Annotated in this window: 100 protein-coding genes and 1 pseudogene (2 of these 101 cut by a window edge); 55 read left to right on the top strand and 46 right to left on the bottom strand. The window is 73.2% G+C overall.

From position 1 onward, the window contains the following. On the bottom strand, window positions 1-460 hold the 5' portion of the coding sequence (locus CLV43_RS25155; protein ID WP_106189719.1) for a cytochrome P450. Its footprint begins 767 nt before the window's first position; the window shows 460 of its 1,227 coding nt (coding positions 1-460); it begins with the start codon at window positions 458-460; the stop codon falls past the left edge of the window. A gap of 211 nt (window positions 461-671) precedes the next feature. On the opposite strand from CLV43_RS25155, the gene CLV43_RS25150 reads away from it, so the two are divergent. Then, window positions 672-1,283 (top strand): TetR/AcrR family transcriptional regulator, encoded by a 612-nt coding sequence (locus CLV43_RS25150; protein ID WP_106189718.1) that lies wholly within the window; start codon window positions 672-674, stop codon window positions 1,281-1,283. Between the two features lie 45 nt (window positions 1,284-1,328). Here CLV43_RS25150 and CLV43_RS25145 read toward each other — a convergent pair whose 3' ends face one another. The 3 genes from CLV43_RS25145 to CLV43_RS25135 all read right to left on the bottom strand — a co-directional run bounded on the left by CLV43_RS25145 (window position 1,329) and on the right by CLV43_RS25135 (window position 3,406). Next, the gene (locus tag CLV43_RS25145) at window positions 1,329-2,159 is read right to left on the bottom strand and encodes a Rossmann-fold NAD(P)-binding domain-containing protein (RefSeq protein WP_106189717.1); all 831 of its coding nucleotides are present in this window, start codon (window positions 2,157-2,159) and stop codon (window positions 1,329-1,331) included. Then, window positions 2,156-2,596 (bottom strand): nuclear transport factor 2 family protein, encoded by a 441-nt coding sequence (locus tag CLV43_RS25140; RefSeq protein WP_245886942.1) that lies wholly within the window; start codon window positions 2,594-2,596, stop codon window positions 2,156-2,158. Before CLV43_RS25140 ends, CLV43_RS25145 begins: the two co-directional genes overlap by 4 nt. A gap of 93 nt (window positions 2,597-2,689) precedes the next feature. Next, complete coding sequence (locus tag CLV43_RS25135; RefSeq protein ID WP_106189716.1) at window positions 2,690-3,406, bottom strand: TetR/AcrR family transcriptional regulator; 717 nt, start codon at window positions 3,404-3,406, stop codon at window positions 2,690-2,692. Window positions 3,407-3,456: 50 nt separating this feature from the next. On the opposite strand from CLV43_RS25135, the gene CLV43_RS25130 reads away from it, so the two are divergent. The 3 genes from CLV43_RS25130 to CLV43_RS25120 all read left to right on the top strand — a co-directional run bounded on the left by CLV43_RS25130 (window position 3,457) and on the right by CLV43_RS25120 (window position 7,353). Beyond that, window positions 3,457-4,998, top strand: coding sequence for an FAD-dependent oxidoreductase (locus tag CLV43_RS25130; protein ID WP_245886941.1), 1,542 nt, complete (start codon window positions 3,457-3,459; stop codon window positions 4,996-4,998). Between the two features lie 26 nt (window positions 4,999-5,024). Beyond that, entirely contained in the window at window positions 5,025-5,987 is a 963-nt protein-coding gene (locus tag CLV43_RS25125) for a threonine ammonia-lyase (protein ID WP_106189714.1), read from the top strand. Window positions 5,988-6,054: 67 nt separating this feature from the next. Further along, window positions 6,055-7,353: an acyltransferase family protein gene (locus CLV43_RS25120; protein ID WP_106189713.1), complete on the top strand. Its 1,299-nt coding sequence runs from the start codon at window positions 6,055-6,057 to the stop codon at window positions 7,351-7,353. On the opposite strand, the gene CLV43_RS25115 is transcribed toward CLV43_RS25120, so the two are convergent. Both CLV43_RS25115 and CLV43_RS25110 read right to left on the bottom strand, forming a co-directional pair. Then, complete coding sequence (locus CLV43_RS25115) at window positions 7,342-8,499, bottom strand: FAD-dependent oxidoreductase (protein ID WP_106189712.1); 1,158 nt, start codon at window positions 8,497-8,499, stop codon at window positions 7,342-7,344. The two genes, CLV43_RS25120 and CLV43_RS25115, sit on opposite strands and share 12 nt — an antisense overlap. 85 nt (window positions 8,500-8,584) lie before the next feature. Next, window positions 8,585-9,025 (bottom strand): MarR family winged helix-turn-helix transcriptional regulator, encoded by a 441-nt coding sequence (locus CLV43_RS25110; protein WP_106189711.1) that lies wholly within the window; start codon window positions 9,023-9,025, stop codon window positions 8,585-8,587. Window positions 9,026-9,123: 98 nt separating this feature from the next. Between CLV43_RS25110 and CLV43_RS25105 the strand changes: the two genes are divergently transcribed. Then, a complete protein-coding gene (locus tag CLV43_RS25105) occupies window positions 9,124-9,792 on the top strand; it encodes a TetR/AcrR family transcriptional regulator (RefSeq protein WP_170155998.1) in 669 nt (222 codons plus the stop codon). Here CLV43_RS25105 and CLV43_RS25100 read toward each other — a convergent pair. Beyond that, the gene (locus CLV43_RS25100) at window positions 9,789-10,604 is read right to left on the bottom strand and encodes an SDR family oxidoreductase (protein ID WP_106189709.1); all 816 of its coding nucleotides are present in this window, start codon (window positions 10,602-10,604) and stop codon (window positions 9,789-9,791) included. The two genes, CLV43_RS25105 and CLV43_RS25100, sit on opposite strands and share 4 nt — an antisense overlap. Window positions 10,605-11,080: 476 nt before the next feature. After that, the gene (locus CLV43_RS25095; RefSeq protein WP_106189708.1) at window positions 11,081-11,800 is read right to left on the bottom strand and encodes an SDR family NAD(P)-dependent oxidoreductase; all 720 of its coding nucleotides are present in this window, start codon (window positions 11,798-11,800) and stop codon (window positions 11,081-11,083) included. 95 nt (window positions 11,801-11,895) lie between these two features. Between CLV43_RS25095 and CLV43_RS25090 the strand changes: the two genes are divergently transcribed. Further along, entirely contained in the window at window positions 11,896-12,732 is an 837-nt protein-coding gene (locus tag CLV43_RS25090) for a LysR family transcriptional regulator (RefSeq protein ID WP_106189707.1), read from the top strand. Between the two features lie 18 nt (window positions 12,733-12,750). Here the strand turns inward: CLV43_RS25090 and CLV43_RS25085 are convergent, their stop codons facing one another. Further along, window positions 12,751-12,897, bottom strand: coding sequence for a DUF1059 domain-containing protein (locus CLV43_RS25085; RefSeq protein ID WP_106189706.1), 147 nt, complete (start codon window positions 12,895-12,897; stop codon window positions 12,751-12,753). 443 nt (window positions 12,898-13,340) lie between these two features. Between CLV43_RS25085 and CLV43_RS25080 the strand changes: the two genes are divergently transcribed. Next, complete coding sequence (locus CLV43_RS25080) at window positions 13,341-14,696, top strand: cytochrome P450 (RefSeq protein ID WP_106189705.1); 1,356 nt, start codon at window positions 13,341-13,343, stop codon at window positions 14,694-14,696. Then, the gene (locus tag CLV43_RS25075; protein ID WP_106189704.1) at window positions 14,693-15,781 is read left to right on the top strand and encodes a terpene synthase family protein; all 1,089 of its coding nucleotides are present in this window, start codon (window positions 14,693-14,695) and stop codon (window positions 15,779-15,781) included. The genes CLV43_RS25080 and CLV43_RS25075 overlap by 4 nt, the downstream gene beginning before the upstream one ends. On the opposite strand, the gene CLV43_RS25070 is transcribed toward CLV43_RS25075, so the two are convergent. Beyond that, the gene (locus CLV43_RS25070; protein WP_106189703.1) at window positions 15,757-16,605 is read right to left on the bottom strand and encodes a LysR family transcriptional regulator; all 849 of its coding nucleotides are present in this window, start codon (window positions 16,603-16,605) and stop codon (window positions 15,757-15,759) included. The two genes, CLV43_RS25075 and CLV43_RS25070, sit on opposite strands and share 25 nt — an antisense overlap. Window positions 16,606-16,675: 70 nt before the next feature. Here CLV43_RS25070 and CLV43_RS25065 point away from each other — a divergent pair, with 70 nt between their 5' ends. Next, window positions 16,676-17,455, top strand: coding sequence for an NADPH-dependent F420 reductase (locus CLV43_RS25065; RefSeq protein ID WP_106189702.1), 780 nt, complete (start codon window positions 16,676-16,678; stop codon window positions 17,453-17,455). 43 nt (window positions 17,456-17,498) lie between these two features. Here the strand turns inward: CLV43_RS25065 and CLV43_RS25060 are convergent, their stop codons facing one another. Next, a complete protein-coding gene (locus CLV43_RS25060; RefSeq protein ID WP_106189701.1) occupies window positions 17,499-19,034 on the bottom strand; it encodes an FAD-dependent oxidoreductase in 1,536 nt (511 codons plus the stop codon). 192 nt (window positions 19,035-19,226) lie between these two features. After that, complete coding sequence (locus tag CLV43_RS25055; protein ID WP_106189700.1) at window positions 19,227-20,351, bottom strand: FAD-dependent oxidoreductase; 1,125 nt, start codon at window positions 20,349-20,351, stop codon at window positions 19,227-19,229. Window positions 20,352-20,477: 126 nt separating this feature from the next. Here CLV43_RS25055 and CLV43_RS25050 point away from each other — a divergent pair, with 126 nt between their 5' ends. After that, a complete protein-coding gene (locus CLV43_RS25050) occupies window positions 20,478-23,711 on the top strand; it encodes an AfsR/SARP family transcriptional regulator (protein ID WP_106189699.1) in 3,234 nt (1,077 codons plus the stop codon). Window positions 23,712-23,747: 36 nt separating this feature from the next. Here CLV43_RS25050 and CLV43_RS25045 read toward each other — a convergent pair whose 3' ends face one another. Continuing rightward, on the bottom strand, window positions 23,748-26,024 hold the full coding sequence (locus CLV43_RS25045) for a S9 family peptidase (protein WP_106189698.1): 2,277 nt from the start codon (window positions 26,022-26,024) through the stop codon (window positions 23,748-23,750). A 278-nt stretch (window positions 26,025-26,302) separates the two neighbouring features. Here CLV43_RS25045 and CLV43_RS25040 point away from each other — a divergent pair, with 278 nt between their 5' ends. The 3 genes from CLV43_RS25040 to CLV43_RS25030 are packed head-to-tail and all read left to right on the top strand — an operon-like array spanning window position 26,303 to window position 28,811. Continuing rightward, window positions 26,303-27,037: a GbsR/MarR family transcriptional regulator gene (locus CLV43_RS25040; protein ID WP_106189697.1), complete on the top strand. Its 735-nt coding sequence runs from the start codon at window positions 26,303-26,305 to the stop codon at window positions 27,035-27,037. 51 nt (window positions 27,038-27,088) lie between these two features. Beyond that, complete coding sequence (locus tag CLV43_RS25035; RefSeq protein WP_106189696.1) at window positions 27,089-27,691, top strand: TetR/AcrR family transcriptional regulator; 603 nt, start codon at window positions 27,089-27,091, stop codon at window positions 27,689-27,691. After that, window positions 27,678-28,811, top strand: a complete 1,134-nt coding sequence (locus tag CLV43_RS25030) for an epoxide hydrolase family protein (RefSeq protein WP_106189695.1) — start codon at window positions 27,678-27,680, stop codon at window positions 28,809-28,811. The genes CLV43_RS25035 and CLV43_RS25030 overlap by 14 nt, the downstream gene beginning before the upstream one ends. Before the next feature lie 80 nt (window positions 28,812-28,891). Here CLV43_RS25030 and CLV43_RS25025 read toward each other — a convergent pair whose 3' ends face one another. Then, entirely contained in the window at window positions 28,892-29,257 is a 366-nt protein-coding gene (locus tag CLV43_RS25025; RefSeq protein WP_245886939.1) for a winged helix-turn-helix transcriptional regulator, read from the bottom strand. A 94-nt stretch (window positions 29,258-29,351) separates the two neighbouring features. On the opposite strand from CLV43_RS25025, the gene CLV43_RS25020 reads away from it, so the two are divergent. Both CLV43_RS25020 and CLV43_RS25015 read left to right on the top strand, forming a co-directional pair. Beyond that, window positions 29,352-29,846, top strand: coding sequence for a hypothetical protein (locus CLV43_RS25020; protein WP_245886938.1), 495 nt, complete (start codon window positions 29,352-29,354; stop codon window positions 29,844-29,846). Then, complete coding sequence (locus CLV43_RS25015; RefSeq protein WP_245886936.1) at window positions 29,843-30,892, top strand: LLM class flavin-dependent oxidoreductase; 1,050 nt, start codon at window positions 29,843-29,845, stop codon at window positions 30,890-30,892. Before CLV43_RS25020 ends, CLV43_RS25015 begins: the two co-directional genes overlap by 4 nt. A gap of 7 nt (window positions 30,893-30,899) precedes the next feature. Here the strand turns inward: CLV43_RS25015 and CLV43_RS25010 are convergent, their stop codons facing one another. The 5 genes from CLV43_RS25010 to CLV43_RS24990 all read right to left on the bottom strand — a co-directional run bounded on the left by CLV43_RS25010 (window position 30,900) and on the right by CLV43_RS24990 (window position 36,421). Then, window positions 30,900-32,393, bottom strand: coding sequence for a carboxylesterase/lipase family protein (locus tag CLV43_RS25010; RefSeq protein WP_106189838.1), 1,494 nt, complete (start codon window positions 32,391-32,393; stop codon window positions 30,900-30,902). Window positions 32,394-32,502: 109 nt separating this feature from the next. Continuing rightward, window positions 32,503-34,116, bottom strand: a complete 1,614-nt coding sequence (locus tag CLV43_RS25005; protein ID WP_106189693.1) for an alpha/beta hydrolase — start codon at window positions 34,114-34,116, stop codon at window positions 32,503-32,505. A 288-nt stretch (window positions 34,117-34,404) separates the two neighbouring features. Then, window positions 34,405-35,352 carry a threonine ammonia-lyase gene (locus CLV43_RS25000; protein ID WP_106189837.1) on the bottom strand — a complete coding sequence of 316 codons (948 nt, stop codon included), beginning with the start codon at window positions 35,350-35,352 and terminating at the stop codon, window positions 34,405-34,407. Between the two features lie 62 nt (window positions 35,353-35,414). Then, complete coding sequence (locus tag CLV43_RS24995; protein WP_106189692.1) at window positions 35,415-36,038, bottom strand: helix-turn-helix transcriptional regulator; 624 nt, start codon at window positions 36,036-36,038, stop codon at window positions 35,415-35,417. After that, complete coding sequence (locus CLV43_RS24990; protein WP_170155997.1) at window positions 36,035-36,421, bottom strand: MerR family transcriptional regulator; 387 nt, start codon at window positions 36,419-36,421, stop codon at window positions 36,035-36,037. The genes CLV43_RS24995 and CLV43_RS24990 overlap by 4 nt, the downstream gene beginning before the upstream one ends. On the opposite strand from CLV43_RS24990, the gene CLV43_RS24985 reads away from it, so the two are divergent. Then, window positions 36,398-36,907 (top strand): nuclear transport factor 2 family protein, encoded by a 510-nt coding sequence (locus CLV43_RS24985; RefSeq protein ID WP_106189691.1) that lies wholly within the window; start codon window positions 36,398-36,400, stop codon window positions 36,905-36,907. The genes CLV43_RS24990 and CLV43_RS24985 overlap by 24 nt on opposite strands. A 15-nt stretch (window positions 36,908-36,922) precedes the next feature. Here CLV43_RS24985 and CLV43_RS24980 read toward each other — a convergent pair whose 3' ends face one another. Then, complete coding sequence (locus tag CLV43_RS24980) at window positions 36,923-37,585, bottom strand: SDR family NAD(P)-dependent oxidoreductase (RefSeq protein WP_106189690.1); 663 nt, start codon at window positions 37,583-37,585, stop codon at window positions 36,923-36,925. Window positions 37,586-37,696: 111 nt separating this feature from the next. Here CLV43_RS24980 and CLV43_RS24975 point away from each other — a divergent pair, with 111 nt between their 5' ends. The 19 genes from CLV43_RS24975 to CLV43_RS24885 all read left to right on the top strand — a co-directional run bounded on the left by CLV43_RS24975 (window position 37,697) and on the right by CLV43_RS24885 (window position 59,679). Continuing rightward, complete coding sequence (locus tag CLV43_RS24975) at window positions 37,697-38,497, top strand: IclR family transcriptional regulator (protein WP_106189689.1); 801 nt, start codon at window positions 37,697-37,699, stop codon at window positions 38,495-38,497. Between the two features lie 944 nt (window positions 38,498-39,441). Then, on the top strand, window positions 39,442-40,140 hold the full coding sequence (locus tag CLV43_RS24970) for an ABC transporter permease (protein ID WP_245886934.1): 699 nt from the start codon (window positions 39,442-39,444) through the stop codon (window positions 40,138-40,140). 22 nt (window positions 40,141-40,162) lie between these two features. Beyond that, window positions 40,163-41,206, top strand: a complete 1,044-nt coding sequence (locus CLV43_RS24965; RefSeq protein WP_106189688.1) for an ABC transporter substrate-binding protein — start codon at window positions 40,163-40,165, stop codon at window positions 41,204-41,206. Window positions 41,207-41,211: 5 nt separating this feature from the next. Beyond that, entirely contained in the window at window positions 41,212-42,657 is a 1,446-nt protein-coding gene (locus tag CLV43_RS24960; protein ID WP_106189687.1) for an FAD-dependent oxidoreductase, read from the top strand. Continuing rightward, the gene (locus CLV43_RS24955; protein ID WP_106189686.1) at window positions 42,657-43,424 is read left to right on the top strand and encodes a DUF4437 domain-containing protein; all 768 of its coding nucleotides are present in this window, start codon (window positions 42,657-42,659) and stop codon (window positions 43,422-43,424) included. The genes CLV43_RS24960 and CLV43_RS24955 overlap by 1 nt, the downstream gene beginning before the upstream one ends. Beyond that, on the top strand, window positions 43,414-44,292 hold the full coding sequence (locus CLV43_RS24950; RefSeq protein WP_245886931.1) for an ABC transporter ATP-binding protein: 879 nt from the start codon (window positions 43,414-43,416) through the stop codon (window positions 44,290-44,292). Before CLV43_RS24955 ends, CLV43_RS24950 begins: the two co-directional genes overlap by 11 nt. Before the next feature lie 5 nt (window positions 44,293-44,297). Continuing rightward, entirely contained in the window at window positions 44,298-45,662 is a 1,365-nt protein-coding gene (locus CLV43_RS24945; RefSeq protein ID WP_170155996.1) for an MmgE/PrpD family protein, read from the top strand. Between the two features lie 8 nt (window positions 45,663-45,670). Next, window positions 45,671-46,246 (top strand): ureidoglycolate lyase, encoded by a 576-nt coding sequence (locus tag CLV43_RS24940; protein ID WP_106189684.1) that lies wholly within the window; start codon window positions 45,671-45,673, stop codon window positions 46,244-46,246. Further along, on the top strand, window positions 46,246-48,630 hold the full coding sequence (locus CLV43_RS24935) for a xanthine dehydrogenase family protein molybdopterin-binding subunit (RefSeq protein WP_106189683.1): 2,385 nt from the start codon (window positions 46,246-46,248) through the stop codon (window positions 48,628-48,630). Before CLV43_RS24940 ends, CLV43_RS24935 begins: the two co-directional genes overlap by 1 nt. Further along, complete coding sequence (locus CLV43_RS24930; protein WP_106189682.1) at window positions 48,627-49,448, top strand: FAD binding domain-containing protein; 822 nt, start codon at window positions 48,627-48,629, stop codon at window positions 49,446-49,448. The genes CLV43_RS24935 and CLV43_RS24930 overlap by 4 nt, the downstream gene beginning before the upstream one ends. A gap of 5 nt (window positions 49,449-49,453) precedes the next feature. Beyond that, complete coding sequence (locus CLV43_RS24925) at window positions 49,454-49,942, top strand: (2Fe-2S)-binding protein (protein WP_170156007.1); 489 nt, start codon at window positions 49,454-49,456, stop codon at window positions 49,940-49,942. Then, on the top strand, window positions 49,927-50,355 hold the full coding sequence (locus tag CLV43_RS24920) for a nuclear transport factor 2 family protein (RefSeq protein WP_146174894.1): 429 nt from the start codon (window positions 49,927-49,929) through the stop codon (window positions 50,353-50,355). Before CLV43_RS24925 ends, CLV43_RS24920 begins: the two co-directional genes overlap by 16 nt. After that, complete coding sequence (locus CLV43_RS24915; RefSeq protein ID WP_170155995.1) at window positions 50,352-52,286, top strand: oxidoreductase; 1,935 nt, start codon at window positions 50,352-50,354, stop codon at window positions 52,284-52,286. The genes CLV43_RS24920 and CLV43_RS24915 overlap by 4 nt, the downstream gene beginning before the upstream one ends. A gap of 19 nt (window positions 52,287-52,305) precedes the next feature. Continuing rightward, a complete protein-coding gene (locus CLV43_RS24910; RefSeq protein WP_106189678.1) occupies window positions 52,306-52,659 on the top strand; it encodes a hypothetical protein in 354 nt (117 codons plus the stop codon). Continuing rightward, window positions 52,656-55,106: an MFS transporter gene (locus CLV43_RS50330; RefSeq protein WP_106189677.1), complete on the top strand. Its 2,451-nt coding sequence runs from the start codon at window positions 52,656-52,658 to the stop codon at window positions 55,104-55,106. The genes CLV43_RS24910 and CLV43_RS50330 overlap by 4 nt, the downstream gene beginning before the upstream one ends. 11 nt (window positions 55,107-55,117) lie before the next feature. Further along, a complete protein-coding gene (locus CLV43_RS24900; RefSeq protein ID WP_106189833.1) occupies window positions 55,118-55,954 on the top strand; it encodes a cyclase family protein in 837 nt (278 codons plus the stop codon). After that, a complete protein-coding gene (locus CLV43_RS24895; protein ID WP_106189676.1) occupies window positions 55,951-57,417 on the top strand; it encodes an MmgE/PrpD family protein in 1,467 nt (488 codons plus the stop codon). The genes CLV43_RS24900 and CLV43_RS24895 overlap by 4 nt, the downstream gene beginning before the upstream one ends. Further along, entirely contained in the window at window positions 57,407-58,870 is a 1,464-nt protein-coding gene (locus CLV43_RS24890) for a dihydroorotase (RefSeq protein WP_106189675.1), read from the top strand. Before CLV43_RS24895 ends, CLV43_RS24890 begins: the two co-directional genes overlap by 11 nt. Continuing rightward, the gene (locus tag CLV43_RS24885; protein ID WP_106189674.1) at window positions 58,867-59,679 is read left to right on the top strand and encodes an HpcH/HpaI aldolase/citrate lyase family protein; all 813 of its coding nucleotides are present in this window, start codon (window positions 58,867-58,869) and stop codon (window positions 59,677-59,679) included. The genes CLV43_RS24890 and CLV43_RS24885 overlap by 4 nt, the downstream gene beginning before the upstream one ends. Before the next feature lie 6 nt (window positions 59,680-59,685). Here the strand turns inward: CLV43_RS24885 and CLV43_RS24880 are convergent, their stop codons facing one another. From CLV43_RS24880 to CLV43_RS24870, 3 genes and pseudogenes are all read right to left on the bottom strand, one after another. Continuing rightward, window positions 59,686-60,381 carry an ABC transporter permease gene (locus tag CLV43_RS24880; RefSeq protein WP_146174893.1) on the bottom strand — a complete coding sequence of 232 codons (696 nt, stop codon included), beginning with the start codon at window positions 60,379-60,381 and terminating at the stop codon, window positions 59,686-59,688. Then, window positions 60,327-62,063: an ABC transporter permease gene (locus CLV43_RS24875; protein ID WP_106189672.1), complete on the bottom strand. Its 1,737-nt coding sequence runs from the start codon at window positions 62,061-62,063 to the stop codon at window positions 60,327-60,329. Before CLV43_RS24875 ends, CLV43_RS24880 begins: the two co-directional genes overlap by 55 nt. Continuing rightward, window positions 62,060-62,808 (bottom strand): annotated as a pseudogene (locus CLV43_RS24870) (ABC transporter ATP-binding protein). The gene CLV43_RS24875 and the pseudogene CLV43_RS24870 overlap by 4 nt, the downstream one beginning before the upstream one ends. A 108-nt stretch (window positions 62,809-62,916) precedes the next feature. Between CLV43_RS24870 and CLV43_RS24865 the strand changes: the two are divergent. The 3 genes from CLV43_RS24865 (at window position 62,917) to CLV43_RS24855 (ending at window position 65,415) form a co-directional block, all read left to right on the top strand. Further along, entirely contained in the window at window positions 62,917-64,050 is a 1,134-nt protein-coding gene (locus CLV43_RS24865; protein ID WP_106189671.1) for a sensor histidine kinase, read from the top strand. Continuing rightward, window positions 64,047-64,694 (top strand): response regulator, encoded by a 648-nt coding sequence (locus tag CLV43_RS24860; protein ID WP_106189670.1) that lies wholly within the window; start codon window positions 64,047-64,049, stop codon window positions 64,692-64,694. The genes CLV43_RS24865 and CLV43_RS24860 overlap by 4 nt, the downstream gene beginning before the upstream one ends. Window positions 64,695-64,839: 145 nt before the next feature. Then, window positions 64,840-65,415, top strand: a complete 576-nt coding sequence (locus tag CLV43_RS24855) for a VanZ family protein (RefSeq protein WP_106189669.1) — start codon at window positions 64,840-64,842, stop codon at window positions 65,413-65,415. A 152-nt stretch (window positions 65,416-65,567) separates the two neighbouring features. Here the strand turns inward: CLV43_RS24855 and CLV43_RS24850 are convergent, their stop codons facing one another. From CLV43_RS24850 to CLV43_RS24825, 6 genes are all read right to left on the bottom strand, one after another. After that, window positions 65,568-66,227 (bottom strand): methionine ABC transporter permease, encoded by a 660-nt coding sequence (locus CLV43_RS24850; RefSeq protein WP_106189668.1) that lies wholly within the window; start codon window positions 66,225-66,227, stop codon window positions 65,568-65,570. Then, complete coding sequence (locus CLV43_RS24845; protein ID WP_106189667.1) at window positions 66,227-67,255, bottom strand: methionine ABC transporter ATP-binding protein; 1,029 nt, start codon at window positions 67,253-67,255, stop codon at window positions 66,227-66,229. Before CLV43_RS24845 ends, CLV43_RS24850 begins: the two co-directional genes overlap by 1 nt. 5 nt (window positions 67,256-67,260) lie before the next feature. Beyond that, window positions 67,261-68,172, bottom strand: a complete 912-nt coding sequence (locus tag CLV43_RS24840; RefSeq protein ID WP_106189666.1) for a MetQ/NlpA family ABC transporter substrate-binding protein — start codon at window positions 68,170-68,172, stop codon at window positions 67,261-67,263. A gap of 195 nt (window positions 68,173-68,367) precedes the next feature. Continuing rightward, complete coding sequence (locus CLV43_RS24835) at window positions 68,368-70,779, bottom strand: transglycosylase domain-containing protein (RefSeq protein WP_245886929.1); 2,412 nt, start codon at window positions 70,777-70,779, stop codon at window positions 68,368-68,370. An 872-nt stretch (window positions 70,780-71,651) separates the two neighbouring features. Then, complete coding sequence (locus tag CLV43_RS24830) at window positions 71,652-73,100, bottom strand: GMC family oxidoreductase (protein WP_106189665.1); 1,449 nt, start codon at window positions 73,098-73,100, stop codon at window positions 71,652-71,654. Between the two features lie 111 nt (window positions 73,101-73,211). Next, on the bottom strand, window positions 73,212-74,159 hold the full coding sequence (locus CLV43_RS24825; protein ID WP_106189664.1) for a LysR family transcriptional regulator: 948 nt from the start codon (window positions 74,157-74,159) through the stop codon (window positions 73,212-73,214). 118 nt (window positions 74,160-74,277) lie between these two features. On the opposite strand from CLV43_RS24825, the gene CLV43_RS24820 reads away from it, so the two are divergent. Continuing rightward, the gene (locus CLV43_RS24820) at window positions 74,278-75,147 is read left to right on the top strand and encodes an alpha/beta hydrolase (protein ID WP_106189663.1); all 870 of its coding nucleotides are present in this window, start codon (window positions 74,278-74,280) and stop codon (window positions 75,145-75,147) included. Then, window positions 75,144-76,541 carry an MFS transporter gene (locus CLV43_RS24815; RefSeq protein ID WP_245886928.1) on the top strand — a complete coding sequence of 466 codons (1,398 nt, stop codon included), beginning with the start codon at window positions 75,144-75,146 and terminating at the stop codon, window positions 76,539-76,541. The genes CLV43_RS24820 and CLV43_RS24815 overlap by 4 nt, the downstream gene beginning before the upstream one ends. Window positions 76,542-76,572: 31 nt before the next feature. Here CLV43_RS24815 and CLV43_RS24810 read toward each other — a convergent pair whose 3' ends face one another. Continuing rightward, on the bottom strand, window positions 76,573-78,306 hold the full coding sequence (locus CLV43_RS24810) for an enoyl-CoA hydratase/isomerase family protein (protein ID WP_170155994.1): 1,734 nt from the start codon (window positions 78,304-78,306) through the stop codon (window positions 76,573-76,575). 98 nt (window positions 78,307-78,404) lie between these two features. Here CLV43_RS24810 and CLV43_RS24805 point away from each other — a divergent pair, with 98 nt between their 5' ends. After that, window positions 78,405-78,980 (top strand): TetR/AcrR family transcriptional regulator, encoded by a 576-nt coding sequence (locus CLV43_RS24805; protein WP_106189661.1) that lies wholly within the window; start codon window positions 78,405-78,407, stop codon window positions 78,978-78,980. A 16-nt stretch (window positions 78,981-78,996) separates the two neighbouring features. Here CLV43_RS24805 and CLV43_RS24800 read toward each other — a convergent pair whose 3' ends face one another. Continuing rightward, window positions 78,997-79,680: a TetR/AcrR family transcriptional regulator gene (locus CLV43_RS24800; protein WP_170155993.1), complete on the bottom strand. Its 684-nt coding sequence runs from the start codon at window positions 79,678-79,680 to the stop codon at window positions 78,997-78,999. Window positions 79,681-79,752: 72 nt separating this feature from the next. Between CLV43_RS24800 and CLV43_RS24795 the strand changes: the two genes are divergently transcribed. Both CLV43_RS24795 and CLV43_RS24790 read left to right on the top strand, forming a co-directional pair. Then, window positions 79,753-81,033 carry an FAD-dependent oxidoreductase gene (locus CLV43_RS24795; RefSeq protein WP_245886926.1) on the top strand — a complete coding sequence of 427 codons (1,281 nt, stop codon included), beginning with the start codon at window positions 79,753-79,755 and terminating at the stop codon, window positions 81,031-81,033. After that, a complete protein-coding gene (locus CLV43_RS24790; RefSeq protein ID WP_106189658.1) occupies window positions 81,030-81,893 on the top strand; it encodes a VOC family protein in 864 nt (287 codons plus the stop codon). Before CLV43_RS24795 ends, CLV43_RS24790 begins: the two co-directional genes overlap by 4 nt. A gap of 15 nt (window positions 81,894-81,908) precedes the next feature. Here CLV43_RS24790 and CLV43_RS24785 read toward each other — a convergent pair whose 3' ends face one another. Then, complete coding sequence (locus CLV43_RS24785) at window positions 81,909-82,766, bottom strand: phosphotransferase family protein (protein WP_170155992.1); 858 nt, start codon at window positions 82,764-82,766, stop codon at window positions 81,909-81,911. Between the two features lie 230 nt (window positions 82,767-82,996). On the opposite strand from CLV43_RS24785, the gene CLV43_RS24780 reads away from it, so the two are divergent. Beyond that, on the top strand, window positions 82,997-83,863 hold the full coding sequence (locus CLV43_RS24780; RefSeq protein WP_106189656.1) for a GNAT family N-acetyltransferase: 867 nt from the start codon (window positions 82,997-82,999) through the stop codon (window positions 83,861-83,863). 56 nt (window positions 83,864-83,919) lie between these two features. Here the strand turns inward: CLV43_RS24780 and CLV43_RS24775 are convergent, their stop codons facing one another. The 6 genes from CLV43_RS24775 to CLV43_RS24750 all read right to left on the bottom strand — a co-directional run bounded on the left by CLV43_RS24775 (window position 83,920) and on the right by CLV43_RS24750 (window position 94,401). Continuing rightward, window positions 83,920-84,885, bottom strand: a complete 966-nt coding sequence (locus CLV43_RS24775; protein WP_106189655.1) for a GNAT family N-acetyltransferase — start codon at window positions 84,883-84,885, stop codon at window positions 83,920-83,922. A 156-nt stretch (window positions 84,886-85,041) separates the two neighbouring features. After that, on the bottom strand, window positions 85,042-86,457 hold the full coding sequence (locus CLV43_RS24770) for a BNR repeat-containing protein (protein WP_106189654.1): 1,416 nt from the start codon (window positions 86,455-86,457) through the stop codon (window positions 85,042-85,044). Beyond that, window positions 86,454-87,425 (bottom strand): hypothetical protein, encoded by a 972-nt coding sequence (locus tag CLV43_RS24765; RefSeq protein ID WP_106189653.1) that lies wholly within the window; start codon window positions 87,423-87,425, stop codon window positions 86,454-86,456. Before CLV43_RS24765 ends, CLV43_RS24770 begins: the two co-directional genes overlap by 4 nt. A gap of 24 nt (window positions 87,426-87,449) precedes the next feature. Next, window positions 87,450-89,267 (bottom strand): cupredoxin domain-containing protein, encoded by a 1,818-nt coding sequence (locus CLV43_RS24760; RefSeq protein WP_245886924.1) that lies wholly within the window; start codon window positions 89,265-89,267, stop codon window positions 87,450-87,452. Between the two features lie 67 nt (window positions 89,268-89,334). After that, entirely contained in the window at window positions 89,335-93,234 is a 3,900-nt protein-coding gene (locus CLV43_RS24755; RefSeq protein WP_106189652.1) for a ThuA domain-containing protein, read from the bottom strand. A gap of 96 nt (window positions 93,235-93,330) precedes the next feature. Beyond that, complete coding sequence (locus tag CLV43_RS24750) at window positions 93,331-94,401, bottom strand: multicopper oxidase domain-containing protein (protein ID WP_425445770.1); 1,071 nt, start codon at window positions 94,399-94,401, stop codon at window positions 93,331-93,333. Window positions 94,402-94,796: 395 nt separating this feature from the next. Between CLV43_RS24750 and CLV43_RS24745 the strand changes: the two genes are divergently transcribed. Genes CLV43_RS24745 through CLV43_RS24725 form a run of 5 tightly spaced genes read left to right on the top strand, consistent with a single transcriptional unit; the run spans window position 94,797 to window position 99,130 of the window. Further along, entirely contained in the window at window positions 94,797-96,395 is a 1,599-nt protein-coding gene (locus CLV43_RS24745; RefSeq protein ID WP_106189651.1) for a glycosyltransferase, read from the top strand. Beyond that, window positions 96,385-96,798 carry a hypothetical protein gene (locus CLV43_RS24740; protein ID WP_106189650.1) on the top strand — a complete coding sequence of 138 codons (414 nt, stop codon included), beginning with the start codon at window positions 96,385-96,387 and terminating at the stop codon, window positions 96,796-96,798. The genes CLV43_RS24745 and CLV43_RS24740 overlap by 11 nt, the downstream gene beginning before the upstream one ends. Window positions 96,799-96,810: 12 nt before the next feature. Next, window positions 96,811-97,590, top strand: a complete 780-nt coding sequence (locus tag CLV43_RS24735; RefSeq protein WP_106189649.1) for a glycosyltransferase family 2 protein — start codon at window positions 96,811-96,813, stop codon at window positions 97,588-97,590. Between the two features lie 8 nt (window positions 97,591-97,598). Next, the gene (locus CLV43_RS24730; RefSeq protein ID WP_106189648.1) at window positions 97,599-98,429 is read left to right on the top strand and encodes an SAM hydrolase/SAM-dependent halogenase family protein; all 831 of its coding nucleotides are present in this window, start codon (window positions 97,599-97,601) and stop codon (window positions 98,427-98,429) included. Further along, window positions 98,426-99,130 (top strand): TIGR04282 family arsenosugar biosynthesis glycosyltransferase, encoded by a 705-nt coding sequence (locus CLV43_RS24725; RefSeq protein ID WP_106189647.1) that lies wholly within the window; start codon window positions 98,426-98,428, stop codon window positions 99,128-99,130. The genes CLV43_RS24730 and CLV43_RS24725 overlap by 4 nt, the downstream gene beginning before the upstream one ends. Here CLV43_RS24725 and CLV43_RS24720 read toward each other — a convergent pair. After that, window positions 99,051-102,680: an nSTAND1 domain-containing NTPase gene (locus CLV43_RS24720; protein WP_146174892.1), complete on the bottom strand. Its 3,630-nt coding sequence runs from the start codon at window positions 102,678-102,680 to the stop codon at window positions 99,051-99,053. The two genes, CLV43_RS24725 and CLV43_RS24720, sit on opposite strands and share 80 nt — an antisense overlap. Window positions 102,681-102,812: 132 nt before the next feature. Next, window positions 102,813-104,174, bottom strand: a complete 1,362-nt coding sequence (locus CLV43_RS24715; protein ID WP_106189645.1) for a carotenoid oxygenase family protein — start codon at window positions 104,172-104,174, stop codon at window positions 102,813-102,815. 131 nt (window positions 104,175-104,305) lie between these two features. Here CLV43_RS24715 and CLV43_RS24710 point away from each other — a divergent pair, with 131 nt between their 5' ends. After that, complete coding sequence (locus CLV43_RS24710; RefSeq protein WP_106189644.1) at window positions 104,306-104,923, top strand: TetR/AcrR family transcriptional regulator; 618 nt, start codon at window positions 104,306-104,308, stop codon at window positions 104,921-104,923. Window position 104,924: 1 nt separating this feature from the next. Here the strand turns inward: CLV43_RS24710 and CLV43_RS24705 are convergent, their stop codons facing one another. Continuing rightward, window positions 104,925-105,287: a zinc ribbon domain-containing protein gene (locus CLV43_RS24705; RefSeq protein WP_245886921.1), complete on the bottom strand. Its 363-nt coding sequence runs from the start codon at window positions 105,285-105,287 to the stop codon at window positions 104,925-104,927. A gap of 63 nt (window positions 105,288-105,350) precedes the next feature. Between CLV43_RS24705 and CLV43_RS24700 the strand changes: the two genes are divergently transcribed. After that, the gene (locus tag CLV43_RS24700; RefSeq protein WP_211304531.1) at window positions 105,351-106,103 is read left to right on the top strand and encodes a DUF1963 domain-containing protein; all 753 of its coding nucleotides are present in this window, start codon (window positions 105,351-105,353) and stop codon (window positions 106,101-106,103) included. Between the two features lies 1 nt (window position 106,104). Here the strand turns inward: CLV43_RS24700 and CLV43_RS24695 are convergent, their stop codons facing one another. Then, window positions 106,105-107,025, bottom strand: a complete 921-nt coding sequence (locus CLV43_RS24695) for an aminoglycoside phosphotransferase/kinase family protein (protein WP_106189642.1) — start codon at window positions 107,023-107,025, stop codon at window positions 106,105-106,107. Between the two features lie 260 nt (window positions 107,026-107,285). Between CLV43_RS24695 and CLV43_RS24690 the strand changes: the two genes are divergently transcribed. Genes CLV43_RS24690 through CLV43_RS24680 form a run of 3 tightly spaced genes read left to right on the top strand, consistent with a single transcriptional unit; the run spans window position 107,286 to window position 110,904 of the window. Beyond that, window positions 107,286-107,747, top strand: coding sequence for a (2Fe-2S)-binding protein (locus CLV43_RS24690; RefSeq protein WP_425445776.1), 462 nt, complete (start codon window positions 107,286-107,288; stop codon window positions 107,745-107,747). Next, window positions 107,747-108,724 carry an FAD binding domain-containing protein gene (locus CLV43_RS24685; protein ID WP_106189640.1) on the top strand — a complete coding sequence of 326 codons (978 nt, stop codon included), beginning with the start codon at window positions 107,747-107,749 and terminating at the stop codon, window positions 108,722-108,724. The genes CLV43_RS24690 and CLV43_RS24685 overlap by 1 nt, the downstream gene beginning before the upstream one ends. Further along, window positions 108,721-110,904: a xanthine dehydrogenase family protein molybdopterin-binding subunit gene (locus tag CLV43_RS24680; protein WP_106189639.1), complete on the top strand. Its 2,184-nt coding sequence runs from the start codon at window positions 108,721-108,723 to the stop codon at window positions 110,902-110,904. Before CLV43_RS24685 ends, CLV43_RS24680 begins: the two co-directional genes overlap by 4 nt. Window positions 110,905-110,913: 9 nt before the next feature. Here CLV43_RS24680 and CLV43_RS24675 read toward each other — a convergent pair whose 3' ends face one another. The 3 genes from CLV43_RS24675 to CLV43_RS49405 form a co-directional block, all read right to left on the bottom strand. After that, window positions 110,914-111,834, bottom strand: coding sequence for a LysR family transcriptional regulator (locus CLV43_RS24675; protein ID WP_106189638.1), 921 nt, complete (start codon window positions 111,832-111,834; stop codon window positions 110,914-110,916). 110 nt (window positions 111,835-111,944) lie between these two features. Further along, the gene (locus CLV43_RS24670) at window positions 111,945-113,126 is read right to left on the bottom strand and encodes an FAD-dependent oxidoreductase (RefSeq protein WP_106189637.1); all 1,182 of its coding nucleotides are present in this window, start codon (window positions 113,124-113,126) and stop codon (window positions 111,945-111,947) included. A 197-nt stretch (window positions 113,127-113,323) separates the two neighbouring features. Further along, complete coding sequence (locus CLV43_RS49405) at window positions 113,324-113,866, bottom strand: ABATE domain-containing protein (RefSeq protein WP_106189636.1); 543 nt, start codon at window positions 113,864-113,866, stop codon at window positions 113,324-113,326. 77 nt (window positions 113,867-113,943) lie between these two features. Between CLV43_RS49405 and pcp the strand changes: the two genes are divergently transcribed. Continuing rightward, a complete protein-coding gene (gene pcp, locus CLV43_RS24660; RefSeq protein WP_106189635.1) occupies window positions 113,944-114,594 on the top strand; it encodes a pyroglutamyl-peptidase I in 651 nt (216 codons plus the stop codon). A gap of 7 nt (window positions 114,595-114,601) precedes the next feature. On the opposite strand, the gene CLV43_RS24655 is transcribed toward pcp, so the two are convergent. After that, on the bottom strand, window positions 114,602-115,343 hold the 3' portion of the coding sequence (locus tag CLV43_RS24655) for an IclR family transcriptional regulator (RefSeq protein ID WP_106189634.1). It continues 110 nt past the right edge of the window; the window shows 742 of its 852 coding nt (coding positions 111-852); its start codon lies beyond the right edge, outside the window — the gene reads right to left on this strand; the stop codon is at window positions 114,602-114,604.

Below are 115,343 nucleotides of genomic sequence, written 5' to 3'. Positions count from 1 at the left end.
GCAGCGCGAACTCCTCGACGAGGTCGACCGGCGGCGTCAGGCGGGCCATCGCGTCGAGCTGCCGTTCGACCACGTCGACGACATGCTCCTCCAGCTCCCGCATCCGCTTCACCGTGAACGCCCCGGTGAGCTTGCGCCGCAACCGGGTGTGGTCCGGCGGGTCCATGGCGATGAACACGCCGGGGATCTGCGGGGACGGCTCCGTCGGCACGGGCATGCCGGGGACCTCGAACGGCATGTGCAGGACGCCGATGTCCTGGCGGGAGCTGAACCTGCCGTCGGCCAGGAGCCGCCGGACCGCGTCGTAGCCGGTGACGACCCAGCCCACGTGGCCGTCGGGGAAGAGCAGCGGGCTCACCGGGCGGGTCTCGCGCAGCCGGGTCATGCCGCTCGGCGGGTCGAAGGGGCCCGCGTCGCGCTGCGTGAACAGGCCCTGCGGGACGGGAACCACGTCGTTCATCGGAGTCCTCTCCTGGCGGTCGGCGCATACCGCACCGGTAATGGCGCCATAGTGGCACAACTTTGGCGCCATTGCGAGCCATATTGGCTCACCTGCGCTTCTCGTGGCGCCGAGCCAGCCAGGAAGCGACCGCGCCGGCCGAGTCGGACGCGCGGCGGACCAACGCCTCGCCGGAGTCGGTGCGGACCACCCGCTTTGATAACTTCTCGCCATGCCCAGCAGCGCCAAGCCCAAGCGGGCCGCGACCGGTGCGGCCGTGTTGAGCCAGGACGTCACGGGCGCGATCCGCGCGGCGGTGCTCGACGAGCTCGCGGACAAGGGCTTCGCGGCGATGTCGATGGACTCCGTCGCGCGCCGCGCGGGCGTCGGCAAGAGCGCGATCTACCGCCGCTGGACGTCGAAGGACGCGATGACGGTCGAGGTGCTGAGCGACCTCATCGTCGTGGGCGACGGCGAGCCGAGGGACACGGGGAGCCTGCGGGGCGACGTCCGCCAGTCCCTCGACGAGATCGTCTCCTGGATGGCCGACGACCGGATCGGCCGCATCTACGTCGACATCCTCGCCAACGGCATGCGCAACGCCGCCCTCGCCGAACCGCTCACCACGAGGATCGGCGTGCCGCGGCGGGCCCGCGGCACGGCGATCCTCGACCGGGCGGCGAAGCGGGGCGAGCTGAACACGCCGGTCGACCGCGAGGTCGTGCTCGACCTGATCGCCGCCATGGTCTTCTGGCGGGTGGTCGCCCGGCGCGAGCAGGTCTCACCGGCCTACCTCGACGAGGTCACCACCCTGGTCGTCGGCGTGATCACCGGCCGGTTCTGACCCCCGCCGTCGCGACGACCGCCACCCTCACGACGACCCCGGCGGTCACGACGACAGCGCGGCGGCGTGGTCGTCGAGGAAGCGCCGCAGGGACCGGGGAGCCCGGCCGGTGAGCCGCTGGACGGTGTCGGTGACCCGGTCCTCGCCGCCGTGCCGGATGCCCTCGTCCAGCCCGGCGAGCAGGGGCGCGTACGCCGCCGGGATCCCGTTCGCCGCCAGGTGGTCGGCGTACTCCCCGGTGCTCACCGACACGTGGCGGACCTCGCGGCCGGTCGTCCGCGCCACCATCGCGCACAGCTCGGCGTAGCTGTGCGCCGAGGGGCCGGTGAGGACCAGGTCGGCGTTCACGGGCCGGGGCGCGAGCAGGACCTCGACGGCGACGGCGGCGATGTCGTCCGGGTCGACGAACGCCACCTTCCCGTCCCCCGTCGCGGTGCGCACCTCGCCCGCGCGCAGCCCGCCCGCCAGCGGCGTCGACCCGATCGTGTTGGTCATGAACCACGACGGCCGCAGGACCGCCCACTCGGGCGCGGTCGAGCGGACGAGACCGGGCAGGGCTCCGGGGCCCGTCGGGACCTCGGGCAGCGCCGACGAGCTGAGCAGCACGACCCGGCGCACGCCGAGCCGGACCACCGTGGTCAGGAACCGCGACACGACCGGGACCGGGTCGCCACCGTCGGTGGGCGACACGAGGTAGACGCCGCGCACCCCGTCCAGAGCCGCGGGCCAGGTGCTGTCGTCGCGCCAGTCGAAGGCGGTCATGCCCGCCGCGGAGCGACTGGCGGGCCGGACCTCGGCGCCCGCCTCCCGCAGCCGCCCGGCCACCCGCGACCCGGTGGTGCCGGTAGCACCCAGGACCAGGACCGGACCGCTCACGCCGACACCGCCGCGGCGGGCAGCGACGACGCGATCCTCGCGAGCGTCCAGTAGTCGCGGTAGCTCGTGATCCCCTCGTCCCCGACGGTGATCACGGCGATGTAGGGCATGGCGTAGTCGAGGCCCGTGGCGACGACGACACCGCTCGCCTCGAACTCGACGACGATCGTGTCGGGGTCCAGCATCGGGTGGACGGCGTGCACCTCGACGGCGCGGACGTCGACCATGTCGGTGTAGTGCGCGAGGTAGTCCACGACGGCCTGCCGCCCCTCAAGCCGTTCGGGCTGGCCGTCGACCGCGAACGGGAAGTCCATGGTCCCCTCCGGCGCCCACAGGTGCGCGAAGGCCTCCATGTCGTGGTCCACGAGCAGGGCCAGCGCCCGGTCGAACCGCTCCCGCGCGCGCTCGCGGCGTGCCTCGTCGGACAAAGCGTGCATCAGTTCCTCCTGGAGATGACTTTCTGGTCGAGACGATACCGTCCCGTCCTATCGATAGCTACCTCGCACCCACCCCGTGGGTCCGCGGGCGGACTACCGGGAGGCGACGCCGTCGACCAGCAGCCCGAGGGTGAAGTCGAACCGGTCGTGCCCCGCCCCCGAGGTCAGCTCGGCCGCGTAGCGGGCGGTGTGCGGGAACGTCGCGACGGGCAGTGCGGCCAGCCGCCGCCGGAGCTCGTCGGGATCCACGACCCAGGCCGCGTCGTCGTCGACCCTGCGCTGCTCCATGACGGAGATCTCCAGGCAGTAGGCCGCCACGTACAGCAGCATCGCGTCGATCGCCCACCCCGCCGCCCGCGGGGCGACGCCGCCCGCCAGCAGGATGGCCAGCATCCCCTCGCTCACCCGCACGGTCTCCAGGTCGGTGGGGACCATCGCGAGCGCGGCGCGGGAGACGCCGGGGTACTTCAGGAACTGGTCGCGCAGGTCGGCGCACACGGAGCGGATCTGCTCGCGCCAGGCCGCCGGGTCGGGGTCGGGCAGCCGGATCCCCGCGCACAGCCGGGCGATCAGCAGCTCGTCCAGGTCGGCCTTGTTGACCACGTGGGCGTAGAGCGAGGCGGGCCCGGTGTCGAGCGCGGCCGCCAGCCTGCGCATGGTCAGCGACTCGTAGCCCTCCGCGGCGATCACCCCCAGCGCGGTGTCGACGACCTGCTCCACGGTGATCGGGACCTTGCGCCGCCGCGGCTTGGCGTCGGCCTCCGGGGGCGGCAGCTGGTGACGCGCCGCACGTCGCTCTCTCGGGTTCACCGCACCACCTTAGCTTGACACGAACGTCGTTCGTATATAGAACAGTGTTCGTGTCTAACGATGAGAACGTGGACGTGACCGTGGTCGGAGCAGGACCGGTGGGCCTGGTGCTCGCCGCCGAGCTGGCGCTTTCCGGGGCGTCGGTGCGGGTGCTCGAACGACTGGCCGAACCGGAGACCTCGCTGAAGGCGCAGGGCATCAACATGCCGACGGCCGAGGCGCTCGACCGCCGCGGCCTGCTGCCCGCCGCCGAACAGGTGCAGCGCGACGTGCTGGAACGGGTCGGGACCTACGGCCGCGCGCCCGAGCCCGGCGACCGGCGGGCGCCCGACGCGCGGTTCACCGGGCACTTCGCCGGGATGGTGCTCGACCCCGACCTGGTGGACTGGGCCGATCCCGACATCGCCGCGCACACCGCGGCCGCCGGGGCGCGGATGGTGCCGCAGCGCGAGCTGGAGGCCCTGCTCGCCGAGCACGTCGCCGGGCTCGGCGTGCCGGTGCACCGCGGCGTGGAGGTCACCGGGCTGCACGACACCGGCGACGGCGTGCTGGTCGACACCACCGACGGCCCGGTGCGCACCGGCTGGCTGGTCGGCTGCGACGGCGGGCACAGCGCCGTGCGCCGCCTCGCGGGCATCGCCTTCCCCGGCACCGCCCCCGAGCTCACCGGGTACCAGGCGGTCGTCGACATCGCCGACCCGGAGAAGCTCGCCAACGGGTGGACGTGGTCGTCGGCGGGGGCCTACCGCTGCGGGCCTCAGCCGGGCCGGGTGGCCATCGTCGAGTTCGACGACCCGCCCGCCGACCGCTCGACGCCGATCACCCTCGAGGACGTGCAGGCCAGCCTGCGCCGCGTCTCGGGCACCGACGTCACGCTGACCGCGCTGCGCGCCACCCCGACCCGCTGGACCGACAACACCCGCCAGGCCGCGGCCTACCGGTCGGGACGGGTGCTGCTGGCGGGCGACGCCGCGCACGTGCACCCGCCGTTCGGCGGCCAAGGGCTCAACCTTGGCGTCGGCGACGCGATGAACCTCGGTTGGAAGCTCGGGGCCGTCGTCGCCGGATGGGCGCCCGAAGGGCTGCTCGACACCTACGACGTCGAACGCCGTCCCGTCGGCGCGTGGGTCATGGACTGGACGCGCGGCCAGATCGCGGTGCTGCGCGGCGACCTCAAGTCCGCCGCGCTGCGGGGTGTCGTGGCCGACCTGCTGGGCACCCGCGACGGCACGACCTACGCGGTGCGCAAGATCTCCGGGGTCGACCAGCGCGTCGACCTGCCCGGCGACCACCCGCTGGTCGGCAGGCACGCCCCCGACCTGTGGCTCGCCGACGGCTCCCGGCTGGCCGACCACGGCCACGGCGGCGGGTTCCTGCTGCTCGACCGCACCCCGGACGGCGGGTTCGCCCGCCTCGCCACGGCCTGGGCCGGGCGGGTGACCACCGTGACCGACGACCACGCGACGCCGACCGGCGTCCTGGTGCGCCCGGACGGCGTGGTCGCCTGGGCCTGCGACACCACCGACAGCGCGGGGCTCGCGGACGCCCTGCACCGGTGGACCGGCACACCCGTGCGCGAGCCGGTTGGCTGACCACCGAGGACGGATAAGGTCCCGGCGTGCCCCAGACGCGCCTCGACCTCGACCGGATCCACGCGGCCCGCCGGGTCGTCGACCCGATGTTCCTCGACACCCCGCTCTACCCGTGCGACGCGCTCGGCAGGCAGCTCGGGTGCACCGTCAGCGTGAAGCTGGAGACGGCGAACCCGGTCCGCAGCTTCAAGGCCAGGGGCACCGAGCTCGTGACGAGCCTGCTGGTCGAGCAGGGCCGGACCGCCGTGGTGTGCGCCAGCGCGGGCAACCTCGGCCAGGCGCTGAGCTGGTCGGGCCTGCGCCGAGGCCTCGACGTCGCGGTCGTGGCGTCGAAGCGGGCGCCCGCCACCAAGCTCGACCGGATCCGCGCGCTGGGCGCGGAGCTGGAACTGGTCGACGGCGACATCGAGGTCGCCCGCGCTCGGGCGGCGGACATCGCGCGACAGCGCGGGATCCGACTGCTGGAGGACAGCCTGGACGTCGAGACCTGCGAGGGCGCGGCGACCATCGGACTCGAACTGGCGGGCGCGGGCCCCGCGTTCGACGCGGTCCTGGTCGCACTCGGCGGTGGCGCGATGGCCAGCGGCGTGGGCCACGTCCTCAAGACCGTGGCGCCGGGCGTGGAGGTGATCTGCGTGCAGCCGGCGGGAGCGCCCGCGATGACCCGGTCGTGGCACGAGCGGCGCGTCGTCACCACCGACTCCCTCGACACCATCGCCGACGGCGTCGCGGGCCGCTTCCCCATCCCGGAGGTGCTGGACGACCTCCTCGCGGTGACCGACGACGCCGTGCTCGTCCGCGAGTCGTCGATCATCGAGGGCATGCGCCTGCTGCTGGAGCACACGGGTCTGGTCGTCGAGCCGTCGGCCGCGCTCGGCGTGGCCGCGGTGCTGGAGGACCGCGAGCGGTTCGCGGGCCGCCACGTCGTGACGATCGTCTGCGGTGGCAACGTCGACCTGGACGCCTACCACCGCTGGGTCCGCCCGTGACCGGGCGCCGGGAGGACTGACCGGAGCGCCAGGCAACCTCGGCGGCGGCGGGCGCGTGACGAACTGCATGGAGCCCGTTCTCCCGACCCTGCGCCCGATCTCCACCATCCCCCGACCACCGGTCGCCGCGACACCGCACCGCGCGTCGCGGCTGGGGTGGCTGGACGCGTTGCGCGGCATCGCGGCGCTCGTCGTGGCGTTCGCCCACTCGTCGTCCTCGTTCCAGCCCGAGCTGCAACGGGAGCTGATGCCGACGTTCAACATCGGCCGGTTCGGCATCATGGTGTTCTTCCTGGTGAGCGGTTACATCATCCCGGCCTCGCTGGAACGCCGCGGTGACGTCCGGGCGTTCTGGATCGGCCGGGCGTTCCGCATCTACCCGCTGTGCGCGGTCGCCGTCGGCGCGGTCGTGGTCGCGGGCCTGGCCGGGCTGACGGAGATCCGCGGCGGGCAGGACAACGCCGCCTTGGCCGTCGCCCACCTCACCCTGTTCCAGGAACTGCTGGGAACGCACAACCTCCTGCTCGTCCTGTGGACCCTCTCCTACGAGATGGCCTTCTACCTCTTGGTGGTGGCGCTCTTCACCGTCCGCCAGCACCAGCGTTCCGGTGCCGTCGCGATCACGTTGGCCGTGCTCGCCGCCGTGAGCGTGGCGGCGGGGGTCGTGCTGCCGGTGTCCATGCTCTCCCACGTGGTCGGCACCGGCCCGCTGGTCGCGCTGACCTCGGTCACGATGGCGGTGGCCATCGGCTGCGCGTGCTCGGGGTCGTCCGCCCTGCGGGTGTTCGGGGGTGTGCTGGGCGGGGTGCTCGGGCTGACCCTGGTGCTGCTCAACGGAACGGTCCCGGTGTGGGAAGGGCTGGTCATCCTCGCCGTGATGTTCCTCGGCACGGCCGTCCACCGGGCCGAGAGCGGTCGGAGCACCTGGCGGTACGCGGCCTGCGCGGCCGCCGTGGTGGTCGTCTGCGCCGTGGGCAGCGCCTACCTGCACGGTGACGACCCGCACTTCACCCGCCGCGGCTGGATCGTGGCGTTCCTGCTGGCCCTGCTCACCTTCGGGGTCGGTCTGGCGTCCCGCCACCGACGGGTTCCGCGCTGGCTCACCGGGTTGGGGGCGATCAGCTACTCGGTCTACCTCGTGCACCCGCTGCTGCTGGCCGTGCACGACGGCACCTTCGGCCGGTCGCGGCAGGACAACTTGGTGCTGGAGCTGGCTTTCTACGCCGTGCTGCTGCCGCTGTGCGTGGTGACCCACCGCTTCATCGAGGTACCGTGCCAGGCCTGGGGCCGGAAGGTCGCGCTCCGCCCGCCGAAGCTCTTGGGAGAGGTCGTCGACATCCGGCGCGGTAGTCGGTCAGTCCACTGAGGACAGCCGTCCTCCGGAGGTCTCGTCGTCGGCCAGGAAGGCGTCGACGAGGCTGTGCGGTGCGTTGGCGCCGAACAGGAACTCGTGGAGCTGAACGCCGTCCGCCGCGGCTTCGGCACCACGGGGGAACAGGTCCTGCTCGTACTCCGCGAGCGCCGCCTCGACGTCGTCCGGGTGGGCCGCGATGGCCTTGCCGAGCTCGGCGCCGTCGTACATTGCCAGGTTCGCGCCTTCGCCGTTCGGACCCGACAGGTGCGCGGCGTCGCCGACGAGGGTGACACCGGGCACCCGTTCCCACCTGTGCCCGATCGGCAACGAGTGGAGCGGGCGCAGGACCGGCGGCGTGTCGCTCTCGGTGATGAGCGCGGTCAGCTCGGGCGCCCAGCCGTCGAACTCCGCCGCGATCCGCGCGGTGGCCGCGTCGGCGTCGGTGAAGTCGATGCCCGCGAACCACTCCTGCGACTCGCACAGCGCCACGTAGGTGTGCAGGGTGTCGCCGCTCTCCCGGTGCGCCTGGATCCCCTTGCCCGGCGCCAGGGCGAACAGCGACCCGCCGCCGACCGCCTTCGCCGCGGCGGGGTGCCGGGTGTCGCCGTCGTGGAGGTGGGTCTCGACGAACGACCTGCCGATGTACTCGGGCACCGCGTCGGACAGCAGCGGCCGCACCCGCGACCACGCGCCGTCCGCGCCGACCAGCAGCTCCGCGACGACGGTGTCGCCGTCGTCGAAGGTCACCTCGTGCCGCCCGTCCCCGAGCGCCCGGACACCGCCCACCTTGCGTCCCCAGTGGACGGTGCCCTCCGGCAGCGAGTCGAGCAGCAGTCGGCGCAGCTCGCCGCGCTGCACCTCGGGACGCCCGCCTGTGCCGTCATCGGCCTTGTCGAACAGGAGGTTCCCGTCCCGGTCGAGGACCCGGATCGCCTGGCGGCCCTCCAGCACGAGCGCGCGGAACTCCTCGGACAGGCCCGCCGCCTCCAACGCGGGTTGGCCGTTGTGGTCGTGGATGTCGAGCATCCCGCCCTGCGCACGGGCGGTGGGCGAGGCCTCGGCCTCGTAGACGGTGGACGGGATGCCGTGGACGTGCAGGACGCGGGCCAGGGTGAGGCCGCCGAGTCCGGCACCGATGATCGTGACGTGGCTGGTCATGGTGACTCCGTTCGGGCAGGTTCGAGTGCACGCCCGCGGGGGGCGGGCGTGGCGTTGAGGGGAGTTCGGTCCGTGCGGCCGGCGGTTACGACCGGGTGGGCCGGGGCAGCTCCGCGGTGATCTTCGTGAGCAGGGCGTGCAGGGTGGTCCGCTCGTCCTGGTCCAGCGGGGCCAGGATCGTCTCCTCGACGGCGGCCATCGCCGCGCTGAACCCGGCGATGAGCTCACCGCCCTCGGGGGTGGCGTAGACGCGCTTGCTGCGCACGTCCCCGCCCTCCGTCCGGCGCTCCACCAGGCCGCGGCGTTCGAGTCCCTGCACCAGGCTGGAGACGCTCGCCGCGCTCGTGCGCGTCATCTCCGCGATGTCGCGCTGGATCGCACCGGGGCTCTGGACCAGGTATCCGAGCACGAAGCTCTGCTCGTGGCTGAGCCCGCGCTCGCGGATCCAGTCCTCCCCCGCCTTGCGCTGGGCCCACACGACCCAACGGACCAGGTCGAGACTGGTGGTGAGCTCGGGTGCGTCCATGATGAGAACTCTAACCGTTAGGCCTCTAACAGTCAATGTTCGAACTATTCGCCCGTGCGGACCGGGCGGCGGCCGGACGTCGATCTAGGATGACCACCGTGAGTGCCCGAGGTCAGCGCCGGATCGACGAGATCGGCGACGAGAGCCGCCGTCGCATCCTCGACGCGGCCGAGGAGCTGTTCGCCGAGCGCGGCTTCGACCGCACGTCCTTCGTGGACATCGCCGAGCGCTCGGGCATCAGCCGCGGCTCGATCCCCTGGCACTTCAAGAACAAGGCCGGTCTCGTGGTGGCGGTCCTGGAACGCGCGATCGACCGCGCCATGCCGCCGGGCCTCTACAAGTCCGTGCCCCCGCTCACCGAGGTGTTCGAGGACTCCGCCACCTTGGTGCGCGAGGGCAACGCGGGACTGCCGTTCATGATCCTGACCGAGGCCATCGGCACCACGGGTGTCGTCCACGCGCAGTACCAGGACTTCTTCGCCCGGCGGCGGGACGGGCTCGAGCTGTGGCTGCGCGTGCAGCGGCCCGAGGGCGCGGACCCCGAGACCGCCGCGAAGCAGGAGCGCGCGTTCGCCGTCGCGCTCCACGGGACGCTCGTCGGCATCCACCTCCAGGCCCTCATCGACCCCGACGGCTTCGACCTCGACGCGGCCCTGAGGTCGATCTCGGCCATGGTCGACAAGAACCTGGCCGACGTGTGGACCACCCCGCTCACCCCGCACCGCCGCACCGCGAACGACCGGAAGGCCCGCAAGCGCGCCGACTAGGGCGTCCCGGCCGCCGGAACCGGGATGGAGTCCAGGATGGCCGTCATCCGCTGCTCCACGTGGGTTCGCACCACGGCGTCGGTGTGGATCCACGCCGACCGCGCCTCCATGCCCGCGACGACCATCTCACCCACCTCGTCGATGCTCACACCGCTCTTGAGGAACGCCTCCACACCCTGCACGGCACTGTCGCTCAACCCCGTGAACGCACTCTCGTCCAACGCCCGCGTGTTGCGCACGATGCCGGTGTCGACCGGACCGGGGCACAGCACGCTGACGTCGATCCCGTGCCCCTCCAACGCCAACCGCAGCGACTCCGACAACCCCACCACCGCGAACTTCGTCGTCACGTACAACACGTTCGCATCCGCGACCAACCCCGCCCCCGACGCCGTGTTCACCACGTACCCACCCCGCCCCCGCCCGATCATGCGCGGCAGGAACGTCTGGATCCCGTTCACCACCCCGACGACGTTGATCCCCAACGCCAGATCCCACTTCTCGTACCCCAACTCCGACACCGCCGAGTAGGGCACAACCCCAGCGTTGTTGAACAACAGATCAACACCCCCGAACCTCCCCTCGACCTCGTCGGCCACCGAGGCGAACGCCGCCCGATCACGCACGTCCAACCGATAAACCTCAACCTCCCCCACCTCACCCAGCTCATCCCCACACCGCCCCAACGCCTCCTCGTCGATGTCAACCACCGCCAACCGCACCCCCCGCTTCCCCAACGCACGCGCAATCCCCAGCCCAATCCCCTGGGCCCCACCGGTGATGAACGCAACCGCCCCGTCCCACTCCCTCACAACCCCACCTCTCCCCCAACACACCTCTGTGCTGGCCTGCCGTCACTGTGCTGACCAACATAGTAGCGTCAGGACAAGCAGCACCACCAAAGCCAGAAGCAGCAGGCGAATGACCCAACGACACCGGAAATGACCACGGCGTATCGATCACAAGCTGACCCAGCGACGCCGGAAGCAAGCAGACTGCCAGTGACGCCGAAACAGCCAGCCAGCTACCCAACGATGCTGGAAGCAGCAGACAAGTCACCCAGCGATGCTGGAAGCGAGCACGCTCGTCCGCTCGTGCGGTCGGCTTGACTTGGGGTTTTTGGGCTTAGACTTGCGGCGGCGGGCAGGCTCTACCACCTGCCCTTTTTCGCCCGACGAAGCCCAAAAAAGGGGCCCCAAGTCAAGCCGACCGCACCTAGGTCCGCTGTAGCGACACCGGGCGAGACAACACAGCAAATCCCCACAGCCGCCCGAGGCACCAGCACCCCCTACCAAGCCACAACCCCCGCACCATCGAACAACCCCCCACTCGGCCCGTCATCCGGCAAAGTCGCCAACCGGATCGCCACCCGAGCCCCCTCCTCCGCCGCACTGGTCCCACGAAAGCCGTTCAACTCCGTCGCCACATACCCAGGACAAGCACAGTTGACCTTCACCCCCACCAGCTCCTTGGCGTACTGAACGGTCACCGCGTTGAGGAACGTCTTCGTCGGCGAATACACCCCGTCCACCCCACCGAGCTCCACACCAGGCGCGGTCTGCAACGCCAACGACCCCACATGGCTCGACTGGTTCACAATCCGCGGGCTCCCGGAGCGCCGCAGCAGCGGCAACATCGCGTTGGTCACCCGGATCACGCCGAGCACGTTCGTCTCCACCACGTCCCGCACCGCGTCCACCGACATCGTCGACGGCACAGCGGGCCACGGCCCCGCGACACCCGCGTTGTTCACCAGCACGTCCAACCGCCCGGCACGCTCCTCCACCAACGCCGCGGCGGCAGCCACGCTCGCGTCATCGGTCACGTCCAGCGGCACGCCGAACGCGTCCACCCCCGCCGCGCGCAGCTTCTCCACGGCGTCATCGCGCCGCTGCCCGTCCCGCGCCCCGACCCCGACGCTCCACCCCAGCGCGCCCAGCCCCGCCGCGATCTCGTACCCGATCCCCTTGTTCGCGCCGGTGACCAACGCGATCGTCCGCTCACTCATGACTCGATCGTGACCGCGCACCGACGGGACACCAACACCGTCTGGGTGGTGCGACGATACCCTGCGGATATCGATCCGCGGGTAGGCTGAAACCCGTGGAGACGCGGGAGTTGCGGTACTTCGTCGCGGTCGCCGAGGAGCTGCACTTCGGTCGGGCGGCCCAACGGCTGGGCATCGCCCAGCCGCCGTTGTCGCGGACGATCGCCCAGCTCGAACACCGGCTCGGGGTCGCGCTGCTGGAACGCACCAGCCGCAAGGTCTCGTTGACCGAGGCCGGGTCCGTGCTGCTGACCGAGGGCCGCGCGATCCTCGGCGCGCTGGCCGCCACCGAACGGCGGACCCAGCAGGCCGCGACCAGCAGGCCGTCGTTGGTCCTGGCCACCAAGGCGGGCGCTTCCGGCGAGCTGCTGGCGAAGCTGCTCGACGCCTACGCCGCCGAACCGGACGCGGTCGCCGTCGACCTGCTGCTGTGCGAATCCCAACCCCAGCGGCCGCTGCACGACGGGCGCGCCGACGTGGCGCTGCTGCACCTGCCGTTCGACTCGACGGCCGATCTGGACACCGAGATCCTGACCACCGAGAGCCAGGTCGCGGTGCTCCCGACCTCGCACCCGCTCGCGAGCAGGTCGCATCTGCGGACGGCCGACGTCAGCGCGCTGCCGGACCTGCCGCTCGCCCGCTGGCCCCGCGCCGACGGCAGCTACCCGGAGGGCCCCGGCGCGGAGGTGCACAACCAGACGCAGCTGTTCCAGCTGATCGCACTGGGCCGCACCACCGTGGTGCTCCCCGACTCCTGCCGCGCCAACCTGCTCGAAGGCCTCACCGCGGTGCCGGTGCTGGACGCGCCGCCGGTCACGACCGTCATCGCCTGGCCGCCGCACAGCCGCTCGCGGGCGCTGGCCGACCTCGTCCGCGTCGCCACGCAGCGCTGAGCCCGCGCCGGGCGCGGCTCAGTAGGCCATGAACAGGATCTCGTCGCGCGAGTAGTCGTGGCCGGGGTGGTTCTCCTTGAGGTGCTGCTGGGTCTTCGCCACGAGGTCGTCCTCGTCGTCGCCGGTGATCCGCTCACCGCACGGGCAGCTGATGTTCTTCTTCATGTCGACCTCCGCTGGTGATCTCCGATCCGACTGTACTCAGGTTCGCCGGACGTCGATCAGGACGCTGCGGGACCCCGTCGGGCCCCGAGCCCCACCACCGCCACCCCGGACCGACCGGGAGTCGCGCCCGCCACCCGGTCTACCTCGGCCTGACCGCACCGTCTTGCCCTCGACGCAACACCAGCCCGAGCAGGGAAAGCCCCGTGGCGCAACGACATCCGTGGCAGGAACTCGCCAGGCCGCCCGCAGCACCGGGAAGCCGTGCCGAAAACCCAGTCCCACCAGCGAAAACGGGCATTCCTGCTCAGCCGGACAGATCATTGCGGACCCGCGACGGCCTCGCTTACGTTCGCGGCGGCCCGTTCGCACCACCCCCCGAAGCACGGCTCTGACCTCCCGCGCCCCACGGCCGGGTGGACGGCGCCGAGTGAGGAGCCCGGTTCATGAAGGCGACCGCCACCTCCACCAGTGCCCCTCCTCTCGCGCCGGGCGGCGCACCGCTGCTCGGGCACGTCGTGCCCCTGTTGAGACACCCGTTGGCGTTCATGGACTCGCTGCGCCGCCACGGCCCCGTCGTGCGGATCATGCTCGGCCGCATCCCGGTGTTCGTCGTCACCGACGCGGGCCTCACGCACGAGATGCTGACCGCGCAGGCGTCCTCCTTCGGCAAGGGCGGCAGGCTGATCGAGGCGCTGAGCCGGTTCGCGGGCAACGGCTTGGCGACCGTGGCCGACGGCGACCTGCACCGCACCCAGCGCAGGCTGGTGCAGCCGATGTTCAGCCGGGCCTTCATCGCGGGCCGCGGCGACACCATGATCGAGGTCGCCAGGTCCGTCGTGGACGGGTGGGCGGCGGGCGAGCCGCGCGAGCTCCACGACGACATGCAGGAGCTGACGCTGTCGGTGTTCCTGGCCGCGCTGCTGGGAACCGAACCGCCCGAGGCGACCCGGCGCCGGATCCAGCGGGTGCTGCCGGACGTGATGGCGGGGACGATCCGGGCGACCATCCTGCCGCCGTGGCTCGGCTCGGTCCCCACACCGACGCAACGCCGCCAGCGCGACAGCTTCACGGAGCTGCGCGACGCCATCGGCGACCTCGTCGACGAACACCGGCGCCCCTTGCGGGACAAGGGGTTGCTCGACCTGCTGCTGGACGCCCGCGACCCGGACACGGGGCAGCCGATGAGCAGGCGCCAGCTGGAGGACGAGGTGATCACGTTCGTGACCACCAACGGCCAGGCGTCGACCGCGACCGTCCTCTGGGCACTGCACGAGATCGGCCGTCACCCCGCCGTCCGCGACCGGATCGTCGCCGAGCTCGACGAGGTGGCGCCCGGACGGCCGCTGGTCGGCGCGGACCTCGGGTCGCTGACCTACACCCGGCGGGTGGTGCACGAGGCGATGCGGCTCTACGGCCCGGCGTGGCTGCTGACCAGGACCGTGACGGCGCCCGCCAGCCTGGGCGGGTTCGACCTGCCGCAGGGCGCCACCGTCGTGTTCAGCCCGTACATCCTGCACCGCGATCCCGTGGTGTACCCGGATCCCGCGGCCTTCGACCCCGACCGGTGGTCGCCGGAGCGGGCGCGGTCGATCCCGCGGACGGCGTTCCAGCCGTTCGGCGGCGGGGCGCGGCAGTGCGTGGGCGAGTCGTTCGCCTGGAGCGAGATGGTCATCATCCTGGCGGAGACGACCAGGAGGTGGCGGATGGTCCCCGACCCCGCCGTCGTCCCCCGACCGGTGCCGCGGGTGACCATCCACCCCCACCGGCTGGTCATGACCCCGAGCGGGACCGGCCGATGACCGCCGTGCGCACGGCCGCGCCGGAGGTGCCGCCCCTCTACTGCCCGCTCCCCTCCGCCGTGCACCCGCTCGCCGCCGACATCGGACGGCGCAGCATCGCCTGGCTGGACGGGCTGGGGCTGTTCGAGCAGGAAGGCCTGCGGGAGCACATGATCCGCACCCGCGCCGCGGAGTGGGCGTGCCGGATCGCGCCCTTCGGCAGCGAGGAGCGGCTGCAGATCGTCTCGGACTGGACGCACCTGGGTTTCGCCATCGACGACTGCAGGTTCGACGCGGGCGCGCTGGTCGAGCGGCCGGGGGTCCTGATCCCGCTGATGATGCGGCTGATGCCCAACCTGGACCACCCGGAGGTGGCCGCCGACGACCCGTTCTCGGCCGGGTTCCGCGACCTGTCCGCCCGCGCGCGGGCCGCCGTGCCCGCCGCGGTGGTCCGCCGGTGGGTCGAGGGCAACATGGAGTGGTTCTTCGCGGTCGCCTGCCTGACCTCCTACCGGGTCTCCGGGTCGATGCCGTCGCTCGCCGACTACGTCAACCTCGGTCCCCGCGACCGCGCGATGAGGCTGACCGGGTCGCTGATCGAGATCGCGGAGGGCACTTACCTGCCCGACGAGGACCGTGAACGGCCCGAGGTCCGCGCCGCCACGCAGGCGGCCAACATGCTCGTCACGATCGGCAACGACCTGTACTCGCTGTCGAAGGAGACCGAGCACGACGTGCTGGAGTCCAACATCGTCGGCGTGATCGGGCACGAGGACGGCTGCGACGCGCCGGAGGCGGTCCGGCGCGCCGTAGCCTTGCACGACCGGATCATGTGCCGGTACCTGCGGCTGCGCCGTCGGATCGGGGCACGGGGCGGCGACCCGGTGCGGCGGCACCTGAGCCAGCTCGACCACCTCGTCCGCGGGAACCTGGAGTGGAGCGCCCGCGTCCCGCGCTACCGCCGCGCGGAGCACGGCGAGCGGACGTCCTCGCCGTGGGCCGACGTGCCGTCCGACGCGGACCCGACCGCGCCGCCCATCCCCGGTATCGCCTGGTGGTGGGACGAGATCGAGGAGGGCGCTCAGTCCCCGAACGCCGCCACGTAGGACGCCACGCGCGCCGCGGGCGTGGCGAGGGGCGTCACGACGGAGCCGTCGACGCTCAGCGGCGGGTCGAGCGGCACCTGGACCAGCCGCGCGGAGTCGGACCCGGTGGTCTGCTCGACGGGCAGCAGCGTCCAGCCCTCCGGGTCCTGGCCCACCTCGACCAGCACGTTGAGCGTGTCCACGACGGGTGGGCGCCGCGGTGCCTCCGGAAGGGCGGCCAGCACCGCGTCGTGCATCGGCGGGTCGGCCGCGCGGGTGAGGAGCCGCAGGCCGTCGGGGTCGAGGTCGTGCAGCCCGACGGCGGGCTTGCCCGCGGCGCGGTGCTCGCGGGACAGCACCACGTGGACGGGCTCGGACCAGGCGCGCACGACCGTCATCGCGGTGGACGTGAGGGTGCCGCGGACCAGTGCCAGGTCCAGCTCGCCGTCGCGGACGGCGTCCAGCCGCGCGGGCACCGGCAGGTCGACCAGGGTCGGCTCGGCGAGCTGTCCGCCCTCGCGCAGGCGGGTGAGCGCGCGGTCGACGCGCGGGGTGAAGCAGGTCGCCATCCCGATCCGCAGGGACGCGGCCGACTCCCTGGCGACCACCCGCACGCGCGCCGCCGCGGCCAGGGTCGCGCGGGCCGTGACGAGCACCCGTTCACCGGCCGGGGTGAGCCGCACCCGGCGTGAGGTGCGGTCGAACAGGCGCGCGCCGAGCTCGCTCTCCAGCCGGGTGATCTGCTGGCTCACCGCGGGCTGCACGATCCGCAGCCGCTCGGCGGCCCGGCCGAAGTGCAGCTCCTCGGCCACGGTCACGAAGTAGTGCAGCGCCCTGAGTTCCACTCCTCTGATCTATCACACGATGTGATCACTGCCGAGCCGGAACGGCCGTTGTCGGCTAGGACCGCTCCGGATGGGATTGGGCGGAAGCCCCACCCGAACGGAGAACCCGAACGTGAGTACAACAACCGTCGGCATCATCGGCACCGGCTCGGTCGGCGCAGGGGTCGCCCGGCTCGCCGTCGACGCGGGCCTGGAGGTCGTCCTGGCCAACTCGCGCGGCCCGGAGACGCTGACCGCCCTGATCGCCGGGCTCGGCGACCAGGCCCGCGCGGCCACCCCCGCCGAGGCGGCGCGCGCCGCCGACCTCGTCCTCGCCGCCGTGCCGCTGTCCGTCCACGAACGGCTGCCCCGCGCGGAGCTGGCGGGCAAGACCGTCATCGACCCGATGAACTACGTGCCGACCCCGGCGTGGCGGTCCGCGGAGCTGGACGGCGACGAGCTGACCTCCAGCGGGCTGGTGCAGCGCCATCTGGCGGACTCGCGCGTCGTGAAGGCGTTCCACTCGATCGGCCCGAAGCAGCTGCTGGACCTGCGCCTCCCGACCGGCGCCCCGGACCGGACCGCGCTGCCGCTGTCCGGCGACGACCCGGCCGCCAAGGCGGAGGTGGCGGCGCTGCTGGACGCCCTCGGCTTCGACGCGGTGGACCTCGGCGGGCTCGCGGACAGCTGGCGCGGCGAGCCCAACACCCCGCTCTACTGCATGCCCTACGTCGGCACGCCGCCCGCGGACCTCTCCGTGCCCGAGCTCGTGGCGTGGGTCCAGGCAGCACCCGGCGTGCCCGTGTCCGCGGCGCGGGTGGAGGACCTGGCCGCCGCCGCGGTGCGCGGGCCCGCCGGGTTCCGGCTGTAGCGCGGCGGGGCCCGTCCACGTCGTCCGCGGACGGGCCCCTGGCTCACACCGGCTCGCCGAACCACCGGCGGGCGGCCCGCCCGAACGCCTCCCGGTCCGGCTCGCGGTCACCCGCCCAGGCGACGACGCCGTCGGGGCGGACGAGCACGGCGCCGTGGCCGAGGTCGTTCCTGGCGGGTCCGGCGACGTACCGGATCCGGTCCTCCCAGCCCGCCGCCGAGTCGCGGAGGCGGTGGTCGGCGGTGAAGTCGAGCACCACGCCCCGGCCGTCCTGGAGCAGGTCGCCCAAGCGGGTGCCCTCCCGGAGCCGGAACTCCGGGGCGTTGCGGCCGACCAGCGGGTCGTCCTCGCCGAGGTCGTAGCGGATCGACAGCCCGGACAGCCGGTCGTGCACGTAGGTCGTCCCGTCGCGGGTCCCGAGCAGGTCGCGCAGCACGCCCAGCAGCGCCGGGGTGTGGGGACCCGGCGCGATGGCGGCCACCTGGGCGCGCGACCAGTCCAGCACCCGCGCGCCGACCGGGTGGCGTTCGGCGGTGTAGGTGTCCAGGAGGCCGTCGGGGGCGTCGCCTCGCACGGTGGCCGCGAGCTTCCACCCGAGGTTCACGGCGTCACCGATGCCCAGGTTGAGCCCCTGGCCTCCCAACGGGGAGTGGATGTGGGCGGCGTCGCCCGCGAGCAGCACGCGTCCCCTGCGGTAGGTGGTGGTCTGCATCGCCCGGTCGGTGAACGTCGAGGCGAGGCGGATCCCGTCCAGCGTCACGTCCACACCGGACACCCGGCGCATGACCTCCTGGAGGTGCTCGCGGGTCGGCGGCCGCGACCGGTCGTAGGCGCCGCCGTCGAAGTCCTGCACGGCGAGGTGCCCTGGGAATGGCATCCGCAGGTACATGCCCCTCGGGGTCAGCGTGAACCCCTGGCGCAGCCGCTCGGCGTCGGGGGAGTCGGCGTGCATGACGTAGCCGGTGAACATCGGGTCGGTGCCGACGAAGTCGAAGCCCGCCAGACCCCGCACCGCGCTGCGCCCGCCGTCGCAGCCGACGAGCCAGCGCGCCGCGTGCTCGTGCTCACCGTCGTGCGCGATGACGCCCTCGTCGTCCTGGGTGACGGCCGAGACGGCCACGCCGCGCCTGATCTCCACGCCGAGCTTCGCGGCCCGCTCGGCCAGCACGGACTCGACCGCCTCCAGGCTGGTCATCACGCCCTCCAGCGCGGGGCCGGGGAGCCGGAACGGCAGGCTGTCGACGTCGACGTCGGCCGGGTCGAGCATCATCCCACCGAAGTGGCCCGCACTGCGGGGCGGCGGTGCCTCGTCCTCGGCGGCGGCCGACTCGACGTCGAGGTCGGTGCCGGGAGCGGCGTTGCCGCCCGACGCCGTCAGCAGCCGCGGCAGCATCCCGCGGCGGTGGAAAGCCTCGACCGACCCGGCGGACAGGCCCCGCATCCCCAACGGGTAGGCCCTCCACGGGGTGGTGGGCTCGGGCTCGCGTTCGAGCACCAGGACGGAGCAGCCCGCGAGGCCCAGCTCGCAGGCGAGGAACAGGCCGACCGGGCCCGCGCCCACGACCAGTACGTCGTGCATGGGAGTTCCCCCTTCTTCGAAGTTCGTCGATGTGCCGGTGGAGAAGGCCGCGTCACCCGGACAGCGGCAGGTCCGCGGAGTCACCGGGGTCCGGTGGCCTCGATCGCCGCTGACGCGCCGGGGTCGTGTCCACGAAGGACGGCGACGGCTCGGACGGGTGGGTCGTGAAGCCCCACCTCGGGCCGTGGTCGGTCACCGGCCGCCCCAGCCCGCGACCTCCGCGGTGCCGAAGAAGGCGATCAGGTCCTCGACGGCGGCCTCGCCCGCGAACCGCGCGTTGGTGTCGGCACTGCGCGGGAACATGGCGCGCTCGTACTCCGCGAACGCGGTCTCGACGTCGTCGGGGTGCGCGGCGATGGCCTCGCCCAGCTCGGCGCCGTCGAGCATCGCCAGGTTGGCGCCCTCGCCGTTCGGCGCCGCGAGGTGGGCCGCGTCGCCAACCAGGGTCGCCCCCGGCACCCGGTCCCAGGTGCTGCCCGGCGGCAGGGCGTGGAAGGGGCGGTGCACCGGTGGCGTGTCGCTGTCGGTGATGAGCGCGGTCAGCTCCGGCGCCCAGCCGTCGAACTCCGCCACGACCCGCTCGGCCACCGCGTCGGCGTCGGTGAAGTCGATGTCGGCGAACCAGTCCAGCGGCCTGGTGAGCGAGATGTAGCCGTGCAGGGTGTCGCCCCGCTCCCGGTGGGCGTGGATCGCCCGGTCCGCCCCCGTCGCGATCAGCGAGCCCCCACCGACCACCCGCGCGGTGGCCGGGTGCCGGGTGTCGGCGTCGAACAGGTAGGTCTCGACGAACGACTCCCCCGTGTACCGCGGGGTCGCGGTGGTGAGCAGCGGCCGCACCCGCGACCACGCGCCGTCCGCGCCGACCAGCACGTCGGTGACGACCGCGTCGCCATCGGCGAAGGTCACCTCGTGGCGGCCCTCCTCCAGGGCCCGGACACCGCCCACCTTGCGTCCCCAGTGGACGGTGCCCTCCGGCAGCGAGTCGAGCAGCAACCGGCGCAGCTCACCGCGCTGCACCTCGGGACGACCACCCGTGCCGTCGTCTCCCTTGTCGAACAGGGCGTTCCCGTCCCGGTCGACGATCCGGACCGCCTGGCGGCCCTCCAGCACGAGCGCGCGGAACTCGTCGGTCAGCCGGGCGGCCCGGACGGCGAGCTGCCCGTTGTAGTCGTGGATGTCGAGCATCCCGCCCTGCGTGCGCGCCGCGGGCGAGGCTTCCGCCTCGTGGACGGTGCACGGGATGCCGTGGACGTGCAGGACGCGGGCCAGGGTGAGGCCGCCGAGTCCGGCACCGATGATCGTGACGTGGCTGGTCATGTGCTCCTCCTTCGGTTCGAGGCCTCCGAAGGCTGACGCGTGCCGCTCACACCGGGTGCACAGCGCGCTCACACGGCCTCACGCCCTGGTTTGGGGACTCGGGGGCGGGCAGGCGAAGATCGTGGGATGGACGGGGACACGCGGCTGCGCGCCACGCTGCTCGGCGCCTTCCGGGTGTCCCGCGGTGAGGTCGACCTGCCCGTCGCGGGCGCGCGGCTGCAAGGCCTGCTCGTGCGGCTGGCGCTGGCCGGTGGCCGTGCGGTCGAGCAGGGGGTGCTGGTCGACGCGATCTGGGCCGAGGACCCGCCCGCCGACCCGGCCCACGCCCTGCAGGCCCTCGTCTCGCGGCTGCGCCGGGCCCTCGGGTCGGCGGGCGACGTCGAGCAGGCCTCGGGCGGCTACCGACTGGCCGTGGACGACGCCGACGTGGACGCGCCGCGGTTCGAACGGCTGGCCGCCGCGGGCCGCGACCACCTGCGCGCGGGTGACCCGAACGCCGCGGCGGAGGTCCTCGGCGAGGCCGTCGCGCTGTGGGGCGACCGCCCCGGTGCCGAGCCCACGGCCGTCGTCGCCGTGGCACCCGCCGCCGCGACCCGGCTGGCCCACGCCTCGGTCGAGGCCGTCGCCGACCTCGCCGCCGCGGAGCTGTCCCTCGGGCGGGCCGACGCCTCCACCGTCCGCCTGACCGCCCTGCTCGCCGAGCACCCCGTGCACGAGCGGGCGGCCGCGCTGCTGATGGACGCGCTCGCCGTCCAGGGTCGGCAGGCCGACGCGCTGGCGGTGTACGAACGGGTCCGCGAGGCGCTGGCCGACGTCCTCGGCACCGACCCCGGTGCCGCCCTGCGCGAGCGCCACCTGCGCCTGCTGCGCGCCGAGCCACCCACCCCCGCCCCGGCCGCGGTCGCGCCGACCCGTCCCAGCACCCTGCCCACCCCGTTGACCAGTTTCATCGGCCGTGAGGACGACCTGGCCAGGATCACCGCGCTGCTCGCCGCCGGGCGCCTGGTCACCGTGCTCGGCCCCGGCGGAGCGGGCAAGACGCGCCTGGCCGTCGAGGCCGTCCGCTCGCACCGCCACGACCACCGGGACGGCACCTGGATGGTCGACCTCGCCTCGGTCACCGAGCCCGCCAAGGTGGGCGCGGCCGTGCTCGCCGGGATCGGGCTGCGCGGCGGCGCGATGTTCGAGGCGCGAGTGCGGCTCAGGGGCGACGAGCTGGACGTGCTCGTCGACCAGCTCGGCGGCCGGGAGTGCCTGCTGCTGGTGGACAACTGCGAGCACCTGGTCGACGCCGTAGCCCACCTGCTCACCGGGCTGCTCACCCGCTGCCCCTCGTTGCGCGTGCTCGCCACCAGCCGCGAACCCCTGGCCGTGGACGGCGAAGCCCTCGTGCCACTGGGCCCGCTCGCCCTGCCCGACCCGGACGACGACGTCGAACAGGCGCGCAAGGCGGCGTCGGTGCGCCTGTTCACCGAACGGGCCGCCGCCGTGCGCCCCGGTTTCACCGTGGACGCCACGACCCTGCCCGACGTCCTGCGCGTGGTGCGCGGCCTGGACGGGATGCCCCTGGCCCTCGAACTGGCCGCCGCCCGCCTGCGCACCCTGTCCCTGCCCGAACTGGCCGACGGGCTCTCCGACCGCTTCCGCCTGCTCACCACCGGAAGCCGCACCGCACTCCCCCGCCACCGCACCCTGCGCGCCGTCATCGCCTGGAGCTGGGAGCTGTTGAGCGAGCCGGAACGCACGGTCGCCGAACGCGTCTCGATCCTGCCGGGCGGCGTCACCCCGGACTCGGCCGCCGCGGTCTGCGCGGGTACCGCGGTGCGGGCCGACGGGATCCCCGAGCTGCTGGCGGGCCTGGTCGACCGGTCGCTGCTCCAGCTGGCGCCCGACCCCGGCCGCTACCGGATGCTGGAGACCATCCGCGAGTACGGCACCGAACGCCTCGCCGAGGCGGACGACCTGGGTGCCGTGCGCGACCTGGCCGCAGGCTATTCCGCCGGGCTGATGGCCCGGTACGACCCGCTGCTGCGCGGACCGGGCCAGCTGACGGCGTTGCGGGTCGTCAGCGCCGAGTACGACAACACCCTGGCGGCCCTGCGCAGGCGGTGCGACACCGGCGACGCCGACGGCGCGGTCGCCCTCGTGCTGACCCTGACCTGGTACTGGCAGATGTTCGGCCGCCACCCCGACGCGGCCTACTGGCTGGGCGAGGCGCTGGCGGTGCCCGGTGGACGGCCGTCGCCGGACCGGGACTGCGCCCTGGCGGTCCACCTGCTCAACCGGGTCGACCCCAGACCGGGGATGAGCGCGCAGGACGCCGAGGCCGACCGGGCGCGGGTGCGCGAGCTGGCCGACCGGCTGCTCGCCCACCCGGAGCTGCCTGGACCGCACGGCCTGCTCAGCGCGTTCACGTTGGCGCTGCTGGAGAAGGTGGACGCCGCGGTCGCGGCCATCGAGCGCGAGACCGACGGCGAGGACCTGTGGCTGTCGGGGCTGGCCCGCATGCTCCGGGCCGAGTACGCGGAGAACTCCGGCGACCTCGACCGGGTCCGCACCGACGTGGAGGAGGCGATCACCCGCTTCCGGCAGGCCGGTGACCGCTGGGGCCAGGCCACCGTGCTGCCGATGCGCGCCCAGCTGCGGCAGTACGACGACGACCTCGACGGCGCTCTCGCCGACCTGCGCGAGGCCCGCTCGCTGGCGGGCGAGTTCGGCTCCCTCAGCCTCGGCGACGAGGTGTTCGTCGACCTGCGCTGGGTCGACCTGCACCTGCGCCGGGGCGACACCGACCTGGCGCTCGCCATGATCGACTCGGCGCGGGAGCGGGCGCGCCCCGCCCACTCCCCGGCGACGGTGATCCTGGTCGACGCGTGGGAGGCCGACTTCCGGATCCGGGTCGGCGACCTGGACCGGGCTCGCGAACTGCTCGACGAGGCCGACCTGGGCCTGCGCGACCACCCCAGCTTTCCCGGCGACCACGCCCTGACGTTGACCAGCAGCGTCCGCTCCGCGCTCTGCCTGGCGCTGGGCGACCTGCCCGGCGCGCACCGGGCGCTGACGACCGCCTACGCCACCGCGCTGGTGATCGACGACCTGCCGCTGCTGTCCGTCGTCGCGGTGCACGTGGCCGCACTGGCCGAGGCGCGCGGACTGCACCACGAGACCGCCGTGCTGCTCGGCGCCGCCTCCCGGCTGCGCGGCACCCACGACCGCACCGACGGACAGGTCCGCGACCTCACCCGTCACGGCCGGGCCGCGCTGGGCGAGGACGCCTTCGCCGCCGCGTACTCCAAGGGCTGGGAGCTGGACCGGGCGACGGCGCTGGCCGAGGCCGACCCGGCCCGGTTGGGCCGGTAGCCCGGCGCCCGCGCGACCCGGACCGGTCACCCCGGCTCAGGAGAACATCTCGGCGAGCAGCTCCGGCCCGATCGGGATGGGCGCGGGGCGGTAGGCGGGCGGGCGCACGCCCATCAGCTCGCGGACCAGGAAGTCCCAGCAGTGCTTGCGGACGTAGGACAGGCAGTCGATGAAGGTGTGCTCGGCACCCGGCACGACCAGCAGCTCGAAGTCCTTGTCCGCGGCGACGAGCCGGTCCGCGAGCCGCATCGTGTGGTGCGGGTGCACCTGGTCGTCCATCTCGCCGTGGACGAGCAGGAGCCTGCCCCTCAACCGGTCCGCGCTGTCCACAGTGGAGGAACGCGCCCAGGTCCCGGGAACGTCGGCACCGTCGTAGGTCTCCACGAAACCGGGGTTGAAGCAGCGGGGGTCGTGCGACCCGGAGAGCGCCGCCCCGACCTGGTACACGTCGGGGAAGTCCAGCAGCGCGCGGACGGCGGCGAACCCGCCGCCGGAGTGGCCGAAAGCGCCCACGCGGTCGAGGTCCATCCACGGCCGGGTCTCGGCGAGCTGCCGCAGCGCCGCGACGTGGTCGGCCAGCCCGCCCGCGTCGGCGAGCCTGCCGTAGGAGGCGTCGTGGAAGGCCTTGCCGCGACCGGGCGTGCCGCGACCGTCCAGCGCCACCACCACGAAACCCAGTGCGGCCAAGGGCTCCGCGTCCAGGCCCATGCCGCCGGGGTCGAAGGACGGGGCGACCCTGGTGACCTGCGGGCCGGGGTAGAGGGTGTCGACGACCGGGTAGCTCTGGGCGGGGTCGAAGCCGTGCGGCCGGTACAGCACGCCGTAGACGTCGGTGACCCCGTCGGCCGCCTTGACGCGGAACCGTTCCGGCGGCGTCCAGCCGAGTGCGGTGAGCCCGGTGACGTCCGCGCGTTCCAGCTCGACCAGCACGCGCCCGGACCAGTCGCGGACCGAGGTCACCGGCGGGGTGTCCACAGTGGACGCCGAGTCGAGGAACCACTCCCCGTTCCCCGACGGGGTGACGACGTGGTCCAGCCCGTCGTCGGTGACCACCGCGAAGCCGGAGCCGTCCAGCCCGACCCGGCACGCGGTGCGCCGGTACGGGTCCTCCTCGACCAACCCGGTCGCCGTGAAGTGGACCACCCGTTCGGACTCGTCGACGCGCAGGACCTGGCGCACCGCCCACTCCCCCGAGGTGACCTGCCCGAGCAGGTCCCCGGTGCGCAGGTCGTACCGGTACAGGTGCCCCTGGCCGTCCCGCTGCGAGTACCACAGCACCTCGTCGGCCAGCACCCGCACGATCGGCGGCTCGTAGAGCCACTGGGTGGGCTCGACGCGGGTGGCGCCGGTCTCGCTGAGCACGGTCGTGACCTCGCCGGTGGCCGGGTCCAGCCTGCGCAGGGAGAGCGTGCGCGCGTCGCGCGACCGGTCGAGGTAGTACACCGCCGAGCCGTCCGGCGCCCACCACGCCCACCCTGCCGTGATCGGCGACGTGGTCGGCATCAGCAGCGGCTCCGCCTGCGCCCGGACCACCGCCCCCTCGGCGACGTCCAGCACTACCAGCTCGGCCAGCGGCAGGTGCTCGTCGCCCGCGTGGGCGTACCGCTGGGTGTGCGTCACCGGGGCGCCGCCGTCGGCGGGCCTGGCCTGCACCAGGTGGGCGAGCCGGACGGCGCGCTCGTCGGTCCGGTGCGCCAGCACCTTCGTGGAGTCCGGCGACCAGGCCACCGCGGGCGGCAGGTGCGGCAGGCCGAACTTGCGCAGCAGGGTGCCGTTGCCGGTGGCGGCGGGTCCGGGGCCGTAGCGGTGGTCGGGTGCGCCGTCGGTCGTCAACGGCCACTCGCGGCCGTCGGTGAGCGACCGCGCCCACAGGTCGTGACCCCGTTGGGAGACGGCGACCTTCCCGTCGGGCGACGGCACGTCCAGCGGGTTGCCCGGCGGCGTGAACTCGGCCCGTTCGCAGGTGCGGCCCTCCGGGTCGCAGCGCCAGTACTCGCCGAACGCGGCGAACTCCACGGCGTTCCCGGTCAGCTCGATCGCTGTGAACGGCAGGGCTTCCGGGTCGACCCGCTGCCCGGAGGCGGAGGCCAACGCGGCGGCGAGCCGGGGGTGGTCGAAGGCGGGTCCACGGGTGCCCGCGGCGGGGTCCACGAGCACGAACCGGCTGCCGGTACCGGTGCTCACCGGGTACCAGAAGCGGGAACCGCCGTCGACCCACCGCGGCCGGACCTTGTCGCCGACGACCAGCTCGCCGGGGGCGGCCGGTCGACGCAGGAGCTTCTCCGCGGCCTGGTAGTGCTCGGTGGTGCTCATCCTCGTTGGTCCTTCCTCGGTTCCCGCGCAGGACGATGCCGCGGTGGCAGGCGTTCGGCGGGAGCTTCTTGCTCGATGTTTCTGACATCACAAACGCTACGTTGCGTTTGCGGAACTCACAACGCCAACGTTGCTTTACAGGGTCATATATGCAGCTCAAAGACTTGACATCATTGCAATGGGTCTGATTTCAACGCAACAAGTCCTTCGTTCTCGTTGCAACAGATCGAGAGTGAACGCTATGCTGCCGCTCCCGATGGAGCAGTGAGGAGACCGCGATGCCGGGAGGCAGGCTCACCCAGGAGGAACGCAGGCGGATCGCGCTGGGCCTGGCCGACGGCCTCGCCTACGCCGAGATCGCCCGGCGCCTCGACCGCCCGACCTCGACGATCACCCGCGAGGTGCTGCGCAACGGCGGCCTCACCGGCTACCGCGCCGACCTGGCCCACCACGCCACCGAGCGCCGCGCCCACCGCCGCAGGCAGGCCGCGCCCCGCGGACCGCGAGCACACCCGCAGCCCCACGGGCGCGACGCCGAGGCCTTGCGGGAGTACGAGGAGTCGTTCACCGCCCTGCTCATGCGATCGGGCCTGCCCAGGATGACCGCGCGGGTGCTGACCAGCCTCTACACCACCGACGCCGGCACGCTCACCGCCGCCGAACTGGTCGCCCGCCTCCAGGTCAGCAGCGCGTCGATCTCCAAGTCGGTCGCGTTCCTGGAGGGCCAGGGCCTCGTCCGCCGGGAGCGCGACGACCGCCGCCGCGAGCACTACATCGTCGACGACGACGTCTGGTACCAGTCGATGATGGCCACCGTCCGCTCCAACGCGATGCTCGCCGAGACCGCGCGGCAGGGCGTGAGCGTGCTCGGCGCCGACACCCCGGCCGCCGTGCGCCTGGCGAACATCGCCCGGTTCGTCGACTTCGTCGGCGAGAGCATCACCCGCGCCGCCGAGCAGGGCCGCGAGATCCTGTCCGCGAAGACCGCCCCGGACACCTCCGACCGCGGGTAGCCGACCCCATCGTTGCGTACATCTGTTCCTATCGGGTGTACGGTCGTCCCCATGGCCCCACCCGACCCGGCGGACGGCACCGCTCGGCGTCCCCGCAGGCACGACCCGGACCGCAAGGCGCGGATCCTGGACGCCGCCCTGGACGTCCTGGTGGAGCAGGGGACGGTCGGGATCACGCACCGGCACGTCGCCGCCCGCGCCGACGTGCCGCTCGGCTCGGTCACCTACCACTTCGCGAGCCTCGCCGAGCTGCAGGCACAGGCGTTCGCCCGCTTCGTCGAGCAGCGCGGCAGCGAGTTCGCAGCGCTCTTCGACGGCGTCCGGACCCGTGCCGAGCTCGTCGACGTGCTGGTCGACCTCGTCCACGGGAGCCCGTCCCGGCACCGCAGCGCCGTCCTCGGGTTCGAGCTGCACCTCGCGGCCCTGCGCGACCCCGGACTGCGCGCGCTGGCGGCGGGGTGGACCAGGAGCAGCCAGGAGGTCCTGGCCCGCTTCACCGGCCAGGACGACGCCGCCCGGCTGGACGCCCTCCTCGAAGGGATGATCATGCACGCGCTGCTGACCACCGAACCGCGGTCGCGGGAGGCCACGCGGACCGCGATCGCCAGGACCGTCGACCCGCGAGAGCAAGGGGGAAGCCGTGCCACCCGTTAGTCCCGTCCTCGCGGTCACCGACGCCGAGCTCGACGAGCTGCGCGCCCGGCTCACCGCCACCCGGTGGCCGACCCCGTGGCCGGTGAGCGGCTGGGCCGCGGGCACCGATCCCGGCGAGCTGCGGCGGCTCGTCGCGCACTGGGCGTCCGACTACGACTGGCGCGCCCAGGAGGCCGCCGTCAACGCGCTCCCCCACCACGTCGCGGACATCGCCGGGACGCCCCTGCACTACCTGCGCTTCGACGGCGAGCACCCCGACGCGCTACCCCTCGTGCTGACCAACGGGTGGCCCAGCTCGTTCCTGGAGCTGGCCGGGTTCGCCCGCCTGCTGGCCACGCCGTCGGCGCACGGCGGCGCCGCGGAGGACTCGTTCACCGTCGTCGTCCCGTCGCTGCCGGGGTTCGCCTTCTCGCCGCAACGGCCGTCGCTCGCGGATCCGCTGCAAACCCACGACCTGTGGCACCACCTCATGCACGACGAGCTGGGCTTCACCCGGTTCGGCGCCCACGGCGGGGACCTGGGCGCGGGCATCACCTCCCGGCTCGCCGAGGCCCACCCCGAGGCGCTGGTGGGCATCCACCTCACGGCGGTGGCGAGCCCGACCTCCTACGACCCCGCGGGGCTCACCGACCGGGAACGGGCCTACCTCGACTCGGTGGCGGCCTGGTCGGCGACGGAGGGCGCCTACCAGCACCAGCAGAGCACCCGGCCGCTCACCCTGGCCTACGGCCTCGCCGACTCGCCGACCGGCCTGCTCGCGTGGATGCTCGAGAAGTACCGCGCGTGGAGCGACTGCGGCGGTGAGGTGTCCACGCGGTTCAGCGACGACTTCCTGCTGACCCAGGCGTCCCTCTACTGGTTCACCAACACCGTCTCGACCTCGTTCCGGCCCTACTACGAGTACGGGCGGCACCTGACCAGGCGGGTCGAGCGGGTGGACGTGCCCACGGCCGTCGCGCTGTTCCCGGCCGACCTCGCGCTGCCGCCGCGCAGCTGGGCCGAGCGCACCTACGACGTCGCGCAGTACACGACGATGCCCCGCGGCGGCCACTTCGCCGCCCACGAGGAACCCGAGCTGCTCGCCCACGACCTCGTCGAGTTCTTCCGACCGCTCAGGTGAGGACCGGGACCGCGGACCGGACGGTCACCGACCACGTCCACGACGTGCCCCCGGACCCGACGGCCTGAGCCGTCGACCGGTCAGGGCGAGACCTCGGCCGCCCACTCGTTGCCCCACGCGGCGACCGCGTCCAGCACCGGGGCCAGCCGGTCGCCGATGGGGGTCAGCTTGTAGCGCACCTCGACCGGGCGGCTCGTCGTCGTCACGACCCGCTCGACGAGCGCGGCGGCCTCCAGCTCCTTGAGCCGCTGGGACAGCATCGCGTCGGTGACCCGCGGGACGCGCTCGCGCAGCTCCAGGAACCGCAGGGGGCCGGTGAGCAGCTGCTGCAGGATCACGCCGTTCCACTTGCGACCGATCAGCTCCACGGCGGCGTGGAAGTTCGGGCACGCCCCCGGATGCCCGCTCGGGCGGTCCTCGTCGGGTTCCCGCGCTGCCTCGCTCACGGTCGTCAGCGTAGCCCACCACGTTTTCCCGCGTGCTACTCTACTTTTCATAGTTCACTATGAACTAACTAGCACACTATGCAGAGGAGTGGACATGGCCGACGACAGCGCACCGGCGCCGCACGGGCGGATGCGGGAGCTCGACTTCTTCCTGGGCGAGTGGGAGGCACCGGGGGTCTTCCACGAGACGCCGTTCGGGCCCCGCAAGGAGATCGACATGCGGACCGAGGGGGCGGACGACCACCGCGGCTGGTGGATCACCCTGCGCACCACCGAGCTGCCCACCCCGCACAACCCCACACCGCTGACCGCCCGCTACGTGTGGGGCTACGAGCCCGAGACCGACGAGTTCGTCGCCGACTGGTTCGACAGCAACGGCGGCCGCGCGCGGCAGCGGTCCAGGGGCTGGGTGGGCGACCGGCTGGAGTTCGTCGGCACCATGACGGTGAACGGGCGGACCGTGCCGCTGCGGGACACCTTCACCCGCCGCGGCCCCGACGCCTACCACCACGTCGGCGCGGTGGACCTGGGCTCCGGCTGGCTGCCGGTCGACGAGGAGGACGCCGTCCGGAAGTCGGGGCGATCGTGACCCTCGACATCGGCATCGCGTCCCTCACCGACGTGCAGCCGCGCACGGTCGACGGGCGCGACCGCACAGCGGCGGACCGGATCGCCCAGGTCGTCGCCCTCGCCGAGCTGGCCGACCGCGAGGGCCTGGACCACGTCGGCGTCGGCGAGCACCACAACCCCGACTTCGCCGTCTCCTCCCCCGCCGTCGTGCTCGCCGCCATCGCGGCGCGCACGACACGGGTCCGGATCACCAGCTCGGTGAGCACGCTCAGCGCCCTGGACCCGGTGCGGCTGCACGAGGACTTCGCGACGCTGGACCTGGTCAGCTCCGGCCGCGCCGAGCTCACCGTCGGGCGCAGCGCCTACCCGGAGCCGTTCGCCCTGTTCGGCTACGACATCGCCGACTACGAGGCCCTGTTCGACGAGAAGCTCGACCTGCTCCTGCGGATCCGGGCCTCCGACCGGGTCACCTGGCGGGGCCGGTTCCGCAGCCCGCTCGCCGACGCCGCCGTGGTCCCCCGGCCCGTGCAGCCGGTCCTCCCGGTGTGGCTGGGCGTCGGCGGGACGCCGGGCAGCGCCGCCCGTGCCGGACGGCTCGGGCTGCCGATGATCCTCGGGTACATCGGCGGGAGCCCGGACCACTTGGCCCGCCTCGCGGACGTCTACCGCGAGGCGGGCGAGCGGGCCGGGCACGCCGACCGGCTCCGGCTGGGTGTCGGCCTGCACTTCTTCGCCGCGCCGACCATGCGCGAGGCGTTGGCGACCTACCCGCACTACCACGACTTCCTGCGCCCCAAGCACCCCGGCGGCGGCGGTTTCACCGTGACGCCCGAGCAGTTCCGCGCGGGTGTCGAACCGGGGCGCCACCTGATGGTCGGCACCTCCGAGCACGTCGCGGAGAAGCTCGTCGACCTGGTCGACCGGGTGGGGGTCGACCGCGTCCAGGCGCTCGTGGACTGGGGCGGACTGCCCGAGGCGGCGGTGGAGGACTCCGTCACCCGCCTCGCCCACGAGGTCGCGCCCCTGGTCCGGGCGCACACCGCGCGGGCCACCGCCCGGTCGTGACGTCCGGCTAGCGGATCCCGTCCCACAGCAGGCGTTCGCCGCGGGCCAGGTCGTGGACCACCTGGACCTCGTCGGTCAGCAGGGCGGTGGTGCGGGTGTGGGGTGTGTAGGGCGCCCAACCGGGGTCGCCGTCGGTGATGAACGTGACCCACGTGCCGTGCAGGGTGTCGGCCACGGCCTGCGACGGCGTGTCGCCGATGAGCGGGCGGAAGTCCTCGCGGGCGATCGTGTCGAACACGAACGGGAGGTCGACCGCGTGGCAGGCCCCGAGCCCGTGGTTGGCCTCGGGCTCGGGGTGGTCGAACCGGTACACCCAGGTCGTCGCCCCGGCCCGCGCCTCGGCCAGGCGGAGCGCGGGAACGCCGTAGTACCAGTCGGTGAGGATCGCGGCGAGCACGTCGCCGGGGCTCGCACCCGGCCGGTTGGCCCGGTAGACCGCGACGGCCTCGGAGCCCAGCCCGTAGGCGCCCGCGGTGCTCAGGAGGGCGGCGTCGTCGACGAGGACGATGCCACCGCCGGGAACCAGGACCAGCCGCGCCTCGTCGCGGTTCGACCCGACCAGCACCGGTACGCCCGCGCCCTGCCCGTCGGCGAACGCCTCCACCGGCATCCGCGGCAGCACCTCGCCGTCCACCACCGGCGCGAACGGCAGCAGGCCCACCGCGAGCTCGCCCCACCTGGCCGGGTCCGGCGCGGTCCGCACCTCGGTGACGAGGTCGGACGCGGTGCGCACCAGCCTGTCCAGCGGGACGGCCGCGATCGCCTCGCGGGTCGGCTCCACACCGAGCGCGTCGGCCAGGCTCTCGCCCATCATGACGCCCAGGCGCGGTGTGAGCACGGCCGCGGCGACACCGCTCTGCATGATCGCCCGCGCGAACAGGCCGTCCGCCAACGGCATCGACAGCAGGGCGGCGACGCTCGTGGCGCCCGCGGACTCGCCCGCGAGGGTGACCCGTGACGGGTCGCCGCCGAACGCGGAGATGTTGTCCTGGACCCAACGCAGGGCGGCGACCTGGTCGAGCAGGCCGAGGTTCGCGACCCCGTCGTCGAGGAACAGGAACCCGTCGGCGGCCAGCCGGTAGTTGATCGTCACGCACACGACGCCGTCACGGGCGAACGCGGTGCCGTCGTACCCGCCCATCGAGCCCGACCCGTTCATGAACGCCCCGCCGTGCACCCACACCAGCACCGGCAGACCGGACGCGTCCGGGTCCGGGGTCCACACGTTGAGGTTGAGGCACTCCTCGCCGGGGATCACGACCTCCGGGACCAACGGCCGGAACCGCGGCGGGTGGTCGCCCTTCGGCGAGGTCGGGCCGTACTCGGTGGCCGCGCGGACGCCCGACCAGGGCTCCACGGGCCGGGGCGGCCGCATCCGGTTCGCACCGAACGGTGCCGCCGCGTAGGGGATCCCGAGGAACGACGACACCCCGTCCAGCACCCTTCCCGCCAGCGCCCCGGCGCGGACCTCCACCACGGGGCCCGTCGACCTGCCGTCCACTGCTCCGCTCCTCCACCGCTCCTCCACCGCGAAGAGGTGCGGCGCGACGGTCGGATCGTCGCGCCGCACCCCGGTCGACGCGGTCGGTGACCGCGTCGACGTCCTGGGGTTACTTCAGCTTCGGCTTCGCGTCCGCGCAGTCGACGTCCTTGTCCGGCAGCGTTCCCGCCACGAGGAAGTCCACAGTGGCCTTGTCCGCGCAGTCGGACCCCTCGTCGTAGACGTAGTGGCCGCCGTTGTCGACACCGACGAAGGCCGCGCGACCGCCGAGCGCCTTGCGCAGTCCGAGCCCCGAGTCCCACGGGGTCGCGTTGTCGCGCCGGTTCTGCAGGACCAGCACGTTGCGCGGTCCCTTGTCGGACACCACGACCGGGCGTTCGACGGGTGCCTGCCAGAAGGCGCAGGCCGTGATGTTGACGGGCATGCCCGCGGTGAGCGGCCACTCCTTGCGGTCGGCGGCGATGCGGTCGGCGTAGTCCTTGACCTCGTGCGGCCACTCGGCGTCACCGCAGGTGATCGCCAGGAACATGGTGGACTTGTTGTCCGCGGGGATGCCCGCGACCGGGGGCTGGTCGGCGAAGACCTGCTGGAGCACCGCGGTGTCGGCCTCGGTGAGCTTGCCGTCGGCCAGGTCGAGCGAGGCCTTCCAGAACTGGGCCAACACCGGGAGGTTCTGGTTGTGCAGCAGCAGACCGTAGGTGACGCTGCGCAGCATCCCGCCGGACAGCGACAGCGGGGTGCCCGCCAGCGGCGCGGGTGTGCGGTCCAGGCGGTCGGTCAGCGCGAGGTAGGTCGCGGTGACCTCGTCGGCGGTGGCGCCGAGGCCGAGGGCGGCGTTCTCGCCCGCGGCGACCTTGGCGGCGTCGGGGAAGCGTTCGGCCATGCCCTTGCCCCACAGGCCCGGCGACTGGGCCCAGACCTTGGTGGGGTCGACGTTGCCCTCCAGCACGACCCGGTCGGTCCGGTCCCCGAACAGGCCGAGGTACACCGAGCCCAGGTAGGTGCCGTAGGACTGGCCCCAGTAGGAGATCTTCTCCTCGCCGAGCGCCTGCCGGATGCGGTCCATGTCCCGCGCGGTGTTGGCGGTGGTGAAGTGCCGGAGCGTGTCGATCTTGGTCTTGCACTGCTCCGCCGCGGCGCGGCCGTACGCGACGTTGCCGTCGATGGAACCGTCCGCCGCCGGGTAGGGGAACAGCGAGAACACGTTGGTGTCCTTGAGCCCGCAGCTCTGCGGGGTGCTGTTGAACACGCCGCGGGGGTCGAAGCCGATCAGGTCGAAGCCGTCGAGCACCGACGCGGGCAGGCTGCTCGCGAGCTTGCCGGGCATGTCGAGGCCGGAGTCGGCGGGGCCGCCGGGGTTCATCAGCATGACGCCGTGCCGCGAGCCCTGCTTGGCGGTGGGGAGCTTGGACACCGCCACCTCGATCGTCGGACCGCCCTCGTTCTGGTAGTCCAGCGGGACGGTGACCTTGCCGCAGGTCAGGCGGGGGTCGCGGGTGGCGCCGTCGACCACGGGCGGGCACTGCCCCCAGGTGATGGCCTGCGCGGTCGACCCGGACGTGGTGGCCGCGGCGGAGCTCCCCGCCGGGCGCGGCGAGTCCTCGTCGTCCGAGTCGGAGCAGCCCGCCACCCCGGTTCCGACCAGCGCCACCGCCACCGCCACCGCGGCGAACCCCGAGCTCCGGAGGAGACCGGGTTCTCCCCTGCCGCGTGTCGTCTTCATCGTCCTGCGCCCCGCTTTCCGACCTGGCCGGACCCCGTCGATCCGCCGCTGTTGTGGTGCGGACGAAGCTAACGAGCGACCGACCCCCGGCACGTCCCCTCGGCGTGGACACTTCGGGTAGCTCTCTTGGGGGACAAAGAACTCGACACGGGCGCGCGGCTGGAACGGGACCGCTGCGCGACTTCCGGCCGACCAGCGCGCCGTCCGGATCCGCGGCGACGGCAAGGGGATGACGACTTCGTTGCCCACCAAGGAGTTCCACGCGGGAACGCGCTCTCGGCGCGCCCCTCACGATCCGAGGACGTCCCGGTAGACGTCCGCGGAGACGTTCCGCCCGGTGAGGACGAACACCGTCGTGCGGCCGGGCTCGGGCACCAGCTTGCCCGCCAGCGCGGCGGCCACCCCGACGGCGCCCGAGCCCTCGACCACGAGACCGTGGTGCCGGAACAGCCAGCGCATGGCCGCCCGGATCTCGTCCTCGCTCACTGCCAGCAGGCGTTCGGCGTGCGCGCCGATGACGCCGAACGTGACGCACGGGTCGTCGAGGTTGCCCGCCAGCCCGTCCGCGAGGGTCGCGCCGACCGGCACGGGCACCCGTCGGCCCGCCCGCACCGCGGCCGACACGGCACGCGAGGCCTCCGCCTCCACGCCGACCACCGCCATGTCCTCTCGGTCCGCCGCCCACAGGGACAGCCCGGCGCACAGCCCACCACCCCCGACACCGCACACCAGCGTCACCGGGCCCGCCACCTGCGCGGCGACCTCACCGGCGATCGTGGACTGCCCGGCGATGACGTCGACGTCGTTGTAGGCCGAGACGAACACGCCGGACTCGGCGGCCAGCGCCAGCGCGTGGCGTTCGGCGTCGTCGTAGCCGTCACCGTGCCGCACCACCTCCACCGGGAACGCCCGCAAGGCGGAGACCTTCGCCCGCGAGGCGTTCTCCGGCACCACCACGGTCACCTCCCGGCCGAGCGCCGCGGCGGCGAACGCCATGCCGAGCCCGTGGTTGCCCGCGCTCGCGGTCACGACCCGCGTGCCGTCGTCGACCGCGTTCGCCGCGACGAGCGCGCCGCGGACCTTGAAGGACCCGGTGGGCTGCACCGTCTCCAGCTTGAGGACGGCGTCGCCCAGCCCCGGTGCCGGGATCACGGGAGAGGGCACGAGGTGGCGCCGGACCACGTCACGGGCGAGAGCCAGGTCTGCGGTCGAGGGGACCCGCACGCGGTTCGCCATGGTGGTCACCCCTCGACGCTAAGTCCGACGACCTGGATGTTATTTCCAGTCTGGACGAAACGTCAAGACGCGGTCTTCGCCTCGTTGAGCAGCGTGTACACGGTCGCGCGCGAGACCCTGAGCGCGGTGGCGACGTGCTGGGTGGCACCGCGGGTGGCGAACAGGTCGGCCTCCCACAGCTCCCGCACGACAGCCAGGCGCTGCTCACGGGTGAGCGCGTCCCGCGTCAGGTGCCGCTCCCGGCACCAGGTGTCCACCACCAGCGCGATCTGCTCGCGCCAGTCGCGGTCGAACAGCACCGCGGGCCGCGGCTCGGCAGGAACAGGGGCGAGCGCGGCCAACGCCGCGATCGCCTGGTCGACCGGTGAGCGGTCCAGGTTGACGCACAGGACTCCCCGCGGCGTCCCGCCGGCGTCGGACAGGATCGCGCTCACCGACGTGGTCCGGCGGCCGTCGATCGTGACCCGCTCGTACGGACCCAGCGCGACGGAGCCGTCGTCACCCGCCGGGAGCTCGGAGAGCAGCGAGTCGTCGCCGGGCCGCCGGTTCGAGGAGCCGTTCCAGACGGCCAGGACGCGGTCCCGTTCCAGGTCGTGCAGCACGATCTCGCCGTGGGGGTGCAGCAGCAGCGCCAAGGCCTCGACAACGGGTGCCACGGGGTCGAACCAGCTCGGCAGCGACGTCATCCGGACACCTTAGCCGGCGGCCCGCCCGTCGGACCGAGTCCACAGAGGACTTGCCAGCCCGCGCCGCCGGGCGGTGCCATGTTGCCCTGCCGCTCGCGCAGCAGGTTCAACGTCCGCCGGTCCCTGGCGATCGAGCTCCGCAGCCGGTCGATGTGCGCGGCGAGGATCTCGCGGGACCGCGGGCACCCGTCGAGCTCACCGTCGGCGGTCAGGCACGGGCGCAGGACCACGACGTCGTCCACGGTCAGCCCGGAGGACAGCAGGCGCTTGACCACCCGCACCCACTCGACGTCCGACTCGGCGAAGTCGCGGTAGCCGTTCGCGCACCGCGTCGAGTCCAGCAGCCCCGCCCGGTCGTAGTGCCGCACCGACCGCGCCGACACACCGGACCGCTCCGCGAGCTCACCGACCGGCGGGCGGGCGACGCCACCGCGGTCTTCGACGCCCTGCTGCGCTTCGGGCTGGCCCAGGACCGCCGCTACGACCCCGGCGCCGTCGCGCTGTTCGAGTCCGCCTCCACCGAGGACGCCGTCCTCGACTTCCGCCCGGCGGCCGCGACCTGCGGCATCGACGTACCGCTCATGCGCGGCCGCGACATGATCACCTCGATCATCATGGACCCCGCGACCCGCCTGGACACCACGCACGCCTTCGGGAACCCCCGGATCCACGTCGACGGCGACACAGCCCACCTCACCGCCCTCGTCGAGGCGCAGCACCTGCCGACCGGCGACCACACCCGCCACGCCCTGCTCAAGAACCACTACGCCGCCACGCTCCGCCACGTCGACGACCTCTGGCGGATCCACGAGGTCCGCATCGAGTGCGCCTGGTTCACCGGCGACCCCCTGGTCATCCTCGGCCGGTGACCCGCGCGGTGGACCTCAGCCCATCCACATGCCGCCGTTCACGTCGATCACAGCACCGGTGATCGACGCCGCGCCGGGCGAGCACAGCCACCCGACCGTCTCGGCGATCTCGACGGGCGAGGTGATCCGGTCCAACGGGATCGTCGCCCGCAGCGCCGCCATCTCGTCGTCCGCGAGGCGGTCGATCATCGGGGTCGCCACCGGTCCCGGCGCCACGCAGTTCACCCTGACCCGTCGCCGCGCCTGGTCCTTGGCCAGGTGCCGGGTCAGCCCGATCACCCCCGCCTTGGCGACCGCGTAGGCGGGTCCCGACAGCCGGTTCCCGCCGTGCCTGCCGTTGACCGAGCTGAACAGGACCACGGATCCGCCGTCCACGAGCAGCGGCAGCGCGAGCTTCGCGACCACGACCGCCGAGGTCAGGTTGTCGTCGAGCACCCGCCGCCACTGGTCAAGGTCGAGGTCCTCGATGCCGCCGTGCCCCACCGATCCCGCGGCGTGCACCACGGCGTCCAGCCTCGGCACGTCGGCGAGCACCGCCGCCACGGAGTCAGGGTCGGCGGCGTCGTGGCCGAGCGAGCGGTCCAGGGCGACGACGTCGCCGCCCGCGCGGCGGAACCAGTCCGCGCACGCGGCGCCGATGCCGCCCGCGCCGCCGACGACAAGTGCTGTGTGGGTCATGTCCGTTTCTAACACGCCTGGTCACGACCTTCCCGGTGACCAGGGCCACGTCGACGCGGGTGATCACCTACAATCCGCGTCCAGGGATTCGGCGCGGCGAAGGGGTGAGCGGTGAGCAGCGGACCGGGCGCCCTCACGACGGAGCCCGAGGAGGGCGAGACCAGCAGCGGCATCGCCCGCGCGCTGCAGGTCGTCTTCGCGGTGGCCGAGTCCCCCGAACCCGACGTCGGCGTCTCGGAGCTCGCCCGCACCCTCGGCATGAGCAAGACCGTGGTCCACCGGGTCGTGCGCACCCTGGTCGCCACCGGCTTCTTCGTCGTCGACGAGAAGACCCGCCGCTACCGCCTCGGCCCCGGCGCCGTCAGCGTCGGCCTCGCCGCCCTTGCCCGCCTGGAGGTCCCCAAGGTCGCCCAGCCGCACATGGAACGCCTGGTCGCCCGCACCTCCGAGACCGCGACCCTGTCGGCCCGCTACGGCGACCAGCGCATGTACCTCGCCCAGGTGCTGTCCCCCCAGGAGATCAGGATGGCCGTCCAACTCGGCCACCTCTTCCCCCTCCACGTCGGCGGCTCCTCCAAAGCCATCCTCGCCTCCCTCACCCCCGACGAGATCGACGCCTACCTGGACCGCACCCTCACCGCTGTCTCGATCACCAGCCGCGAGGAACTCGTCGCCGAGCTCTCCCGCATCCGCAGACGCGGCTACACCGTCAGCCGCGGCGAACGCCAGGTGGATGCCGGCTCCGTAGCCGCCCCCGTCTTCGACGCGACCGGCCGCGTCTACGGCTCCCTCTCCATCTGCGGCCCCGTCGCCAGGATCAGCGACGACAAGATCGCCGAATACGGCACCCTCATCACCGAAGCCGCCGCCGCCGTCTCCACCGGCCTCGGCTACCGCGGCCGCGACGCCTGACAAGAGCACAAAACCCGCCACCACCCATCCGGCACGAAGCCACTTGGGCCCCGTCCAACGGCGCCAGCCGCTGCCCTGCCCGACGGCGCAGCCGAGGCCCCCACGATGGGCGCAGCCCGCCAGCACGCATCCGGCGCGGAGCGCCCCACCGCTTTGTCGGCGCCAGCCGATGCCTCGTCCGACGGCGCAGCCGAGGATCCCCCCGATGGGCGAAGCCCGGCCCCGCGCATCCGGCGCGGAGCGCCCCACCGCCTTGTCGGACGAAGTCCGATGCCCGAGTCAGGCGCAGCCTGATGTCTGGCGAAGCCAGATCCCCCTCCGCCCCCGATAAACAGCGCCCTCCTGATCGATCTTGGTTTGTCAAGACAGCTTCACCGTCTTGACAAACCAAGATCGATCATTGGAACAATCGCGCGCCGGGGGCCGGGCTTCTCACGGGCGATCCCCGTTCCGCCTAGCGGACCCCCACGAACCCCCACCGGACACACGGGACACACCCCCACCCAGCGCTCCCCGAGCACATCCCCCCATCCCGTGCCACAGTCCAATCTCACCGTCCGCAACCAGTCCACTCCGGACTGTCCACCCACCCATCTCTTCTTGCTGAATAAGCCCCCCACCTCCTTGACCCTGCCCAAAAACGATGCTTAGCATACCGCAATCCGGTACGGCGTTCCGCTAAGCGACACAGGCGGGACATCCAGGGTTGGCGTGGAGGTCACCGAATGGCGAGCGAACCGCAGGCAACGAAAGCCCCGCATGCAGCGACCGACCCGCAGACAGCGACCAACCCACAGACAGCCACCAACACACAGACAGCCCCCGACCCACGGACAACCACCCCACCCGGAACACGCCGCGACACCGGCCCCCGGTGGCTGCTCTGGGTCACCACCCCGCTGATCCTCGCGGCCTTCATCGGCGGCTGGAAGCTCTACACGATCTTGTTCGACATCGGGGAGCTGATCCTCCCGCCGCCGGAGGACGTCTGGTCCGCGCTGGTCGAGCTGCTCGGCCAGCCGATGATCTACCAGGCCACCTACGTCACGTTCTACGAGACGATGGTCGGCTTCCTCATCGCGGTCGTCGTGGGCGTCACGTTGGGCATCGTGCTCGGCAAGGTGCGTTCGCTGGAGAGGGTGCTGTCGCCCTTCCTGGTCGCGACGCAGGTCGTCCCCAAGGTCGCCATCGTCCCGCTGCTGCTGTTGTGGTTCGGGTTCGGGCTGACCTCGAAGATCTTCATGGCCGCGATCATCAGCTTCTTCGTGATGACGCAGAACACCATCCTCGGGATCCGCTCCATCGAGCCCGGCCACCGCGACCTCATGCGGGTGATCCAGGCGCCGTGGTGGAAGCGGGTCGTCTCGCTGGACATCCCGGCCGCGCTGCCCGCCGTGCTCACGGGCATCGAGCTCGGCATCGTCTTCGCCATCACCGGCGCCATCGTCGGCGAGTACCTCGGTGGCGACGAGGGGTTGGGGGCGCTGGCCACGGTCATGCTCGCCAGCCTGCGGACCGACCAGCTGTTCGCCGTCGTGATCATCATGACGCTGCTCGGATTCCTGCTCTACGCCGTGGTCGCCGGCATCCGACGATTCGCGATCCCCTGGCACGAGTCGTCGGGGCGTGCCACCTCCCTCTAAGCCGGAACCCAGGAGAAGCACCATGGACAGACGTTCTTTCCTCCGCGCTGGCGCGTTCGCCGTCACGACCGCCGCGGGCGGCACGTTCCTGATCGGATGCGCACCCACCACCCGCAACGACGCCGCGAACAGCACCGGGGACCAGACCCTCCCCGAAGTGGCGTTCGTGACGCCCTTCCAGCACATCATCAACTACATCGACGTGTACGTGGCCGTCCAGGAGGGCTTCTTCGAGAAGGAGGGCCTGCGGGTCAAGCCGATCGGCGGCACCGGCACGGCCAGCTCCATCTCCCAGGTCACCGCCGGGCAGGGCATGTTCGGCAAGGGCGCGGCCGTGATCACCTCGCCGCTCATCCTCGACACCGGCGCCGAGATCATCACCATCGGGCAGAACGACCAGGTCAGCCAGTACAGCGTCGCGTCCGACCCGACCAAGCCGCTGAACAGCCCCGCCGACTGGCAGGGCAAGACCATCGGCGTCATCTCCAAGGGCGGGACGACCGAACTCCTGCTCGACGCCATGTCCGTGACGGCGGGGCTCGACCCCACGAAGGTGCGCAAGGTGGTCACCGGCGCCGACGTCGGCTCGCTGGAGTTCCTCAAGCGCGGCGAGGTCGACGGGTTCATCACCTTCCTCGGTTCCGAGACCGCGCTCCGGCAGCGCGGCGTCGAGCTGAACTACCTCAACACCGACAAGTTCGCCAAGATGCCGGGCGACTCCTACTTCGTGAAGAAGTCCGACGCGCAGTCCAAGGGCGAGGAGATCACCGGCTTCCTGCGCGCGTGCCGCAAGGCCTACGAGTTCACCGAGGACAAGGCGAACCTGGACAAGGTGCTGTCCGCGATGGGCGCGTTCAACGCCGTCGAGGTGTCGGACAAGGAGGTGGCACGGCTCAAGATCGAGGCGCAGGCGAAGCTGTGCAAGCCCGCCAACGGCAAGTACCTGTCGATCGACATGCCCGCGTGGGAGTCGGCGCTGGAGCTGATGCGCAAGTCCGGCATCGTCAAGGACAAGAGCCGCCCGCTCTCCGACATCGTCACCGCCGAGTTCGTGGACAAGGTCTGACCCGGATGGCCGAGCACATCCGGACGGACCTGCTGGTCGTCGGCGCGGGCACGGCAGGTCTGCCCGCCGCGATCGAGGCAGCGCGGCACGGGCTGCGGGTGACCGTGGTCGAGCAGGCGGACCAGCCCGGCGGCACGCTCTGGCGCTCGTGGGCGCAGATGTCGGCGGGCGGCACCGCGCTCCAGCTCTCGCGCGGCATCCACGACACCCCCGAGCTGCACTTCGACGACGTCATGCGGATCAGCAAGCGGACCGCGGACCCGGCGCTGGTGCGGCTGGCCGTCGGGCACGCGCCGGAGGCGGTCGACTGGCTCATGTCGGCCGGGTTCGACATGGACCCGGACGCGCCGGCGATCCTGTACTTCCACGAGCCGTACTCGGTCCCGCGCACGTACTGGGGCCGCAACGGCGGCCGGTCCGTCCTGGAGGTCCTGCTCCCCCGGCTGGAGCGGGCCTGCGCGGACGGCACGGTGACGCTGCTGCTCAACACCACGATGACCGCGTTGCGCACCGACGGCCCGGACCGGGTCGCGGGCGCGACGGTCACCGGCCCCGACGGCGCGGTGACCGACATCGACGCGACCACCGTCGTGCTGACCAGCGGCGGGTACTCCGGCAACGCCGAGCTGTTCCCCCGGCTCACCGAGGGGGCACCGCTGGCGGGTCCCGGCGCGCCGACGTCCACGGGCAGCGGTCTGCTGGCCGCCGTCGAGGTCGGCGGGAGCGTGCGCGGCGGCGACAAGTTCCTGCCCACCTACGGCGGCGTGCTGCTGCGGGACAGTCCGTCCAGGACGGTGCCGCTGGACGACTACCCGTCGCTGACCCCGCAGTCGCGGCAGCCGTGGGAGATCCACGTCAACGAGAACGGCGAGCGGTTCGTCGCCGAGGACGCCGAGAGCGTGGACGTCCGGGAGAACGCCCTGCTGGACCAGCCGGGGCTGCGGTTCTGGATCGTCTACGACGACGTCGTGCGGCGCAAGGCTCCCCCGCTGCTGCCGGGGTGGTCGTCCGAGGACCTGGCCGCCGCGTTCGCCGACCACCCGTCGTTCACCACGGCCGACACTCTCGTCGGACTGGCCGAGGCCGCCGGGATCGACGCGGTGGGCCTGGTCGGCGCGGTCGGCGAGTACAACGCCGCCGTCGCCTCGGGCCGGGACGCGCTGGGGCGCGCGCACCTGCCGCTGCCCATCGAGCACGGACCGTTCTACGCCGTGCTGAACCACGGCACGACGCTGAAGAGCCCCGCCGGGCTCGTCGTGGACGGCGACCTGCGGGTCGTCGGCCGGGACGGGCCGTTCACCAACCTCTTCGCCGCGGGAGAGGTGCTCGGCGGCAGCGCGCTGTCGGGCAAGTCGTTCGTCAGCGGCATGAGCGTGACCCCAGCCCTCGCCTTCGGCCGTCTGCTCGGCCGTCGCGCGGCGGGCGTCGACACCACCTCCGGGAGGCAGTGATGTGGGACCGGTCCGATGTGGACTTCATCCACAGCTCCGACGTGCCGTGGCTGGCGGTGCCGGACGGCGAGTTCGGCGCCGCGAGCGGCGGTCGCAAGCGGCTGCTCAGCCGCGACCCCGGTGACGGGGCCGAGACGTCCGTGGTGCGCCTGGTGGACCGCCACCGCGGTGTGCTGGCCGCCGAGGCCGACGTGTTCGTGCTGTCCGGCGCGGGCACGCTGGACGGGAACCCGGTGGAGGTCAACGACTACGTCCACCTGCCCGCGGGCAGCGAGGTCGACCTGGTCGCCGGTGTGCGCGGCCTGGTGCTCTACTGCGGCTTCTGGGGACCGCCGGTGTTCGGGGCGGGTGCGGGCGGCGAGCGGGCGAAGGTGACCCGCACCGAGCTGCTGAAGTGGAAGCCCGCCGAGTGGAGCGGCGACGTGAAGCTCGACCCCGGTGCGATGGCCAAGCCGTTGCGCGAGGACGACAGGGCGTTCATCTACCTCGCGGGGATGATGCCGGGCTGGCGCTCGGAGGCCGAGGAGTCCCACCCGGTCTACGAGGAGTCGTTCAAGATCCACGGTGACGTGCTGATGGGCGCGCGGGGTGTGATGCGCGAGGGCGCGTACTTCTTCCGCTCCCCCGACGTCTTCCACGGGCCGCTGTACTCCCGCGGCGGCACGATGTCGTTCATCCGCTCGGACAAGGCCACCACCACCGAGTACCGGGACCCGCCCGCGGGCGGCGCGTGGGACGAGCTGGCGAGGCGGGCGTATGGCGACTGACACCGCGGGCACCACGACCACGACCAGCCAGGGGAGTTCGATGAGCGAGGCGAACAGCGGCCCACCGAGGGTGGCGGGCTCCGGCGCGGCCATCTCGGTGCGCGGGATCGGCAAGACCTACCAGGCGAGCGCGGGTCCGGTGCGCGCGCTGCTGCCGACGGACCTGGAGGTCGCGCCCGGCGAGTTCGTGGTGCTGCTGGGCCCGTCGGGGTGCGGCAAGACCACCCTGCTGCGGATGCTGGCCGGGCTGATCTCCCCGACCGAGGGCACGATCGGCATCGGTGACAAGCCGCTGTTCACCGGTCGCAACAGCACTCCCGACCGGGACGCGCTGGGGTCGCTGGGCTTCGTGTTCCAGGCGCCGAACCTGATGCCGTGGCGGAAGGTGTGGCGCAACATCGCCCTGCCGTTGGAGGGCAAGGGGACCACCCGCGCCGAGCGGCGGGAGCGGGCCGCCGAGATGGCGCGGCTGGTGGGGCTGGGCGACTTCCTCGACCACTACCCCAAGGCGCTCTCCGGCGGCATGCAGCAGCGGGTCGCCATCGCCAGGGCGCTGATCCACCGGCCGTCCATCCTGCTGATGGACGAGCCGTTCGGCGCGCTGGACGCGATGACCCGCGACCAGATGAACCTGCTGCTGCAACAGCTCTGGCTCGACACCGGCAAGACGATCGTGCTCGTCACGCACTCCATCACCGAGGCGGTGTTCCTGGCCGACCGCGTGGTGCTGCTGTCGCAGCGCCCCGGCCGCGTGCAGGACGTCGTGGACGTGGACTTCGCCCGGCCGCGCGACCTGGCCGTCACCGCGGAGCCGCACTTCGGCGAGCAGGTCGGCCACCTGCGCAAGCAGCTCGGCGGCCACCGGTGACAGCGGTGCCGGACACCCTGGCGCTGGCGGAGTTCACCGCGGGGCTGTCCTACGAGGACCTCCCCGCGGAGGTCACGGCCAAGGTCGGCGCGCTGGCGCTGGACTTCCTCGGCGCCGCGGTGGGCGGGTCGACGACCGCGGAGGTGGCGACCCTGGTGGACCTGGTGCGCCGCCGCGGCGGGACGCCCGAGGCCACCGTGCTCGCGGCCGGGTTCTCCGCTCCGGTGGCGGACGCGGCGTTCTGCACGGGCGTGGCGGCCGACGTGCTGGAACACCAGGACGGCTACCGGTTCGGCGGGTTCCACCCATCGCACACCCTGCCCGCGCTGCTCGCCGTGGCCGAGCACGTGGACGCGGACCTGCGGACGCTGCTGACCGCGGCGGCGGCCTCCTACGAGGTGGCGAACCGGATCGGCCGGGCCGTGCACCCCAGCGCCACGCGGGCGGGGTGGTTCCCCATCGCCGCGTCGTTCGGGGCGGCGGCGGGGTGCGCGAAGCTGCTCGGCCTGCCCGCCGAGCGGATCGCGGACGCCATCGGCGCCGCCGCGTTCTTCGCGCCCGCCGTGCTCATCGAGTCGATCTTCGCCTCGCCGTCGGCCAAACCGGCGTTCGCGGGCCAGATCGCCCGCGCAGGCGTGGAGGGAGCGCTGGCGGCGGCCGCGGGGCTGACCGGGTGGCGCGAGGTCGTCGAACACCCGCGCGGCCTCGTCTCCGTCCTGGGCGGCACGCCGGTCACCGACACGTCCGCGGCCGGGCTCGGTGTCGAGTGGACGGTGCTGGACGTGCACCAGAAGCGGTGGGCCGGGTGCAGGCACACCCACGGCGCGGCGCAGGCGGCCATCGAGCTGGCCGTGGAGCACGACCTCGACCCCGACCACGTGACCGCGGTCGACGTGGAGACCTACGACATCGCGCTGCTGCTGGTCGACCGGCCGGTGGGCGCCGAGCCGAGCACGGTCGCGTGCACGCTGAGCCTGCCCTACACGGTGGGCGCGGCGCTGACCGACCGCGACCTCGGCGGCGCGCAGTACGCCACCGCGCGGCGCGAGGACCCGAGGGTGCTGCGGGTGGCCGACCTCGTCCGGTTGCGGCCCGCGGCGGACCTGGAGGCGCGGTACCCGGAGTTCACCGCCACCAGGGTCACGGTCACCACCGACGACGGGCGGAGCCTCACCCGCCTGGTCGACGTGCCCGCGGGCGACAGCCGCGCTCCCCTGACCGCGGACCTGCTGACCGCCAAGTTCGGCGGCTACGCGGGTGCCGCGTTCGGTGCCGACACGGCCGACCGCGTCACCACCGCGCTGCTGGACCGGCCCGCCGGGCTGCCCGTCCGCGTCCTCACCGGCCTGCTGGCCGGATCCCGAGCCTAGGAGCAACGATGTCCGAGACGGACGTGCGGATCCACACCATCGTCCCCGAGCCGGTGACCGCCGAGGCGTTCGCGCCCTTCGGCGAGGTCGTCTCGCTCGACACCACGCCGAAGCTGCCGATCGACCTGTACTCCGGCCTCAACGCGGTGCACGGCCCGGTGCTGCTGGAGGTCGACGAGGCGCCGGAGTTCATCCTGTTCCGGGTCGGCTACCGGGGCGGCGACATCCGCTACCTGGAACGGCACCTCGGCATGACGCAGACGTTCATCCCGCTGGGCGGGGTGCCCTACGTGTCGGTGGTCGCCAGGCCCGACGCGCCGCTGGTGGACGGGTTCCCCGACTTCGCCGAGGTGCGGGCCTTCCTGGTGCCCGGCGACGTCGTGCTCAACATCCGCCGCGGTACGTGGCACGAGCCGCCGTTCCCGACCCGCGACGGGCAGAAGTTCTTCATCACCAGCACCCCCGGCGTGACCGGCGGGCTCCAGTCCGCCGTGGACGGGAACGGCGAGGTGCACAAGCTCGACGTGGACAAGCGCAACCCGGTGCACCGCACGGGCGCGCGCCTGCGGGTGGAGATGCCCTGATGGCCGCGCCGACCCAGCCCGACTCCGCGATCGGCGGCTCCGCCCGCAAGCGCGACGGCGCCGCGCTGCTGACCGGTCGCGCCGTGTTCGTCGACGACCACCAGCCCACCGGGATGCTGCACGCGCAGGTGGTCCGCAGCACCGTGGCGCACGGGCGGATCCTGTCGGTGGACACCGCCGCGGCCGAGGCCGCGCCGGGCGTCCGGCTGGTGCTCACCGGCAGGCGGGCGGCGGAGTCGGCCGGGCCGGTGCCGTACTTCATCGACCCGGCGGCGCGCGGCGGCAACCGCACGGACATCCGCTGCCTCCAGGTCGACGAGGTGGTGTACGTCGGCCAGCCGGTGGCCGCCGTGGTCGCCGAGACCCGGCGGCAGGCGCTGGACGCGGCGGCCCTGGTCGCCGTGGAGTACGAGGTGCTGCCGCACGTGCTCGACGCCGAGGAGGCCATGCTCCCCGACGCGCCGAGGCTCTACCCCGAGTGGCCCGGCAACGTGGTCATGCACAACCGGTACGGCACCGGCGACACCGACGCGGCACTGGCCGCGGCGGACGTCGTGGTGAGCGGGGAGCTGCGGATCGGCCGGTCGACCACGTCCCCGATCGAGCCGCGCGGCTACCTCGCGTCGTGGAACGCGGCCGAGGGCAAGCTGACCGTGCACGCGTCGTGCCAGAACCCGCACCAGATGCGGTGGATGCTGGCGACCAGCCTCGGGCTCGACGAGGGCGACATCCGGATCGTCACCGCGAAGGTGGGCGGCAGCTTCGGGCTGAAGATGCAGGGCCACCCGGAGGAGACCCTGGTGGCGCTGCTGAGCATCCTCACCGGCGCACCGGTGAAGTGGATCGAGGACCGGCGCGAGACGCTGATGGCGGGCGCACGCCAGCAGGTGCACCGGTTCACCGTCGGCGCGATGGCCGACGGCCGGATCGTGGCGCTGGTGGACGACATCGTGGCCGACGTGGGCGCGCTGACCGCGCAGGCCGGGTGGGCGATGCCGAACATGTCGGCCACCACCCTGCCGTCGGGCTACCTGGTGCCGGACTGCCGGATCGGGCTGGACATCGTCGTCACCAACAAGCCGCCGGTGAACGCCGCGCGCGGCTTCGGCAAGGACGCGGCGCACTTCGTGATGGAGCGCGCGGTCGACATCGTGGCGCACGAGCTGGGCCTGGACCCGGCCGAGGTGCGCAGGCGCAACTTCATCCCCGCCGACCGGTTCCCGCACCGCACCTCCACCGGCCTCAACATCGACAGCGGCGACTTCGTCGGACTGCTGGACAAGGTCCTCGACGAGGTCGGGTACGCGGGGATCCGCGCGCGGCAGGGCGGGCTGCGCCACCGCGGCCGGTACCTGGGCGTCGGGCTGGGTTTCGAGCTGACCCCGGAGTCCTCCGACAGCCCCGGCACGTTCGTCTCCGGCTTCGACACCACGACCGTGCGGATGAGCGTCACGGGGATGGTCACCGTGCTGACCGGCGTGACCTCCCCCGGTGGGGGCAACGACACCGGCATCGCCCAGATCGTCGCCACCGAACTGGGTGTGCCCATGGAGTGGGTCGAACTGGTGCAGGGCGACACCGACCGCTGCCCCAACGGGTTCGGCAACTTCAGCGGGCGCAGCATGGTCGTGGGTGGCGGGTCGGCCACGCTGGCCGCCCGCGACGTGCGCGACAAGCTGGCGCTGCTGGGCTCGCGGATGCTGGACGTGCCGGTCGACCGGGTGGAGGTCGCCGACGGCGTGGTCCGGGTCGTGGACGACCACTCCCGCGCGCTGGCCGTGCCGGACGTGGCGCGCGCTCTGCTCACCAGGGCGTTCGCCGTCGCCGACGGCATCGAGCCGGTCCTGGAGTCCACCAGGGCCTACAAGCCGGGCAACATCGACCACGTCCCCGACGAGTTCGGCCGCATCCAGCCCTACCCCACCTACTCCAGCAGCCTGCACGCCGCGGTGGTGGACGTGGACGTGGAGACCGGCAAGGTCGTGCTGCTCGACTACGTGATGGCGCACGACTGCGGGACCATGATCAACCCCGCGCTGGTGGAGGGCCAGGCGCGCGGCGCCGTGGCGATGGGCCTGGGCAGCGCGCTGTCCGAGCAGCTGGTGTTCGGCGAGGACGGGACGCTGCTCAGCGACCGGTTCAAGACCTACCTGCTGCCGCGCGCGGGCGACGTGCCCGAGCTGCGGATGGTGCACCAGGTGACGCCGAGCCCGTTCACCATGCACGGCAACAAGGGCGCGGGCGAGGCCGGGGTCGGCGGGGCGCAGGCCGCGGTCGCCAACGCGGTCGAGGACGCGCTCGCCGCACTGGGTGTGCGGGTGCGCGGGGTACCGCTGACCCCACCGGCCGTGCTGGCCCTGATCGACGAGGCGGCGGCCCGGTGACGCCGCGCTACTCGGCACCCCGCGACCTCGTCGGCGTCACGGCCGCGCTCGCCGACGGCGACGGCGTCGTGGTGGGCGGCGGCACGATGGTCGTGCCGGACATGACGCACGGCCGCACCCGCGCCGCGGCGCTGGTCGACCTGTCCCGCGCCGGGCTCGCCGGGGTCACCGCGGGCGCGGACGGCGTGGTGGTCGGCGCGATGACCACGTACACCGACCTGGTCGAGGCCGGGGTGCCGCTGCTGTCCTCGGTGGCCACGGGCATCACGGGCGGCCCGCAGATCCGCAACCGCGGCACGGCGGGCGGCTCGGCCTGCTACGCCAACCCCGCCTCCGACGTGCCCGCGTGCCTGGTCGCGCTGGACGCCCGGATGCGGCTGGCGAGCGCGGGAGGGAAGCGGGAGGTCCCCGCGGCCGGGTTCTTCCTCGGCGGGTTCCGCACCGCGCGCCGGCCGGACGAGGTGCTGGCCGAGGTCGTGCTGCCCCAGCTGGGGAACGCCCTGCTGGGCTACGTCAAGTTCAAGCTCGCCGAGAGCAGCTGGCCGATCGTCACGGCGGCCACCGTCGCGGTGCCGGGAACGGCGCTGCGCGTCGTCGTCGGCGGAGCCGCGGCGGTACCGGTCGTGGTCGCGGTGGACCGGCCGTCGGCGGGCAGCGGCGACCCGGCGTGGCGCGACCACGTGCGCGAGGCCGTGCACACCGCGCTGGACGCCGCCGAGCCGTGGTCCGACGTGCTCGCACCGGCCGCCTACCGACGGCGGATCGCCCCGGCGATCGCCGCCAGGTCCGCGGCCCACGCCCTGGAGGAGGACCGGTGACCGGCATGAGGCTGACCGTCAACGGCGTCGACCGCGAGATCGACGTGGACCCGAGCACCCTGCTGGTGCACGCGATCCGCGAGCAGGTGGGCCTGACCGGCACGCACGTCGGCTGCCTGACCGGGGACTGCGGCGCCTGCACGGTCGTGCTGGACGGGCGCACCGCGAAGTCCTGCTCGGTGCTCGCGCTGTCCGCGGACGGTTCCGCGGTCGAGACCGTGGAGTCGCTGGCCGACGGCGACGAGCTGCACCCCGTGCAGCGGGCGTTCTGGGACGGGTTCGCGTTCCAGTGCGGGTTCTGCCTGCCGGGGATGCTGCTGACCGCGAAGGAGCTGCTCGACTCCACCCCCGAGCCCGACGACGCGCAGATCCTCGCCGCGATCAACGGGAACCTGTGCCGCTGCACCGGTTACAACACCATCGTCAGCGCCGTCCGCCAGGCCTCCGGGTGCGCCCGGACGTGCGCGAAGGAGACACCGTGCCAGGAGAGCTGATGACCGCGGTGGCCGTGGTGGAGGACTACCTCGCCGCGGTCGGCGCGGGCCGCACCGCCGACGCCCGCCGGTTCCTGTCGCCGGACGCGACCCTCGTCTTCCCCGGCGGGAAGACCTACCGGAGCCTCGACGAGCTCGCCGAGGGGTCGGCGGGCCGCTACCGCTTCGTCGACAAGCACCGCGACGAGTACGACACCCTGTCCACCCCGGACGGGGACGTCGTGTACTCGCTCGGCAGGCTGCACGGCGAGAACGCGCACGGCGTCGCCTTCGACGGGGTCCGGTACGCGGACCGGTTCCTGGTCCGCGACGGGCTGATCGTCGAGCAGCGGGTGTGGAACGACCTGGCCGAGACCGGAGTGCTGACGGCGCGCACGCCCGACGACCTCGACGAGCGCTGGAGAGCGCCGTGAGCGCCTACCCGCGGGTGTTCTCGCCGGTGGAGATCGGCGGGATCACCTTGCGCAACAGGGTGTTCGTGTCGGCGCACACCACGAACTTCGGCGTGGACTTCCTCCCCACCGACCGGCACGTGGCCTACCACGCCGAACGGGCCCGCGGAGGGGTCGGGCTCGTCGTCATGGAACCGCTGCGGGTGCACGGGACCAGCCTGGGGCGCGCGGGCGGCCTGTCCGCCGCCCCCGCCGCGCTCCCGGTCCTGGCCCGGATCGTGGAGGCGGTGCGCGCGGAGGGAGCCGCGGTCTTCACCCAGATCACCCACGCGGGCAGGCACAGCGAGAACGTGTTCCGCCGCGCCGCCGCGTGGGGTCCCTCGCCGCGGCCGTGGACGTCCTCGGGCGCCGTGCCGCACGTCATGTCGCGCGGCGACATGGCCGAGGTGCGCGACGCCTACGTCGACGCGGCCCGGCTCGCGCTCTCGGCGGGGTTCCAGGGGGTGGAGGTCCACTTCGGACACGGCCACCTGCTGCACCAGTTCCTCTCCCCCGCCTCCAACGACCGCGCCGACGCCTACGGCGGGTCCGAGGAGAACCGGCTGCGCTTCCCGCTGGAGGTGCTGGACGCGGTGCTCGACGCCGTGGGCGGCGACCTCGCGGTGGGCGTGCGGATGAGCGCCGACGAGCTCGTCGACGGCGGCCAGGACCTCGCCGCCGGACGGCGTCTCGCGCACCTGCTGGACACCACCCGGCCGCTGGCGTTCCTGAACGTCTCGGTCGCGTCCTACACGGTCCCGTCGATCGGCCACCACGTGGCGGACATGAGCGAGGGCCACACGCCGTACCTGGCGCAGACCCTGGCCGTGGCGGCGGAGTGCGCGACCACGCCGGTGCTGGCGGCCTGCCGGTTCGTCGACCTCGACGACGCCGAGCGCGGCCTCGCGGGCGGGCTGGCCGCGGTCGCCATGACCCGCGCGCACATCGCCGACCCGCACCTGCTGGCCAAGGCCGCCGCGGGGCGGGTGCGGGACATCCGGCCGTGCGTGTCGTGCAACTTCTGCATCGGTGAGATCGCGGGCCACCGGCCGATGACGTGCATGGTCAACCCGGCGGTCGGCAACGAGGAGCGGTGGCCGCAGGTGCCCGAGCCCTCGGCCGACCCGAAGCGGGTGCTGGTGGTCGGCGGCGGTCCGGCGGGGCTGGAGGCCGCGAAGATCGCCGCCGAACGCGGGCACGACGTCTCGCTGCGCGAGTCCGCGGCCGAGCTGGGCGGACAGCTGCGGCTGGGTCGCCGGGGCGCGGGACGGGGCCACCTCGACCGGTTGCGCGACCACCAGCAGCACCGCCTGGCGGCGCTCGGCGTCCCCGTCCGCGCGGGTGCGCCCGTCACGGCCGAGGACGTCCTCGCCGAACGGCCGGACGTCGTCGTGGTGGCCACCGGCGCCACCCTCGGAGCCCGTGACGTGCCGGGGTGGGGCCGGGCGCTGACCGCGGCGGACGTGCTGGCCGGGCGGTCCTGGGTGGGCCGCACGGTCGTGGTGCTCGACGAGGACGGCGGGTGGACCACGTCGTCGGTCGCCGAGACGGCCGCCCGCGGCGGAGCGGCGGTGCACGTGGTCGGCCGCGCCGGAACCCCGCTGTGGGGTGTCGGCGAGTACAGCCGGATGACCGCCGTCCAACGGCTGCGCGACCTCGGCGTGCAGCTGTGGACCTCGGCGGAGGCCGTGTTCGCCGCGGGCACCGCCACCGTGACCAGCGCGCTGGTCTCCACGACGACCACCTTCACCGCCACCGACGTGGTGGCGCTCGACCGGCCCCGCGCCGAGGACGGCCTCGTGGCGCCGCTGCTCGACGCCGGCGTGCCGGTGCACCTGATCGGCGACGCCGTCGCCCCTCGCTCCCTGTTGGAAGCCGTGGCCGAGGGGCACGCCCTCGGCCGCGCGCTCTAGGTCGACCGGAGGACACCTCATGGCCCGCAAGCTCGTGCTGCTCACCTACAACATCAAGCCGGGCGTCCCGCTGGAGGAGTACGAGGAGTACACCCGCTCCATCGACTACCCGATCTTCCGCGCGAACCCCGGAGTCGTGGACTACTCCAACTACGTCGTGCGGCGCAACGCCCGCGGCGAGGAGTGGTTCAAGCACTTCGACCTCATGTTCGTCGAGGACCTCGACGCCTTCCACGCGGACGGCGCCCTGCACCACGGCGACCCGGCGGTGCTCGCGCACGCGGCGGGCTGGCGGGCCAAGTGGGGCGCCGACCCGGCCACCGGGTGGCGGACCGACGTGAACATCACCTACGCCGACGAGATCCAGGGGTGACGAGCCCGCCCGCCGACGACAGCGCCGGGCGGGTCGTGGTGCTCGCCGTCCTGATCGGCGCGAGCTACATGTTCCCGCTGTACCTGACCGGGGCGGTGGGCGTCGCCGTCCGGGCCGACCTCGGACTGGACTCGACCGCGTTCGGCGCGGCGATCTCGGTGTTCTTCGCCGTGGGGGCGGTGCTCATGCCCGTGGGCGGTCGGATCGTCGACCGCACCGGGCCGGGCCCCGCCGTCCGGCTGGCGCTCGCGGGCGCGGCCACGTGCCTGGTGGCCGTGGCGGCGCTGGGCGGCTCGTACGTCGGACTGTGCGTGGCGATGGCGATCGGCGGGGTCGGGTCGGCGGTCGCGGCACCGGTCGGCGGCATGCTGATCGCCCGCGGCGTGCCGCCGGGCCGCCGGGCGCTGGCGTTCGCGCTGGAGCGGTCGTCCATCCCGGCGGCGACGCTGGTGGCGGGCGTCTGCGTGCCGACGCTGGCGGCGGTGCTGCCGTGGCGGGCGGTGTTCCTGTGCGCGGCGGTGCTGGTCGCCCTGGTCCTGCTGCTGCCCGTCCCCCACGTGCGGCGGGCCGTCGCCACGTCGTCGGCCAGTGCGCCGCTGCGGCCGTTGGGGCCGCTGCTCGTGGTCGTCGGCATGTTCGTGCTGGGGTCCGCGGCGGCGACGGCGCTGAGCACGTTCCTGGTCGGCTACGGGGTCTTCCTCGGCCTGTCCGCGGGCACGGCCGGGGTGGCGCTGGCCGTCATGAGCGCGGCCACGATCGGCGTGCGGCTGCTGTCCGGCGTGGTGGACGCGCGGGTGTCCGCCCGGATGGCCGTGGGCGTGCTGCTGTTCCTCGGCGCGGCCGGGTTCCTGCTGCTCGCGGTGCCCGTGCCCGTGGCCGCGCTGGGCGGCGCGCTGGTGGCGGGAGCCGCGGGCTGGGGCTGGACCGGAACGCTCGGGCACGCCGTCGTGCGGGCCCACGCGGACGCGCCCGGAGCCGCCACGGCGCTGGTCCAGGCGGGCGGGTGCGCGGGTGGCGTGCTGGGTCCGCTGCTGATGGGCGTGCTCGTCGAGCACCGCTCGTACGCGGTGGCGTGGACGGTGCTGGCGGCGTTGGTGGCGGTCGCGGGGGTCGCGGCGCTGGCCAACCGGGGGATCTTGGCGCCACCCGCCGCCGTACCGGGTGTTGACCCCGACAAGGACACCGACCTAACCTCTGAGCGGACCAGCGTTCGCCTCAGCGGAACAGGCAACGCGACGAAAGGGGCCGCTGTGCAGGACGGACCGCTCACCGGAGTGCGGGTGCTGGACGTCTCCACGATCCTGGCGGGCCCGCTGTGCTGCCGGATCCTCGGCGACCACGGGGCCGAGGTCATCAAGGTCGAACACCCCGAGGCGGGCGACGGGATGCGCGGCCACGGCCAGGCGAAGGACGGCGTGCCGCTGTGGTGGAAGGAGATCTCCCGCAACAAGCGCACGCTCGGCCTGAAGCTGTCCACACCGGACGGTGCCGACCTGCTGCTGCGCCTGGTCGCCACGGCCGACGTGATGGTGGAGAACTTCCGCCCCGGCACCCTGGAGCGCTGGGGGCTCGGACCGGACCGCCTGCACGAGGTCAACCCCGGTCTGGTGCTGGTGCGGGTCACCGGCTTCGGCCAGACCGGCCCCTACGCCGGGCGCGCCGGGTTCGGCACGCTCGCCGAGGCCATGAGCGGCTTCGCGCACATGACCGGCGAGGCCGACGGTCCTCCCACGCTGCCCGCGTTCGGCCTGGCCGACAGCATCTGCGGGATGGCCGCCTCCACGGCCGCCATGACGGCCCTGTTCGCGCGGGAGCGCAACGGCGGCCGCGGCGACGTGGTCGACATCAACCTGCTGGAGCCGATCATGGCCGCGGTCGGGCCGGGCCCGACCGTGTACGACCAGCTCGGCGAGGTGGGCGTGCGGCACGGCAACCGCTCCACGCACAACTCGCCGCGCAACACCTACCTGACCAAGGACGGCCGCTGGGTGGCCGTGTCCAGCAGCGCGCAGAGCATCGCCGAACGGGTGCTGCGCCTGGTCGGGCACCCGGAGGTCGTCGAACAGCCGTGGTTCGCCACGGGACTGGGCCGCGCCGGGCACGCCGACCTGATCGACGAGTGCGTCGGCGGCTGGATCGGCGAGCGGACCGAGGCCGAGGTGACCGAGGCCTTCGAGGCGGCGGGCGCCGCGGTGGCCCCGATCTACTCCGCCCGCGACCTGGTCGAGGACGAGCACGTGCGCGAGACGGGGATGCTGACCAGCGTCCCCGACGACGACCTGGGGCCGGTGCTCATGCAGAACGTGTTGTGGCGCAGCGCCGGGGCTCCCGGCCGGATCAGGTTCACCGGACGGGCGCCCGGCGCCGACACCGACGACATCCTCGCCGAGCTCGGGGTGCGCGCGCCCGAGGTGGCGCGGCTGCGCGCGGACCGGACCGTGGCGTGATGGGGGCGACGATGACGACAGCACAGGGGACGGCCGCGCTGCTGGCCGCGGTCGAGGGCGGCCTGGCCGTGCACGACCTGGGCAGGCAGCTGGTCCAGGGGATGCCGCAGTCCCCCAACCACCCGCCGTACTGGCACGCCCTGCCGCGCAGGCACGGCGACGTGGTGCGCGCGGACGGCGGGTCGGCGGCCAACGACCTGATCACCATGGGCACCCACGTGGGGACGCACATCGACGCGTTCGCCCACGTGTCCCACGACGGGAAGCTGCTCGACGGCTCCGACGCGGCCGAGGCCGGTCGCGGCGGCCGGTTCGCCGAGCTGGGCGTGCACACGATCGCGCCGATGGTGCGCCGCGGCGTGCTCCTGGACGTGCCCGCGGCGCTGGGCGAGCCGACCGGCTGCCCGGCGGGCTACGAGATCACCCCGGACGACCTCGCCGCCGCCGAGCGCGCCCAGGGCACGCCGGTGCGGTCCGGTGACGTCGTGCTGGTGCGCAGCGGCTGGGGCAGGCTCTTCGACGACCCCGACCGGACCGTCTACCAGGGCAAGGAGTCCGGTGTGCCGGGCGTGGGCGAGGCGGGCGCGCGGTGGCTCGCCGACCGGGGCGCGCACGCCGCGGGTGCCGACACCATCGCGTTCGAACGGCTCGCCCCCGGCGGCGGGCACGCCTCGCTGCCCGCGCACCGCGTGCTGCTGGTGGAGCGCGGCGTCTACATCATCGAGACGCTGGTGCTGGACGGGATCGCCGCGGCGGGGGTGCGCGAGTTCCTGTTCGTGCTGTCCCCGCTGCCGCTGTTCGGCGCCACCGGCTCCCCGGTCCGGCCGCTGGCGGTGGTGGGCGCGTGACGACCGTCGTCTCCCCGTCCGCGGCCCAACGGCTCGCGGCCTTCGCCTCCACCGCCCTGGCCGACGGCGTGCCCGACGACGTGGCCGCCAGCGTCCGCGGCCGGGTGCTCGACGTGCTGGGCCTGTGCGTCGCGGCGCACCGGCTGCCGACCAGCAGGGCCATCGCCGGGCACGTCGCCGACCAGGGCGGCACGCCCGAGGCCACCGCGATCGGCGTGGCCGCGCGGGTCCCCGCCGTGGGCGCGGCGTTCGTCAACGGCGTGCTCGCGCACTCCCTGGACTACGACGACACCCACCTGCCGTCCGTGCTGCACCCGAGCGCGAGCGTGGTGCCCGCCGCGCTGGCCGCCGCCGAGGCGTCCGGGGCGAGCGGCCGGGACGTGGTCGCGGCCATCGCGGTCGGCCTGGAGGTCACCGTCCGGCTCGGGATGGCCGGGTACGACAGCGACCTCGGCAACTCCGTCTACTTCGAACACGGCCAGCACGCCACGTCGATCTGCGGTGCGATGGGGTCCGCGGCGGCCGCCGCGTTGCTCTACGGGCTCGGTGAGGAGGGTGTGCTGCACGCGCTGGGCGTCACCGCGTCGTTCGCCTCCGGGGTCATCGAGGCCAACCGGACCGGCGGCACCGTGAAGCGCCTGCACTGCGGGTGGGCCGCGCAGTCCGGGGTGACGGCCGCGCAGCTCGTGCGGCGCGGGTTCACCGGGCCGCCGACCGTGCTGGAGGGCCGGTTCGGGTTCTTCCAGTCGTTCCTGCGCGGCCAGGTCGACCTCGACCAGGTGACCGACGGGCTGGGCGAGGACTGGGCGGTGCCGGGCATCTTCTTCAAGCCCTACCCCGCCAACCACTTCACCCACACCGCGATCGACGCCGGGCTGCGGCTGCGCGCCGACGGGGCCCCGACCGACCCGGCGGACATCGCGTCCATCGAACTGCGCGTGCCGTCCGCCGTCATCCGCACCATCGGCCAGCCCATCGAGGCCAAGCGCGCGCCCGAGACCGGCTACCAGGCCCAGTTCAGCGGCCCGTACGCCGTGGTGACCGGCCTGCTCGGCGGATCGGGCCTGGGGGCCGGACTGGCCGACTTCACCGACGAGCTGGCGGCGGACCCGCGCAGGCGGGCGCTGATGTCCACTGTGGACGTCGTGCCGGACGGCCGCTGCGACGCGATCTTCCCGCACCAGTTCCCGGCGATCGTCACCGTGCGCGGGACCGACGGCCGGGAGTGGACCGCCGAGGTCCTCACCAACCGGGGCGGTCCCCAGCGCCCCCTCACCGACGCCGAGCTCGCCGCGAAGTTCGCCGACAACGTCGCCGACCGGCTCCCTCCGGGGGTAGCGGCCACCGTCCGCGACCTCGCGCTGGACCTGGAGTCCGCCACCGACGTGGGCGCGCTGCTGCGCCCGCTGACCCCGTCCACCGACCACACCCCGACGACTGGAGACGATCACGATGTCCCTTGACCTTCTCGTCACGAACGTCCGCGTCGTCCACCACGACCGGCCGGAAGCCGAACGCGCCGACATCGGGGTCGTGGACGGGCGGATCGTGCGCGTCGCCCCCGGCATCGACCCGGCCGGGGCGAAGATCGTCGTCGACGGCGGCGGCAGGCTCGCGTTCCCCGGCGTGGTGGACGCCCACCAGCACTGGGGCATCTACAACCCGCTCGCGGTCGACACCGCCACCGAGAGCCGCGCGTGCGCGCAGGGCGGCGTCACCACGGCGCTGAACTACATGCGCACCGGCCAGTACTACATGAACAAGGGCGGCGACTACGCCGACGTGTTCCCGGAGGTGCTCGCCGCCTCCGACGGGAAGTCCTTCGTGGACTACGCCTACCACCTGGCGCCGATGTCGCGCAGGCACATCGAGGAGATCCCGGACCTGGTCGCCGAGCACGGCGTGACCTCGTTCAAGGTGTTCATGTTCTACGGCAGCCACGGGCTGCACGGCCGGTCGGCCGACCAGAACTCGTTCCTGATGATCCCGGAGGGCGAGCGCTACGACTACGCGCACTTCGAGTTCGTCATGCGCGGCATCCAGGCCGCGCGCGAGCGGTTCCCGGAGCTGGCCGACGAGATCTCGCTGTCGCTGCACTGCGAGACCGCCGAGATCATGAGCGCCTACACGAAGATCGTCGAGGAGGAGGGCTCGCTGTCGGGCCTGGCGGCCTACAGCGCCTCCCGCCCGCAGCACTCCGAGGGCCTGGCGGTGTCGATCGCGTCCTACCTGGCGCACGAGACCGGCCTGCCCACGATCAACCTGCTGCACCTGTCCTCGGCCAAGGCGATGGACGCGGCGCTGCGGATGGCGACCGCGTTCCCGCACATCAGGTTCCGCCGCGAGGTGACCGTGGGGCACCTGCTGGCCGACATCGACACCGCGTCCGGCATCGGGGGCAAGGTCAACCCGCCCATCCGACCGCGCGAGGACGTCGAGGCGCTGTGGGGCCACGTGCTGGCGGGCGAGGTCGACTGGGTGGTCAGCGACCACGCCTGCTGCCGCGACGAGGACAAGTTCGGCGACCCGCGCGAGGACGTGTTCCTGGCCAAGTCCGGGTTCGGCGGCGCCGAGTACCTGCTGCCCGGTCTGGTCACCGAGGGCACCCGGCGCGGCCTGTCGCTCGGCGACATCGCGAAGCTCACCTCGTGGAACCCGGCCACCCGCTTCGGCCTGCGCACCAAGGGCGCCATCGGGGTCGGCTTCGACGCCGACTTCAGCCTGGTCGACCCGGCCGTCGACTGGACGGTCCGCGCGGCCGACTCCGAGTCGACGCAGGAGTACACGCCGTTCGAGGGCTTCTCGATGACCGCGGCGGTCACCGACACGTTCGTGCGCGGACACCACGTGCTGGCGGCGGGCAAGGTCGTGGGCGAGCCGGTCGGCCGTTACCTCAAGCGCCCCACCGGCGCATGACCCCGCGCAGCTACCTCTACGTGCCCGGCGACCAGCCGGGCAAGCTGGCGGGCGCGGCGGGGCGGGGCGCCGACGCCCTGATCCTGGACCTGGAGGACGCCGTGTCGCCTCCTCGCAAGGACCTCGCCCGCCGCGCGGTCGCCGACCACCTCGCGGAGCCGGGCGCCAGCGCGTGGGTGCGGATCAACGCCGACGCGGCGGCGTCCGACATCGCCGCGATCGGCGGCACGGCGGGCCTCGCGGGTGTCGTGGTCCCGAAGGCGGAACCGGAGTCGCTGGCCGAGGTCGACCGGCTGCTGGCGGCGTTCGACCGCCCCGCCCTCCCCGTCGTCGCGATGCTGGAGACGGCGCGGGGGATCCGGCTCCTCGACGCGGTGGCCGCCGCGCCGAGGGTCGTCCGGCTCGGCCTTGGCGAGGCGGACCTGGCCGGGGAGCTGGGCATCCGCCCGGACGCGCTGCGCACCGAGCTGTGGCCGATCCGCTCCCAGGTCGTGGTCGCCTCGGCGGCCGCCCGGCTGACCGCCCCGGTGGGCCCGGTCGACACCGACACCCGCGGCACGGACACCCTCCGGGCGACCACGACCCTGTTGCTCAACCAGGGTTTCCGGGCCCGCACGGCGATCACCCCGGCCCAGCTGGCCGTGATCAACTCGGTGTTCTCGCCCACGGCCGAGGAGGTCGCCGCGGCGAGGCGGGTCCTGGACCACCTGGCCAACTCCCCGTCCGGCATCGCCGTGGACGACGACGGCAGGCTCATCGACGCCGCGGTCGCGCGCACGGCCGAGGAGGTCCTGAGCCGGGCGGGCTGACCGCCGCTACTCGACCCGCATCGCCGCGACCGGGCTCGCCTTCGCGGCCTTGCGGGCGGGCAGCAGGCCGGACAGGGCGGTCAGGGCGACGAGGGAGGCGGTCATCAGCGCCAGCAGCGGAACGGGGACTGACGGCGGTGTGTCCACGCCGAGTGCCAGCACGCCCAGCCACGCGTGCGGAACGCCGATGACGAGCCCGGCCACGCCTCCGAGCACCCCGTGCAGCGCGGACTCGGCGACCGTCGTGGAGCCGAGCGCGAACCGGCTGAACCCGAGGGCGCGCAGCACCCCCGACTCCTTCGTCCGCTCCACCACCGACAACGCGGCCGTCGTGCCGACGCCGACCACCGCGATCAGCAGCGTCAGACCCAGCATCGCGGCGGCCAGCGCGAACAGCAGGTCGACCACGTCGCGCACGTCGTCGCGCCGGTCGGCGAGCACGTCCACCTCGGTCCCCTCCCCCGCCGCGGCGCGCACGGCGTCGTGCGCGGCGAGCAGGTTCGCGGGGTCCTTCGCGGCGACCAGGACACCGGTCGGCGCCGGTCCGCCGAACCGGTCGAGGTCGGCGCGGTCCACGAGCACGCCCGCACCGCCGATCGACGTGCCCTCGACGACGGCCACCACCTCCAGCCTCCGGCCCGCGATGGTCACCCCGTCACCGACGCCCACCTGGTTGATCCGCGCGTAGGCCTTGGTGAACACCACCCTCCCCGGTCCGAGGTCGGCGGTCGACCCCGCGGTGGCGACCAGGTCGGCCGCGGTCGGCAGGGACCGGAAGTCCACATCGGACACCGCGAGGCCCGCCCGGCCGCGCGGCACCTCCACGTCACCCGGACGGTCCGGAAAGCCAGCACCAGCCCCAGTTCCGGCCGGTCCCGCAACGCCTCGACCACACCGGCGGGCAACGGCTCGCCCTCCTTGGCGGTGACCTCGACGTCGGCCGGGAACGACGCGGCCAGGTCCGCCCTGAGGTACCCGCGGACGGTGTCGCCGGAGACCAGCACACCGGTCAGCAGGCCCGCGCCGAGCGCCACGACGGCGGACACCGCGGCGGCACGGCCGGGTGCGCCGCCGACACCGCGAACGGCGACGCGGCCCACGACCCCAAGTGGCAGGGCGCCGAGCGCCCGGAGCACCGGCCCCACCAGCAGCGGTCCCCACGCGAGCAGCGCACCGAACACGAGCGCACCGCTGGCGACGGTCGACAGCAGCAGCTCCTCGGTCCTGCCACCGGGCCGGTAGGTGCTGGTCAGCCCGTTGGCGAACATCGAGCCGACCACGAGCCCCGCCCCGGCCAGCAGCACCGCACCGACGCCGACGCGCACGGCGGTCGTCGTGCCGGTCTCCCGCGGGCTCGCCGCCGTCCGCAAGGCCTCCAGCGGTGCCACGCGCGCCACCGTCCGCGCGGGCACCAAGGCGGCGAGGACGGTCACCAGCACCGACACCAGCACCACGACGGGCAGCGCGAGCGGCGACCAGCCCGGCGCGCTCACGTCCACCACCAGCGGCACGAGGTAGCCCACCCCGAGCGCGACGACCGAGCCGACACCCCCGGCGGCGAACCCGGTCAGCGCGCCCTCGGCGACCAGCGCCCGCACCAGCTCCCGCCGCGGGGCACCGACCGCGCGGAGCAGCGCGAGCTGCCGGGTGCGCTGGGCGAAGACGATCCGGAACGTGGACGTGGCCACCATCAGCGCCGCCAGCCCGGCGACCAGGACGAACGCCCCGAGCACCGCGAAGAGCTGGTCGGCCGAGCCGGTCGCCGCCGTCAGCGCCCGGTCGCGTGCCTCGTCCGCGGGAGTGGCCCCGACCAGCGCCCCGACCAGCGCCGCGGCGTCGGCACCCCGGACGTCGATCCTGGTCAGCTCGGTGTGCACGAGCGCGAGCGCCGCCACGTCGGTGGTGTAGACGGCCTTGCCGTCGGCCGACGGGGCGTCCACGACGCCCGTGACGACACCCAGCTCCGTGCTGGTGCCGACGGCGAGCCCGAGCCGTGACGACGCCGCGATCCCGCCGCTTTCCGCCGGGTAGGCGCCGTCGACGAGCCGCACCCGGCTCAGCGGACCGCTGCCGGGGTCCGCGACCAGCGTCACCGGGACACCGCCGACCGACGTGCGCGCGGCCAGCCTGCCCACTGCCTCGTCGACCCCTGACGTGGCGCGGACCTCCGCCAGCAGCGCGACGGGGTCGCCGTCCGGCTCGACCACGACGGTCGTCGCGGCCGGGATGTCGGTCACCGCCGCCAGGAACGTCGCCCCGGCGATGTCGCGGGCCACGACCGCGCCCATCGCGAACAGCGCCGCGACGGCGATCGCCAGGCCCGTCAACACCAGCCTGGTCGGCCTGCGCAGCACCCCGCGCAGGTGGGTCCGGGTGAAGCTCATCGGACCGCCCCCGCGTGCCGGAGCGCGGCGGTGACCCGGTCGGGCGTCGGGTCGTGGACCTCGCCCGCGACCCGCCCGTCGGCCAGCAGCACCACCCGGTCCGCGTAGGAGGCGGCCACCGGGTCGTGGGTCACCACCACGACGGTCTGCCCGAACTCGCGCACCGACGTGCGGAGGAGCCCGAGCACCTCCGCCCCGACGCCGAGTCCAGGTTGCCGGTCGGCTCGTCGGCGAACACCGCCTCGGGCCGGGACAGCAGCGCCCGCGCCAGCGCGACCCGCTGCTGCTGGCCGCCGGACAGCCGCGCGGGCCGGTGCCCCAGCCGGTCGGCGATCCCCAGCGCGCCGACCAGGTTCGCGAACAGCACCCGGCCCACCGGGCGCCCCACCAACTCCAGCGGCAGCCGGATGTTCTCCAGCGCGGTCAGCTCGGGCAGCAGGTTGAACGACTGGAACACGAACCCGACGCGGTCCAGCCGCACCCGCGTCAGCGTGGCGTCGGACAACGCGGTGAGGTCCGTGCCGCCCAGCAGCACCCGCCCCGACGTGGGGGTGTCCAGGCCCGCCGCGCAGTGCGTCAACGTGGACTTGCCGGACCCCGACGGGCCCATGATCGCCGTGAACGCGGCGCGTCCGAACGCGACCGAGACACCGTCCAGCGCGCGCACGGCGGCCGCCCCGTCGCCGTGCACCTTGACCAGGTCGACCGCGGACACCGCCGCGGCTCGCGAAGCACGCTCTGCCATGTCCCTGACGCTGGCAGTCCACAACGGACGCCCGCATCCGCCCGCCGACCGGGACACCTCTGCCGTTCGGCTGATCCGGCCCCGGACGCGGGCGGTTAGGCTCCCCGCATGGAGGTCACCCGCCTGCTGCGCGCGCTGGGCTGGGCGGCGACCGGGTTCGCCCTCCTGGTGGCGGTGGCCTTCGACCACGTCTACCTCGACTGGTTCCGCCAGGTCCCCTACGGCCCGTTCGAGCTCGCCGCGGCGGTCCTGCCTGCCCTGGCCCTGCTGGCGGCGCCTTGGCTCGGTCCTCGGGCCCTCCCCGTCACGGCGGGCGTGCTCGCCGTGACGGTGGTGGTCGTCCGGGTGCTGCACCGGACGACCGTCGAGGCGGACGACCACCTGCCGCCGTTCTCCGCGACCGCGGTCCTCGCCCTGCTGGGCCTGCTGGCGCTGCTCTCCTGGCGCGGCACGGCGCTGCCCTCGGCGTTCGCCGCCCCGGTCGTGGTGGCCGCCGTCGCGCTGCAACCCGTCCTGGTCAGGCAGACCGACGTGTACACCATCTTCACCCTCGTGCTGGCGCTGGTCGCGCTGGTCGTGCTCGGCGCGGGCGTCGCGGCCCGCCTGGTCGTGGCCGGGCGCCGTACCCAGGCGGTTCGCATCCGGCTGGAGCAGCGCGCCGAGTTCGCCCGCGACCTGCACGACTTCGTCGCCCACCACGTCACCGGCATCGTCGTGCAGGCGCAGGGGGCCAGGGCCATCGCCGCCAAGCGCCCCGACCTGGTCCTCCCGGTCCTCGTCCGGATCGAGAAGGCGGGGGTGGAGACCCTGGACTCCATGCGCCGCATGGTCGGCCTGCTCCGCGACGACGACCACCTGGCCCTCGCCCCGGTCGCGGGCGTGCCCGAGGTGCGCGCGCTGGTCGCGGACTTCGGCGCCGCGCTGGTCGAGGACGGCGACCTCACCGACCTCGCCGTCGAGGTCACCTCCACCGTGCACCGCGTGGTCATGGAGGCGCTCACCAACATCCGCAAGCACGCCACCGACGTCCACGCGGTGGAGGTCCTGCTGTGCCAGGCGAACGGCTGGGTCGTGGTGAAGGTGACCGACGACGGCACCCCCGGACGCGGGTCCTCCGGCGGCTTCGGCCTGCGGGGCCTGGACGAACGCGTCACGGCGCTCGGCGGCAGGATCCACACCGGCCCCGTCGCGACCGGCGGCTGGGCCGTCGAGGCGACCCTGCCCGCGAGGAGGACGACGTGACGATCACGGTGGTGGTCGCCGACGACCAGGCCATGGTCAGGGCGGGCTTCGGCATGATCCTGGCCGCCGAGGACGACATCGAGGTCGTCGGCGAGGCCTCCGACGGCGTCGAGGCGGTCGAACAGGCCTTGCGCCTGCGCCCGGACGTGGTGCTCATGGACATCCGCATGCCCCGCGTGGACGGCCTGGAGGCCCTGCGGCGGCTGACCGGGCCGAAGGTGCCGAACCCGCCGAAGGTCCTGGTGGTCACCACGTTCGACAACGACGAGTACGTGCACCGCGCCCTGCACGGCGGCGCCTGCGGGTTCCTGCTCAAGGACTCCGGCGCCACCCTGCTGGTCGAGGCGATCCGCGCGGCCGCCTCCGGCGAGGCCCTGGTCAGCCCGTCCATCACCGTCCGGCTCCTGCGCGCCTTCACCGCCTCCACCTCCGGCCCTCCGCCGCGCACCGACCTCTCCGCCCGCGAGACCGACGTGGTGCGGTTGGTCGCGAGAGGACTGACCAACGCGGAGATCGCCGCCCGGCTCCACATCTCCGTCGGCACGGTCAAGACCCACCTCGGCAGCGTCCAGACCAAACTCCCCGCCCGCAACCGCGTCGAGATCGCCGCCTGGGCCTGGCAGTCCGGCCTCGCGGGCCGCTGACCGCCTCCCCCGCACGACCGACCGCCGGGCGCACCACCCTCGGCCGAAAGGCGGAGGCGGACCGGTCTCCCGGCAGAGGCCGGCGGACGCCCGTCGCGACCACGCTGGTGCCACAACATCCGCCGGCGGCACAGGAGGTTCGGCAGTGTGGGACGACGTCGGCTACGCAGGTGTGGGCATCGAGTCCTGGTGGCTCCTCGCACCGGCCCTCGCCCTGTTCGCGATCGTGCTCGCGGTCAACGCCGCCCGACACCGACCGGGCTGGACCGGTAGCCACCTCCTCACCCGCGGCGCAGTCGCCCTGTACCTGGCGGGAGTCGCCCACTTCACCCTGTTCCCGATCGACTACGCCCTGGGTCCCCGGGGCAACCAGTCCCCCTGGTACGAGCAGATCGCCCCCATCCCCCTGCTCACCGCCGACCCCGCCTCCTTCACCCTCAACATCGCCATGCTCGTCCCGTTCGGCGTCCTGCTCCCGTTGGTGAGCACCAAGGTCCTGGACATGCGCGGCGTCGCACTCCGCGCGCTGGCGTTCAGCGCCGCGATCGAGACGACCCAGCTCCTCATCTACACCATCGCTCGCAGCGGCCGCGCCGTCGACGTCAACGACCTCCTCGCCAACACCCTCGGCGGCCTGCTCGGCTACTTCCTCCTCCGCACCCTGCCACCCCTGCACCACCTCGCCCTGCCCACCTCCCCCCTCGCCCCCGCCGCGCGTTGATCCAGCCCGCTCGCCAGGGCGCGGCGACGGTGGGACCACGCCGCCGCCCAGGGGGGCGAAGGTGGAATGGCGGCAACATGCAGCTGGGCAACGGCTACGTCGTCTGGAGCGTGCGCCGCGACCCACCGAACTGCTCGCGGCGAGCTGATCGGTCAGCGGCGAAGCACCTTCCTGGCCAGCAGGTTGCCAGCGAACTGCGCGACCTGCACGATCACGACGATCGCCACCACCGCGCCCCAGGTCACCGCCGGGTTGAACTGGCGGTAGCCGTAGACGAGCGCGAAGTTGCCGAGTCCGCCGCCGCCGATGACGCCGGCGATGGCAGACATGTCCACGAGGGCGACGAAGACGAAGGTGTAGCCCAGGACCAGTGGGCCGAGGGCTTCCGGGATGAGCACGCCGAAGATGATCCGCGGCCGACCCGCGCCCATGGCCCTGGCCGCCTCGACGACACCGGGGTCGACGCCGACCAGGTTCTGCTCCACGATGCGGCTGATGCCGAACGCGGCGGCGAGCGACAGGGCGAAGATGATCGCCTTGTTGCCGATGCCGATGCCCACGACGAGCCGGGCCAGGGGTTGGACGGCGCCGATGAAGATGACGAACGGGATGGGCCGGAAGAAGTTCACCAGCAGGTTGAGCCCCACCGACACCGGGGCGTTGGCGAGGATCCCGCCGCGGCGGGTGACGTACAGGGCGACGCCGATGACGAGACCGCCGACCCCGCCGAACGCCAGCGTGATCCCGACGATGTAGAGCGTCTCGAGGGTCGACTGCCAGAACAGCGGCTGGAGCTCGACGAGGCGGTCCATCACCCCACCTCCGTGGTCGGCACCTTGGCGCGCAGCCTGATCAGCGCGAGGTCGATGGCGGAGTCCCGGCCGCGCAGCGCCAACGTGAGGTTGCCGAACGACCGGCCCTGGACGTCCTCCATGCCTCCGTGGACGAGCTCGAAGCCGATGCCGCCCGCGATCAGCTCCGCGAACGCCTCCGACTGCGGCAGCGAGTCGTCGCGGAACGACAGCGTCACGAGCCTGCCGGTGTGGTTGGCCCGCAACGACTCCAGGGCCGCACCGGTGGGGACGTCGGCGACCAGCGTGCCGACGAACCGCTTCGTGGTGGCGTGCTGGGGGTGGGCGAACACGTCGAACGCGCTGCCGTCCTCGACGACCCTGCCCCGCTCCATCACGACGACCCGGTCGGCGATGGTGCGGACCACCTCCATCTCGTGGGTGATCACCACCGTGGTGACGCCCAGCTCCGCGTTGACCTTCTTCAGCAGCCGCAGGACGTCCCGCGTGGTCTCCGGGTCGAGCGCGCTGGTCGCCTCGTCGGCGAGCAGCACCTTCGGCGAGGTGGCCAGCGCCCTGGCGATGCCGACCCGCTGCTTCTGCCCGCCGGAGAGCTGGTCGGGGTAGCTGTGCGCCTTGTCGGCCAGCCCGACGAAGTGCAGCAGCTCCGAGATCCGCTCCCGGTGCTTCGCCTTGGGCACCTTGGCGATCTGCAGCGGGTAGGCGATGTTGCCCCACACCGTGCGCGAGGACAGCAGGTTGAACTGCTGGAAGATCATGCCGATGCCCAGCCGGACCTGCCGCAGGCGCCGTTCCGGCAGACCGGTGATCGTGGTCCCGGCCACGGTGACGGTTCCCGAGGTCGTCTTCTCCAGGCCGTTGACCAGGCGGACCAAAGTGGACTTCCCCGCGCCGGAGTAGCCGATGACGCCCGCGATCTGCCCCTCCTCGACGTGCAGGGTCACGTCCTCGACCGCGCTCACCGGGGCGGCACCCCGGTGGGCGCGCGGGAAGACCTTGGACACGTTGTCCAGTTCGATGATGGCCATCGCGGCTACTTCCGCTCCGCCGTGATCTTCTCGACGTCGTCCAGCGACTTCCGCAGGTCGCCCGCCGGGGTCTTGGCGAACACCGCGGTGCCACCGGAGACCTCCTTCACACCGTCGAGCACTTCCCGGCTGTTCTGGTAGATCTCGACGAGCTTGGTGTAGGTCGGGTTGTCCTTGTCCTGCTCGCGGGCCGCGAAGACGTTGACGTACGGCACCGCCTTCGGGTCGGCCGGGTCGTCCTTGGCGATCGCCTTGTCGAAGGACAGCCCCGCCTTCTCCACGAAGTCGTTGTTGATGATCGCCGCGGCCAGGTCGTCCAGCGAGGTGGCGGTCAGCGCGGCGTCGAGCGCCGTGACCTTCACCTTGGACGCGGCCTCGTCGACGTCGGTGAGGTCGGAGAAGATCGTGCCACCGGACTTCAGCTTCACCAGCCCGGCCGCCTGCAGCACCAGCAGTCCCCTGCCCTGGTTGCTGGCGTCGTTCGGCACCGCCACCGTCGCACCGGCCGGGACCTCCGCCGCGGACGGGTACTTCTTCGAGTACAGGCCCAGCGGGTAGATGGCGGTGGCCCCGACGGGCACCAGGTCCTTCTTGTTCGACACGTTGTAGTCGGCGAGGTAGACGATGTGCTGGAACTGGTTCAGGTCGATCTCACCCTCGGCCAGCGCCGGGTTCGGCTGGGCGTAGTCGGTGAAGTCCACCACCTCGACCTTGATCCCCTGGTCGCCCGCCGCCTTCACGTAGGCGGACCAGTACGGGTCGCCGGCACCGACCACACCGATCCGCACCGCCTTCTCCTCGGCCCCACCGCGGGTGACCGCGAACACGATCCCCGCGACCAGCACGACCACGACCACACCGACGACCGCGAACAGCCCCAGCCTCTTCTTCGGCGCCTCGACGAGTTGCTCGGACATCGGATCCCTTCTCCCTGGACTCCGCGCGACCACCGTGGACACGGGTGCGCGCCGGTGACAGTAGAAGTCCTTGCCCGGCAAAGCATGTCGTCCTGCCATGCGAGATCGTTCGGCCGGAAGGCGGATCCGTGATAAAGGACCGGGAACGACGAAGGCCCCGACGCGCGACGCGTCGGGGCCCTCCGTCCCACCGGATCAGGGGTCGTTCGGACTTCGCCCGTTGCCCTGTCCCGCACCGGCTGTCGCGCCGGACGTGCCCGTGATGACGGGCGGGCAGGTCGGCTTGCCGCAGCCCGCCGTCGTGGTCGTCGTCGTGGTGGCGGTGGTCGTGCTGGTCGTGGTCTCCGTCGTCTCCTCTTCGGACTCCTCGGTCGTCGTCACCTCGGTCGTCGTCACGACCGACGACACCTCGGTGGACGGCGCCGGGGGCTCCGACTGGCCGATCATCTTGGGTTTCGGGAACGTGTCCTTCGGGGCGCCGTCCAGGGCCTTGTCCATGAAGGCCTTCCAGATCTGGCCCGGCAGGCCGGATCCGAAGATCGGGGCGTCGTCGGCGTTGCGCAGCGCGACGTTGCCCGCCTCCGTTCCCATGTAGACACCCGCGGCGAGCGTCGGCACGTAGCCGACCATCCACGCCTTCGAGTTGTCCACGCCGTCGAGCTCGTGCGTGCCGGTCTTGCCGGCGCACTCGCGGCCGCCGGCGCAGATCGTCCGGGTGCTGGCCTTCGGGATGTCCTTGAGCACGTCGGTGACGTTGTCCGCGATCTGCTCGCTCTTGGACGCCTCGGCGTCGAACGCCGGCTTGGACTTGTCGGCGTGCTCGTGCAGCAGCTTCCCGTCCGGGCTCTCGATCTTCGTGATGAAGAACGGCTCGTGGTAGGTGCCCCTGGCCGCGAACGTGGCGTACGCCACCGTCATGTCGAACGGGCGCACGAGCGTCTTGCCACCGCCGATGGAGATGTTGCCGTCGGGCGCGTCGCCGTTCTCCCCCGCGAGGAGCTTCTGCGGGTCGCCGCCGTTGACGGAGACCTCCTCGGGGATGCCCGCCTGGAACGCCGCCTCGGCGACCTTCTTGGTGGTGACCTTGTTCACGGCCATGTCGTAGAACACCGTGTTCACCGACTTGACCATCGCCTCGCGCACGCTGCACTGCTTCGGCACGTCGCAGTGGACCCCCTCGGCGTTCTTCACCGGGTTCGTCTCACGACCGGGGAACGTCCGCGGGGAGCTGCCGTCGTAGACCTCGCCGACACCGTGCCCCTGCTGGAGCGCGGCGACCAGGTCGAACGGCTTGAACGACGAGCCGGGCTCCTGGAGCGTGCCCTTGTTGTAGTCGATGCCCACCCCGTCGTTGCCCGCCCAGTAAGCGCGCACCGCACCGGAGGTCGGGTCGATCGCGGTCAACGAGTACCGGAGGTTCTCCGGCTGGCCCTGCATGACCTCGCGCACGGCCGCCTCGGAGGCGTCCTGCATCTTCGGGTCGATGGTCGTGTGGACGACGACACCCTGCTTGAGCGCCTTCTCCATAGTCATCCCGATCCCGGGACTCTCCATCTCGGCCTCGACCTGGGCCTGGATGTGGGCGCGAACGCCCTCCAGCGCGTTCTGCTGCACGTCGGCCAGCGGCACGGGCTTGGGGAAGGACTGGCTGTCGCGGTACTCCTTGGTGATCCACCCCTTGTCCACCATCTGACCCATCACGAACTCCCACCGCTTGACGGGGTACTTCTCCTCCTCCGAGCGGCTGGGGTTCTGGATCATGCCCGCGATCAGCGCGGCCTCGGACGCCGTGAGGTCCTTGACGTCCTTCTTGTAGTACATCTGCGCGGCGGCCTTGATGCCGAACGCCGACCGTCCCTGGTAGATCGTGTTCAGGTACGCGGCCAGGATCTCCGACTTGCTCTTCTGGTTGCTCATCTTGTAGGCCTTGACGACCTCGGTGAACTTCCGGGAGAGGGTCTGCTCCTCGTTCTCGGTCGCCTTCTTCACGTACTGCTGGGTCAGGCCGGAGCCACCGCTCTCACCGCCGGTGACCTGGATCCAGACCGCTCGCCCGATGGCCTTGAAGTCGAAGCCGGGGTTGGTCTCGAACGTGGCGTCCTCGGCCGCGAAGACGGCGTGCTTGACGTCCTCGGTGAGGTCGGGGTCGTCGATCGCGAGCAGCTCGCGGTTCGACCCCTGCGGCGCGATCTTCGCCATCTCCGAGTTGTCGGAGTAGAGGATGGTCACGGCCTTGTCCTGGCGCGAGGCCACCTCGGCCGGGTCGGGGACGTCCACGACCTGGTAGGCGATCGCGAAGGCGACCACCGGGGTCAGGATCGCCAGGCCCGCGGCGACGTAGGTGATCCGGCGGACGCGCCGCCAGATCTTCTTCTTGCGCAGGCGCCGCTCCTCCTCCTCGCTCAGCTCCTCGGCGTCGAGCTCGTCGTCGTAGACGTCGTCCTCGACGTCCAGCGGCGGCTCCTCGGGCTCGCGGTGCGTGAGCAGGTCCGGTTCGCGCGCCGAGGGCGGGCGCACCGGCTCGAGCAGGTCGGTCAGCTCGTCGGCCTTGTTCCCCGTGGGCGGGGGTGCACCGGGTCCACCGGGCCGGGGGCCGCCGGGAGGCACGGGAGGACGCCCGCCGGGACCGGGGGGTACCGGGGGACGGCCGCCTGCGCCAGGGGGCGCCTGGGGCCTGCGGGGAGGCATCGGCGGACGACCGCCCTGGGGTGGCGGACCACCCGCGCCGGGGGGCACGGGTCCGCGTGGGGGCGGCCCCTGGTTCATGGCGCCGGGCGGAGGGCCCTGCCGGGGGCGGCCTCCACCGGGGGGCGTGTCGGGACGCGGGGGGACGCCGCCCCTGGGCGGGAGCCCACCGGGCGGTGTGCCCGGCCGCGGGGAGGGGTTCCGGGCGCCCCCGCGGTCCGGGGCGTCGTGGCGCCGCCCCGCGGAGCCGCCGTCCGGGTCGTCCCCGGTCGGCCACTGCGGCTCCTCGCCACGCTGTCTGTCGTCGTGCTGGTCGTTCACTAAAAGGCCTCCCAGACCGGCGCACGGGCGTGCGCGGTTCGGTGGTCGTCCATCGCCTGTTCTCGGGGTGTGGAGGACCTCCGCGAGACGGGTTCACCCCGCGGCGGGCCTCCGGTGTGCCCGGAGTCCATCCGGGCACACGTTTCCCTAGACGTCCGACGCACCATGTGGTTGCACCACTTGTGCGACGAACTTTCCACAACGGGCTCCACCACCGGGCAACCGGCCCGGTGACACGCGCTTCCCGGCGCCGGGGTAAGGCGCGGCGGGCATCACCCTCGGTGGTCGGGAACAGCCGTAGCGCGACGATGTCCTTGCGCTGCCCGTCGACGTTGGCGAGAGGTGGCGCCGCGGAACGGCCTGGTCGGCTCGCGATGGGTACCCGGCCGGACCACCAGAGTGGTGGTCACCCGCCCACGACGTCGCCGACCAGCCGGTCCACGCGGAGCCCGCCGTCAGCGGCGCGGTCGGCCCTACGCCGTCGCGCCGATGAGGTCCGCCGCCCGTTCCGCGATCGCCACCACCGTCGCGTGGGTGTTGGCCGACGGGATCCGCGGGATCACCGAGGCGTCCGCGACCCGCAGCCCGGCGATGCCGTGCACGCGCAGCTCCCGGTCCACCACGGACATCTCGTCCTCGCCCAGCGCGCACGTGCCCGCGTAGTGGTAGTACGACGTGAGGGTGGCCTTCAGGTACTCCTCGCCACCCGACTCCAGCTCCGCTCCGCGCCACGGGGTGAAAGCGCTTGCCGCGCCGATCTCGCGCACGAGCTCCAGGCCGGCGACCATCGCCCGCACGTCCCGCGGGTCGGTCAGGTAGCCGGGGGACAACGCGACCCCGTTGTCCGTCAGGCGCAGTCGGCCGCGGCTGTGCGGGGTCATCAGCGCGACGCTGAGCGCGTAGAGGCCGTCGGCCGCCGGAGCGGTGAGGAACGACTGCAGGTCGGGGGCTTCCAGCGCGGGGTCGCTGCGCAGCAGGCCGATGGCCTCGATGTTGTTGTTCACGCCCCGCGGGACCGGCCGCGCGGCGCTGTGCACGACGAAGCTGACCGGGTGGTCGTGCAGGTTCTCCCCCACCCCCGGCAGGTCCGCTACCACGTCGATCCCCTTGTCCCGCAGGTGGTCGGCGGGCCCGATCCCGCTCAGCAGCAGCAGGTGCGCCGTCCCGATGGTGCCCGCGCAGAGCACGACCTCGGCCGCCCCGACGCGGACGTGCTGTCCCCCAACGGTGTACTCGACGCCGGTGGCCCGGTCACCGTCCACGACGAGCCGCCGGACCTGTGCGCCCGCCACCACGTGGAGGTTGTCGCGTGCGCGCAGGTAGGCGTCCGCGGCGCTCTGCCTGCGGCCGTCGACGATGTTCAGGTCCACCCAGCCGAACCCCTCCTCGAGGCCTCCGCTGATGTCCGTCGCGCGCCGGTGCCCCGCCTCCGCGGCGGCGTCCAGGTAGGCCTGCGCGGTCGGGTGCCGCCGCGCCGCGGGCGCCACCCGCAGCGGGCCGCCGACCCCGCGCAGCCCCGGGTCCCCGGCGGGGGCGTGCTCGCTGCGCCGGAAGTACGGCAGCAGGTCGTCGAACTCCCAGCCCTTCCCCCAGTCGTAGCCGTCCCGGTGCCCCCTGGCGAACACCATGCCGTTGATCGCCGACGACCCGCCCAGCCCCTTCCCGCGCGGCCAGTCGAAGGGGCGTCCGTGCTCCGGGAGCGTCTTGTCCCGCCAGTCCGCGTCCGACCCCCTCAGCGACAGCCAGTCGACGGGCGCGACGGTGCGCGGGGTCGCGCTTCCCGCCTCCAGCAGCAGCACCCTGGCGTCGGGGTTCTCGGCCAGCCGGGCGGCGACCACGCACCCCGCGCTCCCCGCGCCCACCACGACGTGGTCGTAGCCGCCGTCGGGGGTCCGGCCGTCGCGGGCGTGCGGCACCGTCATGAGATCTCCACGGACACTGGTTCGGACAGTCGGACTCCCCATCTCCAACGTGGCACTGTGGACGGACGCGGTCAACGAAGATGACCAAGGTCTGCCACGGGTCCGCCCGCGTCAGCTCCTCGCCGCGTCGGCGACCACCGAGGGGTGCCGGGCGAGCAGGTCGTCCAGCCGGGAGCCGACGTCCGAGCAGTTGAGGCGCACGACCGACAGGAACGCCGCGAGCACCGGGGACCTGTCGGCCGCCCGGAACGACATCGCCAGGTCGGGCAGCCGGTAGCGGGGCTCGACGTCGCAGAACCGGATGTCCGTGCGGGCGATCAGCCGCATCCGGTTCGGTCCCAGCCCGACGCCCGCGCAGCACGCGGCGAGCCCGGCGATCGTGTGGACGTCGCGGGCGAGCGTGGCGCCGTCGAGCGGCGCGCGGTCCGCCCCGAAGACGGGCCGCAGGTAGGAGGCCGCCGCGTCCGGGCTCACGATCAGGTCCTCCGCGGCCAGCTGGTCGAGTTCTACGGCCGACCGCCCGGCGAAGGGGTGCGCCACCGACACGACCGCGACCAGGTGGTCGGTCCCGATCGACACGGTGAGCAGGTCCTCCGCCCCGACGCCGCGCGGGTTCCCGCGTCCCACCGCCACGTCGAGCTCGCCCGCCAGCAGCGCCGCGGTGCCGGTCGCGCTGTCCAGCTCCTGCAACGCGAGCCGGACGCCGGGGTGGGTCCGGCGGAACCGGCCGAGCACCCCCGGCAGCGGGTCGAGCAGCGCGGACCCGGTGAACCCGATCCGCAGCCTCCCGGTCTCCCCGCGGGCCGCGCGGCCCGCGTCGACGGAGGCGAGGGTCATCTCGGCGAGGGCGGCCCGCGCGCGGGCCAGGAACGCCTCGCCCGCGGCGGTCGGGACGACCCCGCGGGACGTGCGGTCGAACAGCAGTTCGCCGATCTCCCGTTCGAGGGCGGCGATCTGGGTCGACAGCGGGGGCTGGGCGATGCCGAGCGAGCGGGCGGCGCGACCGAAGTGCTGGTGCTCCGCGAGGGCGAGGGCGTAGCGCAGGTGCCGGGCTTCCACCCCGTCACGATACGTCCTGGGTATCGCGGAGACCCCAGTGAGATATCGCGGTGGATGGAGGTGGGGTCGACGGTGTGGCCTTGACGGGCAACCAGCACCCCGTGGAAAGGCCGTTCCCGTGATCCGTCCCTCCTCGTCCGAGACCGTCGTCGTGCTCGTCCACGGCGCCTGGCACTCCGCCCTGCACTGGGCGGCGACGCAGCGGGCACTGGCCCGCCACGGCGTGGCCGGCGTCGCGGTCGACCTCCCCGGCTGCGGGCTCGACGCCCCGGTGCCCACCGGCTTCTACCGGCCGGGCCAGCCGGGGATCACCAGCGAGAGGTCGCGGCTGGGCGACCTCGCGCCGCAGGACGGCGTCGACGCCGTGCTCACCGCGCTGGTCGACGTGCGCACGCGCTACCGCAACGTGGTCCTGGTCGCCCACAGCGCGGGCGGCGGCCCCGCCACCGCCGCGGCGGAGCAGGCCCCCGAGCTCGTCGACCGGGTCGTGTACCTCTCCGCGTTCGTCCCCGCGGGCCGCCCCCGGTTCCAGGACTACATCGAGGCACCCGAGAACTCCTCCGCCGCCAAGCTCCCCATGCTCGGCGACCCCGCCGCCCTCGGTGCCTTCCGGATCAACCCGCTGTCCCCCGACGAGACCGAGGTCGACCTGATCCGCCAGGCGTTCCTGAACGACCTCCCGGCCACCGCGTCGGACTCCTGGCGCCAGTTCCTCACCCCCGACCACCCGTTCGCGAGCTTCACCACGCCGGTGCCCGTCACCCCCGACAACTGGCGGCGGGTCGCCCGCACGTTCGTCCGGCTGACCGAGGACCGGGCGCTGCCGATCGCCGTCCAGGACCTGATGGTCGCCGAGGCCGACCGGTTCGCGCCGGACACCCCGGTGCAGGTGCGCTCCCTGCCCGGCGGCCACTCGCCGTTCGCCACCCGGCCCGCCGAGCTGGCGACGCTGCTCGCCACGACCGCGTTGCAGCGGACGCCCCGGTGAGCGCCCACCACCCCCGGCTCCTGCTGCCGATCGTCCTGTCCGGGACGTTCGTCCAGCTCTTCAGCGTGACGGTCATGCAGGTGGCGGTCCCCGACGTGCAGCGGGACCTCGCGACGGGCTCCGGCACGGGCCAGCTGGTCCTCGCCGGGTACACGCTGACCTACGCCTGCTCGCTGGTCGTGTCGGCGCGGCTGGGCGACCGGTACGGCTACCGCGGGATGTTCGTCCTCGGGATGGCGCTGTTCACGCTCGCCTCGCTGGGGTCGGCCTTCGCGCCGTCGGCGTGGCTGCTGGTCGCGGGCAGGCTGGCGCAGGGCGTCGGCAGCGGGCTCATGGCCCCCCAGACGCTGTCGCTGATCCGGTCCTCGGTGCCACCGGACCGGCGGGCCGCCGCGTTGAGCGCGTTCGGCGCGACGATGGCGGCGGCGTCGATGGCGGGCCCGGTGCTCGGCGGGGTGCTGATCCAGTTCGCCCCGCTGGGGCTGGGCTGGCGGGCGGCGATGCTGCTGACCGTGCCGGTGGGGCTCGCCGCCCTCGCGCTCTCCCCCGTGCTGCCCGCCTCCCGCGGCGGCGCGGACGGCGACCGCGTCGACCCGGTCGGCGCGACGCTGAGCCTGCTCGGACTGGGCCTCCTCGTGCTGCCCCTCACCGTCGGCCGGGACGCCGGGTGGCCGCCGTGGACGTGGGCGAGCCTGGTCGTGGCGGTGGTGCTCCTGGTCGGGTTCGCGCTGTCGCAGCGCAGGGTGCCGCACCCGCTCGTGCACCCGAGCACGATGTCCGACCCGGCGACGAGACGGGGACTGGGGATGGTCCTGGTCTTCAACGCCGGGGTCCCCTCGTTCAGCCTGCTGCTGGCCACGCACCTGCAGGTGGCGGAGGGCGCCAGTCCACTGCGGACCGGGCTGACCGCCACCCCCTACGCGGTCGGGGCGCTGGTGGGCAGCGGGATGTCGGCCGCGCTGAGCGCGCGGTTCGGCCGCTGGGCGCTCGGCGGGTCGTCCGCGACGCTGGGGCTCGTCTGCCTCGCCGTCGCCGCGACCATCCACGAGCCCGCCCTGCGGTGGGTGCTGTGGCTCGCCCTCGGCGCGGGCGGGTTCGCGTTCGGCGCCTTCACGTCCTCGGCGTTCACCCGGATCATCGCCGAGGCCCGCCCCGAGGCCGCCACCTCGGTCTCCGGTCTGCTCCCGACCGCGCAGCAGCTCGGGGGGACGGTGGGCGTCACCTTCGCGGGCATGGCCTACGCGGTGCCCGCGAGCCCCGGCACCGCGCTGTGGCACGCGATGACCTACGAGGTGGTCGTGTTCGCGTTGGCGGCGCTCCTCGCGGTCGTGCGGGCACCCCGTGCGGCGGACACCTCCACCGCACGGGCTCGCACGCCCTCAGTCCCGTTGTGACCGAACCACCGGGCCCGTCTCCGGTTTTCCGTCACGCACAGCGGAAGCGGTCACCGTGCCGGGCGGCGAGCTCGTCGGCACGGGCCAGGAAGGCGGCGGCACCACCGGGGTAGGCCGCGACGTACTGCGCGGCACCGCCGGTCCAGATCGGGAACCCCGCGCCCACGATCGACCCGATGTTGGCCTCGGCCTCGGTGACGGCGCTCCCGTCGGCGACCGCGCGCCGGGCCGCGACCGCCGCGACCATCGTCAGCCGTTCGACGGCATCGCGCAGGTCGACGGCGGAGTCCCCTTCGCCGCGGTCGACCTGCGCGACCACTGGGTCCTTTGTGGACAGTGCCGGGGCGGCGAACCCGGCTCGTGCCAGCGCGAGCCGGACCTCCCGTTCCGGGACGCCCTCGTCCAGCAGGGCCGCGCGCTCCGCCGTCACGGCGTCCACGACCCGCCCGACGAACGAGCCCTGGCAGCCCCGCACCAGGAGGGGGATCCCGGCCAGCCCGATGGCGACGTCGAACGCCTTGGCCACCACCGCGTCCGGAGTGCCGTCCGGGCAGGAGAGCTCGACCAGCGGTGCCGACCGGGCGAAGTACAGCGCCAGCAGCGGTGGCCGCTGGGTCGGGTGGCGCAGGCGCAGGCCGATCCGGGTCGACCCGATCACCATCGTGCCCGCCGTGGCGTCCAGGACGACGTCGTGATCGGCGTCGACCGTCCGCACCACCGGCCACCCCGCCCGCGCGCACCGCTCGGCGAGGTCCGCGGCCGTCGCGGTGTCGCCGAGCACGGCGACGCGGGCCGGTGTCCACCGGGCGTGGCCACCGGGGCGGGCCACGCCGTCCGCGACGGCCTTCGGGTCGACCATCGCCCTGGACAGGTTCATCCGCCGCGGGCCGTCGAACAGCTCGAAGAAGTGCTTGGTCTCGACGGCGAACGCCGTGTCCGGGTCCACCCGCGCGATCTCGACGGCCGCCGCGAGGACCGCGCGCCGCGCGGGTTCCAGCGCGCTTTCCGGCCGGGCGTCGAGATCGGCTTCCAGCCGGCGGACCAGGGTGTCGAACTCACGGGTGCCGGGCGTGGGGCCGGGGACGCGGTAGCCGGGCCGGTCCCAGCGCTGGGTGAAGTCCTGGTCGCCGTCGGCCCGACGCGCGTGGACCCACGCGCGCGCCCGTGCGACGCACTCCTCGCGCGTGGACGCGAGCTCGTCGACGATCCCGGCCCGTACCGCCTCCGCCGGGCCGAGGACCGCGGCGGGGCCGACGACCTGCTCGACGACCGCGGCGATCCCGAGCATGCGGGTGGTGCGGACGAGTCCGCCGCAGCCCGGCATCAGCCCCATCGCCACCTCGGCCAGGCCCCAGAAGACGTCCGGCGCGTCGAGGCCGACCCGGTGGTGGCAGGCCAACCCGAGCTCGAGGCCGCCACCGAGCGCGGAGCCGGTCATCGCGGCGGCCACGGGGATCCCCAGCGTCTCCAGCCTGCGCAGCTGGTCGCGGACCGGGACCACGAACCCGTACGTGGCGGCGAGCTCGTCCAGGGGGATCTCGCCGATCTCGACGTCCTGGCCGGAGAAGAACGACCGCTTCGCCGAGGTGAGCACGATCCCCCGGACCTCGTCACGGCGTGCCTCGACCTCGTCGAGGCACGCCCCGAACCCGTCGTGGTGCCGCTGGTTGACCATGTTGGCCGTGCGGCCGGGGTCGTCGAGGACGACCGTGACGATCCCCTCGGCGTCCAGCTCCCACCGCACCGCGCTCCGCCGGTCTGCCACTGCCGCTCCTCGGGGCCGGGGTCGGTTACCATCCGACCAACTGGAAGATTCCTCCACTTAAAATATGGAGGATTCCTCCACTTGGCAAGGAGGAGTGCATGGCCGACCCAGCGCGCCCGCTGCGCGCCGACGCCCGGCGCAAGCGCGAGGCGATCGTCGAAGCGGCCAAGGACGTGCTCGCGGAGTGGGGCGCGGACGTCCCCCTCGACCACGTGGCCAAGCGGGCGGGCGTGGGGATCGCGACGCTCTACCGGCACTTCCCGACCAGGGAGGAGCTCATCGCGGGCGTCTACCTCAGCGAGATCGACCCGTTGTGCGACACCCTCGACGACCTGCTCGCCGCGATGCCCGCCGACCGCGCGCTGACCACGTGGATGCGGCGGTTCGTCCGCCACGTCGGCTCGAAGCCGTGCATGCCGCTCGCGGTGAAGTCGATCATCGCGCCCGACGGCCCCGCGGTGGTCCGCCCGGCCCACGACCGCCTCCTCACGACCGTGACCCACCTGGTCCGCACCGGCGAGAGGGCGGGCGTGTTCCGCGAGGGAGTGGTACCGGAGGACCTGCTGATGGCGATGACCGGGTTCTGCCTGGCGTCCGACCGGACGGACCTCCCCGACCAGGGCGACCGCGTCGTGCTCATGCTGGTCGACGGCATGCGCCCGCGGGAGGTCTAGACCCCGTCACGACGGGTCACACCCCGGCCCGCGAGAGGATGCCGCGGACGAGGACGTCGACCGACCAGGCGAACCTCTCCTCGCCGGTACCGGAGACGAGGTCTTCCCGCGCGGCGTGCACGCGCGGGTACCGGCTCGCCGGGGCGCGGTCGAGCGCCTGCGCGACCGGACCTCCCGGCGCCACCGGGTCCGCGCCCTGCGCGTGCTCCGCGGCCACCGACGTGACGAACGCGGACAGCATGTCGACGGCCCAGGCCGCGGTCAGCCGGTCCACCCCCGCGTCTTCGAGGATCCCCAGCAGCGCCTCGGCGATGCGCAGCGCGTTGGGGCCGACGGCGATGGTCTGCGACGACATCCGCGCCAGCGCCGGACTGGTCATCAGGACCCGGATGTAGGAGCGGAGGAGCGCTTCCAGCCGTTCCCGCCACGGGCCGTCGCCCTGGTCGACCTCGACGGCCGCCAGCGCGCGGTCCAGGACCAGCGCCCGCAGCTCGGCCATGTCGTCGACGTAGGCGTAGAGCGAGGCCGGGCCCGTGTCGAGCGCCTTCGCGATCTTGCGCAGGGTCACGGCGTCGCCGCCCTCGGAGGTGAACTGGCGCAACGCCTCGTCGACTATCGCGTCGCGGCTCAGCGGGGACTTCGCGAGTCCGGTGCGACGGCTCGCGACCTCGGAGACGCGAAAAGGATCACGCTGGGGCACCGCCCGACGGTAATCGTGACGAACCGCGTTCGTCAACCGCTTGACGAACCTGGTTCGTGACGAATAGCGTTCGTGAAGCGGCCGCCGAACCACCCGGCGAACCCGGCGGGCACCTCCGCCGCCGCGACCACTCTCCAGCTCGTGAAGGAGCGCTCCTCCATGCCCGAACGCAGAACCGCGATCGTGGGCGCGGGCCTCAGCGGCCTCGTCTGCGCCCGGATACTCCAGCGCCACGGAGTACCCGTCACCGTCTACGAGTCCGACACCTCCCCCGACGCCCGCCAGCAGGGCGGGTCGCTCGACATCCACGAGGACACCGGCCAAGTCGCGCTCAGGCAGGCCGGTCTGCACGACCGGTTCCTCGCCCGCACGCACGTCGGCGGCGAGGACATCCGGCTGCTCGACAAGACCGGGCGGGTGCACGTCGACAAGCGCGAACCGCCGGGCGGCAACGGCAGGCCGGAGATCGACCGGACCGACCTGCGGCGGCTGCTCGTCGAGTCCCTGGAACCCGGCACGATCGCCTGGGGCCGCAAGCTCACCGCCGCGCGGCCCGTCGAGGACGGGCACGAGCTGGAGTTCGCGGACGGCTCCTCGGTGCGCGCCGACCTCGTCGTGGGCGCGGACGGAGCGTGGTCGGCCGTCCGGTCGCTGCTGACCCCGGTCAAGCCGGTCTACACCGGGATCACCATCGTCGAGATCCGGTTGACCGACGCGGCCACCCGGCACCCGGAGGCGCTCGCGGTCACCGGGCGGGGCAGCCTGTTCGCGCTGTCGGACCACCGCTACATCGGCGGGCACGGCGGCGACACCATCTCGCTCGGCTGCGGCCTGCGCGTCCCGGAGGACTGGGTCGCCGCGAGCGGGATCGACTGGGACGACCCGGACTCGGCCCGAGCCGGGCTGCTCCGCCACTACCCCGACTGGGTCCCGGAGCTCACCGACCTGATCCGCGGGTGCGACGACGACGCCATCTGGCCGCGCCCGATCTACGCGCTGCCGACCGGCCTCACCTGGGAGCGCGTCCCCGGCGTCACCCTGGTCGGCGACGCGGCGCACCTCATGTCGCCGTTCGCGGGCGAGGGCGCGAACATCGCGCTCATCGACGGTGCCGACCTGGCGCGGGAGGTCCTGGCGGGCCCCGACCTGGAGGCCTCGCTCACCCGGTACGAGAAGGCGATGTTCCCGCGTGGCGCCAAATCCGCCGCGGGGTCGCAGAAGGGCCTCGACATGCTGTTCGTCGACGGTCCCCCCAGGAAACTGATCATGTTCTTCAAAGCCATGTCGCTCGTCTCCAGCGTCACCAGGCCGTTCGAACGCGTCTTCGCGTCCAAGAAGGGGAACCGACCATGAGCCTGCTCGACCCGACCCTGACCCTCGGCGCCGTCGAGCTGACCGTGGCGAGCCTCGACCGCAGCCTCGACTACTACACGAGGGCCATCGGTCTCCAGGTGCACGACCTCCAAGGGGACAGCGCGACCGTCGGCGTGCCCGGACAGGAGCTCGCGGTGCTCCGCGAACGCCCCGGCGCGGGCCTTCCGCCCGAGTCCAGCCCCGGCCTCAGCCACTTCGCGCCCCAGCTGCCCACCCCCGCCGACCTGGCCCGGTTCGTCGCGCACTACACCGCGCGGCACTCCGAGTACCAGCTGGTCGACCACACCCTCGCCCACTCCTGCTACGTCGTCGACCCCGACGGCCACACCGTCGAGCTCACCTGCGCCCGCCCGCGCGACGAGTGGCGCTGGCAGGGCGACCAGCCCGCGGTCGTGGCGGAACCGTTGCAGCTGGGCGACTTCGCGGGCGAGGCGGGCGCGGACGAGCCGTTCACCGGGCTGCCGCGGGGCACCGGGATGGGGCACGTCCAGCTCAAGGTCACCGACGCCGCGCTCAAGGCCAGCGAACCGTTCTACGCCGACCTGCTCGGTTTCGACGTCCAGGGCCGCCTGGGCACCATGTTCCTCGCCCTCGGCGTCGTCGACCACCAGGCCCTGCTCGTCCTCACCAACCGCTTCAGCCCCGACGGCGGCGACCCGGCCCCCGACGACACCGCCCACCTCCTCGGCGTCGACCTCCTCCTGCCCACCGCGCAGGACCTGCGCGCGCTGGCCGACCGGCTCGACGGCGACGGCTACCCGCACGAGCTGTCCGCCGACACCCTGGCGGTGCGCGACCCGTCCGGGAACCTGTTGCGCTTCAAGGTGAACGCGGCCTGACGGTGCGGTGCGCGGTCAGGCGCCCGGTGGGTGCTCGCGCACGGCGCAGCGGCGGCGGAACCACGCCAGGTAGCGGTCCGGTGGGGCACCTTGCAGCAACGTCCCCGTCGCACCCTCCAGCGGGAACAGCGCCGCGTGGACCTTGGCGCGTTCGTAGACCTCGGCGCTGACGGCGCGGCGCAGCGCGGACCACCCGAAGGAGGCGAGGGCGGCCGCGTCGAGCGCCGGGTCGCCGACGTGGGCGAAGTCCCAGTCGAGGAGCCCGGTGACGGTGGTGCCGGTCCACCGCAGGTTCACCGGCGCCAGGTCCCCGTGCACGAACCGCGGCGGGACCGGCTCCAGCGCCTCGAACCGGGCCAGCACCTCCGCCGCCTGCGCCCGCTCGTCGGCGGACAGCACCGGGAACACGGTGTCGGTGATCACCGCGACGGCGTCGGATCCCCCGGCGAACCCCAGCGGTTCGTCCAGCACCGCGAGGAGGTCCGGGTCCGGCCGGACGGCGGCCAGGGGGTCGAGCAGGTCGTGGACCAGCCCGACCGCGGCGCCCTCGGCCAGCGTGGTCGGACCCGGATCCCCCGGCACGTAGGAGACGACGACGTGCGCCTCGCCCAACGGGAGGTCCAGCCGCTCCTCGACCACCTCCGGCACGGCGAACGGCAGGTCCAGTCCGGACACCCGGCGCAGGGCCGCCGTCCGCCGGGGCGCCTCCCGCAGGACGGTGGCGGTGCGGGGGAACCGCGCGACCCACTCCCCCGGCAGCACGACGACGTCGTTGAACGTGCCGCGGGCGAGCCGGGGTGCGTGCGACCGGACCTCGGGACGGCTCGCCGCGAGGACGTCCACCAGCCCGCCCAGCAGGTCGTCATCCGACACCGCGCCCACCTTCCGTCGACGTGGACGGAAGCAGGCCGGTCCCCTTCGGCGAGCCGGACGGAATCCGCTCCGACATGATCATGCGGGCGAGTCTAGTGACGGGTGACCACGGCCGACGTCACCCAGCGGCCGTGGAGGTTCCTCCGGGGCAGGGCCTGCGGTCGCGCGGGACGACCGGCCCCGGTCGAAAACCCGGTGCGGTCGTCGGCCCGGTGGTGTGTGATCCCGGCATGGCGATCGAGGTGGACCGGCCGGGGGTCGACGGGCTGGGTGGGGCTGTGGACGCGCTGCGGGAGTGGCAGGACGACGGGGCGCCGGTGCAGCTGCACCCGGGCGACGTGGGCTGGTTCTGGCGGTTCGGGGCGGAGGCGACGGCCGCGGCGGTGCGGACCTGGAGCCGGGACGGGCGGGTGCTCGCGGTCGGGCTGCTGGACGGGCCGGGGGTGCTGCGGATGACGGTGGCGCCCGACGCGCTGCGGGACGAGGAGCTGGCGCGGCGGGTGGCCGAGGACGTGTCCCGGCCGGACCGGGGCGTGTTCGAGGCGGGGCGGGCGAACGTCGAGGCGCCCAAGGGCGCGCTGGTGAAGGACCTGCTGGTCGCGGACGGGTGGCAGCTCGACGAGCCGTGGACGCCGTTGCGCCGGGACCTGGCGGGGCCGGTGGAGGACCCCGGTGTGCGGATCGAGGTGGTCGGACCGGAGCGGGTGCCCGAGCGGAGCGCCGTGCAGCGGGCGTCGTTCGAGAAGTCGACGTTCACCGACGACCGCTGGCACGCGATGGCCGGTGGACCCGTATACGCCGACGCCCGGTGCCTGGTCGCCTACGACGACAGCGGCGAGGCGGTGGCGACGGTGACGGTGTGGTCGGCCGGTCCGGGGCGGCCGGGGCTGCTCGAACCGCTGGGCGTGCACCGCGACCACCGGCGGCGGGGCCACGGCCGGGCGATCACCCTCGCCGCGGCGGCCGCGCTCCGGGAGATGGGCTCGTCGGCCGCGGTCGTCTGCACCCCGAGCTCCAACGTCGGCGCCGTCGCCACCTACGAGTCGGGCGGTTTCCGGCGGCTCCCCGAGGTCCGGGACCACTACCGGGAGGCCTAGGGCGGTGGACCGCGGACGTCCTGCGGGCACTCACCTCCCCGCAGGACGTCCGCGCGTCAGACCTCCAACGCCCAGCGCACGTACCGGGTCCTCGGCACGAAGCCCGCCCGCTCGAAGATCCCGGACGCGCCAAACGGGCTCGCCGAGTCGACGCTCGTGCTGGCGCGGTGGTAGCCCGAGTCCGCCGCGGCGCGCAGCGCGTGCCCGACCAGCGACCCGGCGACACCCCGCCCGCGGTGCTCCCGCAGCGTCCCCACGACCATGAAGTGGGCGTCGCGGATACCGGTCGCCTCCGTGTCGGCGTCCCAGGACATGGTCACCAGCACGCCCACCGGTGTCCCGGTCGCCACCTCGCGGAGCAGGAAGCTGACGTCGGGTCGGAAGGTCTGGTTGGTGATCTTGTTGTGCCACAGGTCCGCGGGCATCGGCGCGGAGCCCCAGTGGTCCCGGAACGACTCGTTGCGCACCGACCGGAAGTCCTCGTCGGTCCGCTCCGACCACGGCTCGACGCGCAGCCCGTCGGGGATCGCCGGGTCAGGGACCGCGGCGCCGAGCGGGTGCTCCAGGTACCGGTAGTAGCGGACCGGCTCGAAACCGCGTGAGCGCAGGAGCTCGGGCACCCCGGCGATGTGCTCGCACTTGTGGACGTCGACCACGAGCCGCAGCGCCGGGTGGTGCAGGGCGTGCAGCGCCTTCGCCGCCGCGACCCCGGCCTCCACCAAGGCGGTGCCGACACCCCGACGGCGGTGGTCGGGGTGGACGCCGCCGTCGAGGAAGACGCGGTGGACCTCGTCGGCGGACGGCCGGATGCGGACCTTCATGTAGCCGACCATCAGGTCGCCGTCGAAGGCGGCGAGGCTCCCGCGCTCCAGGTCCGCGGACGGGTCGACGAGCTCTTGGAGGGTGTCCTCCTCGGTGTAGTTCTCGCCGATCCGGTCGACGGCCTCGACCGCGTTGAGGAGGTCGGCCGACACCGCGGCGTCCCCGCTGGTCAGCGGCCGCCAGGTGAGCTCTTCGCGCATGCGGGCGACGGTAACGCCCGCGGGTGCGGGCTGTCGCCCGGTTTCCCGGCCGGGGCGGACGTCCGGCGGGTGGAGGGACAGCGCCCCCGGCGCGCCGTGCCGGAACTGGTATCGCCCCTGGGCAGGTCGCTCGTGGGTCGGTCCGCTCCGCGCCCGTCAGCCGAGCCGGAGGTCGGCCACCCGGATCGGTGAGGGCGTGGTGCCGGTGGAGGCCTGCTGGTACTGGATGGAGAGCACGCCGTCCACCGCGAGTCGGGAGGTGTCGACGTTGACCTCGCCGAAGGCGTTCATGTCCGCGCGGTCGAAGACGAGGGTCCAGTCGGTCCAGCCGCCGGCCTTGCTCGCGGACACGACGCGGGCCCTGGGCATGACGAGGTAGGCGTTGTCGGCGCGGTCGAAGACGATCTTCGTGCGCTGGGTGGAGCCCGGAGGGACGGGGATCTCCCGTTTGGTCCAGGTGCCGCCCGCGCCGCGGACGAGGTGGAAGGTGCGGCCGTACTGGGCGCGCTGCCGGGCGTAGTCGGAGACGCACTGGGTGAAGCGGCCGGGCACGTAGCTGATGGCGACGTGCGGGGTGCCGGTCGAGTCGGTCGCCTGGCTCTCCTGGTTCATCAGGCCGTGGTCCGGGTCGAGCGGGTCGGCGACCAGGCCGGGCGAGGTGACGGAGACACGGGTGCCGCCGGTGGTGCCGACCACCGCGCCCGAGCCGTTGCGCCAGGTGCGGCCGCGGTCGTCGCTGTAGACGTAGCCGGTCTCGTGGTTGGTGAGGCCGCCGCTGTCGCACAGCACGGCGGTGTTGCCCTCGCGCCAGGTGAAGGAGGCGTGCAGGCGCCCGGCGCGGTCGTAGGTCAGGCCGTGCAGGTACATGTTCCTGGTCGTGGACACGACCCCGTTCGGCCCGGTCCAGGAACCGGTCGCGGACGACCAGGCGCCGAGCTTGCGCCAGGTGCCCGCGTCGTACTCGGCGAGCTCGTTGACGCCGTTGCCCGAGCCGCCGGTGCGGTAGCTGAACTGGAGCCTGCCCTCGGGCGTGACCACGAACTGCGGGTAGGTCATCCCGCCGAGGTCGACGCCGTCGAGAGTCCGCTGCACGGCACCGAACCGGGCGGCGGTCCAGTCGCGCGACGCGGGCTGGGAGACCAGGCCGGCCTCGGACCTCAGGTAGAAGACCGGGGTGTTGTGGGTGTCCATCGCGATGTGCAGCCTGCCGTCCTGCGGCGAGACGCCCAGTGAGATCACGTTGTGCGAGTCGTCGACGCCGAGCTGGTGCGGCAGCACGACCTGCTGCCACGCGGTGTTCCCGGTCAGCGCCCGCCGCGCGACCACCGCGTGACGACTTGCCGTGTACCAGGCGGTGTACTGGTAGCCGGCGTGGGTGAGGATCGCGTCCTGCTGGAACGAGTCGTTGTTGACCAGCCCGTCGTAGGACACGAAGTAGAGCGCCGAGGGGTCGAGCACGGTGTCCGACAGCAGGGTGGCGCGGGGTGCCGCGGTCGCGGAGCCAGTGGGCGCCAGGAGTGCCGCGGTGGCCAGGAGGACGACCACCGCGGCGTCGAGGACGGCCGATCTCACAGCCGGGCCTTGCCCTTCACCGCGACGGAGGCGTCCACCAGGGCGAGGCGGTCGTGGGCGCGCTGGCGGGCGGTGCCGCGGGGACCCTCGGTGGCGGCCTTGGCCGCGGTCGGCGTGGTCCGCTCGCCCACGACCCCGTTGCGGATCCTGTTGTTGTCGGCCACCTCGGCCACCGGGTTGTTCGCGGTCAGCGCGAGCGAGCCGTTGATCACGTTGTCGTCCAGGGTGGTCCGGCCGCCGGTGGTGTTGGAGATGCCGACGTCCCTGGCGAAGTAGCCGCCGGAGGCGCAGGAGTCCAGGCCGCCGTTCGGGCCGAGCTGGACGCCGCCGACGTTGCCCGCGAACGTGGACCTGCCCTGGACCGCGCTGCCGCAAACCACGCTGCCGGTCGCGTTGTTCAGCACGGACAGCGTGCCGTCGACGAAGGTGCCGTGCAGGTCGGTGAGGTAGGCGCCGTTGGTGCTGACGTTGCCGGTGACCTCGCTGTCGCTCACCGAGACCTCGCCGACCCCGGCGGTGACGGTGCCGTCGACCTTGGAACCCCGCTCCGCGTAGAGGAACCCGTCGATCGTGGCCGAGCCCCTGGGCTGGAGCACCACGCCGCTGGTGTCGGTGTTCTTCAGGTAGACGCCGAACCCGCCCGCCGCCAGGGTGACGTCGCCGTCGATCCTGGTGTCGGTCGCGTCCAGGTAGCCGTTGGCCGCGACGCCGACCGAGCCGTTGACCGTGCCGCCGTCGACCACGAGGTTGGCACCGGCGGCCACCCGCACGTTGCCGGTGATCACGGTGCCCCGCAAGGAGCACGACTCGCCGGCGGGCACGTACAGGTCGTTCGGGACCGTGACGGCTCCACCGCCGCCCACGCAGTACGTCACCAGGTCCGCGTTCGCGTTCGGGGCCGTGCACATCACCGTGGCGGTGATGACGGCGCCCAAGATCGCGGCGGCGGATGCGGTCCGTGTGGCCATCTGAGTTCTCCCTGCTCTGCGAAGCTACCTGCCGATGTCGGATCGCGAGGCCGCGCGCACGATGACGACCTGCTGCCTGCGGGTCAGCGCACCGCTGCCGACGAGGGCGTCGGTGACCTGTTCGACGTGCCGGACAAACGCGCCGTGGTCCGGGTAGCCGCGGTGCTGGTCGACGAGGTCGCTGATGGTGCAGCCGTTGCCGGTGTCGACGTTCGCGACCCCGGTGTCGTCCTGGCCGATGACCACGGTCGGGCGTTCGTCGGAACCGGGGCAGGCGTCGGACCCGCCCTGGACGACGGTGAAGGTCACCGACCGCTCCGCGGCGGCGTTGCCCGCGTTGTCGGTGGCCCGGTACCGCACGGTGTGCGCGCCGAGGACGGTCACCACGACCGCCGCCGAGTACGGCGCCCACGCCCCGCCGTCCACCGCGACCTCGACGAGCCGCACACCGGACTCCGCGTCCGTCGCGGTGACCGTCACCGTCGCCCGGTCGACGTAGGCACCGCTCGGGGTCGTGGTGCCCGACACCACCGCGGACGTCGTGGGTGGCGTGGTGTCGCTCGGCTGCGGCGCGACGACGGTGAAGCTGACCATCCCTTCCGGAGACACGTTCCCCGCCCGGTCCGTCGCGCGGAAGTGCACCATGTGCGACCCGACCTCGGTCACCTCGAACGGCGCCGTGTACACCGTCCACGTGCCGGAGTGCGTCTGGTACTCCCGAGACGCCACACCGGAATCGGCGTCCGTCGCGGTGATCGTGACCGTTGCCTTGCCGACGTAGTTCCCGCTGGAGTCCTTGGTCCCGGTGACAGCCGCCGACACCACCGGCGGCGTGGTGTCGCTCGGCTGCGGCGCCACCACCGTGAAGCTGACCATCCCCTCCGACGACACGTTCCCCGCCCGGTCCGTCGCCCGGAAGTGCACCATGTGCGACCCGACCTCCGTCACCTCGAACGGCGCCGTGTACACCGTCCACGCACCCGAATGCGTCAGGTACTCCCGAGACGCCACACCGGAATCGGCGTCCGTCGCGGTGATCGTCACCGTCGCCTTGCCCACGTAGTTCCCGCTGGAGTCCTTGGTACCGCTCACATCGGCGGACACGACGGGCGGAGTGGTGTCGGAAGGCGGTGCGACGACGCGGAAGGACACCGAGCCCGCCGCGGAGGTGTTGCCCGCCCGGTCGGTCGCCCGGTAGCGCGCGGAGTGGTCGCCGAGCGCGGTGACGGTGACCGGCTGGGTGTAGGGGGTGAACCCGGCGCCGTCCAGGTCCTGCTCGACGAGCTGCACACCGGAGCCCGCGTCGGAGGCGTTCACGGTGACCGTGGCGGAGCCGAGGAACTCGCCACCGGCGTTCTTCTGGCCGGTGACGACCGCGGACACCGTCGGCGGGGTGACGTCCTCGCCCGCGGCGGTGACCGTGAGCTCGCCGACCATCGAGCTGTGCCCCGGGATCGAGCAGAAGTACCGGTACTTGCCGGGGGTGAGCGTGATGGTGGCCTCGTGCCTGCCGTTCTGGGTGTCGAACGGGTTGGCCAGGACGTTCAGGTCGACGTCGTGGTTGTAGCCCTCGGTCGAGGTGTCGAAGGTCAGCGTGTGCGGCATGCCCGTCGTGTTGCCGGTCGCCTCGCTGTTCTCCCAGACGACCTTCGTCTCCCCCGCCAATGCCGTGGTGGGCGCCGACTTGTACCGGGTGATGTCGTTGTCGGCCGTCCAGGTCAGGACCTGCTCCAGGGCGACGGCGGAGTCGGGCAGCTCCGGCGCCGCGGAGGCCGGGACGACGGTTGTCAGCGACATCCACAGCAACGCGGTCGTCGCACCGGCGATCAGACGTCGGAACATGCTGCACCTTTCCCGAGTGCGGTGGCCGGCCGGTGCGCCCGAACGCGCACCGGCCGGCCGTGGACCACTACAGCGACCGCACGCGGATGTTGCGGAAATCGATCACGTCGTTGTCGCTGTGGTTCTGCAGCCCCAGGAACCCCTCGGTGAACTGGCGCAGGTCCGTGGGCGGGTCACCCGCCCTGGAGGACTGCTTCCCCGGCGTGTTGTCGAACTCGTTGATCACCACGCCCTCGCGGAGGACCGTGTAGTGCTGCCCGACCACCCGGACCTCGTAGTTGTTCCACTGGCCCTTCGGCGGCACGCCCGCCTGGGGCAGCCCGACCGGGTCGAAGTTGTAGATCGACCCCGTCTTCTGCGGCTCGCCCGTGGCGCCGTCGTAGATCTGGACCTCGTGCCCGCAGAAGATCGCGACCCACGCCTGCGAGGTCCGCGCCGACCCCACGGTCCCGCAGCTGCCCGGCGGGCGTTGGGCGAGCGGGGTGCGCGGGTCCGGGAACCTGGTGAACACGCCGGTGTTGGCGCGGCCGCCCTCCGGTGCCATGTCGCGGAACTGCAGGCGCACCGAGAAGTCACCGTACTGCTTGCGCGCGTACCAGAGCATGCCCAGCCCGCCCGCGGAGCGCAGCGTGCCGTCCGGTTGGATCGAGAACGACCCGCTCGGCGCCTGTTCCCAGCCCTGCAAGGACTGCGCGGTGCCGTCGAAGATCGGTTCGTACCCGGTGTTCCCCGGCTTGCCGACGTCCGAGCCCGCCGCGGTGCGGACGATCGCGCCGTTCTCGCGGCCGGTGATCACGCCGTCGTGTTGCAGCTGGTCGGCTACGGCCGTGGCGTGCCGGACGAAGGCGCCGTGGTCGGGCCACTGGCTCTCGTCGTCGATCAGGTCGTTGATCGTGCACCCGCCGCCGACGGACTTGTTGGCCACGCCCGAGTCCGAGTCGCCGACCCACACCATGTCGCGGTTGTCCGCCACCGCGCAGCCTACGGTCACGGCGACCGGGACGACCTGGGTCTCCCCGTCCGCGTAGGTCACGGTCAGCTTGGCCTGGTAGCTCCCGACCCTGGCGTAGGTGTGCCGCGGGTCGGCCTCGGTCGACGACGAGCCGTCGCCGAAGTCCCAGCGGTAGGACGCTCCACCGGAGCGGGAACCGGTGAACCCGATGGTGAGCGGCTTGTTCTGCACCTCGACGGACTTCGCGGTCGGCACCGGGGTCTTCGCCCCTCCCTGGTAGGAGATCCGGATCAGCTTCTGGTTCGGGTGCAGGGTGAAGAACCCGCCGCCGTAGTCGAGCAGGTAGAGCGCGCCGTCCTTGCCGAACTTCGCGTCCATCCAGCTCTGCAGCCGGTCGTTGCCGTTGCCGTTCGGGATGATCGCGCGCAACGACTCGGCGAAGACCGGTGGTGCGGCGGTCGGGACACCGGCCGGGTCGACGGTCACCGCGATCCGGTTGGCCGGGTTCGACTCGTCACCGATGAACCACTTGTCGTCCCAGTACTCCGGCCACGCGACCCCGCTGCCGGTGTCCGCGAGCTCCCGGTGGTAGGTCGGGCCGGTCATGACCGCCTGTCCCCCACCGGTCAGGTACGGCTGGGTGTACACGGCGTCGGCCGCCTTGTACGTCGGCACGCCGCTGCCGTCCGGACGCGCCGGGAACACCGGGCCGCCACCGCCGGGCGAGTACCAGATCATGTTGTTCTTGACCGGAGGCAGGTCGACCAGCCCGGTGTTGCGCGGCGAGTTGTTCTTCGGCGCGTCGCAGTCGTACCACCCGGTCAGCTTCGTCGCGTCGGTGTTGCTGCGGTCGCGGTAGGGCTGCTTGTTGCCCATGCAGTACGGCCACCCGTGGTTGCCGGCCTCGGTGATGATCGTCGCCGTCTCGTACTTGGCCGGACCGAGGTCGGGGCTGGGCGCGGTGGCGTCCGGGCCGACCCACGCGGCGGTCAGCCACTGGGTGACCGGGTCGATCTGGAGGCGCGAGATGTTGCGCACGCCCATCACGTAGATCTCCGGGCGGGTCTTGTCCGTGCCTGGCGGGAACAGGTTGCCCGTCGGGATCGTGTAGGTGGCGTCCGGCTCCGGGTGGATCCGGATGATCTTGCCGTTCAGGTCGTTGGTGTTGCCCGCCGTGCGCCGGGCGTCCTGGAAGGACAGTCCCTGCCACTCCGCCGTCCAGTTGTTGCCGGAGTAGCCGTCGGAGCCCTGCGAGGAGTTGCTGTCACCGGAGCCGACGTACAGGTTCCCCTTGGCGTCGAAGGCCATGCCGCCGCCCGCGTGGCAGCAGCTGTGCTGCTGGACCTCCCACTGGAGCAGGTCCTTGCGGGTGGCGAGGTCGATCGTCTGCGCGGTCCGGTCGTAGGTGAGCCGTGAGATCGTCCGCTTGCCGGTCCGCTTCTCCCGGTCGACGGTGTCGTGCGGCATCCAGTAGACGTAGAGCCAGCCGTTCTCGGCGAAGGCCGGGTCGGGCACGATGCCCAGCAGGCCCTCCTCGTTCTTGACCAGCTCGGACCCGCTGCCGCGGTTGCCCATCACGGGCAGCGTCGCCAGCAGCGAGACCTTCCCCGTGTCGGGCTTGTACTGGTGGATCGTGCCGCAGCCCAGGCCCACGTTCGGGTTGGTCCAGTCGACGACCGCGCCGCTCGGGCAGGCCGCCTTGCCGACGTAGAACACCGTGCCGTCGGAGGCGACGGTGAGGCCGTGCGGCTCGCCGATCTGGTCGAGCTGACCGGTCTGGTTGGCCGCGGTCAGCCGCTCGACCTTGTAGTTCGCGGCGATGGTGGCCTGGCAGTCTCCGCGCACCAGACCGGTCGTCCACTTCAGGGCTCCGGCCAGGTGCCCGCGGAACGCCTCCTCGCGGAAGCTGTCCTCGGTGTGGCCCATGCCGGTGTAGAAGGACCGCCCGCCCTCGTAGTCGCGGCACCAGGACACCGGGTGGAACGGCCCGTTCGCGCCCTGGCCGGGGTTGTGGTGCCACTCCTCGACCTGGGCGACGGTGTGCACGATCCCGACCGGGTTCGGCTCCCAGTTGTACCAGCGGTCGGAACGCTTGACGGTGAGCGGCAGACCCGCGGTGGCGGGGTGCTGCCGGTCGAGGACGTCCACCACGGACTCCTGCACGTCCGGCGTCGGCGGTGCCTCGCCGGAGACCAGCCGGAGGTCGGCGAGCTGCAGCAGCGGCTCACCGGAGTTGGCCGTGACGTTCAGCCGGTAGTGCTGGAACGGCTTCGGGTCGGTGATGTCGAACGTCCGGGTCTGCAGGCGTTCCGGGAAGGTCTGCCCGGTCCGGCGGTCGAGGTCGGTCCAGGTCGTGCCGTCCGCGGAGCCCTGCAGCGTCCAGTCCTTCGGGTCGCGGCCCTGGGAGTCGTTGGCCGAGGTGAGCGTGTAGCGCTTCGCCGCGGCGGCGGCGCGCAGCCGGTAGGCCACCCAGCCCGTCGGGGTGCGGGCGAGCCACTTGGTGCTCGGGTTGCCGTCGGTCAGCTTCTCCTTGGTCTCGTTCGGCGGGTTCTCCCCGCTGGCCGTGACGGTCTCCACCACGGGCTCGCTGCCGACCGGCCGGGTGCCGATCAGGCCGGTGAACCAGGTCGACTGCTCCTGCGCCTTGGCCGCGTCGGCCACGCCGAGGAACCCGCCACCGGCCTTCAGGTAGGCCTGCAGCACGGCTTCCTGGTCCGCGCTGAGGGTGACGCCCTTCGCGGACAGGAACACCACACCGCGGTACTTCGCGAGGTTCTCCGCGGTGAACGCGGCGGGGTCGGACGACTCCCGCACCCCGATGCCGTTCGCCGCGCCGATCTCCTCGATCGCCGCGACCGCCTGGTCGACGGGGTCCTGCTGCTCGGCCGCGGCCCCGTGGAAGACGAGGACGGACACCGACGTCGCGGCGGTGGCCGCGGGCGCGGGCGACGGTTGGGCCGTGCCGGCGGTCACCGGGGTCAGCGACCCGCCCACGACCACCACCGCGGCGATCATCGTCAACAACGCTTTCCGGCCGGTCCTCCCGCGATACCGGCGTGGAGACGTCCTTGGCCCCATCCCTCACTCCTTAGCCGTGGCCGGGCCACGAGGTCATCGTGATGGCGAGTGTTGGTGCTGCCCCTCGGCCGAGCCCTGCGTCGGCTCGGCCGCCTGCGCGCCCGCGGTGCCGTGCTGGTGCCCGCGGAACCGGTCGATGGCCTCCTGCGCGCCGGGCGGCATCCCGCCGTCGGCCGTGCGCACGAGGAAGATCCCGGACATCCCGGTCTCCGAGTGGTTCTGCACGTGGCAGTGGTACATCCAGGCACCGGGTCCGACGCCCTCGCCCGCCAGCACCTGGAACCCGAACGAGCTGCCGGGGTTGAGGTCCTTGTTGTCGACCACCTGGCTGGGGTCGGTCGGGCCTTCGAGCATGCCGGTGCGGTTGTCCGCCCACCGGTGCGCGTGCAGGTGGAAGGTGTGGAACTGGTTGCCGTGGCCGATCGCGATCCACTCCACCCGCTGGCCGAGGTTCGCCTCGAAGATCGGCGTGTTCGGCGCGACCTGGTTGTTGATCGACATCTCGTTGAACACGGCGGTGAACTGCTTGTCCGGCAGGATGTCGCCGCGGCGGCGCACGACCAGCGCCCCGTAGAGGCCCCGCGCGATCCCCAACGTGCCGTGGTCGGTGCCCATCGCGTGGTCGTGATAATGCCAGTAGCCGGCACTTCCGGGCATCCAGCGCCTTCCGGCGGCGGCGAACATCTCCCGTGAGCGCCAAATGTAGGTGCGGGTCTCACCGGGATTGTTGAAAGAGGCGTTGAGCGGGCTTCCGTCGGACTCCACGCTGTAGTCCACGCCGTGCGGGTGGATGGACATCCGCCGGTCGGTGTTGTTGACGAGCGTGATTTCGAGCGTGTCACCCTCGTAGATCTCCAGGACAGGTCCGGGAATCGTCGCCTGACCAGGTGCGAGACCGTACCCGTACAGGTTTCCGGGCAGTGCCTCCGCGTAGATCGCGACCTTCCGGACGGTGCCCGTCTGCGCCGTGGCGGACTCGTAGGGTGCCGCGACACCAAGGGTCATCGCCACCGGCGCCGCCAGCCCCGCCGCCCCGGTGGCCAGCACCGAACGACGGGACACCAGTGCCGAGAGCCAGCCGGGCCGAGTGCGCTCGTCCATCATTCTCCATCCGGTCGACTGGAATCGGTTCAGAACGGGACTGGGAGTTCCTGAACCCGGAAGTCGGCATGAGGGCACGGTGGTACGGCAATTGTGGGAATAGGCTTTTCCGCTCTCGGGGCACCATCCGCCGGACACTCGCCGACGTTGTTTGCCCGCGCTCAGGACAGTGGATCCTGCGGCACTTCTGCATCAACCATTCGAAACTTATGCATGTTCCAGACAAAAGTGTAGAGCCAAGTGGCCCAATGGACCGGACAGCTCTTGTCATATCGCGGGCATCCGGCCGCCCGACACCCCGTACGGCCTTGTCCGGATAACTCCCCACACCTTCCCCCGCCGTTGCGCGGTGCCCGATCGTCGTCGCACCGACGAGCGGAGGAAAGGACGCGGCGGACATGCGACTGCTGTGGATCTCGGACAGCCCGGACACCCCGTCCGGGTTCGGGACCGTCACCCGGTTCGTCTGCGCCGGGCTCGCCCGGCTCGGGCACGACGTGGACGTCGTGGGCTGGCAGACCACCCGCGGACGCCGCCGGCACGGCACCACCCTGCACCCCGTCCGCAGGCACCACCTCGGCTCGGACGCCCTGTACGCCTACCTCCTCGAACGCAGGCCCGACGCGATCGTGCTGCTCGCGGACGTCCCCTGGGTGCCGGAGATCATCACCCCGGAGGTCCGCCGTCTGGTGGACCTGCACGCGGTGCCGGTGGTCCTGTACTTCCCCGTCGACGGTGCCCGGCCCGACGGGAGGCTGCCCGCGGACTGGGCCGCCGTGCTCCGCGACGTGGACCTGCCGGTCGCCATGAGCCGCTACGGCGTCGCGGTCGCGGCGCGGGACGCCATCCCGGTCGAGTACCAGCCGCACGGCGTGGACCTGGCGGTGTTCCGGCCGCCCCGCGACCGCGAGCGCGCCAAGGCCGCCGTCGGGCTGGCCGGGAGGTTCGTGGTCCTGTCGGACAGCCGCAACCAGCCGCGCAAGATGCTGCCGCGCCTGCTGGACGTGTTCGCCGCGTTCGCCGAGGGCCGTCCGGACGCCGTGCTGCACCTGCACACGGACCCCGACGACGGCCGGGACGCCGCGAACTACTCCTACGACCTGCGCGCCGACGTGGCCCGCCTGGGTCTGGGCGGCCGTGTCCGGTTCACCGAGGGGTTCCGGATGCGTCGCGGCGGCGGGCTGTCCGCACGTGCGCTGGCGGCGCTGTACCGGGCGGCCGACGTGCACCTGCTGGCCTCGCTCGGCGAGGGGTTCGGGCTGCCCACGCTCCAGGCCGCCGCGGCCGGGGCGGTGCCGCTGGCGGGCGCCTACAGCGCGAGCCACGAGCTGGTCGCGGGCCACGGCGGGGCGATCGCGGTCGGCGACTGGTTCGAGGACGAGCACGGCATCCGCCGCGGCCTGGTCGACGTCGAGGACGCCGTCCGCCTGCTCGCCCGCCTCCACGACGACCGGGTGGCGTGGCGCGCGAGCTCCGCCGCGGCACGGGAGTTCGCCCGCGCCTACGCGTGGGGACCGATCGTGCGGCGGTGGGACTCCCTGCTCGCCGCCCTCCCCGAACGCGGGCCGCGCGCGGGCGAGGCGGTCGTCCGGCGCGCCGGGCCCACCACCGTGACGCTGACGGTCGCCAGGTTCGCCGACGGCAGGCCGCGCACCGATCCGCGCCACCGCCTCGGCGTGCCCGCCGGGGCGGCGCCGCACACCGTGGTCGCGGGCCCGAACGCCGACGTCGCCGCCCTGCGGCGGATCTTCCCCGCCCTGCGGACCACCGACCGGGTCGCCGGCGCCTCGCTCGTGTTCGACCCGCTCGGCGAGCTGCCCGCCGAGGTCGTGCTCGCCGCCGCCCGCGCGGGTGTCCCGTACGTGGGCGGCTCCCCGTTCCCGGAGGCGGCGCGCGACGCCGTCGCCCTCGCCCGCCAGGTCCTGATCAACCCCGCCCTCGCCCGACGCACGGCGGAGTCCCACCTCGCACACCAGGAGATGACCGATGCAGGTTGACCACACCCGCGGCTTCGAGGCCGTCGTGGAGACCATCACCTTCGCGCCCGCCACCGACCAGGCCACCGGCGACCTGCCGCTGGCCGAGGTGGTCGGCGCCCTCGCCCGCGCCATCGGGCAGGCCCAGCTCGCGATCGACGCCGAGGCCGCCGACGGGATGCCCGACACCGACCGGCTCGCGGCGGGGGCGCTGCCACCGTGCTACCAGATCACCGAGTCCACAGTGGACATGAACCTGGTGCTGCGGTTCCCCGGCTCCGAGGCCCGCGCGTCGTACCCGGACCTCGGGGCGCCGCCCGGCGCGGTGAGCACCGTCCGCGTCGTGCTGCGGCCCGTCGCGCCGACGGGGATCGTCCTACCGCCACCCGCGGAACCGTCCGCCGTCCGGATCATGGCGGACTGAGGCGGGGCCGCGGTGGACGTCGCACTGGTCGTCGTCGCCTACGGGCTGCCGTTCGGGACGGCGCCCTTCGAGTCCGCGCGCAGGTCGCTCCAACCGCTGACGACCTACGTGTTCCGGCACTCCACCACACCGTCCGTCGTGGCCGCGTGCGAGCGGGTGGCCACCTCCCCCGACGTCGTGTACCTGCCCTACGGCGTGAACCGGGGGCTCGCGAACAGCTGGAACGAGGGCATGGTCCGGGCGTTCGAGTGGGCCGACGTGGTGCTGTTCGCCAACGACGACGTCGAGTTCGCCGACGGTGACGTCGACCGGCTCGTCGCGACCGCCGCGGCCCACCCCGAGCACTACGTCGTCACGTGCGCGGGCGTGGAGCTGTCGCGCCGGGAACGGGCGCCGAGCCTGGGCTACGCCTGCTTCGCGATGAACCGGGTGGCGTTCGACGAGCTCGGCTGCCTGGACCAGAACCTGTTCCCGATCTACTGCGAGGACGAGGACCACTCCCGCCGCGCGGCGCTCGCCGGGCTGCGCGAGGCGAACTGCCCGGACACGGCGGTGCGCCACTTCGGCAGCGCCGCCATCCGCGGGCATCCGGAGCTGGACCGGCAGAACCGGGTCACGCACGCCGCCAACTTCGCCTACTACCAGCGGAAGTGGGGCGGTCCGGCCGGGCACGAGCGGTTCCGGAACCCGTTCGACGACCCGTCCCTGGGCCCGCGCATCGACCCCGACCGGCGGCACACGCCGTACGGGCCGGGGCGGGACCGCACCGACCACCACATCGTCGCGATCTAGGAGCCGTCATGGAGCAAGCCGCACCGCGCGTCGTCGCGTTCCTGTCCGACGTCGGCACGCACGACGAGGCCACCGGGCTGTGCAAGGGCCTGATGAGCCGGATCTGCCCCGGCGTCACGATCATCGACATCACCCACCAGGTACCCGCGTTCGACGTCGTCGAGGGCGCGCTGATGCTGGAGGACGTCCCGGAGTTCTTCCCCGAGCACACCGTGATCTGCGCGTACGTCTACCCGGAGACCGGGTCGGGCACGCCGACCGTGGCCGTGCGCAACGACAAGGGGCAGCTGCTGGTCGCCCCGGACAACGGTCTGCTGACCCGCGCGCTGGACGCCTCCGGGGTGGCCGAGGCGCGGCTGGTCACCAACCCGGCCGTGATGAACCACCCGCCGACGCCCACCTGGTACGGCCGCGACGTGGTCGCCGCGTGCGCCGCGCACCTGGCCGCGGGCACACCGCTGGCCGACGTCGGGCCGGTCGTGGACGACCCGGTGCGGCTGCCCGACGTGCCGTTCACCCGGCACGAGTCGGGACTGGTCGGGCGGGTGGCCAGGATCGACCGGGCGTTCGGCAACGTGTGGACCAACATCCCGAGCGCCGCACTGGGCCTGCCGTCCACTCCGGACGGTCCGGTGACGCTGGACGCCACCGTGGGCGGCGAACGCGCCCGCTGGCCGTGGTGCACGACGTTCTCCCAGGTGGCGACCACCGGACGGCTGGCGTACGCGAACAGCCGGGGACGGCTGTCGTTCGCGCTCAACCGGGGCAGCCTGGTCGCCGAGCTCGGCGTGGCACCGGACGCGCCGGTGGAGGTGCACCTCCCGCGGGTGCCGGGATGACCTGGCACCTGGTGGTCGTGCTGTGCAGGCCACCGGACGCGCCGGACAGCAAGACCCGGCTGCGCCGCGACCTCGGCGACGCACTGGCCGTGGCCGTCTACCGGCGGTGCCTGGCGGACGTGGTGCTCGCCGCGCACCGCACCGGGGCCGCGGTGCGGCTCGCGGTCGCGGGCGACCCGGACGCGGTGGTCGCGGCGCTGGCCGCGGTACCGGGTGTCCCCCGCACCGCCGCCCACCGCCAGGCGGGCAGCACGTTCGCCCGCCGCCAGGTCAACGAGATCGCCGCGGGACTGGCCGCGGGGCACCGGGTGGTGACCCTGGTCGGCTCGGACCTCGTCGGGCTGACCCCCGAGCACCTCACGGCGTGCGCGGACCTGGCGGCGGGCACGGGGGTGGCGGTGCTGGCGGCACCGGACGGCGGCTACTCGGCCCTGTCCGCCTCCCGGCCGTTCGACGCGCTCGCCGACGTGCCGATGAGCAGCACCGGCACCCTGGTCGCCCTGCTGGGCACCGCCGCCCGCCACGGGATCCGGGCCCGTGTCGTGCCGGGGGCGGCAGTGCCGGACGTCGACACCGGCGAGGACGCGCGCCGGTACTGCCGACCGCTGGTGACGCCGGGGGCTACGGGCACGGGGGCCGGTACCCGACGTTCGGGAAGTGGCGGTCCCACGCCGCGCGGTCCAGCGGCGGGTCCGCCATGACGCAGACGCGCGACGCCACGCGGTCGACGTCGGTGTCCCACAGCCGGACGGTGGCGTCGTCGCCACCGGTGGCCAGCGTCCGGCCGTCCGGCGCGAACGCCACGGCGTAGACGGCGTCGGTGTGCCCCGACAACGATGCCACGGCCGCACCGCTCGCCACGTCCCACAGCCGGGCGGTGTGGTCGCCGCTGCCGGAGGCGAGCGTGCGGCCGTCGGGGCTGAACGCCACCGCCGCGACGCTGTCGGTGTGGCCGACGAGCACCCGCGGTGGCCGCGTCGGGTCGCCGACGTCGCGCAGCCGCACGGAGTGGTCGGCACCGCCCGTCGCCAGCGTCCGGCCGTCGGGGGCGAACGCCACGGCCTTGGCGTCGTCGGCGACCTCGGCCGCGGTCGTGCGGCCCGCCACGTCCCACAGCCGCACGGTCCGGTCCCGGCTCGCCGTGGCGAGCGTCCGGCCGTCCGGGGCGAACGCGACCGCCGACACGGCACCGGTGTGCCCGGACAGGAGCCCGACCTGCTCGGGGTGCGAGGGGTCGGACACGTCCAGCAGGTGCACCTCGCGCGCCTCCCCCGCCACCGCCAGTGTCCGCCCGTCCGGCGAGAACGCCGCCGCGAAGAGGTTCCCGGCCCCGACCTCGACGGTCGCCGACGACGTGGCCGTCCGCAGGTCCCACAGCCGCACCGTGCCGTCGAGGCTCGCGGTCGCGAGCAGGGTGCCGCCCGGCGCGAAGACCGCGGCGAGGACGCCGTCGGTGTGGCCGACCAGCGTGGACCGCGGCGAGACGGCGTGCGGATCGGTCACGTCCCACACCCGCGAGGTCCGGTAGCTGCCGCCGACCAGGGTCCGCCCGTCGGGGCTGAACGCGACCGCGTTCACCTCGGCGTTGTTGCCCGCCAGCACTGGTTGCCGCAGGTCCCACAGCCGGGCGGTGCCGTCGTCGCTGCCGGAGGCCAGGACGCGGCCGTCCGGGCCGAACGCCAGGCCGTACACGGTGCCCGCGTGCCCGGCCAGCGTGACGGGCGCGCTGGGCGTGGCGGGGTCGCTCACGTCCCACAGGGCCACGCCGAGGTCGTAGCTCCCGGTGGCGACGGTGTGGCCGTCGGGGCCGAACGCGATGGCCGCGACACCGCCGCCGTGCCCCGTGAGGACACCCAAGGCGGTGCCGCTCGCCACGTCCCACAGGCGCACGGTGTTGTCGAAGCTCCCGCTGGCGAGCATCGTGCCGTCCGGGCTGAACGCGGCGCCGAGCACCCGGTCGGTGTGCCCGGTCAGGCGGACCGGTCCTCGCGGGGCCGCCGGGTCGGTGAGGTCCCACAGCGCCACGACCCCGTCGGCGCCGGTCACGGCCAGCGTCCGGCCGTCGGGCGAGAACACCGCGCGCACCGTGCCCTCCCGCCGCTCCAGCACCCCGAACCCCTTGGGGGACAGCGGATCGGTCACGTCCCACAGCCGCACGGTGCCGTCGTGGCTCCCGGTGGCGAGGACGTGACCACCCAGGGCCACCGACGTCACGCCCTTCTCGTGACCCGCGGCCACGCCCAGCGACCGGGGCCGTCGCGGGTCGCCGATGTCCCACAGCCGCGCGGCCCGGTCCGCGCCACCGCTGACGAGCAGCCCGTCCCCTACAGCCAGGGAGGTGACGCCGTCGGTGTGGGCGGTGACGACAGCCGACGACGCGGGGTGGTGCGGGTCGGTCGCCTCCCACAGGCGGATCGTGCCGTCCAGCGAGGCGGTGGCCAGCACCGTGCCGTCCGCGGTGAACGTGGTGGCGCGCACCGACCCGGTGTGGTCGGTGAGCCGTCGCGCGTACGGCGTGCCGGAGGTGCTGAGCAGCGCGGATCGCGACTCGACCGTGGAGGCGACCCGGTAGGAGGCGAGCGCCAGGTGGGCGGCGGACGCGGGGTCGGCGGCCCGCAGCCGCACCGCCTCGTTGGCGACCTTGCCCGCCAGGGCCGTGTCTCGCTGGTCGCGGATCACGCGCTGCCCGTCCAGGGCGAAGGCGACGGCGGCCGCGGTGAGCAGCACCAGCACGAGCAGGCCCGCGACGAACCGGCGGAGCCTCCGGGTGCGGCGTCGGGCCGCCTGCCGCTCGGCGCGTTCGCGGTCCACCGACAGGCGCAGGAACTCGGCGGCGAGCACACCCGGCACTCCGCCGTTGTCGACCCACTCCTCCGCCACGGCGAGCCGCGTTCCCCGGTACAGCGCCGTCGGATCGCGGTTCTCGTGGTGCCACGCGGCCGCCGCCTCGCCCAACCGGCGTCCGACCACCAGGCTCGCGCGGTCGTTGTCCAGCCAGCCGCGCAACAGCGGCCACGCCCACAGCAGTGCCTCGTGGCCGAGCCGCACGGAGTCCTCGTCCGCCGTGACCAGGCGCTGCGCCACGAACCGGTCCAGCACCTCCGCCGCGCCCGGCACGTCGCCGACCAGCTCGGCGCGGTCGACCCGGCGGCGGGTGTCGGCGATGTCCGGCGCGACGCTGACCAGGCTCAGGAACAGCCTCCGGGTCAGCTCGCGCCGCGGCTCGTCCAGGCTCTCGTAGATGTCGTCGGCCGTCGCCGCGACGGCCTCGTGCACCCCGCCGACCCGGCGGTAGTCGGCCACGGTCAGCCGCCGGTCGGTGCTGTGCCGCCACGTCGCGTACAGGACGTGCGACAACAGGGGCAGCACGGCGGCCTCCCGAGCTTGCGGCGCCGCCTCCACCAGCAGCACCTCGACCAGCCCGTCGTCGACCTCGAACCCCGCCCTGCGCGCCGGTTCCACGATCGCCCGCCGCAGCTCGGCCCGTGTCATCGGCCCGACGGCGAGCTGGTCGGACCGCACCGCCGCGACCAGCTCCGGGTGGCTCAGGGCCTGGCCGTAGAAGTCCGCGCGCAATCCGATCACCACGACCGCGCCCGCGTCGGCGCGCTCCCGCAACGCCTCCACGAACGCCCGCTGCCCGAGGTCGTCCGCACCCGCCGTGAACAGCTCCTCGAACTGGTCCACGACGAGCACCCGCGCCTCACCGGCCCGCTCCAGCTCCTCCACCGGACGCGGGCCGGGCGCCATCACCCGGATCGTCCACTCAGGACTCATCGCGGGCACCAACCCGGCCCGCAGCAACGAGGACTTGCCGGAACCGGACGCCCCCACGACCAGCCGGATCCCCCCACCCGCCTCGACATCGGCCCGCACGCACGCCACCAGCTCGGCGGTCAGCGCCTCACGCCCGAAGAACCACTCGGCGTGCTCCGCGTCGAACGACGCCAACCCCCGGTACGGCTCGACCCCACCCGGCCGCGGCCCCGGCACCAGCCGCACCCGTTGCCACGCCTCCAACCACGGTCCCGCCTCCACCACCCCGCAGGCCCGCAGCACCCGCACCAGCAGGTCCCGCGACGACGTCGACGGCAACCCCCTCCCCGAGAACCAGTCCCCCACGGTGCTGTGCGCCCCACCCGCCCCCGCCCGCACCGCCACCTGCCGCACCGTCAGCCCGACCCCCACCCGCACCCCGGTAAGCGCCTCCGCGAACTCCCGCCGACTCCTGATCCCCTCCGGCCCCACCATGCGTTACCTGATAACACGGACGAGGTCACCGGTGACGGCTTGTCCCCCCAACAGCCCTGCGGGACAACACTTTCGGCCCCCGACTCCCGCGGCAACCCCTGCGCCTCAGCACGGCACAGGTCACTCCGCCCGCTACTCGGCGTCCTGGATCCAGTTGCCGTGGAAACCGAGCGGGACCCGGCGGGGCAGGTGGACGGTGGCGACGGGGCCGGCGGAGAGGTTGTCGGCGGCGAGGACGACGAGGGCGGCGGTGTCGGCGGTTTTGTGGGTGGTGATGGAGAGGAGCCAGCCGTCGTCCTCGCGGGTGGCGCCCGCGGCGGGGACGAACTCGGCTTCGCCGGGGAGCCAGGACGGGTCGAGGTGCCAGGAGTCGCGGGTGCCGGAGGCGGTGTCGTACTTGACGATGGCGGGCCGGTCGGTCAGCAGCGGGGCGGTGACGGCGTAGACGTGGTCGCTGGGCAGGCCGGTGCGGTTGTCGTCGATGGTGGGGAACTCGACGTCGAGGTCGTCGACCGCGCCCTCGCTCACCGTTCCCGCCGCGACGTCGAGCGTCCACCGGTACAGGTTGGCGCCGGTGCCGCTCGTGGCCAGGGAGCGCGAGGGCTCGCCGCCGAGGCCGGTCCAGATCCGGTCGAACGTGGTGGGGGTGTAGCGGACGCCTTCGAGCACGATCCGACCCGGCGCGGTCTCCTTCGCGTTGGCCACGTGGAAGGCGTAGCCCGGCTCGACGTCGATCCACCTCACGTCCGCGTCGCCGCCGTCGCGGGGCATGACGCCGATCCGCGCGCCGTGGGTGTCCGACCAGCGGAAGGGCATGCCCGGCCGGGTGCGGAGGTCGAGGTCGAACACCACGGGCAGGTCGAGCCAGACGACGTGGTGCTCGGTGATCGCGAAGTCGTGCATCATCGTCGGCCCCGGCACGGTGACCTCCGTGCTCCGCACGAGCTCACCTGCGGCCGTGACGCGGTGGTAGGTCAGGAACGGCGGCCGCAGCCCGACGCCGAACAGGTGCAGGTCGCCGGTCAGCGGGTCGACCTTCGGGTGCGCGGTCATCGCGGTGCGCAGCTTCCCGCCGAAGTCCACCGGGCCGACGGTGTCGAGGTCCTCGGTGACCTCCCACGGCAGGCCGTTCTCCACCAGCGACAGGATCCTGCCCGCGTGGTGCAGGACGCTGGTGTTGGACGTGGTGCACGTCAGCGCGCTCATCAGGTCGGTCCGGTCCGGCCGCGCGCCGTCCACCAGCGGCGTGTGCACCCACCGGTTGCGGTACCACTCCGCCCGCCCTCCGGCGATCCGGACGCCGTGCAGCATGCCCTGCCCGAGGAAGTTGTGGCCGGGGTCCGTGCCCGGCAGCGGGTTGGCGCCGTTGCGGAAGTAGCGCCCGGCCAGCTCGTCGGGCAGCGTGCCGGTCACCTCCAGGTCGTGGGCCTCGATCTCGTCCGGAACGGGGGCGAACTCGCCGCTGAAGTAGGCGGGTGCGACGTCGGCGGTCATGGTGGAACTCCTTCTCGGATGGGGTGACCGCCCGACCATAGCGCGCTACTAAACGCCTGTATAGATCCCATTCCGCAGCACTGCGACCCGACGGTTTGCCGTACCGCCTAAACGGCCGTATAGTTCGCGCGATGAGCGGTCGGGACAAGCCCCAGCGTCGGCGCAACAAGCCCGGCGAGGGCGGAAGGCTCCGCGAGGAAGTCCTGGTCGCGGCGTTCGGGATCCTGCAGCAGGAGGGCACGATCGAGGCCGTGACGCTGCGCGCGGTCGCCGCGCGGGTGGGCATCACGGCCCCCTCGCTGTACGGGCACTTCCGCGACGTCACGCATCTGCGCGGCGAGCTGCGCAACCTCGCCTTCGAACAGCTGCTCGAGGCCTGCGACACGGCGGCGGCCGGTATTTCCGACCCCGTCCTCGGCCTTTTCGTGCGATCCGAGAGAATAGTGACCTGGGGTGTCGAGTTCCCCGGTCGGCACCGGCTCATGTTCACCAGGATCGACAGCGCGTCCGACGCCGCGGGCTACCGGTCCTTCGACGCTCTCGTCGCGACGATCAGGGAGTGCGTCCGCGCAGGCCGGTCGGCCAGCGCGGACCCGGCCGAGGACGGCGCCTACCTGCTGGCCGCGCTCAACGGGCTGGTCATGACGAAGACCACCATGACCGGGTTCCCGTGGCCAGAGCTGGGCCTGGCCGTCCGCGAGGTCACCAGCCGGATCGTGCGGATCGTGGAGCCGCCTCGACCCGCCTGAGTCACACCCGCGGCGGGTACTGCTGCTGGGGCGTGCCGTACCCCTGGGGCGCTCCCTGCGCCTGCTGGACCATCCCGGTCGCCTGCTCCTTGGACAGGCCGCCGGCGAGCCCGCAGAAGGTGCACTGCGTGGAGTACTTGACCCTGATCGGGAACAGCGGGACGAAGAACAGCGTGAACTTCGTGACCGCCCGGTGCACGGGGTGCGCAGCGGGGTTGCCGCACCTCGGGCAGAGCAGGGTCAGCACCGCCAGGACGAAGACCTTGGTCCGAAAGCCGAAGATCACCACGTCGCACTCCGATCGACTCGTCCGGACCCCGTGCCGCCCTTGGACGTCGTTGCTGGTCGCGCGGCGTTTCCGCACGTGGTGACGAGCCTACGCACACCTCTCGCCGCGCTGTCGGTGCCCCGTGGCACGATCGGCGGAATGGCGTTCATCGACGATCACACCGTGGCGGAGCTGGCCGAGGAGCACGGCGTCCCGGCCGACGTGGCGCGGGAGCTGACCGGGCTGCTGCGGCCCTGCGTCCTCCTCGTCGCCCAGGAGAACCTGCCCGAGGGGAGCCGGACGCCCGCCGCGCGCACGGGTGGGCTGCCCGCGCTGCCCGAGGACGTCGGGTGGCCGGAGGGCGCGGGCCCCTTCGTGCTGTCCGTGGACTGCGCGGCCCTCCCCCGCGACTGGGTCGACCTCGACCTGCCGTCCACCGGGAACCTGTTGTTCTTCACCGACTTCCGCTACGAGCCGGAGGACGCCGTCGTCCTGCACGTCCCCGCCGACGTGCCGACCTCCGAACGCGGGCCCGAAGACCCGGAGGACGTCGAGACCTACGAGCCGCAGCCGCTGTACCCCGTGCCCTCGTTGACCATCGACCACGACTGGTACACCGCCCCCGCCACGACGGCGTCGCGGGAGAGCGGCTCGGCCGACGGGGTGGAGGCCTTCGTCCAGGCCGTCGTCGACAGCGTCCACGACGGGCCGCGGCCGCACGCCGTCGCGCAGGTCGGCGGGTTCTCCGACCAGTGGCAGGTCCCGCCCGACCAGGACGGGCTGGTGCTGCTGGCCCAGATCTCGGGCAACGGCGTCGACCACGACCTGTTCACGCTCAACCTCGTCGTCGGCACGCGCGAGGACATCGCCGCGGGCAACTGGTCGGCCCTGGAGGTCGACCAGCAGTGCTGAGCTATGCGCCCGCCCGGCGGAGCCGTTCGGCGGCTTGCGCCCGGACGGCCTCCACCGACACCGGCGGGTCGTCGTGCAGCACCTCCCAGCGGGCGTTGTGCGCGGCCGTCCACAGGCCAGCCGCCCAGGCGACCTCGACCTCGTCCGCGGTGAACCGCCGCCCGCGGAGGTCCTGGTACGCGGCCAGGAACGCGGCGGAGCTGTCGACGGGGGCCAGGCTCGGCGGTGAGGCGTTGGCGAACGCGGCGCTCGCGGCGCCCACGAGTGCGGCTTCCGGTTGCCAGGCCAGGCTGTCCCAGTCGTGCACGGCCCACACCCGGCCGTCGCGCCAGCGCAGGTTCTGCGCCTCGAAGTCGGCGTGGCCCAGCACGCGCGGCAGGTCGGTGGCCAGCAACCGCCGCCGCACCCGGTCCGCCGTGTCGACGACGAACGCGGGCACGCCGCTCTGGTCCCGCTCGTCGAGGAACCCGATCGCGGGCCACGGCCCGGAGTCGTCGTGGTCCCACCGCGCCCACCGCGGGTTCGGCAGCGGCGACGCGACGGCCACGTCGACCAGGGCCGCCATCAGCCGGGCGAACACCGCCGCGTAGCGGACGGCGACCTCCGGCGAGTCGCCGCCCAGCACCTCGCCGCCGGGCAGGGACTCCTCGGCGTGCACGGCCAGCGCGCCCACCCCGACCGCGGGCGTCAAGGGCAGCGCGCACGGGAAACCCCGCCGTGCCAACAGGGTCTGCGCGGTGACGCACGACGCGGCCCGGCCGTCGTCCTCGCGCGCCTTCACCACGACGTCACGCCCATCGTCCAGCCGCAGCCCGAACACGGCCGAGATCGACCGCGCCTCGAACAGCACGGCGACCGGCTCGGCCCCCAGGTGCTCCGAGCACCAGGCGGGCAGCCAGTCGGGCAAGTCGTTCAGCGACACGGGGACGACTGTGCCAGACGAGGCACCGGATCCATTGTGGACCACTTGTCCGAGTGGTCCACCAGCCATGCGCCGGGCGCATGTGGATCATCCGCAACTTGCGTTGGCACCCCTCCGGACGGCCCAGGACGCTGGGTCGCATGACGCAGTACGAAGGCATCACCAGGCGCGGCCTGCTCGGCCTGGTCGGCACCACGGCCGCGGCCGCCGCCGTCCCGTTGAGCGGTGGGAGCGCCGCGGCCCAGGCCGCCTCCGGGGACGTGACCGTGCGCATGACGGTCAACGGCGCGGACACGTCGCTCACCGAGGACCCGCGCGTGACGCTCCTGGACGCGTTGCGGGACCGGCTGGACTTGACCGGTACCAAGAAGGGGTGCGACCGCGGCCAGTGCGGCGCGTGCACCGTGCACGTCGACGGGCGGCGGGTCGTCTCCTGCCTGACGCTGCTGGCGACGCTGGACGGCGCGACCGTGAGGACGATCGAGGGGATGGCCGACGGCGACCGGCCGCACCCGCTCCAGCGGGCGTTCGTCGAGCACGACGGACTCCAGTGCGGGTTCTGCACGTCCGGGCAGATCATGTCCGCGGCCGCGGTCATCCAGGAAGGCGGCGCGGACACGGACGCGGAGATCCGCGAGCGGATGTCCGGCAACATCTGCCGGTGCAGCGCGTACCCCGGCATCCTGGCCGCGATCCGCCAGGCGCGGGCGGAGATCCGCTGATGCGCGAGTACACCTTCGAACGGCCCCGCAGCGTCGACGAGGCCGTCCGGCGCTCCGGTTCCGGCACCGCCTTCCTGGCGGGTGGGACCACGCTCGTGGACCTGATGAAGCTGGAGGTCATGACCCCCGGCCGCGTCCTCGACATCAACCGCCTCCCGCTGCGCGGGGTCGACACGACCGGTGGCGTGCTGCGGATCGGGGCGCTGGAGCGGATGAGCGACGTCGCGGCCGACCCGCGGGTGCGCCACGGTCACCCGCTGCTGAGCCGGGCGCTGGAGCTGAGCGCGTCCGGGCAGCTGCGCAACATGGCCAGCATCGGCGGGAACCTGTTGCAGCGCACGCGGTGCGGCTACTTCCGCGACGTAACCACGCCGTGCAACAAGCGGCAGCCGGGCAGCGGGTGCCCGGCGGTCGAGGGCGAGAACCGGATGCACGCCGTGCTGGGCACCAGCGACTCCTGCGTGGCCACCCACCCCAGCGACCTGGCCGTGGCGCTGGTCGCGCTCGACGCGAAGGTGCGCCTGACCGGCGCGGACGGCGTGCGCACCGTCGACCTGGCCGACTTCTACCTGCTCCCCGGCGGAACACCCCACCTCGAGCACGACCTGCGCCCCGGTGAGCTGGTCACCGACGTCCTCGTCCCCCGGCTCGACCGGGCGTCCCGCTCGACCTACCTGAAGGTCCGCGACCGGCAGTCGTTCGAGTTCGCCCTCGCGTCCGCGGCGGTGGTGGTGCGCCGCGACGGCGACGTCATCCGCGAAGCGCGCGTGGCGGTCGGCGGCATGGGCACCCGGCCGTGGCGGCTGCCCGCGGTCGAGAAGGCCCTGGCCGGGCAGCGCGCCACCGAGGCCACCTACACCGCGGCCGCGGCCAAGGCCGTGGACGGAGCGCGGCCGTTGCGGCACAACGCCTTCAAGCCCGAACTGATGAAACGCACGCTGATCCGCGCACTGCTGGAACTGGAGCAGACCAGATGACCTCCCCCATCGGACGCGAGACCGACCGCGTCGACGGCCCCCTCAAGGTCACCGGCGGCGCCCGGTACGCCGCGGACCACCGCCCCGAGGGCCTGCTCCACGGCTACCTCGTCCAGGCCACCGTCGGCAAGGGGACCGTCCGCGCCATGGACGTGTCGCGCGCCGAGGCCGCGCCGGGCGTCGTCGCCGTGTTCACGCCGTTCCGCCCGCTCCCGCTCAACCCTCCGGGGCCCCAGCAGAGCGGGGAGAACTACAGCGCGTTGCAGGACACGTCCGTGCGGTTCCGCGGCCAGGTGATCGGCGTGGTCGTGGCCGACACCGCCGAGCACGCCAGGGACGCGGCCGCGCTGGTCACCGCCGACTACGCGGTCGCCCCGGCGCGGACCTCGTTGGCCGACGCGGGCCCCGGTGCGTCGACCGGCGTCCTGCAGAAGCTCGCACCGGACGTGGCGTCCATCGAGGCCGCGCTGGCGTCGAGCCCGGTCACCGTCACCACCACGGTCTCCCAGAACGCCCAGCACCACATCGCGATGGAGCCCCACGGCACGACCTCGGTGTGGGTGGACGACCAGCTCACCGTCTACATGGGGGCGCAGGCACCGCAGCAGGCCGCCGCGACGATCGCGTCCCGGCTCGGTGTCGACGCGACCAAGGTCCGGGTCATCTGCCGCTACACCGGCGGCGGTTTCGGCCAGCGCTCACCGGTGTGGAACGAGGCGCTGCTCTGCGCCGCCGCCGCCCGCGCGCTCGGCCGCCCGGTCAAGCTGGTGCTGAGCCGGGAGCAGGTGTTCACCGCCATCGGACACCGGGCGGCCGTCCGGCAGACGATCCGGCTCGGCGCCAGGACCGACGGGACGCTCCTCGCGCTCGCCCACGACACCGACGGGGAGCTGCCCGCGGCCGGTGGCTGGCGGATGCTGCCCGGCCGCGACACGTCGGCCGTCACCTACCGCACGCCGAACATCCGGATCGACCAGAGGCTGGTCACGCTGGACACCCCGCCCACCTGGTCGATGAGGGCACCCGCCGAGGCACCGGGCATGTTCGCGCTGGAGACGGCGATGGACGAGCTGGCCGTGGCGACCGAGGTGGACCCGGTGGAGCTGCGGCTGCGCAACTACGCGACGGAGGACCCGATCGAGGGCCGCCGCTTCTCCACCAAGCACCTCGACGAGTGCTACCGGATCGGGGCCGAGCGGTTCGGCTGGGGCAAACGCCAGGCGCGACCACGGTCACGGACCGACGGCGACTGGCTGGTCGGCATGGGCATGGCGAGCGCGATCTACCCTGCCTGGCGGCAGCCGGCCTCGGCGCGGGCGCGGTTCCGCGACGACGGTCGGGTCCTGGTCTCCTCCGCCACGTCCGACCTCGGCACCGGCGCACTCACCATGCTGGCGGTGATCGGGGCCGACGAGCTGGGCCTGCCGGTCGGCGAGGTCGTGTCCGAGCTCGGCGACTCCACCCTCCCGCCCGGCGGCGTCGGGGCCTACGGGTCCAGCGTCACGACGAGCACGGTGCCCGCGGTGCAGGCCGCGTGCCGGGCAGCCGTCGCGGCGCTCGTGCGGGCGGCCGTGGACAACCCGCGCTCCCCCTTCACCGGCCGCGACCCCGCGACCGTGCGCTACCGGCGGGGCCGGGTCGAGTCGGGTGGCCGGTCGGTCGACTACGGCACCCTGCTCCGGGCCATGGGCGTGCCCCACGTCGAGGCGGTCGGCGACACCGGACCGCCCGACAACCCGTCCCAGTGCCGGTTCCACTGCTTCGGCGCCCACTTCTGCGAGGTGCGGGTGCACCGGCTGACCGGCGAGCCGAGGGTCAGCCGGGTCACGTCGGTGTTCGACGTGGGGAAGGTCGTCAACGCCAAGGCCACCCGCGGCCAGCTCATGGGCTCGGTCATCTGGGGCATCGGGCACGCGCTGCTGGAGTCCGACCCGATCGAGCGGAACGGGAGGTTCGCGGCGGCGACCCTGGCGGACTACCTCGTCCCGGTGCACGCCGACACACCGGACATCGACGTGCACTGGCTGGACCGCCCGGACCCGCACATCAGCGAGCTCGGCGCCAAGGGCCTGGGCGAGATCGGCCTGGTGTCCACGGCCGCGGCGATCGGCAACGCCGTGTTCAACGCGACCGGCGTCCGCGTCCGCGACCTGCCGATCACGCTCGACAAGCTGCTGTGAGGCGGACCGTCAGTCCCGCGGCCCGCCGGAGGTCATCTCCTCCGCGGCCGCGCGGATCATGCGGCGCAGCCAGGAGTGCATCGGATCGGACTCCAGCCGCGCGTGCCACACCATGCCGTAGGGGAAGGCGTCGAACTCCTCCGGGGCCTCGACCAGCCGCGCCCACGGGTGGGCCGCCACCTGCCGCTCCGCCATCCTGCGCGGCATCGTCGTCAGCAGCGTCGTGCCGGGCAGGGCGGCGAACGCCGAGCTGAAGCTCGCCACCCGCACGGCCGCCGTCCGGTTGTGGCCGAACTCCTGCAGCCACCGCTCGATCATCGGCTGCTCGCCGTGCACCAGGGTGACGACGACGTGGCGGGCCTCGGCGTAGTCGGCCAGCGCGAACCGGTCGCGCACCGGGTGGTCCCGGTCGACCACGCAGACCACGTCGTCGGTGAACAGCTGCTCCCAGCGCAGCGGGGCGGCGGGCTGGAGCACGGACATGGCGATGTCGGCCCGGCCCCGTTCGAGGTCCGCGAACGCGCCCTCGTCCCGTTGCTGGACGCGGACCTCCAGGTCGGGCGCGGCCAGGAACAGCTTGGGCAGCAGGTGCGGGCCCAGGGTCGTGATCGTGTAGTCCGTGGCGATGATCCGCACGACCCCCGACGCCGTGGAGGGGTCGAAGCCCTGGCCCGCGACGAGCCGTTCCAGCCGCGGCAGGAGCTGGGCGAGCTCGCGCTGCATCTCCCGCGCCCGCGGGGTCAGCTCGTACTCGCCGCCGGTCCGGACCAGCAGCTCGTCGCCGAACAGCGCCCGCAACCGCTGCAACGTCCGGCTCATCGACGACTGGCTCAGGTGGAACCGCCCCGCGGCCCGCGTCACGTTCCGCTCCTCGAGCATGATGGACAGGGCACGCAGGTCGTGCAGCAGCCCGAGATCACTGTGCGGCATGCGCACAGTATGCCCGCGGGTCGCACCCCCACCGTCCACGTCGCACAGCGGACGGCGAGGTCTCGCCGGAGTCGGGAAGCGTTGCCGCCGCACGACTTCCGGCACCGGTCTCAGCCGGTCCGCCCGCTCCGCTGCTCCAGTTTCGCCTCCAGGGCGCGGAACTCGTCCTCGCCCTCGACGTGGTCCCCCATCCCGAGCAGGAAGTCGGCGGCACCGTCGAGCGCCAGCGCCATCTCCGTCGACCGGGGCAGCATCGTCCGCTCGTAGGCGCGCACGCCCTCGTCGACGGTGGTGGCGCCCGCCAGCGCGAGCGCCAGCTCGCAGGCGTCGAGCATGGCCAGGTTGACGCCGACGCCCACCGGGGGCATGAGGTGGGCCGCGTCGCCGAGCAGGGTCACCGTCGGCACGTGCTCCCAGGTGTGCGGTGCGGGCAGCACGAACAGCGGGCGGTCGACGTAGGGGCCGTCGTTGTCGACGATCATCCGGAGCATGTCCGGCGACCAGTGGCCGTACTCGGCGAGCAGGTGCGCGCGCAGGCCGTCGGTGTCCCCGACGTCCAGGCCCGCCGCGGCGATCCAGTCGACCGGTGCCCGTCGGATGAGGTAGACCCGCATGTGCCCGCCGCTGTTGCGCTGGGAGAACACGGCGCGCTCGCCGTCGGTCGCGGCGCCGCTGCCCCGGCCGACCATCGCGGCGAGGTCGGCGTGCCGGTTCTCGACGTCGTCGAACCAGGCCTCCAGGAACGTCACGCCGCTGTAGTGCGGGGTCGCGGGCGAGACGGCGGGGCGCACCTTGGAGAACGCGCCGTCGGCGCCGATGACCAGGTCGGTCTCCACGGTCGTGCCGTCGGTGAAGCGCAGCAGCCGTGGTCCGTCGTGGGGACCGCCGACCGACTCCAGTGCCCGTCCCCAGTGGACGGTCCCCGGTTCGAGGGAGTCGAGCAGCAGGCCCCGCAGCTGGCTCCGGTCGATCTCCGGCTTGTAGAGGTCGTCCTCTTCGGGCACCTGGCTGTTGAGCAGGATCCCGGCTGCGTTCCACCGGCGCATCTCCTGGCCCTCCGGGCGCGCCAGCTTCCAGAAGCCGTCGAGCAGGCCCGCTTCGCGCAGGGCCAGCTGGCCGTCCTCGGCGCGCAGGTCGAGGCTGCCGCCCTGGTCCCGTGCGGCCGGGTCGGTGTCGTGGTCGTACACGGTCACGGCGATGCCGTGCCGTTGCAGGATGCGGGCGCAGGTCAGCCCGCCGGGGCCTGCCCCGATGACGCTGATCCGGGCGCGCGAGGGTGCTGGGGAGCTCATGGCCGGTTCCTTCGGTCGTGGGGTGGAGGTCGCCGGACGTCCCGGCTCGGAGCCGCCGAGCGGCGACTGCGACACCAGAAAACCAGATCGAGTTAAAAAGTGCAACCAGTCCACTTACGGCACGATGTAACCTTCGACTCCTCCACGCTCGACAGCGGCCGAGGACGGCCACCGCGCACGACCTCGCGGCCGGACCTTCAGCCACTGTCCGCGGTGCGCCTCCCACGGTGCGAGCGGACCCGCGCACGGGTCGCGCAGCGCGGACCGCAGTAGCGCTGACGAGCGCCCCCGCGGTCGGAGAAGACCTTGCCGCACACGTGTTCCGCACAGCTCGCGAACGCCAGGACGGGCCGCGCGAGGTCCACAGCGCAGCTGCCGACGATCCGGGAGAGCGCCTGGGCGCACGAGTCCGGCGGCACGAGGGGGTCGTCCTGCGGCACCGACGCGGCCAACCGCCGCAGCACGTCCGCCGCGGACGCCGGTTCGGGCGACCCCGGCGGCAGCGGGAAACCCAGACGGGTCAGCACCACCGTGCGCAACGCCTCCCGGACGTGGTGGACCGCGACCAGGTCGTCCGCCCGCGGCCCACCACGCGGAGCCAGTCCCACCTCGGCGAACCAGCGCCACGCGACCTCCGGCGTCGCGAGCCACTCCGCGGGCGCGGACCCGTGCACGTTCGTCCTGGTCGCGAGGAAGTCCGCCCAGGTGTGCCCCGTGTCGACCACGAACTCGTCACCCATGGGCTGGAGTGTAACGCCAACTAGCGTTACATTGACTCCACAGGCCTTCGGGGACCCAGGCTGACTAGGAGAGCGACATGGCGACGATCTTGCTGACCGGCTTCGAACCGTTCGGTGGAGAGGAGGCGAACCCGTCGTGGAACGCGGTGCGCGCCGTGCGCGACAGCTGGTCCGGGCCGGGCACCGTGCACGCCGTCGAGCTGCCCGTCGACTTCCGCGGCCTGGACGCGGTGCTGCTGGACGCCTTTGAGCGGTACCAGCCCGACGTCGTGATCTGCACCGGCCTCGCGGGCGGGAACGCGGACATCGCCGTCGAACGGATCGCCATCAACGTCAAGGACCCCGGCGTGCCGGACAACGCGGGCTACCTCCCCGTGGACGAGCCCGTCGACGAGGACGGACCCGCCGCGTACTTCAGCACCCTGCCGATCAAGCCGATCGTCGCCCGGCTGGCCGAGGACGGGATCCCGGCGCGCGTGTCCGACAGCGCGGGGACCTACACCTGCAACTACGTCTTCTACCGGCTCATGCGCGCGCTCGCGGAGCTGCGCCCCCACGCCATCGGCGGCTTCGTCCACGTCCCCTACGAGCTCGCCCAGGCCGTGGGGTCGGTCCGCCCGCGGCCGTCGATGTCGCACGAGACCATCACCCGCGCCATCGCCCTCGCCGCCACCACCGCCCTGGAGTCGCTCGAGCAGCGCCTGGACACCGCGGTGGGCCTCACCTGAACCGACGTCATCCCGTGTGCCCCAACGCGACGGACAGGTCGTGGGCGGCCGCGGCGACGATGCGGCCGAGCTTGTCGAGCTGGGAGCCGATGCGCTCCTTCGGCGCGGAGACGTTGAGGGACGCCACGACGCGCGAGGTGAAGTCGTGCACCGGGGCGGAGGCCGCGACGACACCGCGTTCCAGCTCCTCGTCGGACGTGCTGTAGCCGCGGTCGCGGACCTTCGCCAGCTCGGCGAGCAGCGTGTCCAGGTCGTGGACCGGGGAGTCCGCTGTGGACGGTCGGGGTAGCACCGCGAACCCGGAGCGGACGGCGCCGGTGTGCTCCTGGGGTTCCAGCACCGGTTCGTCGCGACCGTGCTCGGAGTACCACAGCGCCACCGACTCGCGGTCCCAGTCGCTCAGGAGCACCCGACCGGACGGCGTGCACCAGGCCGCCGTGGTGACGCCCTCCCAGCCGGTGGTCTTGAACTGGTTGGGGCTCAGCTCGCTCAGCAGCGTGAGCACGTTGCCGCCGCGCAGCACGCACAGGTGCGCGGTCTCCCTGGTGACCTCCGTGACGTGCTTGAGGTGCGCCCTGGCCTGCCGGGCGAGGGCGCCCTCGGCGGTGCGGGCGGCCAACGCGTAGAGCCGGGAACCGAGCCGGTAGCCCAGGGTCTGCGGGTCGCGGTCGACCAGTCCGGCGTCGGCGAGGGTCGCCAGCGTGCGCGACACGACCGCCTTGTCCCGTCCGGTGAGGGCGGCGATGCGG

Origin of the sequence: Umezawaea tangerina, from assembly GCF_003002815.1 — a bacterium.
In the GTDB taxonomy this organism is placed as follows: Bacteria; Actinomycetota; Actinomycetes; order Mycobacteriales; family Pseudonocardiaceae; genus Umezawaea; species Umezawaea tangerina.
The sequence above is the reverse complement of the archived record's forward strand: the minus strand, read 5'-3'. Positions and strand labels throughout refer to the sequence as shown.

Bases quoted from the DNA above. Each gene is read 5' to 3' on its own strand.
- CLV43_RS25110 (WP_106189711.1), bottom strand. From the start codon at position 9,025: ATGGACGCACCCGAGCTCACCACCAGTCTCGACCTGGTCCGTTGGGTC.
- CLV43_RS25035 (WP_106189696.1), top strand. From the start codon at position 27,089: ATGGCCCCACCCGACCCGGCGGACGGCACCGCTCGGCGTCCCCGCAGG.
- CLV43_RS24885 (WP_106189674.1), top strand. From the start codon at position 58,867: ATGACCCCGCGCAGCTACCTCTACGTGCCCGGCGACCAGCCGGGCAAG.
- CLV43_RS24965 (WP_106189688.1), top strand. From the start codon at position 40,163: ATGGACAGACGTTCTTTCCTCCGCGCTGGCGCGTTCGCCGTCACGACC.
- CLV43_RS25050 (WP_106189699.1), top strand. From the start codon at position 20,478: ATGGACGGGGACACGCGGCTGCGCGCCACGCTGCTCGGCGCCTTCCGG.
- CLV43_RS25040 (WP_106189697.1), top strand. From the start codon at position 26,303: ATGCCGGGAGGCAGGCTCACCCAGGAGGAACGCAGGCGGATCGCGCTG.
- CLV43_RS25085 (WP_106189706.1), bottom strand. From the start codon at position 12,897: ATGAAGAAGAACATCAGCTGCCCGTGCGGTGAGCGGATCACCGGCGAC.
- CLV43_RS24725 (WP_106189647.1), top strand. From the start codon at position 98,426: ATGACCTGGCACCTGGTGGTCGTGCTGTGCAGGCCACCGGACGCGCCG.
- CLV43_RS49405 (WP_106189636.1), bottom strand. From the start codon at position 113,866: ATGGGTGACGAGTTCGTGGTCGACACGGGGCACACCTGGGCGGACTTC.
- CLV43_RS24850 (WP_106189668.1), bottom strand. From the start codon at position 66,227: ATGGACCGCCTCGTCGAGCTCCAGCCGCTGTTCTGGCAGTCGACCCTC.
- CLV43_RS24740 (WP_106189650.1), top strand. From the start codon at position 96,385: ATGCAGGTTGACCACACCCGCGGCTTCGAGGCCGTCGTGGAGACCATC.
- CLV43_RS25055 (WP_106189700.1), bottom strand. From the start codon at position 20,351: ATGACCAGCCACGTCACGATCATCGGTGCCGGACTCGGCGGCCTCACC.
- CLV43_RS25080 (WP_106189705.1), top strand. From the start codon at position 13,341: ATGAAGGCGACCGCCACCTCCACCAGTGCCCCTCCTCTCGCGCCGGGC.
- CLV43_RS24950 (WP_245886931.1), top strand. From the start codon at position 43,414: ATGGCGACTGACACCGCGGGCACCACGACCACGACCAGCCAGGGGAGT.
- CLV43_RS25075 (WP_106189704.1), top strand. From the start codon at position 14,693: ATGACCGCCGTGCGCACGGCCGCGCCGGAGGTGCCGCCCCTCTACTGC.
- CLV43_RS25150 (WP_106189718.1), top strand. From the start codon at position 672: ATGCCCAGCAGCGCCAAGCCCAAGCGGGCCGCGACCGGTGCGGCCGTG.
- CLV43_RS24900 (WP_106189833.1), top strand. From the start codon at position 55,118: ATGACGACAGCACAGGGGACGGCCGCGCTGCTGGCCGCGGTCGAGGGC.
- CLV43_RS24875 (WP_106189672.1), bottom strand. From the start codon at position 62,063: ATGAGCTTCACCCGGACCCACCTGCGCGGGGTGCTGCGCAGGCCGACC.
- CLV43_RS24865 (WP_106189671.1), top strand. From the start codon at position 62,917: ATGGAGGTCACCCGCCTGCTGCGCGCGCTGGGCTGGGCGGCGACCGGG.
- CLV43_RS24995 (WP_106189692.1), bottom strand. From the start codon at position 36,038: ATGACGTCGCTGCCGAGCTGGTTCGACCCCGTGGCACCCGTTGTCGAG.
- CLV43_RS25095 (WP_106189708.1), bottom strand. From the start codon at position 11,800: ATGAGTGAGCGGACGATCGCGTTGGTCACCGGCGCGAACAAGGGGATC.
- CLV43_RS24685 (WP_106189640.1), top strand. From the start codon at position 107,747: ATGCGCGAGTACACCTTCGAACGGCCCCGCAGCGTCGACGAGGCCGTC.
- CLV43_RS24940 (WP_106189684.1), top strand. From the start codon at position 45,671: ATGTCCGAGACGGACGTGCGGATCCACACCATCGTCCCCGAGCCGGTG.
- CLV43_RS24680 (WP_106189639.1), top strand. From the start codon at position 108,721: ATGACCTCCCCCATCGGACGCGAGACCGACCGCGTCGACGGCCCCCTC.
- CLV43_RS25045 (WP_106189698.1), bottom strand. From the start codon at position 26,024: ATGAGCACCACCGAGCACTACCAGGCCGCGGAGAAGCTCCTGCGTCGA.
- CLV43_RS24925 (WP_170156007.1), top strand. From the start codon at position 49,454: ATGAGGCTGACCGTCAACGGCGTCGACCGCGAGATCGACGTGGACCCG.
- CLV43_RS25120 (WP_106189713.1), top strand. From the start codon at position 6,055: ATGGAGCCCGTTCTCCCGACCCTGCGCCCGATCTCCACCATCCCCCGA.
- CLV43_RS24730 (WP_106189648.1), top strand. From the start codon at position 97,599: ATGGAGCAAGCCGCACCGCGCGTCGTCGCGTTCCTGTCCGACGTCGGC.
- CLV43_RS25020 (WP_245886938.1), top strand. From the start codon at position 29,352: ATGGCCGACGACAGCGCACCGGCGCCGCACGGGCGGATGCGGGAGCTC.
- CLV43_RS24955 (WP_106189686.1), top strand. From the start codon at position 42,657: ATGTGGGACCGGTCCGATGTGGACTTCATCCACAGCTCCGACGTGCCG.
- CLV43_RS24790 (WP_106189658.1), top strand. From the start codon at position 81,030: ATGAGCCTGCTCGACCCGACCCTGACCCTCGGCGCCGTCGAGCTGACC.
- CLV43_RS25140 (WP_245886942.1), bottom strand. From the start codon at position 2,596: ATGCACGCTTTGTCCGACGAGGCACGCCGCGAGCGCGCGCGGGAGCGG.
- CLV43_RS24960 (WP_106189687.1), top strand. From the start codon at position 41,212: ATGGCCGAGCACATCCGGACGGACCTGCTGGTCGTCGGCGCGGGCACG.
- CLV43_RS24845 (WP_106189667.1), bottom strand. From the start codon at position 67,255: ATGGCCATCATCGAACTGGACAACGTGTCCAAGGTCTTCCCGCGCGCC.
- CLV43_RS24675 (WP_106189638.1), bottom strand. From the start codon at position 111,834: ATGCCGCACAGTGATCTCGGGCTGCTGCACGACCTGCGTGCCCTGTCC.
- CLV43_RS24765 (WP_106189653.1), bottom strand. From the start codon at position 87,425: ATGGCCACACGGACCGCATCCGCCGCCGCGATCTTGGGCGCCGTCATC.
- CLV43_RS24700 (WP_211304531.1), top strand. From the start codon at position 105,351: ATGGCGTTCATCGACGATCACACCGTGGCGGAGCTGGCCGAGGAGCAC.
- CLV43_RS24775 (WP_106189655.1), bottom strand. From the start codon at position 84,885: ATGCGCGAAGAGCTCACCTGGCGGCCGCTGACCAGCGGGGACGCCGCG.
- CLV43_RS24890 (WP_106189675.1), top strand. From the start codon at position 57,407: ATGTCCCTTGACCTTCTCGTCACGAACGTCCGCGTCGTCCACCACGAC.
- CLV43_RS25115 (WP_106189712.1), bottom strand. From the start codon at position 8,499: ATGACCAGCCACGTCACGATCATCGGTGCCGGACTCGGCGGCCTCACC.
- CLV43_RS24760 (WP_245886924.1), bottom strand. From the start codon at position 89,267: ATGTTCCGACGTCTGATCGCCGGTGCGACGACCGCGTTGCTGTGGATG.
- CLV43_RS24715 (WP_106189645.1), bottom strand. From the start codon at position 104,174: ATGACCGCCGACGTCGCACCCGCCTACTTCAGCGGCGAGTTCGCCCCC.
- CLV43_RS24745 (WP_106189651.1), top strand. From the start codon at position 94,797: ATGCGACTGCTGTGGATCTCGGACAGCCCGGACACCCCGTCCGGGTTC.
- CLV43_RS24935 (WP_106189683.1), top strand. From the start codon at position 46,246: ATGGCCGCGCCGACCCAGCCCGACTCCGCGATCGGCGGCTCCGCCCGC.
- CLV43_RS24840 (WP_106189666.1), bottom strand. From the start codon at position 68,172: ATGTCCGAGCAACTCGTCGAGGCGCCGAAGAAGAGGCTGGGGCTGTTC.
- CLV43_RS25005 (WP_106189693.1), bottom strand. From the start codon at position 34,116: ATGAAGACGACACGCGGCAGGGGAGAACCCGGTCTCCTCCGGAGCTCG.
- CLV43_RS24750 (WP_425445770.1), bottom strand. From the start codon at position 94,401: ATGATGGACGAGCGCACTCGGCCCGGCTGGCTCTCGGCACTGGTGTCC.
- pcp (WP_106189635.1), top strand. From the start codon at position 113,944: ATGGCGACGATCTTGCTGACCGGCTTCGAACCGTTCGGTGGAGAGGAG.
- CLV43_RS24670 (WP_106189637.1), bottom strand. From the start codon at position 113,126: ATGAGCTCCCCAGCACCCTCGCGCGCCCGGATCAGCGTCATCGGGGCA.
- CLV43_RS25060 (WP_106189701.1), bottom strand. From the start codon at position 19,034: ATGCACGACGTACTGGTCGTGGGCGCGGGCCCGGTCGGCCTGTTCCTC.
- CLV43_RS24720 (WP_146174892.1), bottom strand. From the start codon at position 102,680: ATGGTGGGGCCGGAGGGGATCAGGAGTCGGCGGGAGTTCGCGGAGGCG.
- CLV43_RS24805 (WP_106189661.1), top strand. From the start codon at position 78,405: ATGGCCGACCCAGCGCGCCCGCTGCGCGCCGACGCCCGGCGCAAGCGC.
- CLV43_RS24755 (WP_106189652.1), bottom strand. From the start codon at position 93,234: ATGATCGCCGCGGTGGTGGTCGTGGGCGGGTCGCTGACCCCGGTGACC.
- CLV43_RS25065 (WP_106189702.1), top strand. From the start codon at position 16,676: ATGGGATTGGGCGGAAGCCCCACCCGAACGGAGAACCCGAACGTGAGT.
- CLV43_RS24780 (WP_106189656.1), top strand. From the start codon at position 82,997: ATGGCGATCGAGGTGGACCGGCCGGGGGTCGACGGGCTGGGTGGGGCT.
- CLV43_RS25000 (WP_106189837.1), bottom strand. From the start codon at position 35,352: ATGGCGAACCGCGTGCGGGTCCCCTCGACCGCAGACCTGGCTCTCGCC.
- CLV43_RS24980 (WP_106189690.1), bottom strand. From the start codon at position 37,585: ATGACCCACACAGCACTTGTCGTCGGCGGCGCGGGCGGCATCGGCGCC.
- CLV43_RS24910 (WP_106189678.1), top strand. From the start codon at position 52,306: ATGGCCCGCAAGCTCGTGCTGCTCACCTACAACATCAAGCCGGGCGTC.
- CLV43_RS24830 (WP_106189665.1), bottom strand. From the start codon at position 73,100: ATGACGGTGCCGCACGCCCGCGACGGCCGGACCCCCGACGGCGGCTAC.
- CLV43_RS24710 (WP_106189644.1), top strand. From the start codon at position 104,306: ATGAGCGGTCGGGACAAGCCCCAGCGTCGGCGCAACAAGCCCGGCGAG.